69 protein-coding genes and 2 pseudogenes are annotated in these 84,320 nt (G+C 47.6%); 39 read left to right on the top strand and 32 right to left on the bottom strand.

Annotated elements, in window-relative coordinates; all coding sequences use genetic code 11:
- Together FIM25_RS09030 and FIM25_RS17880 are read left to right on the top strand one after the other, a co-directional pair.
- Positions 1-1,371, top strand: a 1,371-nt coding sequence (locus FIM25_RS09030; RefSeq protein WP_139448430.1) for an IS1634 family transposase, incomplete at its 5' end; no start/stop codon positions are given.
- A gap of 27 nt (positions 1,372-1,398) precedes the next feature.
- Positions 1,399-1,578 (top strand): annotated as a pseudogene (locus FIM25_RS17880) (IS701 family transposase); the annotation flags it as partial.
- Positions 1,579-1,657: 79 nt separating this feature from the next.
- Here FIM25_RS17880 and FIM25_RS09025 read toward each other — a convergent pair.
- The 22 genes from FIM25_RS09025 to hisD all read right to left on the bottom strand — a co-directional run bounded on the left by FIM25_RS09025 (position 1,658) and on the right by hisD (position 27,914).
- Positions 1,658-2,809 (bottom strand): hypothetical protein, encoded by a 1,152-nt coding sequence (locus tag FIM25_RS09025; RefSeq protein WP_139448428.1) that lies wholly within the window; start codon positions 2,807-2,809, stop codon positions 1,658-1,660.
- A 123-nt stretch (positions 2,810-2,932) separates the two neighbouring features.
- Entirely contained in the window at positions 2,933-3,121 is a 189-nt protein-coding gene (locus FIM25_RS09020) for a hypothetical protein (protein ID WP_139448427.1), read from the bottom strand.
- A 105-nt stretch (positions 3,122-3,226) separates the two neighbouring features.
- Complete coding sequence (locus FIM25_RS09015; RefSeq protein ID WP_179953275.1) at positions 3,227-3,424, bottom strand: PD-(D/E)XK nuclease domain-containing protein; 198 nt, start codon at positions 3,422-3,424, stop codon at positions 3,227-3,229.
- A 42-nt stretch (positions 3,425-3,466) separates the two neighbouring features.
- Positions 3,467-4,852, bottom strand: a complete 1,386-nt coding sequence (locus FIM25_RS09010) for an IS4 family transposase (protein WP_179953274.1) — start codon at positions 4,850-4,852, stop codon at positions 3,467-3,469.
- An 84-nt stretch (positions 4,853-4,936) separates the two neighbouring features.
- Positions 4,937-6,301 carry an ATP-binding protein gene (locus FIM25_RS09005; RefSeq protein WP_139448421.1) on the bottom strand — a complete coding sequence of 455 codons (1,365 nt, stop codon included), beginning with the start codon at positions 6,299-6,301 and terminating at the stop codon, positions 4,937-4,939.
- Positions 6,302-6,492: 191 nt separating this feature from the next.
- On the bottom strand, positions 6,493-7,746 hold the full coding sequence (locus tag FIM25_RS09000) for an FAD-dependent oxidoreductase (RefSeq protein ID WP_139448419.1): 1,254 nt from the start codon (positions 7,744-7,746) through the stop codon (positions 6,493-6,495).
- Between the two features lie 57 nt (positions 7,747-7,803).
- Positions 7,804-11,331, bottom strand: coding sequence for an exodeoxyribonuclease V subunit beta (recB, locus tag FIM25_RS08995; protein WP_139448417.1), 3,528 nt, complete (start codon positions 11,329-11,331; stop codon positions 7,804-7,806).
- 110 nt (positions 11,332-11,441) lie between these two features.
- Entirely contained in the window at positions 11,442-11,954 is a 513-nt protein-coding gene (locus FIM25_RS08990; RefSeq protein WP_218961357.1) for a DUF4276 family protein, read from the bottom strand.
- A 2-nt stretch (positions 11,955-11,956) separates the two neighbouring features.
- Positions 11,957-13,120 (bottom strand): AAA family ATPase, encoded by a 1,164-nt coding sequence (locus tag FIM25_RS08985; protein WP_139448415.1) that lies wholly within the window; start codon positions 13,118-13,120, stop codon positions 11,957-11,959.
- 41 nt (positions 13,121-13,161) lie between these two features.
- Positions 13,162-13,593: a hypothetical protein gene (locus FIM25_RS08980; protein WP_139448413.1), complete on the bottom strand. Its 432-nt coding sequence runs from the start codon at positions 13,591-13,593 to the stop codon at positions 13,162-13,164.
- 138 nt (positions 13,594-13,731) lie between these two features.
- Complete coding sequence (recC, locus tag FIM25_RS08975; RefSeq protein ID WP_139448411.1) at positions 13,732-16,971, bottom strand: exodeoxyribonuclease V subunit gamma; 3,240 nt, start codon at positions 16,969-16,971, stop codon at positions 13,732-13,734.
- 79 nt (positions 16,972-17,050) lie between these two features.
- Positions 17,051-17,878, bottom strand: coding sequence for an N-acyl homoserine lactonase family protein (locus FIM25_RS08970; protein WP_139448409.1), 828 nt, complete (start codon positions 17,876-17,878; stop codon positions 17,051-17,053).
- Positions 17,879-18,152: 274 nt separating this feature from the next.
- Positions 18,153-18,809 (bottom strand): GntR family transcriptional regulator, encoded by a 657-nt coding sequence (locus tag FIM25_RS08965; RefSeq protein ID WP_179953273.1) that lies wholly within the window; start codon positions 18,807-18,809, stop codon positions 18,153-18,155.
- A gap of 40 nt (positions 18,810-18,849) precedes the next feature.
- Positions 18,850-19,782: a DMT family transporter gene (locus FIM25_RS08960; protein ID WP_179953272.1), complete on the bottom strand. Its 933-nt coding sequence runs from the start codon at positions 19,780-19,782 to the stop codon at positions 18,850-18,852.
- Between the two features lie 150 nt (positions 19,783-19,932).
- The gene (gene cuyB, locus FIM25_RS08955; RefSeq protein WP_139448403.1) at positions 19,933-20,658 is read right to left on the bottom strand and encodes a cysteate racemase; all 726 of its coding nucleotides are present in this window, start codon (positions 20,656-20,658) and stop codon (positions 19,933-19,935) included.
- A gap of 114 nt (positions 20,659-20,772) precedes the next feature.
- A complete protein-coding gene (gene cuyA / locus FIM25_RS08950; protein WP_139448401.1) occupies positions 20,773-21,774 on the bottom strand; it encodes a D-cysteate sulfo-lyase in 1,002 nt (333 codons plus the stop codon).
- Positions 21,775-21,853: 79 nt separating this feature from the next.
- Entirely contained in the window at positions 21,854-22,234 is a 381-nt protein-coding gene (locus FIM25_RS08945; protein ID WP_139448399.1) for a RidA family protein, read from the bottom strand.
- A gap of 58 nt (positions 22,235-22,292) precedes the next feature.
- Positions 22,293-23,576, bottom strand: a complete 1,284-nt coding sequence (locus FIM25_RS08940) for a TRAP transporter large permease (RefSeq protein WP_139448397.1) — start codon at positions 23,574-23,576, stop codon at positions 22,293-22,295.
- 16 nt (positions 23,577-23,592) lie between these two features.
- Positions 23,593-24,132, bottom strand: a complete 540-nt coding sequence (locus FIM25_RS08935; protein ID WP_139448396.1) for a TRAP transporter small permease — start codon at positions 24,130-24,132, stop codon at positions 23,593-23,595.
- 57 nt (positions 24,133-24,189) lie between these two features.
- A complete protein-coding gene (locus tag FIM25_RS08930; protein WP_139448394.1) occupies positions 24,190-25,188 on the bottom strand; it encodes a TRAP transporter substrate-binding protein in 999 nt (332 codons plus the stop codon).
- Between the two features lie 103 nt (positions 25,189-25,291).
- The gene (locus FIM25_RS08925) at positions 25,292-26,503 is read right to left on the bottom strand and encodes a DegT/DnrJ/EryC1/StrS family aminotransferase (RefSeq protein ID WP_139448392.1); all 1,212 of its coding nucleotides are present in this window, start codon (positions 26,501-26,503) and stop codon (positions 25,292-25,294) included.
- Between the two features lie 97 nt (positions 26,504-26,600).
- Positions 26,601-27,914 (bottom strand): histidinol dehydrogenase, encoded by a 1,314-nt coding sequence (hisD, locus tag FIM25_RS08920; protein WP_139448390.1) that lies wholly within the window; start codon positions 27,912-27,914, stop codon positions 26,601-26,603.
- A 408-nt stretch (positions 27,915-28,322) separates the two neighbouring features.
- Between hisD and FIM25_RS08915 the strand changes: the two genes are divergently transcribed.
- The 5 genes from FIM25_RS08915 to FIM25_RS08895 all read left to right on the top strand — a co-directional run bounded on the left by FIM25_RS08915 (position 28,323) and on the right by FIM25_RS08895 (position 35,100).
- Positions 28,323-29,912 carry a TolC family protein gene (locus tag FIM25_RS08915; protein WP_179953271.1) on the top strand — a complete coding sequence of 530 codons (1,590 nt, stop codon included), beginning with the start codon at positions 28,323-28,325 and terminating at the stop codon, positions 29,910-29,912.
- A gap of 17 nt (positions 29,913-29,929) precedes the next feature.
- Positions 29,930-31,693, top strand: a complete 1,764-nt coding sequence (locus tag FIM25_RS08910) for a PAS domain S-box protein (protein WP_139448386.1) — start codon at positions 29,930-29,932, stop codon at positions 31,691-31,693.
- Positions 31,690-32,376: an ABC transporter ATP-binding protein gene (locus FIM25_RS08905; protein WP_218961355.1), complete on the top strand. Its 687-nt coding sequence runs from the start codon at positions 31,690-31,692 to the stop codon at positions 32,374-32,376. Before FIM25_RS08910 ends, FIM25_RS08905 begins: the two co-directional genes overlap by 4 nt.
- Positions 32,373-33,557, top strand: coding sequence for an ABC transporter permease (locus tag FIM25_RS08900; protein WP_139448381.1), 1,185 nt, complete (start codon positions 32,373-32,375; stop codon positions 33,555-33,557). The genes FIM25_RS08905 and FIM25_RS08900 overlap by 4 nt, the downstream gene beginning before the upstream one ends.
- A 220-nt stretch (positions 33,558-33,777) precedes the next feature.
- Entirely contained in the window at positions 33,778-35,100 is a 1,323-nt protein-coding gene (locus FIM25_RS08895) for a sigma-54 interaction domain-containing protein (RefSeq protein ID WP_139448379.1), read from the top strand.
- 181 nt (positions 35,101-35,281) lie between these two features.
- Here the strand turns inward: FIM25_RS08895 and FIM25_RS08890 are convergent, their stop codons facing one another.
- Complete coding sequence (locus FIM25_RS08890; protein WP_179953270.1) at positions 35,282-38,650, bottom strand: S8 family serine peptidase; 3,369 nt, start codon at positions 38,648-38,650, stop codon at positions 35,282-35,284.
- Positions 38,651-39,249: 599 nt separating this feature from the next.
- Here FIM25_RS08890 and FIM25_RS08885 point away from each other — a divergent pair.
- The 9 genes from FIM25_RS08885 to lnt all read left to right on the top strand — a co-directional run bounded on the left by FIM25_RS08885 (position 39,250) and on the right by lnt (position 50,921).
- A complete protein-coding gene (locus FIM25_RS08885) occupies positions 39,250-39,636 on the top strand; it encodes a hypothetical protein (RefSeq protein ID WP_139448375.1) in 387 nt (128 codons plus the stop codon).
- A 53-nt stretch (positions 39,637-39,689) separates the two neighbouring features.
- Positions 39,690-41,411, top strand: a complete 1,722-nt coding sequence (locus FIM25_RS08880) for a DUF262 domain-containing protein (protein ID WP_139448373.1) — start codon at positions 39,690-39,692, stop codon at positions 41,409-41,411.
- Positions 41,412-41,549: 138 nt separating this feature from the next.
- Complete coding sequence (locus FIM25_RS08875; RefSeq protein ID WP_218961353.1) at positions 41,550-44,342, top strand: DNA methyltransferase; 2,793 nt, start codon at positions 41,550-41,552, stop codon at positions 44,340-44,342.
- On the top strand, positions 44,339-45,547 hold the full coding sequence (locus FIM25_RS08870; protein ID WP_139448371.1) for an ATP-binding protein: 1,209 nt from the start codon (positions 44,339-44,341) through the stop codon (positions 45,545-45,547). The genes FIM25_RS08875 and FIM25_RS08870 overlap by 4 nt, the downstream gene beginning before the upstream one ends.
- Complete coding sequence (locus tag FIM25_RS08865; RefSeq protein WP_139448370.1) at positions 45,544-46,581, top strand: ParA family protein; 1,038 nt, start codon at positions 45,544-45,546, stop codon at positions 46,579-46,581. Before FIM25_RS08870 ends, FIM25_RS08865 begins: the two co-directional genes overlap by 4 nt.
- Positions 46,582-47,000: 419 nt before the next feature.
- Entirely contained in the window at positions 47,001-47,849 is an 849-nt protein-coding gene (locus FIM25_RS08855; RefSeq protein WP_218961351.1) for an ABC transporter ATP-binding protein, read from the top strand.
- A gap of 405 nt (positions 47,850-48,254) precedes the next feature.
- Positions 48,255-48,635: a hypothetical protein gene (locus tag FIM25_RS08850; protein ID WP_139448368.1), complete on the top strand. Its 381-nt coding sequence runs from the start codon at positions 48,255-48,257 to the stop codon at positions 48,633-48,635.
- 125 nt (positions 48,636-48,760) lie between these two features.
- On the top strand, positions 48,761-49,153 hold the full coding sequence (locus FIM25_RS08845) for a hypothetical protein (RefSeq protein WP_139448366.1): 393 nt from the start codon (positions 48,761-48,763) through the stop codon (positions 49,151-49,153).
- A gap of 223 nt (positions 49,154-49,376) precedes the next feature.
- Positions 49,377-50,921, top strand: a complete 1,545-nt coding sequence (gene lnt / locus FIM25_RS08840) for an apolipoprotein N-acyltransferase (protein ID WP_179953269.1) — start codon at positions 49,377-49,379, stop codon at positions 50,919-50,921.
- Positions 50,922-51,041: 120 nt separating this feature from the next.
- Here lnt and FIM25_RS08835 read toward each other — a convergent pair whose 3' ends face one another.
- The 4 genes from FIM25_RS08835 to FIM25_RS08820 all read right to left on the bottom strand — a co-directional run bounded on the left by FIM25_RS08835 (position 51,042) and on the right by FIM25_RS08820 (position 55,533).
- The gene (locus FIM25_RS08835) at positions 51,042-51,539 is read right to left on the bottom strand and encodes an Lcl C-terminal domain-containing protein (RefSeq protein WP_139448362.1); all 498 of its coding nucleotides are present in this window, start codon (positions 51,537-51,539) and stop codon (positions 51,042-51,044) included.
- Positions 51,540-51,818: 279 nt separating this feature from the next.
- Positions 51,819-53,024 carry a pyridoxal phosphate-dependent aminotransferase gene (locus tag FIM25_RS08830; RefSeq protein WP_139448360.1) on the bottom strand — a complete coding sequence of 402 codons (1,206 nt, stop codon included), beginning with the start codon at positions 53,022-53,024 and terminating at the stop codon, positions 51,819-51,821.
- A gap of 45 nt (positions 53,025-53,069) precedes the next feature.
- Positions 53,070-53,858, bottom strand: a complete 789-nt coding sequence (locus FIM25_RS08825; protein WP_179953268.1) for a GNAT family N-acetyltransferase — start codon at positions 53,856-53,858, stop codon at positions 53,070-53,072.
- An 88-nt stretch (positions 53,859-53,946) separates the two neighbouring features.
- Positions 53,947-55,533 (bottom strand): bifunctional metallophosphatase/5'-nucleotidase, encoded by a 1,587-nt coding sequence (locus FIM25_RS08820; RefSeq protein WP_179953267.1) that lies wholly within the window; start codon positions 55,531-55,533, stop codon positions 53,947-53,949.
- A gap of 75 nt (positions 55,534-55,608) precedes the next feature.
- Here FIM25_RS08820 and FIM25_RS08815 point away from each other — a divergent pair, with 75 nt between their 5' ends.
- The 18 genes and pseudogenes from FIM25_RS08815 to FIM25_RS08730 all read left to right on the top strand — a co-directional run bounded on the left by FIM25_RS08815 (position 55,609) and on the right by FIM25_RS08730 (position 73,640).
- A complete protein-coding gene (locus FIM25_RS08815) occupies positions 55,609-55,908 on the top strand; it encodes an acyl-CoA dehydrogenase C-terminal domain-containing protein (RefSeq protein WP_139448354.1) in 300 nt (99 codons plus the stop codon).
- Positions 55,909-55,920: 12 nt separating this feature from the next.
- Positions 55,921-57,153 carry an NADH:flavin oxidoreductase/NADH oxidase family protein gene (locus FIM25_RS08810; RefSeq protein ID WP_139448352.1) on the top strand — a complete coding sequence of 411 codons (1,233 nt, stop codon included), beginning with the start codon at positions 55,921-55,923 and terminating at the stop codon, positions 57,151-57,153.
- 71 nt (positions 57,154-57,224) lie between these two features.
- The gene (locus FIM25_RS08805) at positions 57,225-57,977 is read left to right on the top strand and encodes an enoyl-CoA hydratase/isomerase family protein (protein ID WP_139448350.1); all 753 of its coding nucleotides are present in this window, start codon (positions 57,225-57,227) and stop codon (positions 57,975-57,977) included.
- A gap of 45 nt (positions 57,978-58,022) precedes the next feature.
- Positions 58,023-58,283 carry a hypothetical protein gene (locus FIM25_RS08800; protein WP_139448348.1) on the top strand — a complete coding sequence of 87 codons (261 nt, stop codon included), beginning with the start codon at positions 58,023-58,025 and terminating at the stop codon, positions 58,281-58,283.
- Complete coding sequence (locus tag FIM25_RS08795) at positions 58,284-58,862, top strand: restriction endonuclease subunit S (RefSeq protein WP_139448346.1); 579 nt, start codon at positions 58,284-58,286, stop codon at positions 58,860-58,862.
- Positions 58,859-59,149 carry a KilA-N domain-containing protein gene (locus FIM25_RS17310; RefSeq protein ID WP_218961349.1) on the top strand — a complete coding sequence of 97 codons (291 nt, stop codon included), beginning with the start codon at positions 58,859-58,861 and terminating at the stop codon, positions 59,147-59,149. Before FIM25_RS08795 ends, FIM25_RS17310 begins: the two co-directional genes overlap by 4 nt.
- A 162-nt stretch (positions 59,150-59,311) precedes the next feature.
- The gene (locus FIM25_RS08785; protein ID WP_139448344.1) at positions 59,312-60,904 is read left to right on the top strand and encodes a type I restriction-modification system subunit M; all 1,593 of its coding nucleotides are present in this window, start codon (positions 59,312-59,314) and stop codon (positions 60,902-60,904) included.
- 83 nt (positions 60,905-60,987) lie between these two features.
- A complete protein-coding gene (dinD, locus tag FIM25_RS08780; RefSeq protein WP_246052103.1) occupies positions 60,988-61,788 on the top strand; it encodes a DNA damage-inducible protein D in 801 nt (266 codons plus the stop codon).
- Between the two features lie 203 nt (positions 61,789-61,991).
- Positions 61,992-62,345 (top strand): virulence RhuM family protein, encoded by a 354-nt coding sequence (locus tag FIM25_RS17305; protein WP_218961348.1) that lies wholly within the window; start codon positions 61,992-61,994, stop codon positions 62,343-62,345.
- Between the two features lie 184 nt (positions 62,346-62,529).
- The gene (locus FIM25_RS08770; protein ID WP_218961346.1) at positions 62,530-62,958 is read left to right on the top strand and encodes a GIY-YIG nuclease family protein; all 429 of its coding nucleotides are present in this window, start codon (positions 62,530-62,532) and stop codon (positions 62,956-62,958) included.
- Entirely contained in the window at positions 62,955-64,247 is a 1,293-nt protein-coding gene (locus FIM25_RS08765) for a restriction endonuclease subunit S (protein ID WP_139448342.1), read from the top strand. Before FIM25_RS08770 ends, FIM25_RS08765 begins: the two co-directional genes overlap by 4 nt.
- Entirely contained in the window at positions 64,244-65,380 is a 1,137-nt protein-coding gene (locus FIM25_RS08760; RefSeq protein ID WP_246052100.1) for a PDDEXK nuclease domain-containing protein, read from the top strand. The genes FIM25_RS08765 and FIM25_RS08760 overlap by 4 nt, the downstream gene beginning before the upstream one ends.
- A 125-nt stretch (positions 65,381-65,505) precedes the next feature.
- Entirely contained in the window at positions 65,506-66,249 is a 744-nt protein-coding gene (locus FIM25_RS08755) for a Fic family protein (protein WP_139448340.1), read from the top strand.
- Positions 66,246-69,500, top strand: a complete 3,255-nt coding sequence (locus tag FIM25_RS08750) for a type I restriction endonuclease subunit R (RefSeq protein WP_139448338.1) — start codon at positions 66,246-66,248, stop codon at positions 69,498-69,500. The genes FIM25_RS08755 and FIM25_RS08750 overlap by 4 nt, the downstream gene beginning before the upstream one ends.
- Positions 69,451-69,900, top strand: a pseudogene (locus FIM25_RS08745) (four helix bundle protein). Before FIM25_RS08750 ends, FIM25_RS08745 begins: the two are co-directional and overlap by 50 nt.
- A 101-nt stretch (positions 69,901-70,001) precedes the next feature.
- Positions 70,002-70,637: a M48 family metallopeptidase gene (locus FIM25_RS08740; RefSeq protein ID WP_218961344.1), complete on the top strand. Its 636-nt coding sequence runs from the start codon at positions 70,002-70,004 to the stop codon at positions 70,635-70,637.
- A 146-nt stretch (positions 70,638-70,783) separates the two neighbouring features.
- On the top strand, positions 70,784-72,034 hold the full coding sequence (locus FIM25_RS08735) for a NupC/NupG family nucleoside CNT transporter (RefSeq protein ID WP_139448334.1): 1,251 nt from the start codon (positions 70,784-70,786) through the stop codon (positions 72,032-72,034).
- 82 nt (positions 72,035-72,116) lie between these two features.
- Positions 72,117-73,640, top strand: a complete 1,524-nt coding sequence (locus tag FIM25_RS08730; RefSeq protein WP_139448332.1) for a GNAT family N-acetyltransferase — start codon at positions 72,117-72,119, stop codon at positions 73,638-73,640.
- Between the two features lie 634 nt (positions 73,641-74,274).
- On the opposite strand, the gene FIM25_RS08720 is transcribed toward FIM25_RS08730, so the two are convergent.
- The 4 genes from FIM25_RS08720 to FIM25_RS08705 form a co-directional block, all read right to left on the bottom strand.
- Entirely contained in the window at positions 74,275-75,009 is a 735-nt protein-coding gene (locus tag FIM25_RS08720; RefSeq protein WP_246052098.1) for a Fic family protein, read from the bottom strand.
- A 92-nt stretch (positions 75,010-75,101) separates the two neighbouring features.
- Positions 75,102-76,175 (bottom strand): AbrB family transcriptional regulator, encoded by a 1,074-nt coding sequence (locus FIM25_RS08715; RefSeq protein WP_139448328.1) that lies wholly within the window; start codon positions 76,173-76,175, stop codon positions 75,102-75,104.
- Between the two features lie 211 nt (positions 76,176-76,386).
- Positions 76,387-78,123, bottom strand: a complete 1,737-nt coding sequence (locus FIM25_RS08710) for a carbon starvation CstA family protein (RefSeq protein WP_218961343.1) — start codon at positions 78,121-78,123, stop codon at positions 76,387-76,389.
- Between the two features lie 292 nt (positions 78,124-78,415).
- Positions 78,416-80,167, bottom strand: coding sequence for a uracil-xanthine permease family protein (locus FIM25_RS08705; protein WP_179953264.1), 1,752 nt, complete (start codon positions 80,165-80,167; stop codon positions 78,416-78,418).
- Positions 80,168-80,388: 221 nt separating this feature from the next.
- Here FIM25_RS08705 and FIM25_RS08700 point away from each other — a divergent pair, with 221 nt between their 5' ends.
- From FIM25_RS08700 to FIM25_RS08685, 4 genes are all read left to right on the top strand, one after another.
- On the top strand, positions 80,389-81,345 hold the full coding sequence (locus FIM25_RS08700; protein ID WP_139448324.1) for an alpha/beta hydrolase: 957 nt from the start codon (positions 80,389-80,391) through the stop codon (positions 81,343-81,345).
- A gap of 247 nt (positions 81,346-81,592) precedes the next feature.
- Positions 81,593-82,018, top strand: a complete 426-nt coding sequence (locus tag FIM25_RS08695; RefSeq protein WP_139448322.1) for a hypothetical protein — start codon at positions 81,593-81,595, stop codon at positions 82,016-82,018.
- Positions 82,019-82,209: 191 nt separating this feature from the next.
- The gene (locus tag FIM25_RS08690) at positions 82,210-82,560 is read left to right on the top strand and encodes a hypothetical protein (RefSeq protein WP_139448320.1); all 351 of its coding nucleotides are present in this window, start codon (positions 82,210-82,212) and stop codon (positions 82,558-82,560) included.
- Between the two features lie 41 nt (positions 82,561-82,601).
- The gene (locus FIM25_RS08685; protein ID WP_139448318.1) at positions 82,602-83,345 is read left to right on the top strand and encodes a M15 family metallopeptidase; all 744 of its coding nucleotides are present in this window, start codon (positions 82,602-82,604) and stop codon (positions 83,343-83,345) included.
- 51 nt (positions 83,346-83,396) lie between these two features.
- On the opposite strand, the gene FIM25_RS08680 is transcribed toward FIM25_RS08685, so the two are convergent.
- Positions 83,397-83,792 carry a cupin domain-containing protein gene (locus FIM25_RS08680; RefSeq protein ID WP_139448442.1) on the bottom strand — a complete coding sequence of 132 codons (396 nt, stop codon included), beginning with the start codon at positions 83,790-83,792 and terminating at the stop codon, positions 83,397-83,399.
- 86 nt (positions 83,793-83,878) lie between these two features.
- Here FIM25_RS08680 and FIM25_RS08675 point away from each other — a divergent pair, with 86 nt between their 5' ends.
- Entirely contained in the window at positions 83,879-84,307 is a 429-nt protein-coding gene (locus tag FIM25_RS08675; protein ID WP_139448316.1) for a cupin domain-containing protein, read from the top strand.
- Positions 84,308-84,320 lie beyond the last annotated feature (13 nt).

The raw sequence follows: 84,320 nt of genomic DNA, 5'->3' as shown, positions 1-84,320 counted from the left end.
GAAGACATTCGTCAGTCCACAGTCCGGGAGTATGGCGCTTTTTATCTTCTTCATCAGATAGCAGATAAAATCGGGCTTCTGGAAGCGCTTCAGAAAAGCAATGCTGAACATTGGCAGGAGCTGTTTGTGTTGGCATGTTATCTTGTGACATCAGGAGATCCTTTTCTCTACTGTGAGCAATGGGTTCAGAATACAGAATGCCTGCCTGTGGGCAGCATGTCTTCTCAGCGGATAAGTGAACTTATGGGAGTGATCTCAGCGGATCAGCAGAATCAATTTTATCAGTTATGGTGCAAATTGCGGTCAGAAAAAGAGTATCTGGCCCTGGATATTACTTCCATCTCATCATACTCAAACCTTATTGATGATGTGGAGTGGGGCTATAATCGCGATCATGAGTCATTACCTCAGGTGAACCTCTGCCTGCTGATGGGTGAAAATTCACACCTTCCCATTTACCAGGAATTCTATAGCGGCAGCCTGAAGGATGTGAGTACTCTGAAGACAACTCTTTCCAAGTTGGCGATTTTTACCCAGAACCGCCCCCTGCGCTTAGTAATGGACAAAGGCTTTTACAGTATACAGAATGTAAACAGTATGCTGGAACAAGCCGATTTGCGTTGGCTGATAGCAGTCCCTTTTACTACCGGAATTGCTAAAAAAAGTGTGGATAGCGAACGCAAAGACATTGACCGGGTCACAAACACAATTGTCATAGGTTCAGATTCCATAAGGGCAGTGACCAAAGAGCAGGCATGGAATCCGGAGCATCGGATTTATGTCCATGTTTATTATAATGCCCTGAAAGGAGCCAAAATCCGGGAAGATCTTTATTCTTATACTGCAAGACTCAGGGATTTTGCAAAGGAGAATCCGGTAATGGCTTCCGGGGATGCTCAATACAGAAAATATCTGATTATCCGCCGTTCCACAAAACAGAGCAGTGGTTACACAGTCTCCATAAGAGAGGATGCTGTCGAAAAAGCCCTCGGCTATGCTGGCTGGATGGTGCTCATCAGTAACGATGTCTCAGAAGCGACAGAAGCCCTCAGGATTTACCGGGATAAGGATGTCGTTGAAAAAGGCTTTGACCGAATGAAAAACAACCTTGATCTTGGCAGACTAAGGGTTCACAGCAATCACAATGCCAGGAATAAAACCTTCGTAGGTTTCCTGGCACTCATATTGTTGTCAAAGATCCACTACACGATGCTTCAGGAAAAACTGTATTGCAAAATGACAATGAAGGAATTGCTTCTGACTTTATCCAAGTTGCGCAGACAGGAAATCAAGGGAACCAAAATCCTTTTTCCATTATCCAGACTTCAAATGACTATCTTTAAAGCCTTTGGAGTTAAAGAACCTGCGTAGGTATAAAAAAGAGCGGGATTTCAGGATGTAAGAGCTGCCAAAGCTCAAAGAAATCATATCGGACTTGCAATAAGGACATTCTTGCGTTTTTCGGTCTTCAGTTTCAAGACAGGCCTCAGCTGTTTTGAACTCAAATACAGAATTATCAGGGATGCTGTCAGGAAATATATGGAGCACCCAGCTTGGACTTTTGAGGCAACTGCGTAACTCCTAATAATTTAAGATTCGTTTGGGTAGAAAAAATCTTCTTCCTGCTGGTCTGAGAATTATTATGGGAACGGCTCTTTCAGGGAGAAATTATTCTTTCCCGGATCAGTCTTTCCATAAGAGCCCTTCGTCTGCAATGCTCTTTACGGAAGAACTCCAGCTTTTTTTCAAATTCTCCCGATTTATTCTGGCGGGCATAGGCATCCTTCAGATTACAGAGGTGCTGACAGGCCTGATCATAGGCACTGGCGTATCCTTTTTTCGCTTCTTTATGGGCAGAATCCCAGACTTTAGAAAAATCCCCAGCAACTTTTTCAAGGAAGGTATCCCTTTTTTTCTTTTCGTCAGCAATTTTTTCCCTTTTTATTTCAGACTCTTTTTTCAATCGAGTCTGTTTTACTTCTTCGAGCTGATTTAAAATTGCCGTAAGGGGACGGGGACGCAAGGCATCTTCTTTGGGTCGGGATTGTACCAGCCAGCTTCTGTAGGCCTGTTGCAACATCCTTTCCGCTTTTGCACTCTGTCCACCAACCATGAGAATGATATGCTTCCGCATTTGCTTTTCAGATAAGGTTTCTACCCAGTTTTGAAGAGAAGCTTCGTCGCCATCTGCCTTTTCCAGGGGCGGAAGACCCATGCCTGCTGCTGTAACAAGATCATCGTCCAGCCCCAGAAAATTACCAAGTGCCTGCTGCGCCGAAGTCAGTTGCCCCAGACCCCGCAAAGCCATGGGTTCCGTTTCCCCATCCTCTGAATCCTCCAGATATATGCCCCGCAGCCATCCGAGATAAAGGGAACGCAGATCTCCGCGTAATAGTTCCTCGCGAATGGGAGCCAGCAGTGCCATCCAGTTTTCTTCTAAAATATGATCTGAATATTCAAAATTTTCATCGTCAGAAAAGGACCATGTAATCAGCCAGTGTTTTTGAAATTTTTCCACCTCAAGACAGTCATGGACGGCAAAGGGCTCAAGGTCTTCAGCTTTGATGCTTTCGATGGGAAGCTTAAGCATAAAAAAAACCGTTCCCCAGTTGGCAAAATACACATGGGCATCAAAATAATTTTTCATCAGCTTTTTTGGATCAGCCTTCAGATCACTCCAGTTGTATTCATTGACAAAGCTCACAGAGGTAATTTGGGCACGGGTAGAAATTTGCCGCAGTTCTTCCATTTGACGGAAAGTGAGGGGCTGATCCATGGAAAGAAATTCGTAATACTGATATTCACTCAAAAAAACTATCTCCTTTTGTCCTTATACCCAGACGACACCTAATATATTTACTGTCATCCGTCCCCTGTTCCGAAACCCGTAACGCATTAAAACACTGGGGTACGATTTCCGAAATTTCCGGCTTTAAAGGGCCATTTCAAATTGTGGCCATGTACCAATTTCTTCTTTGACATACTTGGCCAAATCGTCAAGGGATTTAAAGGCTCGGACAATATCAACGTCAGACTTGTCATCTCCGCATTGTGTGAAAAGATGCCACTCTCCCTGAAATTCCATCACATAAAGCCTGTCTGCGTCTTCCAGCTTTTTCATTATCCCATCCCCTTTTTTACCGAATGTCGCCGTAAAGCCCCTGACTTCACCCGTGGACAGGCGAATTCCTAAGACAATCCATTCTCTGACCAATGAACGATAGTCTCAATCCGTATTCTTTTCCTGCAGTTCCCAGAGAAAGCTTTTTATATTTCGATCTTTTTTGCAAAACTCCACTCCCACAAAACAAAGCATTTCAGCTTCTTCCATATACTTTTCCCCATAACCCTTGGCCTTTATCTGAGCAAGGGCATTTCCGGGAGAGAGCTTTTTATCCAGCATTTTGAATTCAAAGATATACACCCATCCTTCAAAAAATAGGCTCATATCCCAATGGCACTGAATTTAACATTTAACGTCCCAATTTTTCATAATTTCAAGTCTTTTTTCATCTCTTGGTTTATTGAGCCTTGGAAATTTTTTAGGCCTTTTTTTACGTTCACGAGGTTCTATTCGGCCGGGCCTGTTACCTACACGCTGTTGTGCTATCAGCTTAAAAAATGCAAAAAGCTGCTCTTTACTCCATAAATGAATCGACTCCATGGCATTAAGCCAAAGTTCGACTGTGTGCTTGAAACTTAGCTTACGAGGTTGGGTACCACTACTATGTGCTGCCTGTGCCATCACAAGCCTTATAAAATTATATGCCAGCATGTACACCCAAAATTCTTTTTTAATCATTTCAGGGCTTTTACACCTGAATTCATCCATGCCCATAATCGTTTTTATTGCACGTATATCAAGTTCGATATGCCACCTTGATCTATACAATTTTGACAGTTCTTCCTTTGGGTACTTATTGGAGCACAGTAGTGTTGTGACCAATATTTTTCCACCGSATTTAAACTCCCGTATAGTTAAAGATTCCGGTGCAGTATCATAGTGTTCCTGTGTCATCCAGTCAGGTTTTCTGGGTTTTTTAAGAATGATTATATGATCCCGGTTCCCATTTTTTTTGCCAATCCTGAAATCCGTACTCTGTTTTCTTGCGCCATACTGYTCCATAAGAATATCTGAACCACGCAATTTTATATCGGCAAYACAAAAATAAGATGAAAAATATGCGTCACCAATCAAAATGTCGCCRGGATTAATATTGTTGTCATATAAAGATCTTAGCATCGACTGTTCGTCGCTGCCTTTACCTTTTATTGGCCCGATACAYGCATCTTGCATGGCACCGGTGGAAAGGCTTGTRATACCGACAATACGACATTGTGGAAAACCCAGCCCTTCTTTTTGGCTGCTTGGCTGCGGGTATTCAGCTTGATTTTCTTTTGTGTCTGGGCATTGTGCCGTTGTACCATCCACAGCTTTTACACAACGACCGTTCCAAAGCCATTGTTCAGGAACTTCTTCTTCGATAAAATCACTGATTATGTATGTAAGTGTCCTCATTAAATCAAGGGGAAGACGTTGTCTGGCTTTGCAATATCCTCCTGTATTTGTACTGAAAATACTATCAGGATTATCCACCACTGTTTTTATAGCTATTTGATTGACACTCTTCTGGCATGAACCATTATCTTTTAAAACCTGCTCGATAAACAATGACAATGTTTTCAGTGGCGTATAAATTCTTTTCCGATAAGGGGGTAAAAATTCATCCATTATTTTTGTTATTAAACCTTGCATCATACAGTCATAGAAAGCCGTGTGAGGAAAATTTTTACATGCTTTTTCAAAAAACTTTTGTTGCTGATCTCTTGGGGTGCGTGTATAATTTAGCAAAGGCTGGCTCCTGTGATTAATTGTTTTTGTCGCTATTAACAACATATCACAGAACCAGTCTTTTTTTATTGGAAATTTATCATATTATGCTAAATTCAGTGCCATTGGGCTCATATCCATATTACCGTGGTTGCTCACATCTTCTGCCTTTACATCCAGCCCAAGGGCCACAAAACAGCAGTAAAAGACAGAAGCATAATAGCCCTCATAGTCAGCCATCCTGTTTTTCCGGTACCAGTCATGGGGTATTCCTGCAAAAAGACTGTGCAGCACCCCTTTTAACGCATCCGGGTTCCTGTCCTTAAGTGCCCGGAAAATACCCTGCTGCCCCCGCTCCCTTGATGGAGAATCGGGCAGATAATGCTTAAGAATATAATCCGACAGACTGGCTTTCACTTCCATGTTCGGATAACTCAGCCTGTAAAAAACCTTGGCACCCATCATCTCAGAACTGGAGATGGTCAGATATCCCGTTTGAAACAGGAGGGTTTCCGGTTCTATATAATCCACATCAAAGGCCCCTATCAACGCTTCGGAAGCCTCAATTCGTTCCATATTCGATATGGCATAATTCTTTTTTCTCAAAAGCTCGATGAGAAAGGTCGGCGTACCGCTTTCAAACCAGTAATTCCTGAAAAGCCCTTCCCGGAAATAATTCAAGATACTGAAGGGATTATAAACCTTATCACCCAGCCACGAATATCCATTGTACCAGTGCCGGATTACATCAGGATTTTTGCCCTTCAAATGTTCTTCAAAAACCTGAACAAGCTCCCTTTCCGTAATTCCGCAGATGCTTGCAAACATCGGGGACAGGGTAATATCCACAAGGTTGTTCAGCCCGGAAAAAAGGCTTACCTTGGAAAATTTTGATACACCGGTAATAAAAACAAACTGCAGATGGGCATCGCTGTCTTTTATCACGGAATAGAAATTTTTCAGCCCGTCACGGATTTCCCCGGCCCGTTCCGGATGATGAATATTGTCGAGGATGGGCTTGTCGTATTCATCCACAAGCACCACAACCCGTTTTTTATATTTTTGAACTGCAAAATCAAGCAGTTGGGCAAAACGACCTGAAATGCTTTCATAATCAGAAACAACACCAAATTTCTGCTCATAATAATGCAGTATTTCCCGGATTTTTTCATCCAGATCTGCCCGATTTTCAAGTACACCCTGTCCAAAGGAAAAACGGATGACAGGATAGGCATTGTCCCAGTCCCAATGTTCTTCCAGCCATAAACCCTTAAAAAGCCTTCGATTTCCCTCAAAGGCTTCTTTAAGGGTATCCACCATCAAGGACTTGCCAAAACGCCTGGGCCGAGAGAGAAAATAATACTTGCCCGTATCCGCAAGGCTATGGACGAACATGGTCTTATCCGCATAGGCATGCCCATCCTCAATAATTTCTCTGAAGGTACTGATACCTATGGGCAGCTTTTTCATGGCAGTCCTTCTCCTTTTCTTACTCTAGAGCAACGGTCCTGTTACGGCATCTTGCCATAGAATAAGCTGTTGTCGGATTCAAACTCATTTCGAACAGTCGCTAAGTGATGGTCAATTTGCCGTTTTTAAAATTGCTGAATCATAGACCACCGGCAAACCCCCCATCTTCAACAATCTTCCTCCTTTTATCCTTATGCCCAGACAGCACCCAGTTGCCTTCCCACATGGATGGCTGAGGTGATGGCATCTTCATGGAGTCCGTATCCGATGTGGGAACCGCAGTAATAGGTGTTGTTTTGTCCGTTCAATGACGGCAGCTCCCGGATTGTGGCACATGATTTGATATCGAACACCGGAGTACGAAAAACCTTCTGAAATTCAATTTTATCAGGATCAATGCCTATGTTCGGATGCTGACACCCTATATATTCACTGTCATCAGGAACCCCGTTCTGAAATCTGTAATGTGCATTGATGGATGTATTTATCTTACCGTCCTCATCCGTATACAGGTAACTGTACATTCCCCAAAGATCCTCCGGCGGATAATGGGATTTGTCCGTATGAACGAATACCAGCCCATCGTTATAGCGCCAGGGTGACATAAGGCGGACTTCTTCGTTGCTGGGGTCGGATAAAAGGCCAAGTGCTGTATCAGCCGGACAGGCAAAAATTACCTTATCAAAGATTTCTTCCCTGCCGTCTTCCATCGTCAAAGCAACGGAGTGGCCGTTTCGAACCACGGTTTTGATTGAAGATTCAAGGCGTATTTTTTCCCTGAACTTATCTGCCATTTTATCAATATAAACCCGGGTCTTGCAGGGGTAAAGCCGCCATGAGGCAAACTTGAGCGGTGATCCGATCTGCTTTTCAATTTTTGCAACCGCAAAGGTTGCAGGGGATTCCATCAATTCATCCCAGAGCATGGATGTCATGGTGCATACTGGAAAAATAGCAAGTTTCAGCAGATCCCCCTTCAGAGCGGGGCAGAACTTCAGGGCCTCTCCAAAGGTAAGCTCCTCAAGCTGATTTTTTTTAAGCATTCTTAAAAGCTTAAAATAATTCCAGAAGACAAGCATTTGATGCATGGAAGATTTCATGTTTTTTTTACTGAATGTATCTTTGGGTTTCTTTACATCGCAGTTCAGGTAATAATTACGTTTGGAAATCATATTATGAAAGGACTGGCTGAGACCTTCCATGGGCCAGGTCGATAATTTTATACCCAGTTTTTTCAAAAGTTTGTTGAAATTTGGATATAATAAAGGAGACCAGAAAAAAACAGAAATGTCTATTTCCTCTCCCGTTTTAGTATCAAGGGTGTACACATTACCACCAAGCCTGTCGTCTTTTTCAAAGAGGGTAACATCATGCAGGTCATGTAAAAGGTATCCCGCCGTAAGTCCGGCAATACCACCACCTATAATTGCAATTTTTTCAGACATAAAATCTCCCTTTTGACCTGCTGTAAATATATACGGATTATATATGGATTTTCCCAATCAATTCGGGCTGCTGTTCAGCAAACCTTCTGCCATCATCCATCCTGCCATTTCCCGAATTCTTTCCTCTGGCGGTTTTTCAAAGAAAAGTCCGCATCCCGGAGCTTTTTCAGGATTGACACCCCTGAGAAAGACATAGGCAACACCGCCAAAATCCCTTTCATAATCATAATCTTCAAGGCGAATACTTAAATAACGGTCCAGGGCCAGTGTATACAGATGATACTGCAGGGTGTAGAGGTGAACTGCCATTTCCCTTTTCAGGTTTTCAGGGGAATAAGCTTCATAATCCGCTCCCAGATCATTGGACTTCCAGTCCAGCAGATAATACCTCCCGTTATGGCGGAACACAAGGTCGATAAGCCCCCTTAAATATCCGGCACTTCGGGAAAAATAAAGATTTTCCAGCTGGGCAGGCAGGTGTTCACAGGCACCCATAGTAATTTTTTGTACCCATTTTGAAATGGCATCGGGCTCAAGGGTATTCAGGGGAAAGTAAAAATCAAGCTCCCGCAGCTGATCCTTAAGCCCCACTTCCTTTAGCCTGAAGCCTTCTTCCCCAAAGGGCATGGACAGTACCCTTTCAAGCATTTCCATAAGGGCTGGAATCCAGACCTCATCATATCCGAAAAGATGCAGACTTTTACGGACTGAAGGTTCAAGCTGAAAGACTTCCTGAGTAAAGTCTATGTTTTCAAAGAGATGATGCATAAAGATGCCAGGCCTTGCCCCGGCAGGGAAAGAAAAAATATCTCCCCCCGGATCTTCGCTTTTTTTTGTAAGCCTTGCAGTACCGTCCCTGTCCGCAGGATTGTCCATATATTTTCCCGCCACAAGGGAAGAAAAGCTTGTGATACGGAAGGGGTCGAGGGGCAGATGAGGAGCTGTGCAGCAGACATGGGTCTCTGAAGTTTCATCCATATGGGGAAGTGTAAGATGCTGATCTTCAGGAAGGGGAAGGCAGGAAAGCACATCTTTTTTTGAAAGGGCTTCCATATTCTGTTTTACCTGATCGGCATCGGGAACGACAAGAGAATTGTGCAGTATCCAGTTGCAGGCCCTAACATCTTTTTTGACTTGTATGTTTATGGAACCCCAGACCGCATAGACCCTGTGCCTGGCTCGGGTCAGGGCCACATAAAGAAGCCGGGCCTGTTCCGCCATGGCTTCCTTTCTTGTTAAATCTTCTTCACGGGCTTTATCCGCTTTGCCTCCAAAATCCACGCAAAACCGGTTTTCCAACTCAGGATCATGGAAGGCCATAATTTTTTCCGGGTTGATTTTAGAACCCAGCACATCCGTTGCACTATGAATGAAAGGACAAAAAACAATGGGATATTCAAGACCCTTGGATCTGTGGACTGTAATCACCCGAACACGCTGTCCGTCGCTTTCAAGGCGTAAAGGTGCCTCCACACGACGGGGAAAGGCGGGATTCCCCTGTCGCTCCAGCCAGCGTAAAAGCACTTCAGGTCCCCGTTTTTCATCCACTTCAGCGGAATGGAGAATTTCTGCCAGATGAAGGAGATTGGTCACCTGCCGCTCTCCGTCCCCAGTACCAGCAGACCGCACCAGCACTCCGCCTTTTTCATAGAGATGGGAAAGCATGGGGAAAATGCCCTTCTCCTGCCATAGATTCCGGCACTCCATGAAAAATGCACTCTCCCGGTTGAAGGCAGGTTCATCCCGGTTCAAATCATCAATAGCCTTCATGGAAAAACCCATGATCCTTGTGGCCAGAGCCCGCCTCACTTTGCCGCTGTTCCATGGATGGAGAATGGCTGTAAGCACTGGTAAAAGCTCTTTGGCTTCATCACTGTCCAGAACATTACCGTCCGCATGTATTACCGCAGGAATCCCCCTGTCCGCAAGGAAGTTTCTTGTCTGAAGGGCTTCCCTGTTGCTGCGTACCAGAACGGCCATATCACCGGGTTCCACACCCTTATCACCTATGCGGATATCTCCTTTTCTTCCACCAGAAAGAAGCCTTACGATTTCATCGGATACGGCACCAAGGGCCATGGGCAGGAGTTTACCCGAAGCAAGGGGTTTTTCATTTTCAGGATGGGCAAGCCAGAAGGTGAAGGGCGAGACATCAGCCGGATCGGTCAGGGTTTCCCTTGTTTTCGGAGCAGCTTGAACGGGATGAAAATCCATACCCTCCAGCACAAAGGCATTTGGATTCTTTTGAAAAATCAGATTAACAGCTTCAATGAGTTCTGGATCGGAACGCCAGTTGTAATCAAGGGTATAGCGTTTTCTGCTTTTTTTTGCAGCATCCAGATAGGCAAAAACATCGGCTCCACGGAAAGCATAAATGGCCTGTTTGGGATCGCCGATGAGAAGAAGGGGCAGGCCCCCACGGGCGAATACGGTATCAAATACCGCATACTGTACAGGATCTGTATCCTGGAATTCATCAATGAGGGCTGCCCCGAAAAGTTCCCGGATACGAAGACACATGCCGCCATCCTTATCCTCAAGAACGGCGTCCCTTAGATTGAGAAGGAGATCGTCAAAGGTGATAAGGCCTGCTTTTTCCTTGAGTTCCCCTTCCCTTTTGCGTACGGCCTGAACCAGATTTTTAATAAAAAGAGCACGGGCAAGGTCTGTAGAAAGTATCCACTCCTCGCAGACATTAAAAAATTCATGTTCCGGACTTGGTTTATCTTTTTTAGTTTCTTGCCTGATATTGGTCATCGTCATTTTTTGGATAACTTTTTCAGGCAAAAAGCCATGGCCTGAAATCCACTGCTCAAGATTTATTAAATCATTGTTAAGTATATCCAGTCGGAAATTCTCTTTATTTCGTTTTAAGAATTTATTCTCAGAAAGAAGCGTACGAAGAGCATCTCCTTCTTCAGTCCATATTTTCTTAATCCTGCTTTCAAGTTTCAGGATTTTTTCGTCAATATTTCTGAAATCGCCTTCTGGTAAAAGAAGCTGATCTGCACCCCCATAGCGTGCTGCAAGATTCATTAGGCTTTCGGGAGTGAGTTTTTCTATTAGAATCTCTGCTTTCGCACGATCAAGCGAAGCAACATCCCTGCGCCAGACATCATCGGCGGCATTCTGCCGCAGAAGCCCTGCATCCGTAAGCAGTTCCGCATCAAAACGCAGACCGGATTCAAATCGGTTTTCCCGGAGCATGCGATAACAGAAGGAATGAATGGTTCCTATGGCAGCCCTGTCAAAATTACGGATGGCCGCAAGGATTCTGCGCCTTGCTTCAGGACTGTTGCCATGACGTTTGGCCATTTCTCCGGAAAAAGCTTCCGAAAAAGACCTTTCTTCCAGAGCCGCAAGGGTATCCCCAAGCCTTGCATAGATCCTTTCTTTCAGCTCGCCGCTGGCCGCCTCCGTGAAGGTAACAACAAGAATGCGTTCTACGGGCAGGCCATGCTCAATCACAAGACGAACAAAAAGGCTGGCAATTGTGTGGGTTTTGCCCGTTCCGGCACTTGCCTCCATGAGAAGGGTTCCTTCAAGGGGGGTGTTTACAGGGTCAAAGGAAGGTATGGGTGTCATGGTCCTGTCTTTCTCAATATATCAAGGAATCTTGTGGCCCAAGGGGAGGCCTTTCCTATATTGTTGGGATGAATCAAGGCAAGAATCTTGAAAGAATGCTCTCCCTTTCCTTATTTAGCCTTGGTTTTGCAATTTTTTGTTGCATCGGAAAGGGCTTGCAGAATTGTTTCAGGGGAGATGGATTCAATAGGCTTTTCTTTAGATGGCAAGGCATTCGGATTGAAACCCTGACCGTAGAATTTCTGAAGAAGATCCCTGTCTGTTAAAAACCATGATTCCATACATTGAACCATGAGATGGCAATCCGTGTTTTTGGCTCTAACTGGTTTTTGCCATTGATCTTTTTTATTGGAATAAAGATGTGCCCAAGGTTCCCATTGTTCAGGGTGGCCTTTCTGGTACTGCATTGACACCGAACCTTCACTGTCCACCAGAAGCATTGCGGCTTCTCCTCTGTTCATGGCGGTTGTGAATGCATCTAACGCATCTCTGCGGCTTCCGCAGGCGACAATCCTTGGCATGGAGCCAACCAGTCCCGCTTTTTTCAGGAAATCGGAAAAGCCCTTTCTGCAAGCTGTACGCAGGAGGTTGGTATCCCCTCCGCCTTCCACATAGAGTTTCATTCCTACCACCTTGTCCCTCCTATTTCTCCCCGTGTCCATAGTACGCCAAGACGATATTTTTCAAGCCAGGGTGCAAGATCTTCAGGGCAGAGGCGGCGAAGCAGGGTTCCTTTTTCACTTTTTTCACAGACAAGAAGGGATTCTGGCTGATCATGCATGGCATCCACCAGAACATCGGAGTGGGTGGTGACTATCACCTGACAGCGAGTGGAAGCTTCCTTCAGAAGTTCGGCAAGGACAGGCAGAATATCGGGGTGAAGTCCCAGCTCCGGTTCTTCTATGCAGATGAGGGGCGGTGGTGAAGGATGGCAGAGAATGGCAAGAAGGGAGAGATAGCGAAGGGTACCATCTGAAAGGCGGCTTGCGGGTATGGCGTGTCCGTTTTCCTGTAAAAACACCTGAACAGTTCCGCCTTCTATCTGCACATCATAATCTTCGATGCCTTCATAAAGAGCCTGAAGTGCCTCCAAAAAACGGTGCTTTACGGCAGGTTCCCTGCGGAGTCTGTTCAAAACAAGTCCGAGATTGCTGGAGTCCTGCTCCAAAATGTCATTGGGGAGATCTGTCTTCTGCGGCATACGGCTGATCATGTGACGACCAAATTGCCATTCCCGGTAAAGCCTGATACGGGAATAATTTTCAGCAAGGGATGTCAGTTCCGGATATTGATCCGGGTCTTTTCGTTGGGAAAGAATGGATTTTTCAATGCTGATATTGTCAGCTTGCAGGGTTCGAAGTTCCCCTTTCACATTGAGAAGAGGTCTGCCGGAATTAAAACTGTAATAGGGTAAAGAGTCCTGCCCGTTTTCTGAAAGGGGTATTCTTTCGATTTTTTCATCCACAATCTCAAATCTCTGATTTACAGCTGTGAAGGAAAGCAGATGACGGAAGTTACAGGAGCTGTTGGGATTTACTATTTCAAAATCAATGGAAGCTGTGGCTTTTACTCCTGCTCCCCTCCAGAGCCATTCTCCTACTCCTCCCCCTTCACGGATAATTTTCATTAACTGATCCGGAGTATTACGAAGCAGATCAATGGCTTCAAGGAGATTGGATTTTCCTGAGCCGTTGGGGCCGATGATTATATTCAGGTCATTTAAAGGAAGAAACTCTGAAGCATCGCCAAAGCTCAGAAAATGATGCAGCCGGATTCCCTTGATGAACATATTTTTTCCCCTGTTAAATCCAAATAAATTGGGACAATGACTTAATGCACTGTAGGTGTATTTTTCTCATAAGGGTCAACATAAGTTTTGTTTTTCCCAATGACTGTGCCAGTAATCCGCACATGGAAAAGCTTATCCTTGTTACTGTCATGGATAGACAACATCCCTTTTTTTAAATCTTCAAAATAACAAAATACACTAAGGCAATCATTAAGCATTACAGTACCATGGTAAAAATTGGTATTCTTCACATGCATAATTCTTGATTGTGAGACAATCACTTTACCATTAAAATAACTTTCACCGACAGCCATAACAACATTCATCAAACTTTTATTCTTAACAATTTTAGCATTCGATATTATTGGATGCTGTTCCACAATATCCATAAAATAATTTGCAATTATACTAAAATCACTTTCATTTATGAGCTTATGCTTCAACTTCTTTAAATCTTCAATATAAGGCTTCATTATTTCCTCCCGAATAAATAAATCCGACTCACTTCGTATTCAGGCATTATCACAGAAACAGCCCAAACCCACTGACAAGACCAGTAGTCTTTGGCATTATAATCAATACGGACTACATAAAGCCACAGCATGTGGGTATCATGACTTATTCTCCTTCAGCAGCTCAAGGATGGGCAGCCAGATGGCCTCTGCAGTTTCTGCAAAGGGATCTTCAAAGGGATTGCGTCCCCGCCAGAGGATCAGATCTGCGGCAGTGGACTTGGCATGACCATTAAAACCTCCACCTTCCCATGCCTCCTGAAGTGTTTCTTCCAGATTTTCAGGAATTGTCTTTTTTGAAACTTCATTTATCCACACTTTAGAAACAGCAGGAAAAAAGGCCAATGGTCTTGAATGGCTGTTTATGTATAAACCCGTCAGATATTCAAGATGATTCATGGCATCATGCCTTGAAAGTTCAGAAGCCATAAACACCTTACAGTCCAAGCCTTTGGGTTTTCCTTTCTCCTTTTCCTTCTCGCCCACCAGATAGAGATCCAGCTCCATGCCCATGGCCCGGCGCACAAGAAAATGAAGCCAGGCTGCAAGAATATGCTTTTCCCTGAATTGACCGGGCCGCCATTTTTTTTCAGCATCTCCATGAATCAGGGGAAGGCTCCCTTCCAGCTTCAGGCTTTCCAGTTCCAGCACAAAGGGTTCCTGCTCTAAAACTGCTTCTCCTGGAGTTTCTCTGATCAAGGATACCAAGGCCCCTGACTGCACAATAAGATCATGCATAAGATTCAGCCCCGGACTCCCCATGGGTATCCTGCCTTCCGCTTCCAGCCTTTCAAGAACCACAGCCTTATCCCTGCCTTCCAGAAAGGCTTTGCACATGGCATCCTTAATTATGTAGGTATTCAGCCCGTTCAGGGTAAAATTCTCCCTGTCTTCCGGTGCCTCATCATCCCTTTCAAGGCTTATCCCAAGAATCCGTTTCAGAAAAAATGCCGAAGGATCTTCATAAAAGCGGATCAGATCTTCAAAGAAAATGGTATTGTTCTCTGTTTCAGTTTCCAGCTCTCCATCTTGAAAGATGTTTTTTTCAGGGTCTTTTTTACCATAAAAAGCTTCGGCGATATCCCTGAAAGGTGGATGGAATGAAAAGGGTTTTCCGGGCTTTGGAAGGCTTTCCATAAACAGCTTTGAAGAAAAGGGCTGCATGGGATGATTTTGCAAAAGATTTGGAGGAGATTCTCCCTCGTCCCTTGTGACGGCATCGAGAAGTTCCTGCACCAGCACCGAAGGCGGCAGAGGCTGATCATCTTCAGGACGAAAACCCGTACAGGTAATTAAAAGCTTATCCCGTGCGGAAAGGAGGGTTTCCAGAAAAAGATAGCGGTCGTCATCCCTGCTGGACCGGTCTCCGGGTCTTGGCTCCTGCTGCATGATGTCAAAGGCCGGCCTTGGCCGTGAACGGGGAAAGGCCCCGTCGTTCATACCGCAAAGACAAACCACGGAAAAAGGAATGCAACGCATGGGTACCATGGCACAGAAAGTGATGCCCCCGCTTAAAATCAGTCCCCCCTGCCCCGGCTTTTCCAGGCGCTGGCCCAAAACAGAACGCATCATGGGAAAAGAAAGTTTCTCCTTGAGATTTCCAAGGCGGGTTTCCTCCACAAAGCTGTCCAACAGAAGCCGCAGACCAAAGAATTCTTCCGTGTTATCCGCATTTTCATGGAAAAGTCCCTGCGACAGCTCCCAGATCAGATCCATCCATTCGCCGGGACTGCGGTCAACTTTGATTTTTTCGTAAAAAGTCGTAAGCCTGTCCATGAAAAAAAGGAGACTGTTAAGGGTTTCCGCAGCTTCAGGCCCCATGGCATCGTGGGGCAGGATGCCGCCATTTTGTGGAATATCCCCCTCATCTTCCATGGCCATGCCCAAAAGCATGCGGTCCAGTCCGAAGCGCCAGGTCTGGGAAGGCTGCCCCGGCAGATCCATGGCTTCCTTAAATGCAGCGTCCAGACCCCAGCGGATACGGGTATCCACCAGCCAGCTGCGAATGCGATCAAGCCCCTCTTCATCCAGACCGAACTTTTTTGAAACGGGTTCTGCTTCCATAAGATCAAAAACTTCAGAGGCACCAAAACGGGAATCCATGAGCTGCAGCACCCGCATCAGAAGCCCTGCCAGGCTGCTTTCCATGGAAAGGGGTCGCTCGGATATGGAATAGGGAATTCGTCTGCCATCGGGCAGGAGGCGGCTGAACACCGCATCAATATAGGGTGCGTATGTGCCCACATCGGGAAACATCACAAGGATATCCCTTGGCTTTGGCGAATTTTCTTCTGAAAAAAGGCGTAAAATCTGATCCCGCAGCACTTCCATCTCCCGCATGGGGCCGTGACAGCGGTGGATGCTTATGGAATCATCGTTTTCAAGAACTTCTTCCGAAGACAAATCTGATGGAAGGATATCAAGGGAGAGAATCCGGGACTGCAAACGATGCAGCAGGGTGTCCATGCCCGGCTCAAGGGCATGTCGAAGTTCTTCCCCTTTCATACCTGCCAGTCTCCGGAAAAAATCCTGCCCGGTCCGGCCAAGGGATGCAAGGAGGGGATGACCCTTTTCAGCATGGAGATCTTTAAGCTCAAGGCCTTCTTCTTCAGCCCTGAAAGCACTTTGTTCCCAGAAGGCTTCGCAGCGAACCTCACCCCAGTATTCCTGACAGGGATCCAGAAGATACCAGCGAATGTCCAGCCTTTCGGATAATTGTTCCAGAAAATCAAGGTATAAGGGAGGCAGTGCGGAAACTCCAAAAATGGGAATCCTGCGGGGAAGTTTTGCTTTTTTAAGGGAAGTCTCACTCTGCTGAAGCAGGGTAACCCTGTGGGGAACTTCAATGTTCTCATGAAGCATACGCCAGAGCCGGGCCTGAAAGTGATCTTCCTCGCCCTTTTCCCATGCAAGAACTCTGTCCGGCCTGAACATGAGGTACTGGTCAAAGAGGTCTGCCAGCATGTCCGCAAGCTGAAAACGCTTCAGGGGATCGTCACCCATGTAGCGGGCAACGGCCCCGCTATCGGGAGAATCCGGTAAGGATGCCAAAGCTTCAAAGCAGGCCCAGCGAAGGGTGTCAGGTTTCCATGGGTCTTCGTCAGGAGAAAGGGGAGAAACAGGCCGAAGAATCCGTGTCATGAGACTTGCCGGAAAAAGAAAACGGGTATTGGAAGCAATACCCGCCCACTTTGCCATTTCCATGGACAGCCAGCGCTCCATGCCCCGGCTCTGTACCACAATGATTTCAGGCTCCATGGGGTCCGGCGGGTCTTCCATGAGATGGGCGGCAAGGTTTGCCGCCAAAACTTCCATGCGGTTGCTTACGAATCGCTGCATAGGGATTCTTTCCTGTTAAATTCTTTTTTTATCCGATATCAGATTCCACTTTCAATGCCACACAAATCAGAACACCCCATCACACCGGAACAGATAATACCCCTACCGGAGAAGGATAAAGCTCCGGGGCATGGGTGAGAAAAACCCGTGAGCACATGCGGCGCAATTTGCCGTAGCCCAGGCTTTCTGCCTGGCATGGCTGATTCATAAGCCCCTTTTTCTCCATAAAAGCATAAAGTGTTTCCCATTGCTCTTTTGTCCACCAGAGCCGCCCGCCCTTTCCCCTGCGATAGGTTTCCCAGAAGTCTGCGGGCAATGCCGACCAGAGTCCGGAATAATCAAAGGGGAGGTCACCCGCCAGAGCCACTGTCCCCTGCCCGGTTTCAACCAGTACGGCCTGATGTCCCGGACAATGCCCCCCGGTGTGATGGAGGCGGATACCGGGCATCAGTTCGTGGCTGCCTTCCACAAAAACCATGCGGTCAAGGAGATGCAGCCAGTGGCCCGGACGATAATAGGTTTCTTCATTGGGATTTAAATTGCAAAAACAACGCAGGGCATCCGCCTGTACATGAAAACGTGCTCCGGGGAAAAGACCCATACCTGCCGTATGATCCCAGTGCAGATGGGTCATCAGGACATCGGAAATGTCTCCGGGAGCCAAGCCCAGCCCCTTCAGACCTTCTGTAAGGGATTCCCCTTGCCCTTGTACAGCCGAAGATCCCTGCCCACCAACGTCTTCCGGATCAAAGCCCGTATCCACAATCAGACAGCGGGAACCGGACTGCAGAAGGAACACAAGGCTTGGGATATTTTCCATGGAGGGCATAAGCTCCAGCCCTTCTTCCGTACAAAAACGAACGGAAAACCGACCATTGGCCAGTATGTGAATCCGCCAGTCAGACATTTTACTGATACTCCTTCTTTTTGATCCAAAGAATTTTTTACATATACAGAGGATGCCATGCTAACCGCCATCTCTGAAATTGTATAGGCAGAAATGAAAGAAACGACATGCAGCGGAGGGGTGAAGAATAAAAAAACTGCCCGGCAGAGGACCTGACCGGACAGCCGTTTACCATTTCTTTTAAAAAACTTTATGCGGCAGCCTCCGGCTCTAAAACAGCTGCTGAGTATGACAGAACGCTTCAATCCGATGGAAAATAATTTCGGCTAAAAAATCAGCCACGGTTATCCATCAGTAAGGCATACGCTTTTTCAATACGTCTCATTCCAGATTTAATGTTGTCGGCGACAGCCTGCTGCAGTTTTTCAGAATCACGATTTTTCAAAGCTTCCAGGATGAAAGCATGTTCTTCCAAGAATATTTTGTAATCATTTTCATCATGCTGGAAAAGGTTCAAAAAAGCTTCCACAGATTCAACTAACTTGTGCACAATCAGGCAGAGATGCGGATAATTGGATGCTTCATAAAGGATATCATGAAAATGGCGATCAAGACTGTAGAAATCCTGTGGCATACACTGCATTTTTTCGTGGGTATTCTCCAATTCTTTGAGATCTTCTTCCGTAAGATTTTTCAGGGCAACTTTTGCCAGCTCCGCTTCGAGATTTACCCGGATACTGAAAATATATTCCATTTCTTTTTTTTTAGGTAAGGGAGCGACTATAGCTCCTTTATAAGGAACGTTCCTCACCAGTCCCGACCTATCCAGACGCATGAGAGCTTCCCTGATTGGTCCACGGCCAATTCCAAGCTCCGTTTCAAGTTCGGATAAAACCAGTCTTGTACCCGGATATTTTTTCCCTGTAAGTATGAGTTCTCTGATTTTATCATAAGCCATAAGTGATTTCATTGAGCTTTCATCTGTTTTCAAAATCATACTCCTAAAATTTTCATAACCCTCATCTGCAATCCTATGCACATTTTTTCAAACAGGTCACAGATGATTCCTTAGTGTAATTTGAATCTAAATATTTAATAAAAATTCCGAGCATTACAATAAGCATTCCGGCTATCTGCACAAGCAGAACAGGTTCGCTTAAAATCAAGTATGCTGCCAATACAGTAACGGCAGGCTCAATGGAAGAGCATAAAGCAGCAAAACCAGAATCCGTTGCATCAATTGCTAAATAAAGTAAAGTAACCCCTAAAGCCGTTGGGATCAAACCCAACAAAAAACCCATCAGCAGCTGATAAGAATCCAATTGAAGAAATAAGCTTATATCACCCTTTACCAGATTAAAACCCAGAGTTGTAAAAAGCATAACGTAAAATGTAATGGTCAAAGGAGGTATCGTTTCCATAACACGCTGCAATATTACAAAACTGAGGGCGAAGGTAAATGCTGCAGACAGGACATAAAGAACGCCCGATAACTCCACCCTGTTAGAAAATGCCTGAATCAGAACAAGACAGCACCCACCGGCAATCAGCACAATGGATGCAATGGTTTTCCCACTAACTGGTGTTTTATTGATCAAGACAGAAAGCAGTGTAGTGATGGCTGGGAATATATAAAAAATCAGGATACCCGTAGATGCAGTCAAAGTTTCAAAACATCTGGCAAGATTCAGACTTGTTACTTGGTCCAGACCAAAGGACAATATGAAAGCAATAAAAAGACCCTTCGGAGTTATTTTTAATGATTGAGGGCTGCAAATGGCAAGATAAATAAAGACCATTGCAACTCCGAATCCATAACGCAGCTGCATGATTTCAAGACTGCTCATGCCACTTGCCAGTGACATCCGTGTAAAAACAGGTAGCATCGCATAAGCAACTGCAGATGTAATTGAATAAAAAAGCCCCATACGAGCTGAAAAAACAGGAACAGAACTTTTTTTCATGATCCAGAACTCCGTATAAAACCAAGAAAGAAAACTTCCTGCTGACTTTGCAAACAATAATTTCATCCATCATGGGATCATCCCCTGTGCTAAAGTATTGAATCTTTACAGAATCAGACTCGTAGCAGGATCAAATACCCAGTATGTCTATTACTTTTTTTCAAAAGGAAGCGCTTCGTTTTTCACAATGTTTACAATTTCTGAGGCCAGCACATCGGAAGTATCAATAATCTCTGCATCAATTCCTTCCCCGATGACTCCCAGTTCGGTACAGGCCAAAACCAGTATCCCTGCTCCTTCTTCCATAAGGTTAGCTGCAATTGCAGCAAATCTGTCCCGTATATCCTTTCCTGTCGATCCAGCCTTCACAGCACGAATAACTTCCAGGAGTTTTTCCTGATCCGCAGGACAGGGATATAGCACAGAAACACCATATGGCCCGAAAGCTTTATCATATAGTCCTGTATTTACAACTGCCGGAGAAGCCATAATACCTGCCTTGCTTTTTTCAGGTAATCTCTCGGCAACAACAGAAGCTGTCAGGTCCACAAGATGAACGACTGGTACAGAAACCGCTTTCTTGACATCCTCATAGTAATAATGTGCTGTATTACAAGGTATAACAATAAAATCAGCGCCCCAGGATTCAAGTCCTCTGGCCATATCTGCCATACATGGACCGGGGCTTTCCCCCGTACCTTCAATCAATGCCTTTATTCTGGATGGCACACCGGGATTGTTATCAACGATCATCCTGATATGGTCCGCATCATCATTGGCAGGCGTAAGGTCAATCACCCGCTTCATAAGATCCACCGTTGCAGCCGGCCCCATGCCGCCAAGAATACCCACCACTTTTTCTTTTCTGCATTCCATCTGCTAATCCCTTTCAACGGCAGTAAATTTTATTGGGATTCTATTTAAAAAAACAGCCCGGGATCCATAAGATCCCGGACGTACAAACCTCTATACTGCATCAAGCTAAGTCAGTTATGCCCTGAATGTATCAAGATAAGCATAAAGGGCTGGTGATCCTCCTGTATGGAGAAAAAGAACCCTGCTTCCTTTTGGGAAAAAACCTTTGCGGACCAGATCGATGAGACCTGCTGCTGCTTTTCCTGAATAAACAGGATCAAGAAGAATGCTTTCCGTACTGGCAAACAGTTTTACAGCCTCAATCATATCCTCTGTAGGAAGGGAGTAACCCGGCCCCACATATTCATCAAAGCAGGTAATTTGATCTCGTGGAATCTCTGTTTTAACTCCCAGTTTTGCTCTCAGCTCTCCGGCAAGTTTATAAACAATTTCTTCCTGAACATCTTTTTTTCTGGACACATTGATACCAAAAACAGGAATATTGGTATTCATGGCAAACATTCCCACTGCCATGCCCGCATGGGTTCCTGCGGAACCGGATGGAACAACTATGCCATCAACCTTCAGCATCATCTCATTCAGTTGCACCATTGTTTCCTGGGCACAGCTTGCATAACCGAGGGCTCCAATGGCATTAGACGCTCCTCCGGGAATAATATAGGGCTGTTTACCAGTATTTTTCAGCTCTGCCGAAGTTTTCTCCATTTCTGCCATCATGTCCGAACCCGCAGGCACCACACGAATGGACTTCACCCCCAGCAGCTCAAATAAAAAGTTATTACCGGATCCCTCAGGCTTGTAAGAGCCTTTTACCCGTTCTTCCAAAACCAGATGGCAGTCCATGTTCTCCTTGACAGCCCATGAAGCAGTAAGGCGGCAATGATTGGACTGAACAGCACCGCATGTAACCACAGTATCTGCTTTTTTATCAAGTGCATCTGCAAAACAGAATTCAAGCTTACGGGTTTTGTTCCCCCCAGCCGATCCAGGCAAAAGGTCATCCCTTTTAACGTAAAGATCGACATGACCTCCAAGAGCTTTGGAGAGATTCTCCATAGGCTCAATGGGGGTTGCACCCTGCAGATATTTTCTACGTGGAAATTGAGTAAAATTCATGAAATCCTCATTTCTTTAGAATGTTTATTCATGCCCGAAAGCATGTTGCCTGTAAAAAGGGGTTACCCTTTTTCATAAATCAGAGAGAAAAAACAGCTTCCACTTCCACATCAGCTCCCAGAGGCAGTTCCGCTACCTGAAAAGCACTCCTTGCGGGAAAAGGTTCTGAAAAATATTCAGCATAGACTTCATTGACCGACACAAAATTTTTCATACTGCTTAAATATACGGTTGTTTTGACAGCAGATGAAAGATCCGTTCCTGCTGCCTCGGCAATTGCTTTCAGATTTTTAAAAACCTGATGGGCATGGAACTTGATATCACCATCGGGAATTTTTCCTGTTAACGGATCTATGGGAAGCTGGCCCGAAGTAAAAAGAAAACCACCGGACTTCACAGCCTGAGAATAAGGACCGATTGCCGCAGGGGCATTTGCCGTAAAAACACTTTCTTTTTTCATTTGAACTCCTTCGTAAAACAAATGCTTTTCAATGAAACTGACGTTATGTTTTATTTCATCAGTAGCCGAACAGCTCCGGCAACCAAAGAATCAATCCGGGAAAATAGGCCATCAAAAAGATTGCTCCGATGGTAACCAAACTAAAAGGAATAGCTTTCAAAGAAATTTCCTCAAGGGTTACATTGCCAATACCAGAAGCAATAAACATATTCTCGCCAAGGGGTGGAGTTGAAAAACCAACACCACAGCAGCAGACAAGGACTACCCCAAAGTGAATTGGATCAACACCAATAGCTACCATGATTGGCAAAAGTACAGGTGTGACCAGCATAATAATGGCAAGGGTTTCCATAAACATACCGAGGAAAAGAAGGAAAAAAATGACCATTGCCCAGATCATATGGGGATTACTTGTAACTGTCAGAAGCCATTGGGCTATCATATCGGGTATTTGATACTGAACCAGCAGCCTGCCAAAGGCAAAGGCGGTAAACATAATCACAAGAACCCTGCCGGTAAGCCATGAAGTGGTTTCAAGGGATTTCATCAGACCCTTGAAAGAAATTTCCTTATAGACAAAAATACCTATGATAAGCGTATAAAAAATGGCGACTATTGCAGCTTCCGTAGGGGTAAAAAAACCTGTATAGATTCCTCCCAGAATAATTACCGGAGCTAAAATTGCCCAAAAACCTTCCCTGAGGGAAGAAAGGAGTCCGGATGCGGACCATGGTAACATTCCCTGACTCAAATTTTTTCCCCGGCAACGCACTAAATGAACCAAAATGAGACCTGCGGATATCAATAAACCCGGAACAATACCAGCTACAAACATTTTAGTAATAGATTCCTGCGCAACCACACCATAAATTACCATGGGAATGCTGGGCGGAATAATGATTCCAATACCTCCGGAACTGGCCGTTGCAGCAGATGCATAACCTGGATCATAACCTCTTTTTATCATGGCCGGAATCATCAACATTCCTACAGCAGCCGTGGTAGCCGGGCCTGAACCGGATATGGCCCCGAAAAAAACACAGGCCAGTGTTGTGGAAATGGCTAATCCCCCATCAACCGTTCCAACCATAGATTCCGCAACTTTAACCAGTCTTCTCGAAATTCCGGCTACTTCCATTAAAGCACCGGCAAGAACAAAGGCAGGCAGCGCCATTATGGGAAAAGAGTTTACCGATGAAAAAGCAATCTGAACCATTGTGGACAGATCCTGCCCCACTGAAAGAAATGCCGCCATGGCAGCGGCACCCAGAGCCACTGTAATAGGAGCACCCATTAGAAGAAGGAGTATGAAACAACCGAACAATACACCAGCAGCAGACATACTTTCGCCTCCTTCTTTAGCGGGATTCTGTTAAGGGTTGAATATCGTCAGGATCAATTTTATCAACATCTTTAATTTCAATTTTTAACCAGTATTTCATTATGTTAACCTGGATAATTCTTATTGTCATAAGACTGAAACTAATGGGAAAAATCCAGTATACATAGGCCATTGACCAGCCAAGGGAAGGAGAAATATAAGGAAATTCCATCAGATCAATGATTACTTCCACACTTTTTTGAATCATGACCAGATTGAATCCTATCCATATGATATCTGTTATAAACATACAGATATTTCCCACAAGAGGAGGAAACAGTTTAAACTGGATTGTTACCCGATTGTGGGCTGCCAGACGTGCGGCGTAAGCAGCACCAAAAAAAACAAACCATACAAAAGAAAAACGGGATATTTCTTCACTCCATGGGAGAACATAATCAAAACAAATTCTAAGAGCAATCTGCAGAAAAAGTATAACAACAAAGAAACTTAACAGGGCTTGGCAGACATAGCTCTCAAACTTATCTATATATTGCAGGGCGCGTTTTGCTTTCATTTATTAGCCCTTTCTCCAGCATACCGGGGAATCTCCCCGGTATACTAACATTAATTACTATTTCTTACCGAGACTTTGCATCATCATATCCAGGTTCTGTTTTCCACCAATAAAGTCATAAAATTGTGGCCAGACTTTCTCTCTTGCTAATTGCTTCCAGTTTTCCTCATCCTCAAGATAGCAAACTTCAACACCGGCATCCTGCATACCTTTTTTGGCTTTTTCAGCCTCAAGGATCTGATAAGCAATGGCATACTGCTGTGCTTCAATACCAGCCCGGACAAGAATATCCTGCGTTGCCTTGTCAAGCGTTTTCCATTTACGTTCACCAATCAGAAGTGGTTGCAGTGAATACTGGTAATGAACCTCTGTGATATAATTCTGAACTTCATGAAATTTCATTGTATAATTGACGATATAAGGATTTTCCTGACCATCTACAACCTTCTGCTGCAGGGCTGTGAATGTTTCAGCCCAATCCATGGGAACGGGATTGGCACCCCATGCCCTAAAAGTGGCCAAAATAATATTATTATGGGGAACCCTAATTTTCATTCCTTTAATATCTTCAAGATTCCTGATAGGCTTCCTGGAGTTTGTCACATAACGAAAATTAGAATAAGTCCAACCAAGAATTCTGAAACCACCCTTTTCAATGGCTTTTTCATTCATAAACTGTCCCATTCCGCCCGTTGTGGCTTTGATGGCATCATAATGGGATTCAAGAAGATAAGGCATTGTCAATAGACCAAGTTCAGGCACAAAAGGAACGGCATTTCCTACGCCTATGGCTGCAAAATCAAGGGTCCCCCTTCTGGCATTCTGCAGCATTTCAGTTTCCGAACCCAGAGATCCATTGGGAAAAAGTTCTACCCTCAGCTTACCGCCGGAAAGACTTTCTACAGCTTCTTTAAAACGTATGCCAAAGGCACCCTTATCCGAATCAATGGCATCTCCCATACCCAATCTCATTACTGTTTGAGCGAGTGCTGCAGGAACTGCGGTTAATGCAACGGCAAAAATTAAAAACACTGACATAAAAACATGTTTCATCATCTTTTCCTCCTTGCAAGTTATCTGATACTTCTTTCCGACCACCGGCTGATTCCGGACCCGGAAATTTAATAAGCCAATAAAAGGCACGAACAAAAAAACGAAGCTATAGGCCACCAGGTTTTAAGGTTTCCTTTGCAACCTCACAAAGAATATCTGCTATCAGCCGGCAGTCATCCAGCGTAAAGGTCAACGGGATACGCATATCGCACATCCGTGCAAGAACACGATTCGTATCAGGCAAGTCCGGAAGGCTGCCAAAATATTCCCAACTCTGGTAGTCACTTGTAAAGCCAACGGGTTCAGCATTTCCAAACCATTTCAGTTCAACGCCACGTTCCTTACATTTTTCGAGGAAAAGGCGAACGCTGTCACTGTCATCATTACAAACAGAAAACTGAATAGAACTTCCTACAAAATTTTCACGGGGATCACGGGGAGGACACCAGAGGCCTTGTATTGAATGAATGGCCTCTTCAAGAAGACGATACCGTTCATTCCATCGTAAACACTGTGCATCCAGCCTCTGGAGTTGAGGACGGAGAATGGCAGCCCTTAAGTTATCCATTCGGCAGGAATAGTTTGGTATTTTTTTCTTAAGGGAATTAAAAACACTCAGATCTGGGCGGGCAAGATGACGATCATACAGCATATAAGAACCGGAATGGAGGATTGCCCGAGCCATAAGCTCTTCATCATCGGTGACAAGAAAGCCACCTTCTCCAGAATTGATGTGTTTATAGGTTTGTGTTGAAAAGCAGCTGACATGACCAAAGCTTCCTGATTTTCTGCCATTCCATTCTGCCCCCATGGTATGGGCACAGTCTTCGATCAGAAAAAGCCCGTTTCGCTCACAGACAGCTTGAATTTTCTCCATGTCTGCAATATGACCTCGCATATGAGAAAGCAGAAACCATTTTGCTTTCTCATCCGCAGCCTTGCCCTCCAGATCATCGATATTAATGGTATAATCTTCGCGAATTTCCACCAGCTCAATGTCTGCACCTGCATTTTCAATAGCACCGGGGACAGGCGCCAGTGTGTAGGCGTTACACAAAACTTTCTCACCCCTTTGAACACCTGCTGATTTAAGGGCCAGATACATTGCGCTACCACATGATGCACATGCCAGACAGTATTTCTTTCCAATATAGGAGGCAAATTCTGTTTCCAGTTCAGCAACTTCCCCTGCTTCGCCAGGCTCCACATTATAGCGATGTAATTTCCCTGATCGTAAAACAGACATAGCTCGCTCAATGGCATCGTCAGGAATGGACTCCTGCCGGGTAAAACTTTTATGAAAACGTTTTTGTTCCATTCCCCCTCCATCAATGTTTCTTATTCTCAATAAGACGGAAGCCTGCTTTCGGGTCAGATACCAGTAAAGTATCCGACCCTTATTTGATCACACAGAATCAGGAGTAACGCTTTTGCTCATACACCTCAAAATCCCATTTTTCTTCGGGGAAAAACTTTTTAAGCCTCCAGTCACAGGCTCTGGCATGTCCTTCCATACCTTCCACCCTTGAAAGGCGAGATGCTGCAGCAGAAAACACCCTGTTGGCTTCTTCTGATATTTTCTGGTAGGTATAAATTTTTAAAAACTTATGAACATTAAGCCCACCTGAATTGTAACCTGCTTTTTTTGTAGGCAAGATATGATTTGTGCCGGAACATTTATCACCATGGGCGACTGTGGCACCTTCCCCTAAAAACATGGAACCATAACTTTTAAGATTATCCCTCCACCAGTCCAAATCTTCTGCGATGACCTGAATATGTTCAGGTGCATAGCGGTCATTCACCTGACAGAGTTCTTCCCGGTTTTCACAAAGAATAATCTCTCCGTAATCTCTCCATGAAGCCTCAGCAACTTCAGGTGTTGTAAGATCAGCTATGACTTTTGGCATGATCTCAAGAACCTTCTCTGCCAAATCCCTGGAATCCGTAAAAAGCCATACGGGAGAGTCATAACCATGCTCTGCCTGAGACACTAGATCTACTGCAACGGTCATAGGGTCCGCTGTTTTATCTGCAATAACACCAGACTCCGTGGGTCCGGCAAAGACATCAATGGCACACCGACCGGATCCGGCAAGAATAGCTTTGGCTTCTGCAACAAAAGCATTACCGGGACCAACAATTATATTGGCTGGTTTTCCCGTAAAAAGCCCATATGCCATACTTGCAATGGCCTGTACTCCACCCATTTCAAGAATAATATCGGCACCGGCTATATCCATGGCATAACAAACGGCAGGATCAATGCTCTCCCCTCGTGGAGGAGAACAGGCTATAACGGTTTTTACTCCGGCAGCCTTGGCAGTAGCCACACTCATCAAAGCGGAGCAGGCATGGGCAAAGCGTCCTCCGGGGATGTAACAGCCAGCAACATCCATGGGAATTACCTTCTGACCAAGAATCACACCGGGATGGGACTCCAGCTCAAATTCCTTTAAACTTTCACGCTGTGCCAGTGCAAAGCCTGCAACCTGCTCATGAGCAAAGCGGATATCATCTTTAACCCTCTGCGGGACAGAATTTATAAGCCTTTGTTTTTTTTCATCAGAAAGAACGAATGCCCCTTCCCAGTTATCAAATTTCTTTGCAAGTTCACCAACAGCCTCTTCACCACGGTCTTGAATATCATTGAGTATCTTCTCAACAATCTTACGCTTTTCAAGACTGCTTCCCTCAGCTGACAGGTTGGCTTTTTTTATGTATTCCATGCCATTCTCCTCTTTTTATGATCGGGGTTCATCATCAAGACTTGCATTTTTTTTATGCTACTCTTGCAGAAAAAAAACTGAGGGTCAAGCATTTTATAAAATATTTTATAAAATCTTTTATAGCACAACATCTGCTTCCTTCACCATATTGGTAAGCCTAAGTTTTTCCTGAAGATAACAGTAAAATGCAAAGATAATTTCTATCCAAAAAAACAAACCTTTAAAATATGAAAAGCAAGGCAGGTCTCGTTGCAGCGTTTGCCGTTTAAAGAAACTTATGGAGCCAGACAGAAGAAAAAAATATTCATATCCAAGACATTCTAAATAAAATTATGGTATTGAATCCTTAACTATATTATTCAGCATAAGATGCATAAAATTCAGCCGGAATGGTGCCAGGAAAACAACATGAAACATGCCAGTTTACGGATTGCAGGATTTCTGATTTTTCTTGTCTTCTGCATCCCCCCTCCCCTTTTTTCCCAGGAGAATACAGCCAGCCCGGAGCCTGAATTTCCTTCCGTTCTGGAACTCAGTCTCACCGAAGCCATCCATCTGGCACTGAGACAAAACCGCACCATTGAAAGTGCCTATCTCTCAAGAATACTTGAAAGATTCAGGCTGGGTCAGGACATGACTCAATTTTCTCCCAACCTCGACATCAGCCCTCAGGCCAGCACAAGAACCACAGGAACTGCAACGAACTATGCCTCCGACGGTCCGGACACCATGCGCTCCCGCACAGACAGTGCAGGTCTCTCCCTTGTCAGTACCGTCAGCCAGAAAATTCCCACTGGCGGTGAAATTATCTTTGCCTGGGAAAATGGTTTTGAAAGCCGTTATAATAAAACGGATGGCAGCTCCGGAGAAACACAGAGCGGGCTTTCCCAGTGGTCCGTGGGATTCCGACAGCCCCTGCTGAAAGACGGTGGACTTGACCACAATACCGCTCCCCTCAGACGTGCGGCCATGCAGGAAGAAAATAATATCCGATCTTTGAGGGATACCCTGATCAGCACCATTTCCGGGGTAATTCAGGATTACCGGACCCTCTTATCCCTTTATCAGGATATGGAAGTGCAGGAAGATGCCCTGTCCAAGGCAAGGGAGCAGCTTGAGGTTACACGGACCATGATAGAAACGGGAAGACGGGCACCCAACGAAATCCTCCAGTCCGAAGCAAACCTTGCCCGTCAGGAGTTGGCCTTTGAAGAAGCAAAAGCACAGATGGACGATGCCCACCTTGCCCTTTTGCAACGCCTTGAAATCAGTGGAGACACCACCCTTGTCCCCACGGAAAAAATCATTTACAAATCCATTGAACCAGTTTTTGAAGACCTTATGGCTCTGGCCCTTGAGCGGGATAATTCCTACCTGTCTGCCCTCACCTCCCTTGAAATGGCAAAAATGGGCCTTTCCGATGCAGAGAACCAGAGATTATGGAATCTGGATCTGGAAGGGGGCTACAAAGACGGCTGGAATCATCGGAAAAACGATCCCTCCTACCGCCAGGAAGACTGGTGGCTGGGCCTCAGCCTGAAAATTCCCCTGCCCCTCTACGGAGATCAGAAATACAACAGGGAAATGCCCCTTCTTTCGGCACGAATTAATCTCCGTAAAGCCAACATGCAACTGCTTACGGCCAGAGAATCCCTTGAAAACAATGTCCGCAATGCCGTGCGTCAGGTGGCTTCCAGCCTGAGGCGGGTGGAACTGGCCTCAAAAACTCGTCAGTTTTCCGAAGAAAACTTCCTTGTGAGCGAACTTCAGTTTAAACTGGGAAGAATTTCCAATGCGGATTTCATCCGTGAACAGGACAAGCTGAGGGATGACAGACTGGCGGAAATCAGGGCCATCATGACCTATCAGAACAGCCTCACCCGCCTGGATGCCCTGCTGGCCACTACCCTTGATACCTGGAACATCGCCTTTGTCACCGAACGCACTGACCTTGAAGCTGAATATCTCGGCAATAAAACCTGGATGCTCCACCGCTGAATCCAAAGGACAAAACAATGAATATAAAACCCGATATTCAAAAAGATTTTCACCAGAGTGTTCTGGACAACATGAAAGACGGTGTCATGGCCCTGAACTTTCAGGGCAGCATTACCCTTTTCAATCCTGCTGCTGCGGCCATTCTGGGACTGGATGCCAGTCTTGTGCGGGGACATACCTTTGCCGAGGTCTTTCTTGCTGCGGAAGAAGATAATGATGCCTTCAACCAGAAGGTTCTGGATGCTGTCACCCGAAAAAAAGTAGGACAGCGGGAGACCGTTGACTTTATCAGGCCCAACGGCCAGAAAATGACCTTAAGCCTTTCCTCATCCTGGCTTCACCGTGAAGAAGAAAAGGAAGCCAGCGGTGTTGTGGTGGTTTTTTCAGACATTACGGAACTGAAGGTTCTTCAGGAACAGGAAAGGGAAAACTCCAGAAAACTTGCAAAGGCATATGAAGAAACAGAGGCCAGCAACCTCAGACTCAGAGGACTTCTTAAAAAGGTACAGATAGTAAGGGGCCTTGCCACAGCAGGCATCATCCTTTTTTTTGTGGGTCTTGGGTATTTTCATTTTCAGGGTTTTTCAAACCTGTCTTCCCCATCAAAGGAAATAAAATCCACAAGAATGATGGCAGAAGAAAGTCAGGGTATTCACACCGTAAAAACCAGTCCCGTTTCCTCCAGCATTTCCCTTTCGGGCCGTCTCCAGCCCTTGGAGGAAATCATGCTGACAGCTCCCTTTGACGGAAGAATCCTTGAACGCCACTTTTCCTTTGGTCAGGTGGTGGAAAAGGGAGATCTTCTTCTGCTGCTTGACGTTTCTGAAACAAAAATGAAGCTGAGAGAAGCAAAAAGCAGCTATATTAAAGTGCTGCAGAATTATGAAGAACTGGCCGCATGGGAAGAAAGTACGGAAATGGCAAGGGCCAGACGCAGTCTGCAACGGGCAGAAAGCAGCCTTGAAAACCATATACGCCAGCTTGAGGAAGCCAACCTGCTTTTTGACAGGGGGATTATTCCTGCCCAGGAGCTGGACAGGGCAAAGCAGCAGGTTGAAACCAGCCGCATGGACCTTATCTCCAGCCGGGAAGAAATGGCGTCCACCCTAAAAAAAGCCAGCCCTGAAAACCTGAGTATCGCTAAAATGGAGCTGGACAATGCCCGTATCCGGCTTGATGAGCTGGAATCCCTCATTTCTCAGGCAGAGGTAAGGGCTCCCGTATCCGGTGTGGTGATTCAGCCCGTTACGGAAGAAAGCAAAAAACAATCTCTGGATCAGGGTGCCAGGGTGCAGGCGGGTACTGCCCTCTTTGCCCTTGGGGATCTCAGTGGCCTTAAGGTCTTTTCCCGGGTGGATGAGGTGGAGATTGGCAGGCTGTCTCTGAATCAGAAGGTAAGGGCAAGGGGGGATGCCTTTCCCGGTATCCTGCTGGAGGGGCATCTTTCTCATATTTCCGCCCAGGCTACCTCAGGAGGCGGCAGGGAAGCTCCGGGTTTTGAGGTGCAGGTGACCCTTCCTGAACTGAGCGCAGAAGCCATCAAGTCCATAAGGGTAGGCATGAGCGCAGACCTTGAAATCCTTGTCTATGATAATCCGCAGGCTTTGCTGGTTCCCCTTTATCTGGTACGGCCCGCAGGCAGCCATGCCATGGTACGGGTTGTAAAGGATGACGGCAGCATGGAAGAAAGAAAGGTGACAACGGGCATCACCACTTTGGGTTCCGTGGAAATACTCTCAGGACTTGAACCCGGAGAACGCCTTGGGGGATGGACGCCATGAGCCTTCTCAAACTGGAAAAGATAAAAAAATCTTTTACCCTTGGGCCTGTGCAGGTCCATGTTCTCAAAGGCGTAAGCTTTGATGTACATGCCGGAGAAATGATAGCCATCATGGGAACTTCGGGCAGCGGTAAATCCACCCTGATGAATATCATCGGTTTCCTTGATCAGCCCGACTCGGGCCGTTATCTGCTGGATGGCAGAGAAACGGCCAAACTCTCCGACAGTGAACTCTCCGGCATACGCAACCAGAAAATAGGTTTTGTTTTTCAGCAGTTCAATCTCCTTGGCAAACTCACGGCCCTTGAAAATGTATGCCTTCCTTTAATTTACAGGGGGATTCCTGAAAAGGAACAAAAACCCATGGCCATGGAAATACTGGAAAAGGTGGGGATGGGAGACAGGGCAGGACACAAACCCATGGAACTTTCAGGCGGCCAGCAACAGCGGGTGGCCATTGCCCGTGCCCTGGTGGGCAAACCCTCCATTCTCCTTGCGGATGAACCCACAGGCGCCCTTGACACCCGTGTGGGACAGGAAATCATGGATCTTTTTCTGGAGCTGAACAGCACACAGAAAATAACCACCCTCATCATCACCCATGATCCCCGCATTGCAGCCCAGTGCCCCGGAACCATCCGCATGCAGGACGGATATGTTGCCGGGACGGAGGAAAGCCAATGATCCTCAAAGCCAATCTCAGGGAAGCCGGTCGTTCCCTTATCTCTTCACGCCAGCGTTCCATCCTTGCCCTGCTGGGCATTGTCATAGGCATTGCTTCGGTCATCGCTCTGGTTTCCATCGGAACCCTTGCCCAGAGGGAAAGCATGCGCCAGTTCATGGAAATGGGCACGGACATCCTCTCCATACAGGCGGAACACGGCCGTGGTGGAGGCACACCCAAAGGTTTCAGGCTTCAGGACATCATTATTATTCCCGAAAGTCTGTCTTCCATCAAAACAGTGGCCCCCTATGCCTCATCCTATGGTGAGCTGAGGAAAGACGGAAAACGCATGAACATCCCTGCCCTTGGCGTTACCGAATCCTTTTTCCAGATGAACAGGCTGACCATGGCAGAGGGCCGCTTCATCTCCGATCTCGATGGCATCACAACCCATGCCTGCCTGAGCAGCAATCTTGCTGCAAAGCTGAAGGCTCAGGGCATTGCCACCCATCCGGGAAGTGAGCTGTATTATGATAACCGCAAAATTACCGTGATCGGCACTCTTGAACCCGCAGCCATGGGCGGCATGAGACCCTATGAAATTCAGGAAGGACTTCTGATGCCCCTTCCTGCTGTGCTGCGTATGTCGCCCCAGAGTATCATCAGCACTTTTATGGCCCGTCTTTCTCCGGACTTCACCACAGGCATGGGAACAGAAGATCTCAACACTTATTTCTCGGCTCTTCCGGGCAGAATGCAATTACGCATCATGAGTCCGGAACAGATGATCGCCCACATGGAGCGGCAGTTCCGCATGTTCACCCTGCTTCTGGGAGCCATCGGCAGTATCTCCCTCATTGTGGGCGGTGTGGGGGTCATGAATGTCATGCTGGTTTCCGTTACGGAAAGAAAACGGGAAATCGGTATCCGCAGGGCTTTGGGAGCCAGAAAAAAGGACATCCAGTGGCAGTTTCTCATAGAATCCGTCCTCCTTTCCCTCGTGGGCGGTCTTGTGGGAAGCCTCATTGGTGTGGCAACCTCCTGGGGTATTGCAAGGTTTTCAGGATGGCAGTTTGAAATTGTCCATGGGGCATTGATTCTTGGTGTGGGTGTTTCCGTGGCCATTGGTATCTTCTTTGGCTATTATCCGGCACGGCAGGCGGCTGCCCTGAATCCCATTCAGGCCCTGCGCACGGACTGATAAGTAACTTTTCAGCACAAGACAAGAAGATCCCGAATCCGGCACTCAAGATCCTTAAGCATTTTTGCTCCCGTAAAGGGCTTGGTTTTTTCAGCTTGAGTGCCGGATTGCGTCACGGGCAAATCACTTGGGTGTCTGTGTATCTGCCTTGCAGTTATGGTTCTTGGCCAGTGAAAATGATGCCAAACAGTTACAGATTGATAACAATTTGGAAAAAAACATGACAGATAAAAGTCCTTTGCCTCCCGACGTTGAACGCCTTCTCAAATTGATGGAACAGATCTGCCACGATCTTGTCTGGAACCGCTATGACCGGGCAGAAACCCTTTTTGAGCTGACCCGCAGCACCGTTTGTCCCGAACCCATCGCAAGTCTTGCAGAATCCTTTGGCATGATGCTTGTTAAAATCGAGGCACGGGAATTTCAGATGGAAGAAATGCTGAAAAACCTGAAGGAAACCAGTAAAGCCCTCGAGATTTCCCGCAGACAGCTCCTCAAAGAAAACGAAGGCCTTAAAAAAGGGCTGATGGAACGCTTTTCCCCCAAACGTATTGTGGGCCAGAGCCAGGCCATGCGTCACATTCTGGATCAGACGGAACGCATTGCAGATACAAGTGTGAATGTACTCATCACAGGGGAAACGGGAACTGGAAAAGAACTAATCGCCAAGGCCCTGCACTACAACTCCATCCGAAAATCCGGGCCTTTTATTGCCATCAACTGCTCGGCCATTCCGGAAAGTCTGTTTGAAAGCGAGCTTTTTGGCATTGAAAAGGGAATAGCTACGGGTGTGAATATGAGAAAAGGCCTTGTGGAACAGGCCGGTGGCGGCACCATTTTTCTCGATGAAATCGGAGATATGCCCTTAAATATTCAGGCCAAGATTCTCCGGGTACTGGAGGAAAGGGAGGTCACAAGGGTGGGCGGCTCCACTGTTATCCCTGTGGATCTGCGGGTGGTGGCAGCCACGCACCGGAATCTCAAGGCCGAGGCAAAGGCCGGACATTTCCGGGAAGATCTTTTTTTCCGCCTCAATGTCATATCCCTTGCCCTCCCCCCCCTAAGGGAGAGACCCGGAGACATTCCCCTGCTGCTTCAGCGTTTTCTGGATCTGCATTGCCGTCAGATGAACCGTCCCCTTCTCAAAATAAGCAAGGAAGCCATGGATTGCTTGCTTGTACACAACTGGCCCGGCAATGTGCGGGAACTGGAAAACGAGGTGGAAAGGGTGGTGGCCCTCTCCTATTCCGAAATTATCCATGTGGAAGATCTGTCGCTGCATATTCAGCAGGAAAAGGCTATTCCGGAAAGCAATGAAATAACAGTAAATAAAAAAAACAGGCCTCCTCTGTCCGGAAGCAAAGGCAATAAAAACAAACCTGCGGAAAATCTCTTCTCCCTTGAAGAAAACGAAAAGGAACTGATTGAAAGAACCCTTGAAGCCGCAAATGGTAACAAAACGAAGGCCGCCAGAATGCTTGGCATCAGCCGGGAGGGTTTAAGGAAAAAAATGAAAAAACTTTTCGATGGAAATGCACCATAAAAAACTGGGGCACCTTTACGGGTGCCCCTACAAAACAAGAGTCGTAAAAACCATTCCCAAGGATAGAGCTTGCGCCTGCCCTCATTAAATATCCGCTCGTACCATCTGTCTGGCAACAAGCTGACCAGCAAGATATGGCTGAGTCATGGTAAGTAATCAAAAAAGTTATTCAACAAAAATATCAAAAACCTGAAACCAGTTCACGGATAAAACAACCGGAAGAAGAGCCGGAAGATGGTTTGGGAACGGGTTGTTCTTCCTTATCAAGGCAACGGGTAATATTCACATCCAGACTGCCGATGGTATGATTACCAAAACTGTTCACAACTTCAGCACGAAGGGTATAGGGACCACATTTTTCATAAACGAAACCAATCATGGGTGACTCATAAGGCCCCTGAAAATCACTTTCATCTCCCATATCCCAACGGAAAGATACAGGTTCAACACCTTCCGTATCAGAAGAATACTCAACCTCAAAACGACTCATTTCCATATGATTTTCATAGTCTGCTGAAATATCTTTTATGGTAATATCCCTTGTATCAAAGGCCCAGTTGAATATTCCACGTAAAAATATCTCCCTTGACATAGCACCGGTATCATTATTTATTCCCTCAAGCCCCAAGGCAGATGCCACCAGAATCCCCGGATGAATAACAGCTGGTTTTTCAAGGGTCAGCATATCCTTTGAAACCTGCATCAGATATCCATTCCCTGCTGAAGTTCTGCCGGGATATCGTAAAATACCTTCGCTGAACTCATCCATATTCCTCTGATTGGCTGCTCCGTCTCCGCCATCCTTCAGATCCAGAAAAATACCCCTGAATGCAGGAGGAACATTTTCAGAAGCAATCACAGGAAGATCCGGAAGATTGCCCTCCGTAATACTTTCAGAAATAACAGTCACTTTAAATCTTGAGTATAAAGAGGAAGAATCATTCAGAACAGAAGAAAACATATTCTGTCCCATGGAAATCACAAAACCGCCATCATTGACATACTCCATAAGACGGTCCAGATCTCCCCCCACAAGGGTTTCTTTATTGTTGTCCCCGGAGAAAAGCATAACCGCTTCATAGGCTGCCAGTATGGCTGCCTCAGGAAGCTGCATATTTTCTGAATCAGGATTAATATCAAGCACATCATAGGTTTTCTCAAGGGCATTGAGAGCATTTATATAATAGCCTCTGTAATCTTCAAAATTTTCATCGAAGGAACTGCCATCCATATCCAGAAGAAGAACTTTTTTTCCACTCCCCCTGGCTTCCTGAACCCTGGCCCAGACTGGAAAATGAACCCGGTGCGTATCACTTTCCAAAAGAACATAGCCCTGATGATCACCAACATAGCCTTGTCCTTTAAAACGCACATTTATGGAAGCCCTGCCAAAGGCTGGCAGTGTCACAGATAAAGGCTCCACATGAAAATCATCCAGAGGACGGATGGCATCAAAGCCATCACCAGTATAAATAGTACTTACATGATAGGTTTTTTCTTCGGGCAGAATACTTCTCAGACTAAGGGATAATGTTTTTTCCCCTTTATTCTCAACAATCCCGAAACCAAGGGAGGGGGGATCCAGAATGACACCTGGATCCAAAGCCTTAGTCAGATCAACCCTGCCAGCTCCCATGTCCAGGGGCTGGGCAGGGTTTCCATCATGTGTATAGATATCCATAAATTTTGCCGTGGACATCAAAGAAGATTTTATATCCTTATTGGACCATAAAGGATGGCGCTGCTTTAAAACAGCTGCTGCTCCGGCAATATGGGGAGCTGCCATGGATGTTCCGGAATTCTGACCAAAACCAAGGTGCTTTTCTTCACCCGCTGCAAGGGGCCCATATCCCTGAGAAAGAATATTCACACCCGGAGCCATGATATCCGGTTTCAGCGTATACCCTACTCCGGGTCCGCGACTGCTGAAATCAGCAACTTCATCGGGACTGTTACCCAGCTGAAAGGGTGTAAAATTGAAAATCAGTTCAGATTGCTCATTATGAAGGTCATACCATCTTTCAAGACTCTTTCCATGGGACTCACCCGTAAAAACAGCAAAGGCAGCTATTTCATCACAGTCTTCCATATAACAACTAAGATCAAAGATATCGTCGCCTTTATTGTTATAGATCACCACAAAATCAGCACCAGCCCTGTAAGCATTCAGAACTTTGTCATCAAAATTGCATCCTCCCCTTTTTACAACCGTTGCCAGCCCCTCAAAGGGCCTTCCTTCAAAGGGTTCGCAGGCATTCACATTATCCGGTGCCACACTTGCTGCTGTCTTGAAAAAATACCTGCTGCTGGAACCCAGAGAGGGAACATTCCCATAATCAGAAATGCCAGCCTCCAGCTTCAGGTATTCTTCCGGAACAGGTGAAGGCCCGGCTATGGAAAGGCTTCCGCCGGCAATACTGCCACCGGTGGTACTGGCCGCAACACTTATATATTCTTCAGAAGGATGATCTGTGGTTCCCTTATAAGGCCCGCTGTTTCCAGCGGACATGACCACAAAAAGTCCGGCCCGCCAGGCGTTCAGCAAAGCCGTATCCAAAGGATCATAGTCACCGCCTGTGCTGAAAGGCCCATCACCCCAGGAACAGTTCACCACATCTGCCCCGTCCTTAACCATATCCTCCAGTGCGGCTATGCCTTCGGGATTTTCGAAGGTACTGAGCCCCTCCATGCTCTGATAGAAAACCTTATAACTCATAACCCAGGCCCCTGGTGCCACCCCGCTGATTTTAAAACTGTCGCCAAGGACATCAGCCTGAACAGGATTTCCAACAGCAGTCCCTGCCGTATGCACACCATGGGAATCCCCCTCAGGCCCAGGCCATGGATCCATATCCCCGGCAGCCGGAGGATCTCCCGGCCGGTAATAAACCCTTGAAGCAATAATTTTTCCATTATTGTTGGCTTTTAAGCCCAGGCCGCCATCCGGATAATCTGCAGGATAGGAAAAACCAGTGGGATCAAACATGGGAGCATCCCTGTGAACACCAGTATCCATGCTGGCAACCCTGATACCCTTGCCCGCCTTCAACCTGCCTCCGATTAAGGGATCTTCCCAGAGGGCAGGAGCATTAATAAGATCAAGACTTTTATACATGGAAAGCTCGTAAGTTCTTACAGGATATACGGCTTTAACGCCCGGTACTTTTTTCAGCCTTTCCATAAGGCTGTCAGCATCTTCCCCATTGCTTTCAACGGTAAAACCGTTAAAAAGAACACTGTACCTGTGTTCCCGCATACGGTTTTCCTCATCCCGAAAAGTAGCCATCCTCAAGCCGGATACAGTCCTTCTCATACTGCTGAGAACCTTGTCCTGCCGTGCTTCAATGGCAGAAAGATAATTTCGGGTTTCTGCCTGCTCAAAATTAAGGCGGCCCTTGGACATCAGACCTGGATTCTGACTGCCCCATCTGGCAAGGGGTGCATCTTCCAGTTCCACAATAAGCCTCTTACTCTCTGCCCAGACAATGGATGGAAACAAAAAGCAGACGCACAGCATCAAAACGACTAAAATCCTTAGACAATTCTTCATCTCCATTTTTCCTTGCATATCTGGCCTCCATTTTTTTATATTGCGATTTGCCATTTTTGATACTCTGGCCAGCGTTAAAATGATTGGTAGCCCACCGACCTCGTTACAATAGCTCGGGAATTCAGGAATAATATAAGAATACCATATTTACTGCCAGGAAAATCCTTAAGTGCCAACAAATATGGCGACAAAAAAACACTCAGCTTTTTTTCATTTACAAACAGCAATCCAACACATAATATTTGATGCTCCATTTTTTTTAACTTAGTAATTTTTATAGCAGGAAAAAATACTGATAACAAAGGCAAGGCCGCTGTAAAATTAATAGTTTAAATCAAACTCTTAATAAATGGAAAATCCTGAAAATCGGGTGATAGTAATTTTTTTATCATATTCATCTTGAAAGTGAACTACGATCTTATTTTTTTACCAGAAACCTTAATGTTAAAAGTACTTTTTGGCATTACAAATATGGCTTAAAGAAGAAATTTGTTCTGGATTACCTGACCAAGCCATATTTTCGACAGATATGGACTGGTGGAAACAATAATCGCTAAAAACCTTATAAACGAGCACACAAAGAACTCGACAGGCCACCAATGAAAGAGACCCTCAAACCCCTCTGGCTCATCTCTTTGCTCATCTCTTTGCTCATCATCACGGCTTCCCTTCTCCTCTTAGCCTCGGATCTCGCCCAGCGCCGCTCTACCGCCTCCTTCCGCATCGACAACGTTGTTCCACAGCTTCTCGACATCAACAAAGAAGTTCTTAACCGCTACCCCAAATGGAAAATGACGGAAAAGCTTCAGGAAATGTCTGAAAAACAGCAGCCAGGCCCGCAGGCTTCGGAACAGGCGGTGGAAAAAAAGACCGTGCCCTTCCGCATCCGCATGGTACTCTACAGTGAGACAGAATTTGCCGAACGCTCCAGAGATGGGTATCTTGAGGGTCTTCGCAAAGCAGGGCTGGAACCGGGCCGGGACTAACACGATGCGGTTTTGAAGAAAATCATCGGCCTTGAATCGACGGAGGATTGAAAATGGCAACAATGAATTTCAATACCACAAACGCTACTTTCCGCCAGTTGCTTGGAAATGGCCTGAGTTACCGCGTTCCACCCTTTCAGAGGGATTACTCCTGGGGCGATGATGAATGGGATGATCTCTGGCAGGACATCCTAGGGCTTTTTGAAAACGATGGAGAACCCGCTCACTACATGGGCTACCTTGTTCTTCAGTCCTCCGATAATAAGCGGTTTGACATTATTGACGGTCAGCAGCGACTGACCACACTCAGCATCATGATTCTTACCTGTCTGGGACATATGCAAGATCTTATCCGCAGCAACCTGGATGCAGAAAACAATGCCAGGCGCAAGGAGCAGCTGCAAAACAGCTACATCGGCTACCTTGATCCCGTAAGCCTGGTACCCCGCTCCAAACTGGAGCTGAACCGTCATAATAACCGTTTCTATCAAACCTATCTGGTTCCTATTGAAAAGATCCCCCAGCGGGGCCTTAATGCCTCTGAACATCAGTTACGCAAGGCCTTTAACTGGTTTAAAGACAAGGTCAGATCACGCACTGGAGCAACAGTAAACAGTGGTAAGGAACTTGCGGCTTTCATTGAATCCCTTGTAGATAAGCTATTCTTTACCGTCATCACGGTAACTGACGAGTTAAATGCGTTCAAGGTATTTGAGACCCTCAATGCCAGGGGGGTAAGGCTTTCAGCAACGGATTTGTTAAAAAATTATCTTTTTTCTGTTATCAGTTCACAGGATACCCATGAAACAGAGCTGAAGGCCTTAGAGGAACGATGGGAACGCATCGTTGGTCTTTTGGGGAGCGAGAGTTTTCCAGAATTCCTGCGGATATTCTGGAACAGCCGCAACAGGCTTGTCCGCAAATCCGATTTATTCAAAACAATTCGAAGACGGATCGCTACACGGGATTCGGCCTTTGAATTGTTGCGGGATCTGGATCATTCAGCAGCTGTCTATGCCGCACTCCGTGACCCCCAGGATCCTTCCTGGAAGAGCGACGAAAAGGTCGCACTTGCGCAGTTGATTATGTTTAATGTACGCCAGCCGCTGGCCATGCTCTTGTCATGTCATACCAGATTCCATGAGACTGACAGAGCAGACTTCACCCGCATTATGAAGGCTGTGGCGATCGTTTCCTTTCGTTATAATGTGATATGCAACCTTCAGACCCATGAGCAGGAACGCCTGTACAACGAGATTGCCTGGAGAGTCTCTTCTGGTAGCTGCACCCGGCCATCTGAAGTGATTTCCGCACTCCGGAACGTGTATCCCGATGACACCCGGTTCAAGGTCGCTTTTGCTGATAAAGAACTGCGCACAACAAACAGTCGAAACAAAAAAGTGGTGCGTTATATCCTCTTCGAAATAGAGAAACAGCGCTCTGGGCAGGATTTTGATTTTGAAAGTGCCACATACAACCTGGAGCATATTCTTCCTGAGCATCCTTCCGAAGACTGGTCATACATCGAGGAATCCAAACAGGATCGCCTGATCTACAGAATCGGAAACATGACTCCCCTTGAAACCAGCCGAAACCGGGATCTGGGCAATGCAGACTATTCCACGAAACGACAGGTTTTTCAGCAGAGTACCTTTCAAATTACCAGAGCAGTTTCAGAACATTATGAGACCTGGGATGAGACAAAAATAGAAGCCAGACAAAAACAGCTGGCAAATCTTGCTGCTGGCATTTGGAAAATTGAATTCGGAGGGTAAGTGCCTAGCGATGCCATACGGAAAAAAGCGGCCCTGTATCCCCATGCAGAGCAGGAATGAGGATAAAATCAAAAAACGATCTGCTGGATTTGTTACGAAAGACTTTAAAAATAACCTGCAACAGAAATGGGAACAGGAATGGCCAGAAAACCTTCTGTAAAAAATGATACCTTGAAAACCATTGCTCCCACCTGGAGCCATATACAGAAACAGGCGGAGCAGTTTGTCCTGAAATACAGAAATTCTACCCGTGAGCAGGCAGACAGCAAGGTTTTCATCCGGGATTTTCTTGTTGATCTTTATGGAATAGACCCCATACAGGCTGGAAATTATGAGCGTCAGGTCGGAAAATTAGGAAATAAATACGGTTTCATTGACTATTTTCTGCCCGGAAAACTGGTCATAGAGTTCAAGTCCGCAGGCAAGGATCTTGATCTGGCATTGCTTCAGGCACTGGATTACCATCAGGGGCTGGCTCAGGAAGAGCGTCCCCGCTATATCCTCACATGTGATTTTGCCCATTTTCACCTCCATGACCTGCTGGACAAAGCCAATGATCTGGAATTTTCTCTTGAAGACCTGCCAAAATATGTGAAAGCTTTCGGCTTTCTCATCGACCATGAATCAGAATATGCAGAACCTGAAAAACTGGTGGATATCCGTGCTGCGGAACTGATGGGAAGCCTGCACGATGAACTCAAGGAAAGCGGCTACGGAGGCCATGATCTTGAAGTACTGCTGGTTCGCCTGCTCTTCTGCCTGTTTGCAGATGATACCGGTATCTTTGAGTTTCATGCCTTTCAAACCCTGATTCAGAAACGAACACATCCCGACGGAAGCAATTTATTCAGCGAGCTGGCCGCCTTTTTCGATACCCTCAACAAACCGGAAAACAAACGGCTTAAAAATTTGCCGGATTATCTTGCCGGTTTTCCCTACATCAATGGAAAACTGTTTGAAGAAACCATTTCAACGGTTTATGCCAACGCAAAAATCCGAGACATCCTCCTTTCATGTTCCGGGGAAGACTGGAGTGCCATTTCCCCAGCAATTTTCGGATCGCTGTTCCAGACCGTCATGGAAGAAGATCAGGACGGAAAACGCAGGAATCTTGGAGCGCATTACACCTCTGAAAACAATATTCTCAAACTGATCCGCCCATTGTTCCTTGATGAACTCTATGCAGGGCTGGAAGCCTGCGGAAGCAACAGGGCGAAACTGGAGAAGTTCCACGACAGGCTGGCCTCCCTGCGGTTTTTAGACCCGGCATGTGGCTGCGGAAATTTTCTCATCATTGCTTACCGCGAACTCCGTCGTCTGGAGATGAAGGTGCTGGATCTCCTGTATCCGAAAAACCGGCAGGGGCACCGCCAGCTTGTTCTCGATATCGGCCCCATCATCAAAGTGAATGTGGATCAGTTCTATGGCATCGAGCTGGAAGAGTTCCCTGCTCAGGTGGCCCAGGTGGCCATGTGGCTCATGGATCACCTGATGAACCGAGAAGTTTCCAGCCTGTTCGGGAGAACCTTTACCCGCCTTCCGCTTGTGAAGTCTGCGGCCATCCAGCACGGGAACGCACTGACGCTTGAGTGGCCAAAGGTGGATTGTATTCTGGGCAATCCGCCCTTTGTGGGAGCAAAATACATGGATGCCAGCCAGAAAAAGGATGTCTCCCTTGTATTCAAAGGCATTAAAAACAGCGGCTTACTGGATTATGTTGCTGCATGGTATGTGAAAGCGGCCAGAGGAATGAAAAAAACTCCCGTGAAATGTGCCTTTGTATCCACCAATTCCATCTGTCAGGGGGAACAGGTCGGAGTTCTTTGGAGCTGGATGCTGGATCAGGGAATGAAGATTTTTTTCGTCCACCGGACATTCCAGTGGAGTAATGAGGCCAGAGGCAAAGCTGCCGTACACTGTGTCATTGTGGGATTTACCCATGGTGATCTGCCCAGCAAACAGATTTTTGAATATGAAAATATCAAGGGCGAACCGGAATCTATTCAAGTAAAAAACATCAACCCCTATCTGGTGGATGCGCCGGATGTGGTGGTGCAGAACCGAAAAAATCCGCTGTGCCCGGTTCCCCAGATCGGTATCGGAAACAAACCCATTGACGGTGGTCATTACCTGTTTACAGAAGAGGAAAAGGCATCCTTTCTGGCCGTGGAGCCAAAAGCCGCCCCATACTTCAGACGCTGGCTCGGAGCGCATGAATTTCTGAATGGCTACCATCGCTACTGTCTCTGGCTCGGCGATTGCCCGCCCAAAGAGCTGCGAAAGATGCCCGAGTGCCTGAAGCGTATCGAAGCGGTGCGGGAACTCCGTAAGAACAGTAAAAGCAAACCGACCCAGAAACTTGCTGAAACGCCAACCCGGTTTCATGTCGAAAACATGCCGGATGGGGAATACCTTATTATTCCGGAGGTATCATCGGAGCGCCGTTTTTATATTCCTATTGGTTTTGAAATGTCCGACACTCTAGCAAGCAATAAACTTAGACTTTTGCCTAATGCATCTTTATATGAATTTGGCATAATTCATTCATGCATGCATATGGCATGGGTTCGTGCGGTGACTGGTCGGCTAAAAAGTGATTTTCAATATTCAATAAAGGTTGTTTATAATAACTTCCCATGGCCGGAGAGTCCCACAGAAAAACAAAAGCAGACTGTCAGTACAGCCAGCCAGAAAGTCCTTGATGCCCGTAAGACATTCCCGGATTCCACCCTTGCGGATCTCTATGACCCCCTCACCATGCCATCCGTCCTGAGCAAGGCACATCAGGCTTTGGATAAAGCGGTGGATGCCTGTTATGGGGTCAAAAATTTTCCAAACGAGGCAAAACGTGTGGCATTCCTGTTTTCCCTGTACGATCACTACCTGCAAAAAGAAGCCTTATCTTCTGAAACAGGGGGAAAACAAGAATGAAAAGATTTTCTGATCAGGAACTGCTGGATCTTCTCAATTCTCTGGAATCGGATCGGGTGGAGCGAAAAGAAAGCTTTAAGGGGGAGGTTCCGAAAAAGGCCAGACAGGCTGTCTGCGCCTTTGCCAATGACCTTCCGAATCACAATGCTCCGGGCATTCTTTTCATTGGCGCAAAGGACAATGGCGAACCCTCAGGCCTTGAGGTGACAGATCAGCTTCTGCTTTCACTTGCGGACATGAAAACCGACGGAAACATTTTGCCCCTGCCCGTTCTTTCTGTGGAAAAACGGCTTTTAAAAGGTTCCGCCATGGCTGTTGTCACCGTGATGCCCTCCGATATGCCGCCGGTCAAATATGAGGGCCGTATCTGGATTCGCACCGGCCCCCGGCGCTCCATCGCCAACGAACAGGAAGAACGAATCCTCAATGAAAAAAGGCGTTATAAGAACCTGCCCTTTGATCTCCACCCCATCCCGTCAGCAGCAGTCACCGACCTTTCAAAACTCATTTTTGAAAGCGAATTTCTTCCTTCAGCCTTTGCCGCCGATGTGCTGGAATCCAACGGCCGCAGCTATGGGGAAAGACTGTCAAGCTGCAAAATGATCGTTTCCCCAGACACCACAACACCCACGGTGCTGGGACTCCTTACCTTGGGCAAAAGCCCGCAGGACTTTCTGCCGGGGGCCTGTATTCAGTTTTTGCGGATTGACGGGACAGACCTTGCAGACCCTGTTCTGGATGCGGAAACCATGGGCGGAGCCTTTGTTGAAATGCTGCGCCGGGCGGAAGAAAAACTCAAATCCCATAACCGCATCGGCGTAGATGCCACCTCTGGCCCGACCCACAGAACGGACATGCCCTATCCGCCAGCAGCAATGCAGCAGATTCTGTACAACGCCGTACTCCACCGCACATACGAAAACACCCATGCCCCTGTCCGGGTGTACTGGTTCAACGACAGAATCGAAATCACCAGTCCGGGCGGGCCTTACGGAAACGTCACCTCTGAAAACTTCGGCAGGCCCGGAATCACGGATTACCGCAACCCCAATATCGGGGATGTGCTGAAGACCTTCGGTTTCATTCAGGCCTTTGGAAGGGGCATTGCCATCGCACGGAGGGAAATGGAAAAAAACGGAAATCCGCCCCCGGAATTTGAAACCAGCCCGAGTGCGGTGATGTGCACATTGAGGAGAAAAGCATGACTGCGCCCGTACTGACCTTTTTCAACAACAAGGGAGGAGTTGGAAAAACCTCCCTCATTTACCATCTGGCCTGGATGTTCGCCCGTCTCGGCAGAGGGGTGGTGGTTCTGGATCTGGATCCCCAGGCCAACCTGACCGCAGCCTTTCTTGATGAAGACCACATTGAGGCGCTCTGGAATGCGGAGGGTGCAGGCAGCACCATTTACCAGTGCGTCAGCCCCCTTGCCGGTGTGGCGGATATTGCCCCTCCCCTGCTTCAGCCCATGGCGGAAAATCTCCATCTCCTGCCGGGAGACATCCGGCTCTCCGGCTTTGAGGAGGCGCTCTCCAAAGAGTGGCCGGACAGCATGGGCGACAGCAACCTCTACCGGCCTATGCGCATCCTCAGCGCCTTCTGGCAGGTCATGCAGATGGCCGGAGATCAGGTGCAGGCGGAGATTCTTCTTGCTGACATCGGCCCCAACCTTGGTGCCATCAACCGTTCTGTCCTCCTGGCAACGGACTACGTCGCCATTCCCCTGGGAGCCGACCTTTTTTCCCTCCAGGGGTTAAGCAACCTCGGCCCCACCTTAAGAAGCTGGAAAAACCTGTGGCAAAAACGTCTCAACAACTGGGAAGAGAGCCCCGAAAAAAGGCACTACCCGGATTTCAGACTGCCTTCCGGCAAGATGCAGCCCATCGGCTATCTCTGTCAGCAGCATGGGGTTCTTCTGGAACGCCCGGTAAAGGCCTATGACAAGTGGGTGCAGCGCATTCCCGCCGTTTATCGGGAAGCCGTTCTGAATGAAGCCCCGGTTCAGAATCTGCGGCAGGAAGACGATCCTTTCTGTCTTGCCACCATCCGGCATTACCGCAGCCTGGTGCCCATGGCCCAGGAACGCCGCAAGCCCATTTTCAACCTCACCTCCGCCGATGGGGCCATTGGCAGCCATGCCCATGCGGTGAGTGATGCACGGAGGGACTTCAGAATCCTTGCGGAAAAAATCGCTGAAAAGACAGGGCTGGCCCCAGCCCCCAAGCCATGGCACCCCTGACCTGGCAAGGGACCTCCGAAAGGAGACATTGCGCCAGTATCCCAACGGAAATTTCCGCCCGGTCTTTCCACCGAGGCATCCTGTTCCAATGCCAGCTCACTGCCCGACACGCACAAGCCGGGCATGGCCGATGCGCTTCTTGCTGCCCTGACCGGCAAGGCCGTTGATGAAAAAAAAGTTCCAGGCAAAACCGCTGTCGCTGGAAATGGAAGAGGCGGACCAGAACCAGCCCTCACTGGGAAAGACCTTAAGATCATAGGGCGCAAGGCTTCTCAGCTCCTCTATGGTCGGAAGCCGAAAACCACCCGGTGCTGTCAGGGGGCTGGCATCGTACCAGGAACCGCATAAATAATTATTTTTGAATCCCCACCGCCCCGTTGAGGGCTGAAAAAAGTCTCCCGAAACACCACAGGAGGGGTGTGGATAAATTTGATGAAGGATTTGGGGAAAAAAGCGTGCTTGACATCCAAAATCTCTCCCATACCTTTTTTCCCGGCACCCCCAATGCGGTTCAGGCCCTTCAGGGGGTATCCCTGCACATTGAAGAAGAAAGCTTCACCGCCATCATCGGCACCAACGGTTCCGGAAAAAGCACCCTTCTCAATGCGATGTCGGGCACTTTTCTGGCCGATCAGGGAAAAATTCTTCTGGACGGACAGGACATCACCCGCTGGCCCGAGCACAGACGGGCTGCCCCCATGGGCCGGGTTTTTCAGAATCCCTTTGCCGGAACGGCTGCGGAAATGACCCTTGCGGAGAACCTTGTCATTGCCATGCGAAGGGGACTGAAACGTCCCCTTTCCACCGCCCTTTCCCGGCAGGTGAGAGAGGAAATGGCCGAACGGGTGGCCTCTTTGAAAATGGGCCTTGAAAACCGCCTGGATAATCCTATCGGCACCCTGTCCGGCGGTCAGCGTCAGGCCCTGACCCTGCTCATGGCCACCTGGCTCAGGCCGAAGCTTCTGCTTCTCGACGAACATACGGCGGCACTGGATCCTAAAAGTGCGGCCCAGGTGGCGGATCTCACCCGGCGGATCATCCGCAGCGAAAGGCTCACGGCCCTCATGGTCACCCATTCCATGCAGCAGTCCGTGGAACTTCCCGACCGCATTGTCATGATGCACAAAGGAAAAATAGTGGAGGATTACGCAGAAGAAAGAAAGGGCCGGGTGCGCGTCCCGGATCTCATGGCAGCCTTTGACCGGGTGAAACGAGGGGAGCTTTTCGATGCTTCCGTAGCGGAGGTGGTGGCGGAGCAGTATGTATGAGAAGGGTATCCCTGTCCGGTGCGGAGCATCCATACAGACAACAAAATTGCCAGATGCCACTGAATCTGGCAGTACAGAGAAAAAACCGGCACCCTTTATGGCAAGAAGAAACCCTGAAACGGCACAGGCTTAAGACCTTCCCAAGCTTTGCAATGCAGTTCTAAAAGTATCAGGCAACGGTATAAAGGGAAAAATCCATGTGAATCCCATGGAAGAAGGGCAGGATGGCCCATATATTGCAAAAGTCCTCAGCAGGCAGATATTTCAGGAAAACGTTTCAGATAACGGATACAAACCAAGCCCCTGTTTCCTTGCACACATAACCGTCCTGCACCCAACACGGCACAGATGGTGAACATGGTAACGGGGCAATTATCCACAACCCGATAAAAGAAGGAGACTGTCATGTCCATGCAGATCATTTTTTTCAGAACCGTTTTTCTTCTGGTACTTACCTGTTCCTCCTCCGCCCTCGCCTGGGAACTTCCTGAAAAGGTATGGGTCAATCATTCCATGCCTCCAATGTACTGGAAAAAAACGGACGGCATCCTCCAGCAATCCGGATGCAGCCTGCAACGCTACGATCTTTTCCGGGCAGGCGGTGCAACCAAAAACATTTTCCGCATGGCTGTCGTCTGCCCGAAACAGGAAAAATTCTGTGTGGAGATTCTTCCCGATAACCAGCAGGCTGGTACCTTGCCTATGGACTGTATCCGAGCCGTTCCGGAAAGCTCTGTGCATATGGCAGCCTCTTCCTTTCTCTACACATCCGGAGACAGAAAATAGGCATCCTCACTTCAGCTAACGTCCCATGCGCCAGCGTGGGAACACTGGATCCAAGGTGGCGTCAGGGGAGTCCTCCGATAAAAACAACACGACTCATTACGGATTTGAATACAAGAGGTGCTGCCATGAAAAAACAAAAACTCTGTATTATAGCCATTACCTGCTTTTTGTTTTCAACACCTGCCTTTTCCAGTGACTGGTCCGGAATGATCAAGGGCCGTCTCATCACCTGCAAGGTCACAAATATTCAAGAAAGCATCCTTGGTGTCTGGGAATCTTTTGATGTGCATTTCGAAACTGGCACAGAAAAGGCTCTGTTCAGCTGTTCAGGAAATCCCCTGCTTCATAACAGGAAATGCCAACAAAGCCGGATCGAAGGAAAACTGCAATCTGAAAAAAGTAGTGTGAACATCAATCTGAGGCCGGGAACTACTGATGCCAGGCATAAAATATGCGCTGAAACCTATGGGCAGGCAGGATTTAGTCTTGAAGAATCCGGGCCTATTCAACCTTACTGATCTTCAATGAATCTAAAGGGCTAAAATCCAAAGGCAAAAATCAAAACTTGTATAAATATCAAGCAATTCTGATTTTAAAACATCCGACATTACGGCTAATGTGTAAAATCCGACACCATAAAGAGCATATAAAATGATGATTTTCTCCGGATTCCCAAAAAAGTATCTTTTCTATACATGTGGAATCCGCCATTGCCTTCCCCTGTTGCTGTCAGCGGGCCTTTTGGGTTTATCCCTTCCTTCCGGGCCTTTGTTCTGGCTGCCCCTTGCAGCCCTTGTTCCCTTTTTTATGGCCCTTCGGGGATGTCAGCCTGCAAGAGGGTATGCTCTGGGATGGGCAGGCGGCAGCCTCTTCTGGCTGGTTTCCACTTTCTGGATGTATAGCGGTTGCCGTGAACTCATGGGCTGGTCTGTACCCGCAGCACTCATTGCCACCCTGCTCTTTGTTTTATATCAGGGCCTTCCCTACGGACTTGCGGGCCTTGTCTGCGGCATTGCCAACAGATATGGAAAAACCGCAGGCCCTTTTTTCACCGCAGGTATTTTCACCCTTTTCATTGCCATCTGGCCCGGACTCTGCCCCGGCAGTCCTGCCATAAGCCTTTATACATGGACCAGAATCATACAGATTGCAGACATCGGCGGAATGCATTTCGTACTATTTTTCATGTTCCTCTCCAATGTCTTTCTGGCAGAAATCCTGAGTCCTTCACTATTCAAAGAAAAAATACGATATTGCACGATTTTTATTCTTCTGCTTTGCCTTGTGCTGGGCTACGGCAGCCTCCGCCTTAATCAGCTGAGAACCTTAGAGGCCTCAGATCCTGAATCCCGCATAAGTGTCCGCACCATACAGCCCAATGTCCCATTCAGGGCAGACCCTTTAAACCAAAATCCGCTGAAAAGTAACCATCGGATCATGGGGCAGCTCACCGAAGAATCCTCTCAGCATCTGGCACCGCCGGATCTTATTCTCTGGCCGGAAGGCCCCGGTACTCCTGCCTGCGATAACCTGGATATGAAAGCCCTTGCCAGTTTAGAAAAAATCAGCGGCAGCCCCATTCTTTTTACCTGCACAGAATATATTTATCGTTTGAAAAAGCAGGAATCCCTAACAAACCCTGACGGATCGGAAAGGCTTACGGTCATTCCCATGCGGGAACTCAAGGCCATGTATAACAGCATGGCCCTGCTGAAAAACGGACAGATCAAAGAATTTTATCGCAAAACAAGACTGGTTCCCTTTGGAGAAGCCACACCCTTTGGAGAACATTTGCCTATTTTAAGAAAGTTTATTGGAAAACCCTATGAATTCAATCGTGGACCCGGCCCGGCTCTCCTCTCTTTACAAGATGATCTGCAAGTGCAGCCGCTCATCTGCTTTGAAAGCGGTTTTCCGGACATCAGCCGCTCTGGTGCTGCTCTGGGGGCGGATGCCTTTGTCACTGTTGCCAATGACGGCTGGTTTGTGCATGAAAAAGCAGCAGAACTCCACCTTGGCCTGGCTCTTTTCCGGGCTGTGGAACAGCGCCGTCCCATGATCCGTGGCACCAACACGGGTATGGGTGCCCACATTGCTGCCACAGGCGAAATTATAGACGGCACAAAAACTCCCATGGATCAGACTACTTTCCGTCAGGCCAGTCTCCATGTTCCAGATGTGCAGACACCTTATCAGCTCATGGGAAATATCTGGCTTTGGGTTTTAACACTCATTCTTATAATGACCCGATATTCATCCCTGAATAAAAAGACAGGATTCGTGTAACGAAATTTCACCGGGTAAACAGCCCGGTTACTATGATGAATTTTTAAACACAAAAAACCCGCTCCACTATGGGAACGGGCTTATATTACAAAAACAGGTTACATTACAAAAAGGCAAAAATCACTGTCCGGCACGCACAAGACGTACACGGAAGTTGTCGCTCTTGGGGCTGTTGCCAACAGCTCCGTATTTGAAATGGATGCCCAACGCATAGATTCTGAGGCTGCCATTAGGCGTGGAAGACCAAAACTTATATGGACCAGGAAAAACATTCTGATCATAAGGTGCCAGAGTCTTCAACTCATCAATGTTCGGAACCCGAAATCCATCCGAAGCTGTCACTCTTACTGCATCATCCCAGGTTCCTTCCCAGGCTGTTCCGCTACAGCCTGAACCTGCCCAAATCTCACCATAAGCACAGCGCTGCCATTCCAGGCCCGTACTCGTATCCCTGGCTATGGCACCGTTGCTTCCAGCTACCTCTTGAAACCGGGAAGGATCGAACGGCTGCTGCGCTGCCTGTACAGCTCCTGTAACACCCAAAAGCACCATCATCCCCAGAAAAATAACCAGTTTTTTTCTGAAAAGCCCCTTAATATGAACCCGTTTTTCTTTCATTTTTTTTTCCTTTTTAAAATGTTTCTTCAATACTTCACTTCGTCATCAAATCTTTTGATGCTGACCTTTAAAGAAGAGTTTTATAAGCCATCAAGGCTGACCGAACAATTCTTTTGCAATAGCCATTGCAACAAACATACCAAGACGATTCTTGCTTGTCCATACGGGGCAGCAGGCCTGGAAGAATTATAATCGACACCTCAGCCATTCGACATACTCCAGCGGATCTAATCCTCTGGCCTGAAGCCCCCGGCATATCGGCCTGCGACAACCTGGATATCAAAGCCCGGAGCCCTCCTGTGCCACCCTGCGGCAGGCATCAAGAAACTTTTCATTCACCTCATCACCATGCAGGGTCATACGAAGAAATCCCTGATTCTGAATACCTCTAAGACGATTCAGGTTAGCCGTAAGAAAGCCCTGCTCTGCCAGAAGGCCATGGAGGGCATCCGCTCCGAGATCTGTGTGACGGAACATGAGTGTATTGGTATCTGAGTTGAGAAACCTGAAAGCCCCAAGCCCTGAACACTTCTCTCTTATACGCTCAAAAAACCGAATTTTCCGCTCCTGATTGCGCCTGCGGATATCATTGACATAATCCGTATCCAGAACCGCAAGTTGGGCCATATAAAGAGAAAACCAGGAAAAAGGAAACATGGGACGATAGGTATTGACGGCCTGCCTGAGGATTTCAGAAGAAGCAGCCATATACCCGACCCTTGCACTGGGCAGGCAGTGAACCTTTGAAAAGGTGCGGAGCACCATCAGATTCTGGTATGTTTCAAGAAATGTGCTGGCACTGTTTATGGCATCCGACCTGTCCGTATATTCTCCGTAGGCTTCGTCCACCACCACAAAGGTTCCGGTTTTTGAGGCATGGGAAAGAAGGGCATGAATATAATCCTGAGGAATAAACTTCCCTGTGGGATTGACGGGATTGCTGATCCATAAAAGCCTGTATGTTTTTTCCCTCATCTCCCGACAAAGTTTTTCAATGATATCACCATCCCAGTGCAGATCTGGAATTTCCATCAAAGTAAGGGCAGCCCCCATTCTGAAAGAAACACTTTCAAAAACATCAAAATTGGGAACAGGTATCAAAACATGATCCCCCGGATCCAGCACTGCCCTGGCAATGTGATCTATGACGGACTCCAGACCGGCTCCAAAGACAAACCATTCCTGAGGAATATCATGGTGAAGCGAAAGCTGCCTTCGGAGGCGCTGATAACTGTTCTCCGGATATTCCGTCAGGCTCCCGGTAATAAGACCGAGCAGCTCCGGGGTTTCCAGCACATCCTGAATCAGCGGAGAAAAACCGTCGATGTTTTTTCCAACGTCAAAACGGTACACCTTTTCAAGGCCGTGCTGTTTTTTAAGGGCCTCCACCATAGTAAGTTCATCCACATCCTTGCTCAGATAATCATTGGATTCTCTGCCAAGGGCCATAAGGGTGAGCCGGGAAAGGCAGGCCTCTGTGTTCATGGGTCTCTCCTTTTATAAACAGAGGGAATGAAAGGTATTTTCATTTCAGAAAATCCCTTTATCACGGGAAAGAAGATAAAAACTTCTGCGTCCTGTATAGCTTGTTTCCGAAAAAAGCATTGTGGCTACATAACCCCGGCGGTTAAGGTATTCAGTGAAAACACAGCGGATATCCTGCTGCCAGCGCAGCACCCTGTCCATGTCATGCATCTTCAGGGCCTTGAGATCTCCCGGTATTTCAAGAAGCACGGCGTCCTTATGGGGCATATGTTCCGGGCTTGCAAGAGGATAAAGGGCCAGAGCTTCGGCTGTGGTCATGTCATCCATGTTTTCAGGTTGCCCCTCAAGGGAACAGCGAACCAGAAGCCTGTCCATGGGTATGCCCGCATGCATGGCACATGTTACATGAAAACAGTCTTCCATGTAGCGGATGCCCCTGCCCCCCTGCAGGGTCAGATAGAGATAGGCATTGCGGCTTTCCATGGGATCATAGGTCCAGGCCATCTCCCGGATATTCCGGGAAAGAAGCTCCTTCACCAGCGTCTGATGGAGCAGTCCTCCAACGCTGCGGTCACGGAATTCATCCAGTACTCCCAGCATGTGTCCATAGGCCAGACCGGGTTCCATGGTGGCCATGGTAATGGCCATGCCGACCATACGTTTTTCTATAAAAGCGCCCAGGACAAATCCCGTACGCACATCTTCCATACTCCAGGCCTTGAGACTTATGGGAGACGTAACCCCCTGATCTTCAAGCCCCCAGATGGTTTTCTGCAAAGAAATACATGCATCCATATCTTCTGGTGTGGATAAGATTCGTATTTCTACTTCCATAAAAAGGCCTCCTTCAGTTCCTATAAATTTGATCAGGCTCTTTCCTGCAGGCATCCGTCAGACAACAGATCTTATTTTCCTATCCGATTCACCAGACAGGCAATGGATCTTCAAACCAATCAAGACTTCCCACAAAACATGAGGCAGAACTGCTTCTTTCATTTTTCAGGATTTTCTCTCTGATACGGCCTTCCACTGCGGAACTAATTTCAACCCTTATGCGGATATAGGTCTCCAGAGCGCCATCCACGGAACCGGCTTCCCGGATAGTGGGAAAATTTTTCAGCACCGCCATTTCACTGCCACCTGCGGCGAGGAAATCATTGGTGGCCGCAAAGTAGCTTTTCTCAGCATCCAGGGGCCTGCCTGCAATGAGCACGTCATGCACCCGGCTTCCCCTGGCTTGCGAAGGATCAATGGCATAAACCATACCCGCCACATGGAGAAGGGATCCGTCGGATCCGGGAAATACGGCAGCGCCTGTCTCCAGAACTTCCTTCAGGGCCTTTCCCGTAATTTCTTTGACCACGATATTGTTGCCAAAGGGAAGAATTTCAATGAGATTTTTAAGTGTGATATTTCCCGGTTCAACGGAAGCCCTCATGCTGCCTGCGTTGATGAATACCAGTTCCGCACCGGAAGCTTCCAAAATGGCATCCGTCACAAGGTTGCCGAGGTTGGTTTCCCCCACCCGGATCTGCTCCCGGTCTCCGTCAAGACGAATGGATGTGCGGCCGATGACTTCGGAAAGGGCCGCCTCCTGCTTTGCCACAATGGCATCAATCATGGCTTTCAATGCCGGATCTTCCGGTACGGCCATGCCCGTTTCCTTGGAAATCAGCGAAGCTTCAACGGAAACATTCCCTTCCCCATCCAGACGCATGACCACCTTTCCCAGAGCCTTGTTGTATTCATGGGCGCTTACGATCAAAGTATCTTTCACCCTCAGGCCATGTTCCAGACGGTCATGGCTGTGACCGTCCACAATGAGATGAATGCCCGCCACATTCTCTGCAATGGCCGAACTCCTGTATTCGGGCCGGGTACCCGCATCCAGCCCCAGATGTACCAGAGCGATGAGAATATCCGCCTCATCTTTCAGGGTATCCACCATGCGTTTTGCCGTTGCCACGGGGTCTTCAAAGCGCAGCCCCTTCACGCCATCGGGATGGGCCTTGGTGAGGGTTTCCGGTGTGGCGATACCAAAAACAGCAACACGCAGCCCGTCATAATTTTTCAGCACATATTCCTGCAAAAGAAGGGAGCCGTCTTCTTTTTTCACATTGGCCGCAAGAACAGGAAAGTCTGTCATTGCGGCAAGCTCCACAACCCGACTTGCACCGTAATTGAATTCATGGTTGCCCGTGGTCATGGCTCCATAACCCATGGCGTTCATGAGGCTTACCATGGTGGCTCCCTTTTCCAGAGTCACAATGGGCATGCCGTGCAGGGCGTCTCCTGCATCCAGCAGCAGAACATGGTCATGCTGTTCACGGATATCCTTCACCAGAGTGCTAAGCCGTGAAAGGCCCATACCATCCGAGTCACCGGACAGCACACGGCCATGCATGTCATTGGTATGCAGCACAATGAGCTCCCGGACATCCGGAGCCGCAAGGGCTGTGGAAACCAGAAAAAACAGAACAAAGCAGAACGAATAAATCTTTCTCAGCATAGTCCCCTCCATTGTTTTACAGCCCTATGGTGTTTTCTCCATGGCAAAATATCTGATTAGCATTTTTTTTTAGTCATGTTAATGGCAGATACAGGTCAGCAGGAATCGGTTGTGGAAAGGTGGATGACCTATTCCACCCTTTATCTTGAAGATTTCTGGCTTGTCACCATGGGCTGGCAGTGGCTGAAGCAGGCCCTCTCGGCCCGTGAAAAGCTTGGGAGCGCGAAGGGAGGAGCAGCCTCCTTTTATGATGGAAAAATCAGCGTCTGCCGGTATTTTTTCGCCTGCTACCTTCCTAAACATGAAGCTTTGTGTCATCGTCTCATGACAAAAGAAGCGCTCACCCTCAGCATACAGACGGAACACTTCTCATAAAGGAGGAATCATATGCCGGAAAGCAAACAGGATATTTTATTCCAACCCCTCACTCTGCCCTGCGGACGCGTGGTAAAAAACCGCTTTTTCAAATCCGCCATGAGTGAAATCCTCGGAACCGAAGACAACCGCCCCACCGAAGCACTGGTACGTCTCTATGAAGGATGGGGTAAAGGCGGTACCGGAATCCTTGTAACCGGCAACGTCATGGTGGACAGAAAAGCGCTGGGAGAACCCCGCAATGTGGTCATGGATACGGAAGACGATCTCCCCATGCTCAGTTCATGGGCAGAGGCCGGTAAAAAAGAAGGTTCAGAAATATGGGTACAGCTGAATCATCCGGGAAAACAAAGCCCCAAAAACCTCTCGCCAAAGCCCGTAGCCCCCTCGGCCATCCCCCTGCATCCGGGGCTTCAGCGTTTTTTTGCCACACCAAAGGCCCTTGAGGAAGGAGAAATTCTGGGGATCATCGCCGCCTTTGCCAGATCCGCAGGAATAGCGAAAAAAGCTGGATTTACCGGTGTGCAGATCCATGCAGCCCACGGCTATCTTGTCTCCCAGTTCCTTTCTCCTCTGCACAACCAGCGTAAGGATGCATGGGGCGGCAGCCTTGAAAACCGTATGCGGTTTCTCATGGAGGTGTACCAGGCCATCCGCAAAGAAGTGGGGCCGGATTTCCCCGTTGGGGTCAAACTCAATTCCGGGGATTTTCGCAAGGAAGGCTATCATCCGGAAGAGGCCGCCGAAGTTGCCGCTGCTCTGGCCGCAGAAGGACTGGATCTTCTGGAAATTTCCGGCGGCAGCTATGAAAAACCCGTCATGATGGCGGGTATGCCCGGCGGCAGTGAGGGCTACTTCCTCGAATATGCTCGCAGGATACGCCAGATTACGGCCATGCCCCTGGTGGTCACCGGAGGATTCCGCACGGCTTCCGGCATGGTGGCGGCACTGGCCTCGGGCGATACGGATATGGTGGGGCTGGGCCGTCCCATGGTGCTGGACCCCAGCCTGCCCCTGTGCATTGCCGAAGACAAAGGCATGGCATACAAAAGCCCTGTCACGCCGAAATCCACAGGCATTGCCGCTGTGGACAACATCGCCATGCTGGAGATCACCTGGTATGAACGACAGATGGGCTACCTCGCCAAAGGCCTGAAACCAAGGCCCCATGAAAATGTCTGGGCGTCCATCATCAAAATGCTGCTGGCGGACGGCCTCACCCGGTTCAGGAGACGGCGCTCATAACCGATGACCCTGTATTTGAGTGACAAGACCAAAAAAACAATTCCATAGAACTGCCATAAAAGGATACAGGAATGAATACACTTAGGTACCAGCAAACGGGCCGCATCGGCTACCTTACCCTGAACCGGCCCGACAAATACAATGCCTTTGATCTGGAAATGGTGGATGAATTTGAGGCCTTTCTCCATGCAAGGCGCTACGACAATGAAACGGGCGTCATCATTCTGGATGGTGGCGATTCCAAGGGTTTTTGCGCGGGCCTTGACGTGGAAACCTATGCCCCGGCCATCATGGCCATGAGTCCTGTGGATGCCTACAACGCCCAGGCCCGCATGAGCCGCCTTTTTCTTGCCATGCGCCGTATTTCCCAGCCCATCATCTCCTGCGTACACGGCGCTGCGGCGGGTATCGGCTTTTCCCTTGCCATGGCTTCCGATATCCGTATCCTTGCCGATAACGCCAAATTCTCCGCAGCCTACATCAACATCGGCCTTGGGGGTGCGGATATGGCCTCCAGTTATTTCCTGCCCCGGCTCATCGGCGCAGGCCGGGCCTACGAGTATCTTCTCACGGGCAACTGGATGGATGCGGACACGGCCATGGCTCTCGGCTTTGCCAGCCGCAAGGTGAGCCGTGAGGCCATGATCGAGACCGCCGAAGGCCTTGCAAAAACCATGGCAGAAAAAAATCCCATGGGCATCCGCATGACCAAAGAAGCCCTCAACGCCAACCTCGATGTTGGCGGACTGGAAGCAGCCCTTCAGATGGAAGACCGCAACCAGATGATGATTGCCTACACCTACCGAATGACACCCGCATCCTGAAGACTTTGGGAGTCTGATTCTGCCATGGCTTAAAACGTGTGAGCCATGGCAGACCAGCTCTTTCTTCCCCTCTCCGTTCCGGTAAAAATTCAAAACAAAAATCTGATCCTTCAGAAAACACTTCTTCGGGTGACGGATGAGACGGGCAACCTGACCTCCCCTGTCTGGCCTCCCATGACAACCTCGCCACCATGGCTGAAACACTTAAAATACAGAAACAGTATTTTTGTAAAATGTCATTTGACAAACCCCTCCCGCCTTCGTATATTTGCAAAAATAATATTACAGCACATTGAGGGGCGCTGAATGAAAATAAAAAAACTGGCAAGCGTGCAGATGGGATACTCCTTCAGATCCCGTCTTGAAGCCTCGGAAAACGGTACAGTTGCCGTTATTCAGATGAAGGATCTTCTGGCTGACAACACGGTCGGCTGCGGTGATCTGGTAAAAATTGATATGGATGCCGTGAAAGAACATCACCTCGCACGGAAGGGGGATCTGATATTCAGGTCTCGTGGTCTTGTAACCACTTCAGCAATACTTCTTGAAGATCCGGACAAAGCCGTTGTTGCCGCTCCTTTATTAAGGATAAGGGTAAGCAGACCGGAGAAGGTGCTGCCCGAATATCTGAACTGGTACATCAGCCAGAGGGATGCGCAGATTTTTCTGACCAGCAGGGCCAAGGGTACGGTTCAGAAAATGATCAGCAAACAGGCCATTGAAGATCTGGAGGTGGCACTGCCAACTCTGGAAAAACAAAAAAACATTGTAGAGCTGGCCTGTCTCCTGGCAAGGGAACAAACTCTGCTTCACAGGCTGGCAGAAAAGCGTGAACAATACATTGGGGCAGTTCTTATGCGAGTTGCCAGAGGAGAACGCCAGTGAAAGCGACAATCAACGCCAATGGCACTGAAATTACCGTCCTCTCCAAGGGGGATGAAAATGATTACATCTCCTTAACGGACATAGCCAGATATAAAAACCCTGATGAACCCAAAGATGTTGTCAAAAACTGGATGAGAAGTCGCAGTACCATCGAATTTCTTGGATTGTGGGAGCAATTGAACAACCCGGATTTTAAAGGGGTCGAATTCGACTCCTTTATCCATGAAGCCGGTTCAAACGCCTTTACCTTATCGCCCCAAAAGATGAAGCGACCATTCAGCAACTGATCGTGTTTTCCAACCTGGAGAGCATGAATGCTGAACTGATCAAACAGGGAATACCGTCAGACCAGAGACTGACCGTGCTGAATAAAATGGCCATAGAACAGATGACTTCCCTTTTAGGGAGTTCCGCAATCAAAGAACTACAGTCAACGAGGAAAATAAAAGATGAGCGGTAAAATTGATCAAAAAGATATCAACAACGCAGCATGGGCAGCCTGTGACACCTTCCGGGGCGTTGTTGATCCGGCACAGTACAAAGACTACATCCTTGTGATGCTGTTTTTGAAATACATCTCCGATGTATGGCAGGATCACTACGAAGAATACCGGAAACAGTATGGGGATGATGAGGTTCGTATCCAGCGGAAACTGGAGCGCGACCGTTTTGTTCTCCCCATGGTAAAACTCACCGAAAAAAATACGGAAACCGGCATCGAGACGGTTCTGGATGAATTCCCCGCCACCTATTACAGCCTCTATGAGCGCAGGTCTGCCGCCAACATCGGTGAGCTGATTAATATCGTGCTCGACCATATTGAAGAGAGCAACAAAAGCAAACTCGAAGGGGTGTTCCGCAATATCGACTTTAACAGCGAGGCCAACCTCGGGCGGACAAAGGATCGCAATAAACGCCTGAAAACCCTGCTGGAAGATTTTAACAAGCCCCAGCTCAGCATGAAGCCCAGTCTCGTTTCCGAAGATGTGATCGGCAATACCTATATCTATCTGATTGAACGCTTTGCCTCCGATTCCGGAAAAAAGGCCGGAGAGTTCTTTACCCCGCTGAAGGTGACCGAACTGGTGGCCAGACTGGCAGGCCCCAAACCGGGCGACCGTATCTGTGACCCGGCCTGCGGATCGGGCGGACTTTTGATTCAGGCGGCCAAAGAGGTGGCCCGTAATGCGGACAGCACTCAGGAAATGCGCAACTTTGCCCTCTTCGGACAGGAGTCCAACGGCAGCACATGGGCGCTCTGCCGGATGAACATGTTCCTGCACAGCTTTGACAGTGCCCGTGTCGAATGGTGCGACACCCTGAACAGTCCGCTCTTAGTGGAAAATGACCGGCTCATGAAGTTCAACTGCGTGGTGGCCAATCCGCCGTTCTCACTGGATAAATGGGGTTCCGAAAATGCCGAGAGCGACCAGTACAACCGCTTCTGGCGTGGTGTTCCGCCCAAAAGCAAAGGTGACTGGGCCTTTATCAGCCATATGGTGGAAACCGCCCTTGAAAAGCAGGGCCGGGTTGCCGTGGTGGTTCCCCATGGCGTGTTGTTCCGGGGCGCGGCTGAAGGGCGTATTCGGGAAAAAATGATTGAAGAAAATCTGCTGGATGCCGTGATCGGCCTGCCGGGCAACCTCTTCCCCACCACCAACATTCCGGTGGCCGTTCTGGTCTTTGACCGTTCCCGTGAAAAAGGCGGAGCCCGTGAAGATTGCAAAAACGTTTTCTTTATCGATGCCAGCCGGGAGTTTGTTTCCGGGAAAAACATGAACACCCTTTCGGAAGCGCATATCGGCAAGATAATGGAGACCTACGCCGCCCGGGCCGAAGAAGAAAAATACGCCCATGTGGCCGAGTTTGCCGAGATCAAGGAAAACGACTTCAACCTCAATATCCCCCGCTATGTGGACTCCTTTGAAGAGGAAGAGGAGATCGATATCGATGCGGTGCAGAAGGAAATTGATGCGCTGGAAAAAGAGCTGGTGGAAGTCCGCAAGATAATGGCGGAAAAGCTTCAACAGATTCAGAGGTAACCACGAATGGACACAAATAGGCACGAATACAGCCGAATCATTTTCGTGACGTTAAGAAAATGGCCTTTATGGAGGAAATGTAAATGAACAATAAAGATATTGAAAAACGCCATCATCGGACATTCGAGGAACTCAAACAGCTTACAGATAGCAACACTGAATTCTGGTATGCGAGGGATTTCCAAGCTGCTCTTGATTACTCCAGTTGGGACAAATTCAAACGTGTTATTTTAAAAGCAATCTCTGCCTGTAAGAATTCTGGACAGGAATCTGCCAACCATTTTTCCCAAGTGGGAAAAATGGTCAAACTCGGATCAGGTAGCCAGCGGGAGATTGAAGATTATCAACTCTCCCGATATGCCTGTTACCTGATTGTCCAAAATGGCGATCCTTCCAAACCAGTCATAGCCAATGGGCAGACGTATTTTGCCATCCAGACCCGTCGGCAGGAGCTGGCGGACGATGAGGTATTTCAAAGGCTCAAAGAGGATGAAAAACGCCTGTTCCTTCGCAATGAAATGAAGGAACACAACAAAAAACTGGTGGAAGCGGCGCAGCAGGCAGGCGTGGAATCCAACCTTGATTTTGCCATCTTTCAAAACCATGGCTACAAGGGACTTTATGGTGGACTGGACGCCAAGGGCATCCATGCCCGCAAAGGACTAAAAAAAGCCAGCAGATTCTCGACAACATGGGCAGTACCGAGCTGGCTGCCAACCTCTTCCGTGCCACACAGACCGAAGATAAGCTTCGCAGGGAAAATATTCAGGGCAAAACCAAAGCCAATGCAACCCATTTTGAAGTTGGAAAGAAAGTACGCCAGACCATCGAAGAGCTGGGCGGCACCATGCCGGAAGATTTGCCGACGCCGGAGAAGGATTTGAAAAAGCTGGAACGGCGGACACAAAAGCAGATCAAGGGAGACAGCCAGGAATGAACACGGATTTACTCCAATATTTTTTAAAACCACGAAAAACACCAAAGACACAAAAACTGGTTTTCATTTCGTGTAGTTCCTGCCTTTCATGGTTGAAAAACAACTCAGCACTGAATACTTATCATTCAGATCTCTCATTAGGAGAATATCATGCCTGATAACAAGAATGTACCGCCCAAGGGCGAACTTTTGGTGTATCAGGGACAGGGGCTGGACAACCCGGTTCAGGTGCGGTTGGAAGGGGAAAGCGTCTGGTTGAGTCAAAAGTTAATGGCAGAGCTGTACGGAGTTGCCATTCCAACCATAAATGAAAATATAGCAAACATTTACGACGACGAAGAGCTTCAGCCAGAGGCAACTATTCGGAAATATCGAATAGTTCAAACGGAAGGAAAATGGCAGGTGGGACGCCTGATTGATCATTATAATCTGGAGATGATTATTACGACTATAAGGACTTTATGGTGGACTGCCAACCTCTTCCGTGCCACACAGATCGAATAAAAGCTACGCAGGAAAAATATCCAGGGCAAAACCAAAGCCAATGCAACCCCTTTTGAGGTTGGAAGAAAAGTACGCCAGACCATCGAAGAGCAGGGCGGCACCATGCCGGAAAACCTTCCAACACCGGATGAAGATCTGAAAAAAGTTGAGAAGAAAAAAGTAATAACGATGAAGAGGCTGAGTGATGGATAAAGGTTTTATGTACATTTTAAAATGTTCAGATGGGAGCTATTATACTGGAAGCACAAATAATATTGAACTCCGACTTGCCCAGCATCAAGCGGGAGAAGGCTCGAATCACACCAGAAAAAGACTGCCCGTTGAACTGCTTTATATAGAAGAATATCAAAGGATTGATGAGGCTTTTTTCAGAGAAAAACAGGTTCAGGGTTGGAGCCGAAAAAAGAAGGAAGCCTTGATCAACGGTGCCTTCGAGAGCCTCAGGCACCTTTCCGTGGCGTATCGTGACAAAAGGGGCTTCGAGAACCTCAGCCACCAAAGATGCCCGTTGCCTGAAACACATGGCTTCGAGAACCTCAGCCGCCGGAGCTGCCCGTTGCCTGAGGCTCTCGAAGGCAACACTACCCAGAAGCCCAAGGAAATCCGACAATGAAAACGCAACTTTTATTAAAACAAGCCCGAGTGTCGTTAATTCCACATGGATGGCAAATTTCTCAAATCGGTAAAAGCTGTAGTATTAGAAATGATCTAAGAAAACCCATTAGTCTTGAAGAAAGATCTTCAATAAAGGGTGATTATCCATACTATGGACCAACGGGTATCTTAGATTACATTGATCAGTATTTATTAGATGGTGAGTTTGCCTTAATAGGCGAAGATGGAGACCACTTTCTAAAACCAGAAGAGAAGCCACAGACAATTTTAGCAAAAGGGAAGTTCAATGTTAACAATCATGCCCATGTAATTGCTTCCACCAATGTCTGTAGTGCTGAATGGTTTGCCACCTTTTACAAACATAGAAACATTACTGATTTTTTAAGCAGGCAAGGTGCTAACAGGTACAAGCTAAATAAAGCAACACTGGAAAAGCTGCCAATACTTCTCCCCCCCCTCCCCGAACAAAAAGCCATTTCCGGCCTGTTGTCCACCTGGGATGAGGCCATCGAAAAAACCGAACGGCTGATTCATGCGAATGAACGACGCTTCCACTGGCTTCTTCATAAACTCATGAAGCCGACGATTGCGTCGAATAATGAGTGCTCGGTGATAAGTGATGAATTAAAAGATAACTCAGACCTCAGCACTCATAATTCAGCACTCGGCAAAGGCCCACATACACAGGAAAACTTGGAGTGGAAGAAAGTAAAAATTGGCTCTTTTCTTAATGAAAGTCGGATTTCGGGTACCAACGGCCATGATGCACAAAAAATAACTGTGAAACTGTATGGAAAGGGTGTGATTGCTAAAGATGAAAAACGAATTGGAAGTAAAACAACCCAGTATTATGTGAGAAAAGCCGGGCAACTCATCTACAGTAAGCTTGATTTTTTGAATGGTGCATTTGGTATTATTCCAAACGATCTTGATGGTTTTGAGTCAACTCTCGATTTACCTGCCTTTGATATTTCAGATTCTGTTTCAAAAGAGTGGTTGCTATATTATCTGATTCGGCCTGAATATTACACAAGACAGCTTGGACTCGCTAAGGGGCAGAGAAAAGCAAGAAGAGTTAGCCCTTCGGAATTTCTTAATTCTAAAATACTATTACCTCCACTACATATCCAAAAACGGATAGCCGAATTCCTATCTTCTTCTCAACAGGAAATCGACCTTCTCAAACAACTCTCAAAAAAATACAAAACGCAGAAACGCGGCCTGATGCAGAAGATGCTCACCGGTCAATGGCGGGTAAAGCCGGATATCGTGATGGGGTATGCATGATGGATGACAAATCAAAAAACACCCCATCCCCAGCCAACCATGCCGGGTACACTTCGTGGCTCAGGGAACTCAAAGAAAAGATTCGTTCCGTGCAGGTCAAAGCCGCACTGGCTGCGAGTCGGGAATTGATTTTATTTTACTGGGAGCTTGGAGAAGATATTTCGCAAAAGCTCTCGGAAACCCATTGGGGCTCCAAAATTATTGACCAACTGTCTAAGGATCTGCGTTCAGAGTTTCCCGATATTCAAGGATTTTCACGAACAAACATCTACTACATCAAGAAATTTTACGAGTATTTCATTACCTTTTCCGAACAGGAACAAATTATCCCCCCGCCCGGGGGACAAATGGGTTCAGTCCTTACGCACCAATACGGATCACAATCCTATCCGCCAATCATCCCCCAGATTGGGGGACAATTGCCCTGGAGCCATATCAAAATTCTTCTGGACAAAGTTTCCGATCATCAGGAAACGCTTTTCTACATACGGGAAACCATCGAAAACGGCTGGAGTCGTGATGTTCTCGCCTTTCAAATCAAGTCAAGACTTTATCAGCGCCAAGGAAAGTCTGTCAGCAATTTTCAACAGACCTTGCCAACGCCACAATCCGATCTGGCACAACAGACGATCAAAGACCCATACATCTTTGATTTTCTTAGTATGACAAAATCTTACAATGAACGGGACATAGAGAACCAGCTGATCAGCCATATCACAAAATTCCTGCTGGAGCTGGGTAAGGGCTTTGCCTTTATCGGGCGGCAATATCATCTGGAAGTAGGTGAAAGTGATTATTATCTGGATCTGCTTTTCTACCATATCAAGTTAAAATGCTATGTGGTGATTGAACTTAAGAATACAAAATTTATTCCTGAATACGCAGGAAAGCTGAATTTTTATCTTTCAGCCGTAGACAGCCTTCTCAAAGCCGAGGATGATAAGCCAACCATCGGAATGTTGCTCTGCCGGGACAAAAACAGAATCGAAACCGAATTTGCCCTTCGAGACATGAACAAGCCCATGGGCGTGAGTGAGTTTACGCTGACAGAAATTTTACCGGATGAATTGAAAGGTTCCCTCCCCACCGTGGAAGAAATCGAAGAAGACATGAGGCAATTGAGTACTGAGTGATGAATTAAAAATCTGTTTTTATTCGTATTGATTCCTTCCCTTTTGGTGTTTTTTGTATTTTTCGTGGTTCAAAAATCCCTGGCCCCTGTCTGGCTTATCGTGGATAAAAGCAGGAGACCTGCAAAATGATACAATTCAATAAATTAGACAAATTAAAACAAAAACTGGATGCCTTCCGGCCATTGCCCCCGGAGATTGTTTCCAATCTCCACGAAGATCTGGTGCTCCGCTGGACCTACCATTCCAATGCCATTGAAGGCAATACGCTGACGCTGAAAGAAACCAAGGTTGCTCTGGAAGGAATCACCATTGGCGGGAAAACCATGCGGGAGCATTTTGAAGTGATCAACCACAGGGAAGCCATTTTTTTTGTGGAAGATCTGGTCAGAAAAAATGAGACATTATCTGAATGGCAGATTACCTCCATTCACCAGCTGATCCTGAAAAATATCGATGACAGAAATGCGGGTACCTACAGAAAAACCAATGTCATCATTTCCGGTGCCGATCATATACCGCCAGATGCCGTACAGGTTCAAAATGAAATGCAAGACTTCATTCACTGGTATCAGACCGGGGCCAAATCACTTCATCCGGTAGAACGGGCCGCCCGTGTTCATGCTGATTTTGTGAAAATCCATCCCTTTGTGGACGGCAATGGCAGAACATCACGGTTGCTGATGAATCTGGAATTGATGAAAAGCGGATTCCCGCCGGTGATTCTTCCTGTGGAAAAACGTCTGGAATATTATGAGGCACTGGATACAGCCCACACGAAAAATAATTACGATCCGTTTTTGATCCTTATTGGAGATATTGTGGAATCAGGATTCAGACCCTACTGGCACGCATTGGGAGTAAACCCATGAATACCTTTCAGATAAATGAAAAGCATCTTTCTCAAATTCCGGCTTTGCAGCTTTTGATCAGCCTTGGCTTTGAATTTCTGACACCGGCTGAAGCACTGCAGGAAAGACAAAACCGAACATCCAATGTTTTACTGGAAAATATTCTGCGCAGTCAGCTCAAGGAAATCAACCGTATTCGTTACAAAGGAGACGAGTACCTCTTCAGCGAAGAGAATGTGCAGTCGGCCATCCAGAAACTGAAAAACATCAAATACGACGGACTGCTGAAAACCAACGAGACCATTTACGACCTGATTACCCTCGGCACGGCCATGGAGCAGACCATTGAGGGGGATTCGAAAAGCTTTAATATAAACTATATCGACTGGCCCAAATCTGGAAGTGGCCCCGGTCGTAACAGGTTTCATGTAACGGTGGAATACAGTGTTGAACGTTCCAGAAGTACAGAGACTGCCCGTCCGGATATCGTTCTTTTTGTCAATGGCATTCCCTTTTGCGTGATTGAGTGTAAAGCGCCGCAGATTGAAGTGGAACAGGCCGTTTCCCAATCCATCAGAAATCAGAATGATGAGCACATCCCCAAACTCTTTATCTACACGCAGATGCTGCTGGCTCTGAATAAAAACAGCGCCATGTACGCCACCACGGGGACCGCTGCAAAATTCTGGGGAATATGGAAAGAGCCGGATAATGGACAATGGAAAATGGATAATGGAAAATTACTGGAGTTAAAAAATAAACCATTACCCAAAGATACAAGGCAAAAAATTGAAACCACCTTTCACTGTCAATTATCCACTATCCATTCTCCATTCATAACGGCTCAGGATGAGGCCTTATTTTCGCTGTGCCGCCCGGAAAGGCTTCTGGAGCTGGCGTGGAAGTTCACGGTATTTGACGGAGGCATCAAAAAAATTGCCCGGTATCAGCAGTATTTTGTCATCAAATCCACCCTGAACCGGGTAAAACACTTTGACAGCGCAGGTTCACGTAAAGGGGGGGTAATCTGGCACACGCAGGGGTCAGGAAAATCCCTGACCATGGTGATGCTGGCCCGGAATCTTGCCCTTGATCCCGAAATTTTGAACCCCCGCATTGTTCTTGTGACAGACCGTGATGACCTCGACAAGCAGCTTGGGAATACCTTTGCCTCCTGTGGCCTTGATGCAAACCGGGCAACATCAGGCAGAAACCTGCTGGAGCTGGTCGCTGAAAAAAAATCAGGGATCATCACAACCCTCATTCACAAATTCGACAAGGCGTATGCGGTAAAAAAATATCAGGATGCCTCCCCTGATATTTTCATTCTGGTGGATGAAAGCCACCGTACCCAGTTCGGTTCCTTTTCCGCCCGGATGAGACAGATGTTTCCCCATGCATGCTACCTGGGTTTTACAGGCACGCCGCTTTTGAAAAAAGAGAAGAACAACTTCATAAAGTTTGGTGAGCTTGTCGAACCCCATTATTCCATCACACAGGCCGTTGAAGACGGTGCAGTGGTTCCGCTTCTGTATGAAGGGCGGCATGTGGAGATGACACAAAACAAAAAAGCGGTGGATCTGTGGTTTGAGCGGCACACGCAAGGGCTTTCCAAAGAGCAGCAGGCGGACTTGAAACGCAAATATGCACGGGCAGAAATGCTGAACAAGGCCGATCAGGTCATTTATATGAGAGCCTTTGACATCAGCGAGCACTTTCGCTCCAACTGGCAGGGAACAGGATTCAAGGCACAGCTGGTGGCACCGAGCAAAATATCCGCACTCAGGTACAACGCCTGCCTGAATGAAATTGGCATGGTCAGTTCAGAAGTTGTTATTTCACCGCCGGATATGCGTGAAGGCTATGAAGAGACCGATGATGAAACAAAGGATGAGGTCGTAAAATTCTGGCAAAAGATGATGAAACGCTATGGCAGTGAAGAAGAATACACAAAGCAGCTCATTAACCAGTTCAAACACGGCAGCGATCCTGAAATCCTCATTGTTGTTGATAAGCTGCTCACGGGTTTTGATGCCCCCAGAAACGCAGTCCTCTATTTATGCAGGATGCTTAGGGAACACACACTGCTTCAGGCAATTGCCCGTGTCAACCGGCTGCATGAAAGCAAAGAATTTGGTTTCATCATAGACTATGCAAGCGTACTTGGTGAACTGGATAAGGCCCTTACCATGTACAGCGCATTTGAAGGCTTCGATGAATCCGATCTGGCTGGCACTCTGACATCCATTCACAGCGAGGCCGAAAAACTACCCGGCCGGTATTCTGATCTTTGGGATCTGTTCAAAACGGTGAAGCACTCCTGTGATGAAGAGGCCTATGAAGTGCTTCTTGGTGATGAGAGCATGAGGGAAGAGTTTTACGGTCGCCTTTCGGAGTTCGGTAAAACACTTGCCATCGCACTCTCTTCCGAGAAATTTCTGACCGAAACCGACGATAAAACCTTATCCCGATACAAGGCAGACCTCCGGAAATTCCAGTCACTCAAGGCATCCGTCAAGCTCCGCTATGCAGAAGCCATTGATTACCGGGATTATGAGCCAAAAATCAAAAAACTGCTGGACACCCACATTCAGGCCAATGAGGTGGTTCAGCTTAATGAGCCGGTTAATATTTTTGATGATGCAGCCTTCATGATGGTAAAAGAAGAGCAGGAAGTCTTCGGCTCTAAAAAAACAACGGGCTCAAAAGCAGACACCATTGCCCATGCCACAAAGAAGGTCATTACGGAAAAGATGAATGAAGACCCTGCCTTTTATGAAAAATTCTCAAAGCTGATCCAGCAGGCCATTGAAGATTTCAGGGCTAAAAGAATATCGGATCTGGATTACCTGAACAAAGTCGTGGATATCCGTAACAAGGTTGTCTTCAAGGTGCATGATTATGTACCGGATAAGCTTTCCGGAAATGAAGATGCCATGGCTTATTTCGGTGTGCTGACGCCATTTCTGGCGAGTGCTGAATACTCAGTGATAAATGATGAATTAAAAAACAACTCAGAACAGAGCACTCAAAATTCAGCATTCACCGAAGAGGCGACAGCAGATACGGCGTTAGCTATTCAGGCCATACTGGAAAAACACAACAAAGTTCACTTCTGGGAGGATGAAGACGCCCAAAAACAGGTGATCAACGAGATTGATGATTATATCTATGATGAGCTGAAGACAGAAAAGGGCATCGAATTGTCACTGGATCAGATGGATGCGCTCATCGAGAAAGTTTTGCAGGTGGCAAAACACAGGAATAATTGAGAATGGAGAATTGATAATGGAGAATGGGAAGCAGGTCTCAGGCAAAAAAAATGCTGTCAGGGACAAATCATTTTTGTTTGCATTACGGATTGTGAAATTATGCCGTTATCTTAACACGGAAAAGAAAGAATTTGTATTAAGCAAGCAACTGCTTCGCTCTGGAACTGCGATTGGGGCTTTAGTGAGGGAAGCTGAATAGGCGGAGAGTAAAGCCGATTTTATACACAAAATGGCTATTGCTCTGAAAGAAGCAAATGAAACGGACTACTGGATAGATCTGCTACATCAAGCAGAAATTATTAATCATACAGAATTTAAATCCATTAATCCTGATATAACTGAATTACTGAAACTTTTAACAAGTATAATCAAATCCTCCAGATCAAAGACGGTAAGTTGATGCAAAAAAGCAATCATTCTCAATTATCCATTATCCATTCTCAATTAAAATATGGTCAAAAGACCATATTTTACAGCCTGCTGTACTGTGACAGAAAAACCATGGAAATAGCCGTGCATCCAGACGGCACGGTTATGGTCAAAGCGCCGGTAGAGTCCGATATCACACTGATAGAAAAGAAAATAATAAAACGGGCTCGCTGGATTCTTAAGGCACTGAATTATTTCAAACAGTTTGATCCAAAAACGACTGAGCGCTGCTACGTGAGCGGAGAGACCCACCTGTATCTTGGAAAGCAATACCGACTGAAAGTGACCCAAGGACAGAAAAACTCCGTAAAACTGACCCGTGGCTTTTTTCATATCACCTGCCGGAACGAACCGGCTCCAGATACTGTAAGGAAACTTTTAAATCAGTGGTATTCGGAAAAGGCACAGCTCCAGTTTGCAGAAAGTATGCATCGCTGCTGGCAGAAGTTCCGTACTCCGGGCATTGAGAAGCCAAAGTTATCCATTAAGCGAATGCAAAAAAGATGGGGCAGCCTTTCTGAGAAGGGCACAGTAACCCTCAATACAGACCTCATCAGAGCGCCTAAAGAATGCATTGACTATGTTGTTACCCATGAGCTGTGCCACCTGAAATGTCATGATCATGGCCCTGAGTTTTATAAGCTCCTCGATTCTCTCATCCCGGGCTGGGAAAAGATCAAACACAAACTTGAACTCACGATAGTATGATCATGGAACGGAATATTTTTATGCATATAGAGCAGGAAGCAGCAGACCCTGTTTTGATCTTTTAATTGTAGAAAAATTATTGCGCTTCATATAGAAAGGCAGAAGAATATACCCTTACTCTTCTTAAAAATTCCGGAGAACCATCCATGTTTCTTTCCATTCTGCAAAGTGGTTTTGGCTTGCTGGCCTTTATGTTCATAGCCTGGCTTCTTTCCGAAAACCGAAAGGCCGTGAGCCCTCGACTGATACTTTCAGGACTTGGCCTGCAGTTTCTTCTGGCGCTGATTCTTCTGAAAGTTCCTGCTTTTGCAGATTTTTTCCTTTTTCTGAACAAGGCTGTGGAAGCCCTGGAAGCAGGAACAAGGGCAGGCACCACCTTTGTTTTCGGGTATCTGGGCGGTGGTCCCCTTCCCTTTGAAGAGCCATGGTCCGGTGCTGCTTACATCTTTGCTTTCCGGGCACTTCCCGTCATTGTCGTCACCGGTGCCCTCAGCACCCTTCTTTATCACTGGAAAATCATTCCTGTGCTGGTACGGGGATTTTCCGCACTCCTCCAGCGGGTCATGGGCATTGGCGGAGCCTTGGGCGTGGGCTGTGCCGCCAACATTTTTGCCGGTATGGTGGAATCTCCCCTTTTTATCAGGCCTTATGTGAAATCAATGACCCGCAGCGAACTCTTCACCCTCATGACCTGCGGCATGGCCACCATCGCAGGTACAGTTCTGGTACTTTACGCAGGCATAATCGGTCAGGTGATTCCCGGTGCTCTGGGCCATATCCTTGCAGCATCCCTGATCAGCGCACCCGCATCCATTCTCATTGCAGGCATCATGATCCCGGAATCTTCGCCTCCCACACTTGGTAAAATCAGCCCTCCCGTTGAAAGCAGAAGCTCTATGGATGCCGTGGTCAAGGGCACCACCTTCGGCCTTCAGATGTATATACAGATCGTCGCCCTTCTGGTGGTGCTGGTCGCTCTGGTCAGCATGGTCAATCAGGCTTTGGGACTTCTGCCTGACATGGCAGGCGAAGCCCTCACCCTCCAGAGTATTCTCGGTCAGATCATGCGGCCTCTGGTCTGGCTTGCTGGTATTCCATGGCATGAATCCCATGTGGCGGGCAGCCTCATGGGTACGAAGGTCATCCTCAATGAACTGCTGGCTTACCTCGACATGGCGGCCCTTCCTGAAGGCAGCCTTTCTTCCCGGAGCAGCCTCATCATGACCTATGCCCTCTGCGGTTTTGCCAACATCGGAAGCCTTGGAATTCTCATCGGAGGGCTTTCCAGCATCGCACCGGAGAGGCTGGATGAAATTGTCACTCTGGCCCCCCGGTCCATTCTGGCAGGCGTACTGACCACACTGATGACAGGTGCCATGGTCGGCATATTTTTCTGAAACAATTAAAACTGCCTAAAATAAAAATACTTTATTCCCATAACAGGTTCATTCTAACTTTCAAAACACCTTGGGATCAATCATGCACAGGACACACCACACACAACTTAGGGTTCCCGCACAAGAGCATTTCCTTTCCCTTGTACAGGGGCATGTGCGTGATATGGCCCGCATTGCAGGCTTTGCAGATAAAGAGGTACTGATTCTGGAGCTGGCAGCGGAAGAAGCTTTTCTGAACATCTGCATCCACGCTTACCCCGATGGAACACCGGGGGATATGCTCGTGAGCGGTGAACTGCTGGAAGGCGAACTGCGCCTGGAGTTCAGTGATGAAGGCCTGCCCTTTGACCCCGCTTCCCTCCAAATCCTGCGGCAACAACAGCAAAAGGAAATCCCAGGACTTGGTCTCAAACTGATCCATCATGCGGTGGACGAAGTCCTGTGGATTAACCGTGGCAGAGAGGGCAAGGCCATGTGCCTTGTAAAAAGACTTCCCTATGAAAAACATGAAAACGATACACAGGCCAGTTCCCCTCCTCCATCCAGCGTTCTTAAGAATGCAGAAGATCCTGTATCAAAACCGGCTGCTGAAGATTCCTTCGAGATTCGTCCGCTTCAACCCGAAGATGCCATGCAGGTTGCCAGGCTTTTCTGGCTAACCTATGGATACTCCTATAAGAACGAAGCCTTTTACAGGCCCGAAGGGCTTCTGGATCTGGTGGGACGGGGCCTTCTTTTCAGTTATGTAGCCGCTACTCTGGACGGAAATATTGCCGGCCATGCAGGACTATTAAGGCCGGAGCCTGTACCCATGGCGGAAATGGCCATGCTGGTCATTGATCCTGCCTACCGAAGTCGGGGGCTCATGAAACATTTTACTAGCCGTCTCAGAAAAGATGCCGGGGAACTGGGTCTTTTCGGACTCTCCCTCAATCCCGTAACCAGTCATCCCATCAGCCAGCGGGATGTCATTGCCATGGGCGCAAGTCCCTGCGGCCTGGAACTTTCCGCCTGCCCACCCCGCCACTTCAAGGCCATGGGACTGGAGGACGGCCCCCAACACAGAGAATCCTACCTGCACTGCTTTTTCTATCTGGAGCCCCCTCCCCCGGCACGGGTCAATGTGCCAAAACGGCATCTGCATATGACGGAACGCATCTGCCAAAATCTGGGACGGGCTCTGATTTGCAATGCGGATGGACATGGCAGCGAAACGCATGAAAAATCACAGGTAGGAGCTTATTCTGTATCCTTTGACCGTGGACTTATGAAAGGAGTGGTGCGTGTGTCCCTTGCCGATGAAATGCAATGGCCGGAAATTCTGCGGGCCTCCCGGGATCTTATGGATATCGCCGGAGCCGAAGTGGTTCATATAGATCTGCCACTTGCCCAGACCGCCACGGCCTTCCTCTGTGAACAGGCCGAAACAACAGGATTCTTCTTCGCAGGAATTTGGCCCCATGGTGCAGAAGACGGTGACATGCTAAGGCTGAGCCGCCTTGCAAGACCCATGGATATAAGTCTTTTACGACTTCACCCTGGCTTTGCCCAGGAGCTGGCAGAGTATGTGGGAAGGGAAATGCAACGGGCAATGAACAAAGCATAAAAAACCTTAGACACCCGCTACCATTCCACTGAAACTGCGCCAATTAATAACCTGAAAGTCGGATAAATCGTACACTATTTGATGTCCACTCCTAAGTATTTCAAGAAGAGCCTGTCTCTGGCCACTGATTCGGAGGACCATCGAGCATGATAATTTTCTATACATATAAAAAAGTTAGGAGAGCAAAAAAACCATCCGACGAAACAACATGTTCAAGCTCCTATATGTCCGCTCTTTGACATTGCCAGCTATGAACAGGGGTCGCTTTGTCGGAGGTGTCAGAAAATTCAGATTATTGCGTATGAGAATCGGATTCCCATCACGGCTTCCCCTTTGGTTGCTTATCCTTCTTGTTCTTATCCTTCTGCTCCTTCTGCGTTACCTTTTGTTTCTGTTCTTTGTTTTTATCCTTTTTCCCGCCTTTGTCTCCCAATGTGTGCTCCTTTCATTTAATTCATCGTTTTGCTGTAAGTAATATCGCACCATGAAACTTCTACAATAAAAACGATCATTACGGAGAATGCCAAGGTCGTGTTTCAGGGGAAACAACGACTGCCCGACAAGCCTTAAAGCAACACAAACATTTAAAATTAAATAATTTATATTGAAGAGACATGTTTTTTATAATGACGCATTACTCATTCATAATCTTTATAATCCTTTCATCCAGACAGGTGCGTAGAAAGGTATTCATCGGTTTCTGATTAGCAGTTCCATAAAAATCGAGCATCAATTGATTAAACTCCTGCTGCCTCTTTGCAGGAAGATTAATCGCAGGGTATCCGCAATTCAGCAAAAGCCCGTTCATAATAAAACGGCCCATACGCCTGTTCACATCATAAAAAAACTGGCACCGGGCCATTGTAAGAAAAAAATGGATAGCACGATCATAAATATCTGGTATATCATATGAATCAGAAACCATCTTTTCAAAAAGGGCAGGTAAGGAATCCGCCGGAGGCGGCATATACTCTGTCCCTGCGATGGTAACCCCACCAGATCTGAACTTCCCCCACTCCAATGCCTCGTCCTTACCCGCTATCAGATGCAGGGCACAAACTTGTTCACGGGTGATTTCAAACTGATTTTTCTCAATCAAAACAAATAAAGTACGCCAGGCATCAATTTGGTTCAGTGCTATTTGCTGGTCAGACAATCTATGTCCTCCAACAGTAATTCCATCCATTAATGTCTGAATTTCAGGTATGGTTAAGTTAATCCCTTCCAGATTTACTGCATCGCACACAAACTCAGCCAATTGGCGCTTAGCAAGCATTATTGCCTTTGCTTTGTTTGGTTTCATGCCCCACTGAGTTTCATTCATCTCATTCACCAGCTTAATCACTAAAAAGTTCAGAACCTGCTCCACATAATGTATATTGCTCATTATGAAAAAACAAGAACTTAGAAAACCCGCCCATAAGATACGGGACTGACCGGGGCTGGTCCAGGCTTAATCCATCAGGCCATACCGCAGGCACTGCGTCCGTTAATGCGGCAGATCAGCCGGGCAACCAGAGGCCCCGTCAGAACAACGGCAAAAAGACGAAGGCTCTGGAGGGAAAGCACAAAAGCAAGATCACAGCCGCTGTCTGCGGCGATGATGGCCACGGAATCCAGACCGCCGGGACTGGTGGCAAGATAGGCCGTCAGGGGATCGACACCCGCCCAGACGGTCAACATCCAGGCAGCAATACAGCAAAGTGCCATCAAGGCAACAACAGCCAGAAGCAATTGCGGTAAAACCCGCAAGGTGTGGCGCAGGGTTTCCGGCGTGAACTTCAGGCCTATGTACCAGCCAAGACTTGCGTAAGCAGCCCATAGCAGCCATGGCGGCAGGGTAATATGTATAAAACCAAGGGAATTGAGCACAGCCCCGAGCACCATGGGTATGAGAAGGGCTCCTGCGGGTATACGCCCTATGCGACCTGCAAGCACACCCACAGCCACCAGAACCAGGGTCTGAATCAGAGGAATCAGGGGCGCATCAAAGCCCGGCGACCAGGTTGGAGGCGGAAGATCCGCAACAGACCCTCCAAGCAGCAGACGGGATACGGCCGATGCAGTGAGAACCACCACTAAAATCCTCAGATATTGCATGAAGGCAACCATACGAATGTCAGCACCAAAGGATTCAGCCATGGCCATCATGGCCACAGCCCCTCCCGGTGAGGTTCCCCAGGCCGCCGTGTTTCCCGGCAGGGTGCCGAAATGCATCAGCCCATGCCCCACCAGTGCTCCGAAAATAATAACCAGTGCTATGGCAAAAAGAATGGCAGGCCAGCTTTGGAGCAGTGTACTCAGGATGGCCGGACTCATGGTAAGGGCAACCATGCAGCCCACGACGGACTGCGCCCCGGTAAAGGCCCAGCGGGGTACAGTAAGTTTCACACCGCAGAAGGCAAAGACCATAGCGGCCAGCATGGGCCCGAGCAGTGTGGCAGCCGGAAGTGAAGCCCACTGCAAAACCACAGCAAAAACAGAGGATACAAGGATCAGAGCTGCCCAGACAAAAGTTTTACGGGTATATACCATATGAATCTCCAGCGACCGGAGCCGCCCTTTTTTCAAAAACAACGATTTTAACAGAAGAATATTCAAGTAAAGACTATCTGCGCCTCTAATTTATGCTGCCAGACATCTAACCTCATGCCCTGATTAAACTTGATTGCGCCAGAAACATACCAACATACAAAAAATAAGATTCAACATCCTTCTGGTGGAAGAAATCATCGAATTGAAGACCTTAGGGACGGGAAGGACGCAACAGCTTCCCCATCTCTTTGAACGCAACGGCAACCACAGCAAGCGCAAGAACCATTAAAAGGATATCTGTTATAATCAGTGGCATTTTTCCGGCTGGAATATATTTGTCAAAAAGCATCACCCACAAAGCCCAGACAGTAGTGACCAGCATCAGGATGGCAGGAATAAGGGTAAAGAGTGTCGGCTTTTTCCGCTTGGCAAGCCAGACCGAGACAGCAATCAGTCCAAGGGCTGCCAGAAGCTGATTTGCGGCTCCGAATATGGGCCAGATCAGTGTAAAGGCATTGGTCCAGCTCAGCCAGAGCATCAGGCCTGCGGATAGTGCGGCATTGAAAATGTAGGATTGAAGAATGGCGGGTACTTTTTTGAACAGAACCGACCACAGCTCTTCAAAGAGATAGCGGTTGAGTCGAACGGCGGTATCCAGCGTTGTCACCACAAAACCTTCAACCATGAGAATGCCGAAAATGGTTCCAAAAGCCACGGGTAATCCAAAGGCCATATGGAGAAGGGATCCCATGCTCAGGGCAAAGGCAAGGATGGGGTTGGACGGTCCCGATTCCGGCCAGACAATCTGCATATAAGAATCGAAGGAGAGACCGGCAGCAAGGGTTAAAAGAACAACCATTGCAAAAACGCCCTCTAAAACCATTCCACCGTATCCTATCTTCCGGGCATCGGATTCAAGGCGGATCTGCTTGGAGACGGTCCCACCGGCCACCAGGGAATGAAAGCCGGAGATGGCACCACAGGCAACGGTAATGAAGAGAAAGGGCCAGATCATCCCGAGTTTCAAGTTGCCCTGAGCCACATTAAAGGCCGGAGCCTGAGTAACGGCTCCTTTCAGACCAGCCACAACAATACCAGCCAGCAGCAGCGCAATGCCGGCATAGAGAATAAATGAATTCATGAAATCACGAGGCTGCAGGAGAGTCCAGACCGGAGCACCACAGGCGATCACCACATACACCGTCAGAATGATCATCCAGGTATGCATGCCAACGGATACGGGAAAAAAGACGCCGAAGACAACGGACATACTCACAACCATAATCGCCACAGGCGTGACAATGGCAGAACGGATATTTCTGCGATAAAGCATCCAGCCGATCAGGGGTGCAAACAGCGTCAGAATTATCACTGATGTGGATGCGATGCCACCGATTTTAGCCCTCTCGATGCCATCGGCACCCACAATGGTCTGAAGAAAACCGGAGCCGCTTATCTTCATCTCGGCAACAGGAACCAGAGAGGTCAGTGCCGTTGCACTGAGACCCAGAAATGCTGATGTGACAAGAAGGATCATCACCGTTGTAAAGGCAATGAAAAGAAAAAACCCGGCCCTTCCCAAAGTCGAACGGGAGACTTCCGCCATGGAACGGCCCTTTTCACGGAGACTGGTGAATAGGCAGGTATAATCGTGGACGGCTCCAAAGAAAACCGTTCCCAGAAGAAGCCAGAGCCAGACAGGGATGATACCAAACAGCATGGCCACCGTGGGACCGACAATGGGTCCGGCACCGGCAATGGAGGCAAAGTGGTGGGAGAATGCAATGCCCGTACGGGTCGGAACATAATCCCGTCCATCCTCCATGGCCATTGCCGGAGTGGGATTCTGATTATTCTCATCAAAAATACGGGAAATCATCTTGCCGTAAAATAAATAACCGGCACCCAAAAATACCAGCCCAACCGTAAGAAGCAGGAGAATATTCACAGGCAGTGCCTTTAACTGAAAAAAGAATCATTGATCATAGTGCGCCCCATAATGGCCAGTGCCCCCCTCGTCCAACAACACTGGCATGGAGAAATGCAACCACTATGCCAGAATAAAAAAACACCCCCTCTACTGGAAAAAAGCATCAAAAAACGCCCTGCCAACCGCCAAAACAGTTGCCATATGCCCATAAAGTTATCGTCTGTCACATAAAGAACATCCCAATGAAAAGAAAACATGCAGACACAAACAAAAAACATGAAGTCTGCTTACAAATTTTTCCAAAAAGCTTTCAGGAAAGCTCAATCACAAAGGAAATATAAGTGTATCCGGAGATATGGATATGCTGCACGTCCTTTGCCATTCTGGAAAGAATCAGAAGGCCAACCCGGTCCAACTCCGCTTCTGTGGCATTGATGCCCGTAAATGGCCGCATGCCCTGATCGATCTCATCCACGGTTTCACCGATAATCACCTCCACAAAAACACCTTCCTCCCAGAGCCGAACAGAAAAAAGACACTTTTTTTCCGATGACTCAGCATATTCTATGAGGTGAGAAAAGGTCTCTTCACAGCAGAGCCGCAGACGCAAAAAAGTCTCATCCCCCATCCTAAAACTGGTTTTCAGCTTCTCAAGCCTCTCTAAAAGTGTCGGCATGGCAGCAGGCGTAGGTGTCAGGTGCAGGGCCATGCCGGGTCTAGGGAAAAGATAGAGCAGAGTACTGAAGAAAATGGCAACAAACCCTCCCATGGCCACCCCGTTCTGCAGAATGGGCGCAAACTCCACGGGCATAATGGAGGGAAAGAAGTTTCGTGTCTCCGCCATCAGTCCCGCACAAAGGGAAATCCCCAGAATGAGGCCCATCTGAAAGGAAAGCCCCGAGCGCATGACCAGCCCGAAGCCCGCATAAAACAGCATGGCGCAGATGGGTACAAGCATACCACCGATCACGGCGGAAGGTGCGTTCAGAAGAAAGGCTGAGACCTTGGGCATGAAGGCCAGCACCAATAGAATCAAAGCTCCCATAAGGCCCACCCGTGCTGAGGTTACACGGGTCATTTTAAGAAGCGGAATATTGTCACAAAAGGTCGCCACCGGTGCGCCTCCGACAAGGCCGGAAAGACCCTTGGCCAGTCCGTCGGCATAAAGTCCGTTCTGAATACGGGTATAATCCACCTTTCTGAAGCCTTTTACGGAAATCTGCTGCAAGAGCATGATATTGCCCGTTCCTTCCATGGCACTGACCAGAGCCGCAATGAAAAAAGCGCCTGCGAGGGGCAGCCATGCCACCTGAAAATCCAGTGCCAGACCCGGCCACCGGGCCTCTGGCAGTCCAAACCATGGCGCATGGCGAACATGCTCTAAGGTAAGAAGCCCCAAAAAAGAGGCCGTAAGACAGCCTGCCCCAATGCCCAGAAGCGGTGTCCAGAGACGAAGCCTGTGGCTGCCGAAAAGCATGAAAATCACAAGAACTCCCATGGTCACAAGCCCCACAAGGTAGTTCTGGGAAGAACCGAAATGCGGCTGGGAAGAGTCGCCCCCCTGCCAGAGTTCAATGGCAATGGGCATGAGGCTTAAGGCCACGAGGAGGATCAGCACCCCGCCTATGGCCGGTGTGACGATGTGGCGCAGAAAACGCAGAAAATAAGAATACAGGAACACCACAGGCGCAGACAAAAGGGTCATGGTGGCAAGGAGCGGCAGGCCTCCCATGTTCACAGCCATGAGGGTGCAGGCGAGAAAGGCAGAATAGGAACCCATGAACAGAACATGACCGCAGCCCAGATTGCCCGGCTTGAAGGCCTGAAGAAAGGTGCCAAAGGCCGCCACGAGCAGGGTGGCAAAGGTGACAAAGGCCACCTGATCCGCAGGTGTCCCGGTGGCCTTGCCGATCATGTTGGGCAGAAAAATAATACCGTCAAAAATAAGGGATACATGGATCAGCCCAAGAAAAAAAGAGAGTGCCCATCCCGGCTCTCCCCCTCCTGACCTGCCATCTTCCCCGCTTTCAAAAAAGCCCTTCATCCTCAATCTCTCTTTCATGCTTTTTGCCATACAGGTTGAAAAAAAATTTCAGGGCATCAATTTGGCAAAAAACACACACCGCCTGAACCTTACCCGCAGATCAATCCTTTTTTCTTCCATGGTTCAGCCTTATCTGATAAGTTTTTTTAAGCTTATCCAACCCCATTACCACAGTTTTTTAAGCCCTGCAAATATCATACTGCAAGCTCCGGGGCCACGGCCAAAGAAAGGAAAACTCCATGAAAAATCCGTCCCCAGCACTGATGCCTTTTCTGGAACAGGTCAGCAAGGCTGCAGAAGCCTTTCTGCAAAGCGGCAGCCAGCCCACCTTTGCCAATGCAAGGGAAGGCCTTGCCATCCTCACCAGAACCTTTGTCACAAAAGCCTGTCCCGTGGCAAAGATAATTGATGCCTCCATTCCCGGTCCCAAATGGGATGTGCCCGTACGTATCTATCATCCGAACCCGGAACAGTCCTTGCCCCTTCTTCTTTTTATCCACGGCGGCGGTCACATGGCAGGAAGCATTGCCGTTTATGACGGTATTGCGAGAAGGCTGGCAAAGGCCTCTTCCCGCATCACCCTTTCCGTTGAATACCGCAGAACTCCGGAATGCCCTTATCCCTCAGGTCTTGAGGATGTAACCCAGGCGGCAAAGGGGGCTTTTAGTCTGCTGGAGAATCTGGGAATAGGCCATGAAAAGAAACTTGCCATTGCAGGAGACAGCGGCGGCGGTGCCCTTGCAGCCAGTCTCAGCCACAGAGCTAGCCATGAACCGGAGCTTTCCATCGAAAAGCAGGTGCTCATTTACCCCAGTCTGGATTACACCCTGTCCATGCCCTCTGTGGAAGAACTGGCAAAGGGTTATCTTCTGGAAAAGGAAAAAATTCTCTGGTATTTTGACCAATATTTTCAAAGTAGCGAAAACCGCAAGGCAGCCTCTCCCCTTTTCATGGAAATTCCACAGGCTTTCCCCCAGACCCTTTTAGTCACCGCAGGGTACTGCCCTTTAAAGGATGAGGGAAAAGCCTATACAGAAAGGCTGAAACAGGCGGGGATTTTTACCATGCACGAAGAATTCGGGGATATGATCCATGCCTTTTTAAATCTTGAAGATCTGGTTCCGGAAGCCTGCGACAGGTTTTACCATCTTGCAGGGGCTTTTCTTAAGGATAAAGCCTCTCAGATGATTCCGTAAAAAGTAAAAATGCCAATTCAGGCCTGAAGTTGGCAGTGCCAAAAATATTGGCATAAACAGGTGTTTTCTGAATGAAGGTTTTTTAAACATCTGAAATAAAAGAGACTATTGAATGGTATACAATATGCAAAACCAAAATATCATCCTGAAATGATCACAGGAATGGCATTGATTTTTTCTGGCTTCATCTTTTTGTAAGTTATCAGGTATTCCGTGACATTACCCACAAATGTAAAGGAGAAAGATCATGAAAAAAATTAAAGTGCTGCTGCTCAACGCTCTTTTGGCTTCTGTCCTGATTTTTATGACAGCACCGGCTTCCCATAGTGCAACGGGCACCTACATTGACTGTATCCATGGCTGCCCCGATCTGACTGCCTGTACCAACTGCTGCAATCAGGTTTTCAGCTCCGTTCTGAGTAGATGCAATGCCAACCGGGATCAATGTGAAGCCCTCTGCCCTCCGGGCAACATGGATTGCTTAGATGAATGCATGATTGCCAGATCCGGTTGTCTTATGCAAGAAAGGCGGAATTTCGACTGCCCGCACTGGGGAGAAAATGGCCGCAATCTGGGTATCGGCAGCGGAGCTGGCGTCTCCGTATTTAGTACTTCAAAGCCTTTATCCTCTTTTCGCTCAGAGTGCAGGGAATGTCATGAAGATGATCGGTAGGTGTCAAGCTGTATGAAGACGGGGACTTTGCAGACTGCAGCTGACGCAAACGTCTGACGCAGGCCCTCCCATGGGCAGAGAAGGGATCTTTCTGCGGAGTCAAAAACCTGCAAATCAAAAAAAGTAAAAAATGGTAAACAAGCGAAGTATTTCAGTATCGCATTCTTATCCTGATTGTGGTGGAGGTTTCCATGAAAAAAATACTTTTTTTTCTTCTCATCTTTCCTTTCATGCTGGCCCCGGCCCAGGCCCGCTGCATCGTCAACCAATCCAGTGCCAGGGTCAAGGTGGATATCAGTTTTATGATGATCGAGCGCATTCAGGAATGGGTGGAAGCGGGAGAGTCACGGTGCATTCCCTACAATTTTTTTGCAGACATGCGGCTTGATGCCGTGGATACCAAAGAATACGGCGTGGCCGTCTCCGGAACCGCCAACTACGGTTTCACCACCAACAAGACCAAAATCACGGTGACAGATAGCAGACGCTGGTCCTCCAATGGCGTGACCTATTTGAATCTGGCCTTTTCCAGAGAAAACTGAAAACCCTTAAGCCCTGTCCCGTAACGATCAGGAGATCCTCAATGAAATGGTTTACTACCCTTCTTTTTTTTCTCTGTTCTGCTACGGCCTTTGCTTCGGAGATCCCGGATTCCTTTGTGGAAATCAGGGAAGTGATTCCGGAAATCCTCATGGACATCCGTTATGTCACGGAGCACAATTTTGCGGGTGCCAAGGTGGATGGATATGAGGCGGCAAAGTGTTACCTCACCCGCAAAGCGGCCCATGCCCTTTCCGGAGTGCAGGACGACCTCAGGCCCTTTGGATTCGGGCTTAAAATTTATGACTGTTACCGACCCCAGCGGGCGGTAAACCATTTTGTTCGATGGGCAGAAGATCTGCATGACACCAAAACCCGCACGGAATTTTACCCCACGGTAGATAAACGCCACCTTTTCCGGGACGGCTACATCGCCCGCCGCTCAGGGCACAGCCGGGGCAGCACCGTGGATCTCACCATTGTGGATCTTTCGCCAGAACCTCAGCCTTCCTTTATTCTGGGAAAAACGGAGCAGAAAGCCTGCTTTCTTCCGGCAGCAGAACGCTTTAAAGACAACGGCCTTGATATGGGAACGGGTTTTGACTGCTTCCACGAGCTTTCTCACCCCGAAAATCCGGCCCTTCCGGAACAGCAGAGGGCCTATCGCCTGATCCTGAAAACCCTCATGGAAAAACATGGCTTTCGGTATTATGATAAGGAGTGGTGGCATTTTACCCTGAAAAACGAGTCTTTTCCTGACACCTATTTTGATTTTGTCGTGAAGTAGAAGCAAGGGGAATGGGTTTGGGACAATTCCGAGAATGATGCATATAGCCAATTATAAAACAGGTGCTATTGTACCATTCCCATCTTCCAGATTCTCATAGGCTTCAGGAAGAAAGCGTGGCGTGCAGAAAACCAGAAAAATCAGATCCTCTTTGCCCAGACAGGTGATGCGCTGGGGGCAATCCGGCGGAATCAGTACCACATCCCCCGGAAAAACCTCCTGAGGCGGCAAGCCCCCCACCTCCATCCGGCCCCTGCCCGAAAGAATGAGATATCGCTCTGCCGTATTTTTCAGCCTGTGGAGCTGGGTGCTGACACCTGCTTCCACCCGCACCCTGGCGATGGAAAGACCGGGATCTGCACTACTGTTGGAAAGCTCCTCAATCCAGCAGCGCTCTTTCGTATAAAATGGCCTGATCTCCCTTGAAGTAAGAATCTGTTCTTTCATAAAATCCTTTATTCTGTGATACAGATCACCGCAGCGCAGATCTTCTACCAATTTTTTCTTCCAACACTGAAAAGGAAATCAGACCCATGAGAACACGTTTCACATCCCTTATTCTGGCAGGTTTCTTTCTCCTTGCCCTAAGCAGCACCGCTTTCTCCAAAGAGGCTGGCGTTGTGGTCAAGGAACTGGCCAAAACCGAAAAAAGCTGGGATGGTGCCCTGCTGCCTGCCTATCCGGATGGTCAGCCGGAAATCCGCATCCTCAGCATTAAAATTCCTGCGGGTCAGAAACTGGCTGTACACAAGCATCCTGTCATAAATGCCGGTGTCCTGCTGTCCGGTCAGCTCAGGGTGCATACGGAAGACGGGCAGGTGCTGGATCTTCATGCAGGAGAAGCCATTGTGGAAGTGGTCAATACCTGGCACTGGGGGGAAAGCGTGGGAGACAGTCCGGCCCATATTATTGTTTTTTATGCAGGAACAGCGGATACCCCCGTCACGGTAATTCAGGACTGATGGCTTAATATTG

The sequence above is a fragment of the Desulfobotulus mexicanus genome (assembly GCF_006175995.1).
Taxonomy (GTDB): Bacteria; Desulfobacterota; Desulfobacteria; order Desulfobacterales; family ASO4-4; genus Desulfobotulus; species Desulfobotulus mexicanus.
The sequence above is the reverse complement of the archived record's forward strand: the minus strand, read 5'-3'. Positions and strand labels throughout refer to the sequence as shown.

Coding starts and splice junctions, on each gene's coding strand:
- FIM25_RS09020 (WP_139448427.1), bottom strand. CDS start 3,121: ATGAAAAAGCTGGAAGACGCAGACAGGCTTTATGTGATGGAATTTCAG.
- FIM25_RS09005 (WP_139448421.1), bottom strand. CDS start 6,301: ATGAAAAAGCTGCCCATAGGTATCAGTACCTTCAGAGAAATTATTGAG.
- FIM25_RS09000 (WP_139448419.1), bottom strand. CDS start 7,746: ATGTCTGAAAAAATTGCAATTATAGGTGGTGGTATTGCCGGACTTACG.
- recB (WP_139448417.1), bottom strand. CDS start 11,331: ATGACACCCATACCTTCCTTTGACCCTGTAAACACCCCCCTTGAAGGA.
- FIM25_RS08990 (WP_218961357.1), bottom strand. CDS start 11,954: ATGAAACTCTATGTGGAAGGCGGAGGGGATACCAACCTCCTGCGTACA.
- FIM25_RS08985 (WP_139448415.1), bottom strand. CDS start 13,120: ATGTTCATCAAGGGAATCCGGCTGCATCATTTTCTGAGCTTTGGCGAT.
- FIM25_RS08980 (WP_139448413.1), bottom strand. CDS start 13,593: ATGAAGCCTTATATTGAAGATTTAAAGAAGTTGAAGCATAAGCTCATA.
- recC (WP_139448411.1), bottom strand. CDS start 16,971: ATGCAGCGATTCGTAAGCAACCGCATGGAAGTTTTGGCGGCAAACCTT.
- FIM25_RS08970 (WP_139448409.1), bottom strand. CDS start 17,878: ATGTCTGACTGGCGGATTCACATACTGGCCAATGGTCGGTTTTCCGTT.
- FIM25_RS08960 (WP_179953272.1), bottom strand. CDS start 19,782: ATGAAAAAAAGTTCTGTTCCTGTTTTTTCAGCTCGTATGGGGCTTTTT.
- cuyB (WP_139448403.1), bottom strand. CDS start 20,658: ATGGAATGCAGAAAAGAAAAAGTGGTGGGTATTCTTGGCGGCATGGGG.
- cuyA (WP_139448401.1), bottom strand. CDS start 21,774: ATGAATTTTACTCAATTTCCACGTAGAAAATATCTGCAGGGTGCAACC.
- FIM25_RS08945 (WP_139448399.1), bottom strand. CDS start 22,234: ATGAAAAAAGAAAGTGTTTTTACGGCAAATGCCCCTGCGGCAATCGGT.
- FIM25_RS08940 (WP_139448397.1), bottom strand. CDS start 23,576: ATGTCTGCTGCTGGTGTATTGTTCGGTTGTTTCATACTCCTTCTTCTA.
- FIM25_RS08935 (WP_139448396.1), bottom strand. CDS start 24,132: ATGAAAGCAAAACGCGCCCTGCAATATATAGATAAGTTTGAGAGCTAT.
- FIM25_RS08930 (WP_139448394.1), bottom strand. CDS start 25,188: ATGATGAAACATGTTTTTATGTCAGTGTTTTTAATTTTTGCCGTTGCA.
- FIM25_RS08925 (WP_139448392.1), bottom strand. CDS start 26,503: ATGGAACAAAAACGTTTTCATAAAAGTTTTACCCGGCAGGAGTCCATT.
- hisD (WP_139448390.1), bottom strand. CDS start 27,914: ATGGAATACATAAAAAAAGCCAACCTGTCAGCTGAGGGAAGCAGTCTT.
- FIM25_RS08915 (WP_179953271.1), top strand. CDS start 28,323: ATGAAACATGCCAGTTTACGGATTGCAGGATTTCTGATTTTTCTTGTC.
- FIM25_RS08910 (WP_139448386.1), top strand. CDS start 29,930: ATGAATATAAAACCCGATATTCAAAAAGATTTTCACCAGAGTGTTCTG.
- FIM25_RS08905 (WP_218961355.1), top strand. CDS start 31,690: ATGAGCCTTCTCAAACTGGAAAAGATAAAAAAATCTTTTACCCTTGGG.
- FIM25_RS08900 (WP_139448381.1), top strand. CDS start 32,373: ATGATCCTCAAAGCCAATCTCAGGGAAGCCGGTCGTTCCCTTATCTCT.
- FIM25_RS08895 (WP_139448379.1), top strand. CDS start 33,778: ATGACAGATAAAAGTCCTTTGCCTCCCGACGTTGAACGCCTTCTCAAA.
- FIM25_RS08890 (WP_179953270.1), bottom strand. CDS start 38,650: ATGAAGAATTGTCTAAGGATTTTAGTCGTTTTGATGCTGTGCGTCTGC.
- FIM25_RS08885 (WP_139448375.1), top strand. CDS start 39,250: ATGAAAGAGACCCTCAAACCCCTCTGGCTCATCTCTTTGCTCATCTCT.
- FIM25_RS08880 (WP_139448373.1), top strand. CDS start 39,690: ATGGCAACAATGAATTTCAATACCACAAACGCTACTTTCCGCCAGTTG.
- FIM25_RS08875 (WP_218961353.1), top strand. CDS start 41,550: ATGGCCAGAAAACCTTCTGTAAAAAATGATACCTTGAAAACCATTGCT.
- FIM25_RS08870 (WP_139448371.1), top strand. CDS start 44,339: ATGAAAAGATTTTCTGATCAGGAACTGCTGGATCTTCTCAATTCTCTG.
- FIM25_RS08865 (WP_139448370.1), top strand. CDS start 45,544: ATGACTGCGCCCGTACTGACCTTTTTCAACAACAAGGGAGGAGTTGGA.
- FIM25_RS08850 (WP_139448368.1), top strand. CDS start 48,255: ATGTCCATGCAGATCATTTTTTTCAGAACCGTTTTTCTTCTGGTACTT.
- FIM25_RS08845 (WP_139448366.1), top strand. CDS start 48,761: ATGAAAAAACAAAAACTCTGTATTATAGCCATTACCTGCTTTTTGTTT.
- FIM25_RS08835 (WP_139448362.1), bottom strand. CDS start 51,539: ATGAAAGAAAAACGGGTTCATATTAAGGGGCTTTTCAGAAAAAAACTG.
- FIM25_RS08830 (WP_139448360.1), bottom strand. CDS start 53,024: ATGAACACAGAGGCCTGCCTTTCCCGGCTCACCCTTATGGCCCTTGGC.
- FIM25_RS08825 (WP_179953268.1), bottom strand. CDS start 53,858: ATGGAAGTAGAAATACGAATCTTATCCACACCAGAAGATATGGATGCA.
- FIM25_RS08820 (WP_179953267.1), bottom strand. CDS start 55,533: ATGCTGAGAAAGATTTATTCGTTCTGCTTTGTTCTGTTTTTTCTGGTT.
- FIM25_RS08815 (WP_139448354.1), top strand. CDS start 55,609: ATGTTAATGGCAGATACAGGTCAGCAGGAATCGGTTGTGGAAAGGTGG.
- FIM25_RS08810 (WP_139448352.1), top strand. CDS start 55,921: ATGCCGGAAAGCAAACAGGATATTTTATTCCAACCCCTCACTCTGCCC.
- FIM25_RS08805 (WP_139448350.1), top strand. CDS start 57,225: ATGAATACACTTAGGTACCAGCAAACGGGCCGCATCGGCTACCTTACC.
- FIM25_RS08800 (WP_139448348.1), top strand. CDS start 58,023: ATGGCAGACCAGCTCTTTCTTCCCCTCTCCGTTCCGGTAAAAATTCAA.
- FIM25_RS08795 (WP_139448346.1), top strand. CDS start 58,284: ATGAAAATAAAAAAACTGGCAAGCGTGCAGATGGGATACTCCTTCAGA.
- FIM25_RS08785 (WP_139448344.1), top strand. CDS start 59,312: ATGAGCGGTAAAATTGATCAAAAAGATATCAACAACGCAGCATGGGCA.
- dinD (WP_246052103.1), top strand. CDS start 60,988: ATGAACAATAAAGATATTGAAAAACGCCATCATCGGACATTCGAGGAA.
- FIM25_RS17305 (WP_218961348.1), top strand. CDS start 61,992: ATGCCTGATAACAAGAATGTACCGCCCAAGGGCGAACTTTTGGTGTAT.
- FIM25_RS08770 (WP_218961346.1), top strand. CDS start 62,530: ATGGATAAAGGTTTTATGTACATTTTAAAATGTTCAGATGGGAGCTAT.
- FIM25_RS08765 (WP_139448342.1), top strand. CDS start 62,955: ATGAAAACGCAACTTTTATTAAAACAAGCCCGAGTGTCGTTAATTCCA.
- FIM25_RS08760 (WP_246052100.1), top strand. CDS start 64,244: ATGATGGATGACAAATCAAAAAACACCCCATCCCCAGCCAACCATGCC.
- FIM25_RS08755 (WP_139448340.1), top strand. CDS start 65,506: ATGATACAATTCAATAAATTAGACAAATTAAAACAAAAACTGGATGCC.
- FIM25_RS08750 (WP_139448338.1), top strand. CDS start 66,246: ATGAATACCTTTCAGATAAATGAAAAGCATCTTTCTCAAATTCCGGCT.
- FIM25_RS08740 (WP_218961344.1), top strand. CDS start 70,002: ATGGAAATAGCCGTGCATCCAGACGGCACGGTTATGGTCAAAGCGCCG.
- FIM25_RS08735 (WP_139448334.1), top strand. CDS start 70,784: ATGTTTCTTTCCATTCTGCAAAGTGGTTTTGGCTTGCTGGCCTTTATG.
- FIM25_RS08730 (WP_139448332.1), top strand. CDS start 72,117: ATGCACAGGACACACCACACACAACTTAGGGTTCCCGCACAAGAGCAT.
- FIM25_RS08715 (WP_139448328.1), bottom strand. CDS start 76,175: ATGGTATATACCCGTAAAACTTTTGTCTGGGCAGCTCTGATCCTTGTA.
- FIM25_RS08705 (WP_179953264.1), bottom strand. CDS start 80,167: ATGAAAGAGAGATTGAGGATGAAGGGCTTTTTTGAAAGCGGGGAAGAT.
- FIM25_RS08700 (WP_139448324.1), top strand. CDS start 80,389: ATGAAAAATCCGTCCCCAGCACTGATGCCTTTTCTGGAACAGGTCAGC.
- FIM25_RS08695 (WP_139448322.1), top strand. CDS start 81,593: ATGAAAAAAATTAAAGTGCTGCTGCTCAACGCTCTTTTGGCTTCTGTC.
- FIM25_RS08690 (WP_139448320.1), top strand. CDS start 82,210: ATGAAAAAAATACTTTTTTTTCTTCTCATCTTTCCTTTCATGCTGGCC.
- FIM25_RS08685 (WP_139448318.1), top strand. CDS start 82,602: ATGAAATGGTTTACTACCCTTCTTTTTTTTCTCTGTTCTGCTACGGCC.
- FIM25_RS08680 (WP_139448442.1), bottom strand. CDS start 83,792: ATGAAAGAACAGATTCTTACTTCAAGGGAGATCAGGCCATTTTATACG.
- FIM25_RS08675 (WP_139448316.1), top strand. CDS start 83,879: ATGAGAACACGTTTCACATCCCTTATTCTGGCAGGTTTCTTTCTCCTT.